The sequence below is a fragment of the Cupriavidus sp. UME77 genome (genome assembly GCF_014170355.1).
GTDB classification, from domain to species: domain Bacteria; phylum Pseudomonadota; class Gammaproteobacteria; order Burkholderiales; family Burkholderiaceae; genus Cupriavidus; species Cupriavidus basilensis.
The window spans coordinates 338,887-444,938 of record NZ_LZZU01000018.1 but is presented as its reverse complement, the minus strand read 5'-3'; the positions used below and the strand labels follow the sequence as shown (position 1 = coordinate 444,938).

The following is a 106,052-nucleotide window of genomic DNA, read 5'->3' as shown; positions in this document are numbered from 1 at the left end:
CCGCAATCGCCCCCGCCGCGCCCCGCCCCCTGATCGGCGTGATCACGGTGGTATTGGCGTTACATCTGCTAACCGCGCCAATCTATTGCGCAGACACCTGCCCCCTAAGATGACCTCATGGCCAGCCGCCCCCGCTGGCCGTCTCAAGGAGTCAGTCATGCGCAACACCCATCGTGCCATCCGCGTCGTCGGCGCGGGCCTCGTCGCCGCCGCGCTGCTGGCCGCAGGACCTGCTTCGGCACGCGACCGCTACCAGGGCGGCTACCACGGCGGCGGCGGTTCGGCCGGCGCGGTAGCGCTGGCCGTTGGCGCTCTGGTCGGACTGGCCGTGATCGGCACTGCCGTGGCCAGCCAGCCGGTTGTTGTGGCCGCGCCGCCCCAGCCCGCATATGGCCCCCCGCCGGGATACTGCTATCGGGACTACGATCGCGCGTACGTGCCATGCGCGCCGCAGCCGGCGCCCTATTACTACCAGCAGGCACCGCAGCCGCAATACCAGGGGTACCAGGGGTATCAAGGGTACTGAGCGCGGCTACCGTCAAGCACCACCCTGTTCCCCCATAGTCACCCTCTGCTGGATCGCCTGCCCGGTGCGTAGCCGGCCGAAGCCATGCTTGATGTCTTCGCGCCCGAGCGTGCCGGTCGGCAAGCGGCCCGCCGGCACCACCAGGACCTCTGGGCACCTTGCCGACGCATCCAATTTTCATTCAATGAAAATCTATAGCCTTTGTTTGACCTTCAAACCGGCTAATGCATAAGATCACCCAAAAAATATTTCATTAAACAAAATGCCGTGGCGCACCCGCGCACACGGCAAACCCACCGGGCACCGCCGCCACGGCAGCGCCTGCGAGGAGACAACGATGCACCGACGTGCCACCCTCCGCCTGGCCGCCATGGCCTGCGCCGCCCTGTGCGCCCAGCTTGCGCTGCCGGCGCGGGCAGCGGACAACTACCCCACCAAACCGCTGCGGCTGGTGGTGCCTTTCACCCCCGGCGGCACCACCGACATCCTCGCGCGCCTGATGGCGCAGAAACTGGGCGAGGCGCTGGGACAAACCGTGGTGGTGGACAACCGGCCCGGCGCCGGCGGCAACATCGGCGCCGAGGCCGTGGCCAAGGCCGCGCCAGACGGCTACACGCTGCTGATGGGCACGCTGGGCACCCAGGTCACCAACCAGTTTCTCTATGCGCGCATGCCGTATGACTCGGCCAAGGACTTCGCGCCGGTGACGCTGGTCGCCAACTCGCCCAACGTGCTGCTGACCAATGCCACGCTGCCGGTCAAATCCGTGGCCGAACTGATCGCGCTGGCCAGGCAGCGGCCGGGCAGCCTCAACTACGCCTCCACCAGTACCGGCGGCTCGCCGCACCTGTCTGGCGAATTGCTCGACAGCATGGCCGGCGTGAAGATGCAGCACGTGCCCTACAAGGGCGCGGCGCCCGCCATGACCGACCTGCTGGCGGGACAGGTCAACCTCATGTTCGACAACCTGCCCTCGGCGCTGGCGCAAATCCAGGCCGGCAAGGTACGCGCGCTGGCGGTAACCAGCCCGCAGCGCTCGCCCATCCTGCCGGATGTGCCCACCGTGGCGGAGTCGGGCCTGCCCGGCTACGTGGTGAACTCGTGGTTCGGCCTGCTGGCCCCGGCCGGCACGCCGCCCGCGCTGGTGGCGCGCCTGCAGCAAACGGTGGCCAAGGTGCTGGCCACGCCCGAGGTCAAGCAGCGCATCGAGCAGCTCGGCGCGGTGCCCGGCGGCGACTCCCCCGCCGCCTTCGCCGCGGTGATCCGCGCCGATACCGAGAAATGGGCGCGCGTGATCAAGAGCGCAGGCATCCAGGCCCAGTAAGCCCAAGACTCCACGCAGAACAACAAACCAAGGATCCCGTCATGGCAACCAAGACCCTGCGCATTGGCTCAGGCTCCGGCTGGTGGGGCGACCGCGTCGAACCCGCGGCCCTGAGCGCGCAGCACGGCAAGCTCGATTTCCTCTGCTTCGAAACCATGGCCGAGGCCACCGTCTGCGCCGCGCAGGTGCGAAAACGCCGCGACCCCGCCTTCGAAGGCTACGACACCTACCTCGACGAGCGCATGCGCGCCGTGCTGCCGCACTGCATCGCCAACGGCACGCGCATCGTCAGTAACCAGGGCTGGATCAATCCGCTCGGCGCGGCGCGGCGCATCGCGCAGCTGTGCGCAGAGCTCGGCCTGCCCGGCGTGAAGATCGCGGCGATCACCACCACCGACCTGACCGGCACCATCTGCGACCAGCAACTGGAGATCCTGGAAACCGGCGCGCCCATCGCCACCCTGCGCGGCTCGCTGATCTCGGCCGAGCCGTATGAGGGCGCGGAGCCGATCGTGCGCGCGCTGCAAGCCGGTGCGCAGATCGTGGTGACGGGCCGCGTGGCCGATCCTTCCCTGTTTCTCGCGCCGATGATGCATGCGTTCGGATGGCAGCCTGAAGATACCGAGCTGCTCGCGCGTGGCAGCGCCATCGGCCATTTGCTGGAATGCGGCGCACAGGTGACGGGTGGCTATTTTGGCGACCCGGGCTACAAGGACGTGCCCGAGCCGTGGAACCTGGCCTTCCCGATTGCCGAGGTGGACGCGAGCGGCACGGCCTTGATTTCCAAGGTGGCAGGCACCGGCGGCCGCATCGACCTGCAGACCGTCAAGGAGCAGATGTTCTACGAGGTGCACGACCCGCGCCGCTACATCACGCCTGACGTGGTGGTGGATTTCACCACGGCGCAACTGGAGCAGGTTGCGCCCGACCAGGTGCGCATGAGCGGCATTAGCGGATCGCCGCGCACGCCCACGCTCAAGGTCTCGCTTGGCTGCACGGAGGGCTTTATCGGCGAGGACATGTTCTTCTACGCCGGCCCCGGCTGCCTGGAAAAAGCGCGGCTGGCCAAGACCATCCTGGCGCACCGGTTCCAGCTGGCGGGGCTGGACGCGCAAGCGCTGCGCATCGACTTCCTCGGCGTCAACGCTATCCACGGCGAGGCCTCCCCGGCGCCGGCCTGCGAGCCCAACGAGATCGCCGTGCGCGTGGCCGCGCGCACCCTCACCCGCGAGCAAGCCGCCAAGGTCGGCCGCGAGATCGACAGCATGGCCGTGTGCGGCCTGGCCTCCACCGGCAAGCGCGTGCCGCACCAGGAGCGCACGCGCGAGATCATCGGGGTGTGGTCGGCCCTGGTGCCGCGCGCGCAGGTCAGCTCCGAGATCCATTTCCTTTGATCCGCTGCGAGGCACATATCATGAAAGTTCTGCTAAGGCGCGTGGCACATACGCGGTCCGGCGACAAGGGCGATATTTCGAACACCTCGGTGATCGCCTACGACGCCGCGTTCTACCCGTATCTCAAGGCGCAGCTCACCGCCCAAGCCTTCAAGAGCCTGTATGGCGGCGTGGTCGCCGGCAAGGTCGAGCGCTTCGAAGCCGATGGCTTGCAGGTGCTCAACTTCGTTGCGCATGGCGCACTGGGCGGCGGCGTATCGCGCAGCCTGGCGCTGGACAACTACGGCAAGGCGCTGGCCAGCGCGATACTGCGGTTCGAGGTGGAGCTGCCGCAGGCCTTGGCCCCGTTGTTGCGCGGGCCGGCGTAGGCGGGCCTCTCCCGCTAGGCTTCTTGAAAAACTTGCGATCCGCAACTATTATGGTTGCGATGCGCAACCAATGGAGCCGCCATGGATATCGTCGAGCCCCTGCCCGAGCCGCGTGAGGCCACGATCGCCGCGCTCAGGGTGTTCTCCAGAAAGCTGGTCCGCGAGCTCGGATTCATGCGGACCACGCTGGCCGATAGCCAGCTTGCGCCCTCCGCGGTGCACGCCATCATCGAGATCGGGCTGGCGCCGGGGCTGCAGGCGCGCGATCTGTCCAGTATCCTGCGGCTGGACAAGTCCAATACAAGCCGGCAGCTCGCCAAGCTTGAATCGTTGGGTCTGGTCGCACGCACGGCCGCGACCGACGATGCGCGCTCGTCCCACCTGAACCTGACCGACGCCGGCAGGCACTTGCACCACCAGATCGATGGCTTTGCCACCGAACAGGTCTCCAGCGCATTGCGGCGGCTGACCCCGGCCGACCAGCAAGCGCTGGTCCGGTCCCTGTCGATCTATGCGGATGCGCTTGCTGCGGACAACGCGCACAAGCCCCCCGGGGACGATGCCGGCATGGGCAGCGGGATCCAGGAAGGCTACCGCCCGGGCTGCATCGGCGATATCGCCAGCCTGCATGCCCGCTTCTATGCGCAACTGGTGGGCTTCGGCAGCTTCTTCGAGAACAAGGTGGCCACCGAACTGGCCGCTTTCGCGACCAGCCTGCCATCGCCGGACAGGCAACTGTGGCTGTGCCTGGAAGGCGGCCGGTCGCTGGCCAGCATCGCCATCGATGGCGAACCGGGCGGGCTCGCCCACCTGCGCTGGTTTATCGTCGACAACGCCTTGCGCGGCACCGGCATTGGACGCCAGTTGCTGGAACGCGCGCTGGATTTCGCGGATGCGCGCTACAGGCAAACCTACCTGTGGACGTTCAAGGGCCTCGACGCGGCGCGCCATCTCTATGAGTCTCACGGGTTTCAACTTGTGCAGGAGGCGCCGGGCGAGCAATGGGGCGCTGCCGTGACAGAGCAGCGCTTTGTGCGCAATGCCGCCAAGGGCTGAGCTCGATGTCCGACCATGGCCGCAGCGATGCTGAGCGGCCGGCTGGCCTGCTAGCCTGCTTACTCGCGGCCGGCCAGCTCCAGCGCAAACACAACGCGCTGCAGCCACTTCGCGGCCTGAACATCCATCTGGCCAAAGTGGCAGCCAAAATGATGGTGCGCCTCGTCGCCGCGCCAGGCCTTTCGATGGCGCACCACCTGCAACGCCAGGTTCAACCCGCCCAGCTCGCCAAGGTCCAGATGGCATTCAGCGATCCAGGTCCCGACCGGCAAGCGCTGCGGGCCGACACTGCGGGAGCGCAAGCCCACGCCGGACACCGACACGTCAGCGACTTCCATCTCCACGAGCTGGCCGTCGCTTAGCAGGATCTGGCAGCGGCACTGTTTATCCTCCTGCGGGCGGACGCGGAAATGCCTGCGGCGCGGGACTTGATAGATCCCGGTCGGGTAAGGGGCGAGAAACGCCGGTCCGCCATCGAAACGGGTGACGGCGGCAGAAGCGATGCGGAACTGGAACGTGATGTCGCCCATCGACGCCGAAGCCGCCATGTCGCTGGCGTTCAGGATTGCCTCCAGCTCCACGCCATTGCGGCACCACGCGAGCACGCAGCTGCCTTTGGATGGATCGATAAACAGAAAGCTCGAAGCCACCCGGCACTGCTGCGCAGGATGAAGATGGAGCCGGATGCGCTTGCGAACCAGATCCTGCAGGATCTCAAGTACCTGGTCCGGATCGCTGATCCGCTCGACATCGCCGTTCGCCGCCAATGGAAACGGCAGGGACGTACCTATGGCTGCCGAGGCCATGGTGGTGGTGCCGGATGGCCCAGGAGCATGGCCGCGCGCGCGCTACGATTCATCGCAACTAACTCATTCAAGACATTGGATATTGGATCGGGCAACGCTGCGCGCATCCAGCTTCGAGGCTGCACTTCCCCGCTTTGCATCATTTGTTCATTCGTTTGCATGCCGACGGCTCTAACGGCATTGCGAGCACGTTCTTTAGGCATCCGCCACGCTCTCGCCCGGGCTAAAGATTGGCAGATTCCTGCCGTTAGGCAACGTTTAGCAGCCATGCTTGCGGCCGCCTTTGCCGGTCAGCCACACCAACCCATGAATAGACTTGATCCCGCTTCGATAAACCCGCCGTCACCGGATGGATTCCAGCACGCGCTTGCGGATGAGATCCACGACATGCTGGATGTCCTGGCTACGCAGGAGCGCTACCTCGACTTGCGCTTGCCTGATGGGCGCACCTTGCGCTCGCGGGTATTGTTTGTGGATGTCGCAGCGCGCCAGTTTACGCTTGAGGGCTGCGAGAACGAATCCGACAACCAGGCGGTACTGGCCAGCGCACAGAGCGAGCTTTCGACTGTGCTCGACGATGTCTCGGTCACGCTTGCCCTGGGCGCCGCGAAGCGCTGCGTGTTCGCCGGCGCTACTGCATTCGCCCTGCCACTCCCGGAAAAGCTGTCCCAGGTGCAGCGGCGGCGCGACTACCGGGCAGAAACGCTGGACTATAACTACACGTTCGAGACCGGCTTGCCTGACGGCACCACGCTCATCCTGGACATTGCCGACTTATCGGCTTCCGGCGTGGGACTGCGCTCGCGCGCGCCGGGGACCGCTACGCTGCCCGTCGGGACGGTGCTCCCCAGAGGCATCCTCAGCTTTGGCACGCTGGCCAGGCTCGAGATCAGCGTGCGCGTCATGCGTTACCAACTGGTGAACACGGCCGATGATGTGGTACACCACTACGGCTGCGAATTCGTCGCATTCGATCAGGCTGCCGTGCTCGCCTGAGCCCCCTCTTCCGGAGCCACTCATGTCCCACCCGCATCGCGTCTTCGGCGCCCTGCTGCTTTCGATGTTTTCGCTGACTGCAACGGCACGCGACTCGCTGTGCACGAAGGACGAGCAAGTTGCGTTCTCCTGCACCGTCAAGGGCAACAAGCTTGTGTCGCTCTGCGCCTCGCCGGACCTGTCCAAGACCAAGGGGTATGTGCAGTACCGATTTGGCAAGAAGGGCGCCGTCGAACTGGCGTACCCGAAACTCACGGATGATCCGCGCAAGCACTTCCGCTGGGGTGTCACGGCCTACTCCGGCGGCGGCACCGATTACTTCAGGTTCTCCAACGGCGGCTACGACTACGTGGTCTATGCCGGCAGCGGCAAGGGCTGGGAGAAGGAGGGGCTGGTGGTGGAGAAAGACCAGAAACGCATCGCCAGCCTGCCTTGCCGTGATGGCGGGCTGGGTCCCGACAACTGGGCGGTGATGTATTCCGCGGGCTTGCCGGAACTGGACCAGGGCAAGCCGGCGGAACAGTTCGACATGCCTTGAGGCGCGCTAGCTCAGAGACGCACCGCAGAGACACGCGATTGCACTAGTCACGAGTCTCGCAGCGCCCGGCGCGCCCACGCACCCGTGATGCGCCGCGCCTCCTCCTTTAGCCGGCGTGCCATCTTTGCCTCGCGAGACAAGATCCGTTCGCTCAGTGCCGCCACGCTCAACGCCCCCAGCGGGCGGCCCTCGTAGTCAAGCAGCGGCACGGCGATGCCACCCATCTTGTCGACCACCCAATCCAGGAACAAGGCATAGCCGCGCGCACGGGCGGCCTCGATCTGCTCGCCGATGACCTCGGCAGTGAGGCGCGGGTAACGCGCGCACTGCACCTTGCCAAGCCGGGTCCGCGCGGTGCGCTCGGCTTCCGGCATCCAGGCCAGCACCGCCAGGCTGCCTGCGCCCACCCCGAGCGGGCGGCGTGTGCCGATCTCGACATAGTTGGCGCGGATCGGGAACGTGCCCAGCTCGATATCCGCCACCACCGATTCGCCCCGGCTGGCCAGCGTCAGCACGGCGGTATCCTCGAACTCCTCCACCAGCCGCTCCAGGCTCGGCCGTGCCAGTGCACGCAGGTCGACCCGGCGCTGGGCCACGTCGGCCAGCTGGAATATCTCCGGGCCGATGCCAAAGCGCCGGCTGGCATCGCGAGTGACAAAGCCTTCAGCCACCAGCAACTCCAGCAGGCGCGACGCGGTGGCCGGGTCCAGCCCGGTGGCCCGCGCCACGTCGGACAGGCGGCGCACTTGCGGGTCGGACAGGGCACGCAGGATCCAGAGGGCGCGTTGCACTGGCGAGGCGCGGGAAGTGCGCTCGGATTCGTGGCTCATGTCCGGTCCTTGCTGGTGGTAGGCGAGGCGCACAGGCAATACGGCAAGGACATTGAGCTCGGGCGGCAACGCTTGGGTGGAACCGGCATTTAAGCCGCACCCGCCGGCCCGGTCAACCAACCCGGCCAGCCAACCCACGATTTTGGCCAAACAGGAGGCGCCCAAGGCCAAATCCGCCGCTTCGGGCGTCCATGGCCACCCGGATCGACGTATAGTGGCTGGTGACGAAAGACGCCGCGCCCGGGCCTGTACCGCGCGGCGCCGAATTTCGTCCCCAGACATCGGGCCGGCGCACTGGCTGCCAGCCACTACCAAGGAAAACCATCATGAAGACCAAAGCCGCCATCGCCTGGAAAGCCGGCGCCCCGCTGACCGTGGAAGAAGTGGACCTGGACGGCCCGCGCGCTGGCGAAGTGCTGGTGGAGATCAAGGCCACGGGTATCTGCCATACCGACTACTACACACTGTCCGGCGCCGACCCGGAGGGCATCTTCCCGGCCATCCTGGGCCACGAAGGCGCCGGTATCGTCACCGACGTGGGCCCGGGCGTGACCTCGCTCAAGCCGGGCGACCACGTGATCCCCCTCTACACGCCGGAATGCCGCCAGTGCAAGTTCTGCCTGTCGCGCAAGACCAACCTTTGCCAGGCCATTCGCTCGACCCAGGGCAAAGGCCTGATGCCCGACGGTACCTCACGCTTTTCCATCGATGGCAAGCCGATCTTCCATTACATGGGCACCTCCACCTTTGCCAACCACATCGTGGTGCCGGAAATCGCTCTGGCCAAGATCCGCCCGGACGCCCCATTCGACAAGGTCTGCTACATCGGCTGCGGCGTGACCACCGGCGTGGGCGCGGTGCTGTTTACCGCCAAGGTGGAAGCCGGCGCCAACGTGGTGGTGTTCGGCCTCGGCGGCATCGGCCTGAACGTGATCCAGGCGGCCAAGATGGTGGGCGCGGACAAGATCATCGGCGTGGACCTGAACCCGGGCCGCGAAGCCATGGCGCGCAAGTTCGGCATGACCCATTTCGTCAACCCGAATGAAGTCGAGAACGTGGTGGACCATATCGTGCAACTGACCGATGGCGGCGCCGACTACTCCTTCGAGTGCATCGGCAACACCAAGGTCATGCGCCAGGCGCTGGAGTGCTGTCACAAGGGCTGGGGCAAGTCCATCATCATCGGCGTGGCCGAGGCGGGCGCGGAAATCTCCACCCGTCCGTTCCAGCTGGTGACCGGGCGCGAATGGAAGGGATCGGCCTTCGGCGGCGCGCGCGGGCGCACCGATGTGCCCAAGATCGTCGACTGGTACATGGAGGGCAAGCTCAACATCGACGACCTGATCACCCACACCCTGCCGCTGGAGCGCATCAACGAGGGCTTCGACCTGATGAAGCGCGGCGAGTCGATCCGCTCGGTAGTGCTGTACTGAGGCCGGCCATGCTCGAGCTTCTCTCCGAACACGGCTGCTTCGGCGGCGTGCAGCGCTTCTATCGCCATGCGTCGGCCACCATCGGCCTGCCGATGCGGTTCTCGGTGTTCCTGCCCGCGCAGGCGCTGGTCCAGCCCGAACGGCGCCTGCCCGCACTGTTCTACCTGGCCGGCCTGACCTGTACCGAGGAGACCTTCATGATCAAGGCCGGGGCCCAGCGCTATGCCGCCGAGCACGGCCTGATCCTGGTGGCGCCGGATACCAGCCCGCGCGACACCGGTATTGCCGGCGAGGCCGATTCGTGGGATTTCGGCGTGGGGGCGGGCTTCTACCTGGACGCCACGCAGGCGCCGTGGAGCCAGTACTGGCGCATGGAGAGCTACGTGACGCAGGAGCTGTTCGACCTGGTCACCACCGTGCTGCCGGCCGATGCGCAGCGCGTTGGCATCTTCGGCCACTCGATGGGCGGGCACGGCGCGCTGGTGCTGGCGCAGCGTCACCCCGGGCGCTTCCGCTCGGTGTCGGCGTTTGCGCCAATCGCCGCGCCCACGCGTTGCCCCTGGGGCGAGAAAGCGTTCAGCCGCTACCTGGGCGAGGATCGCGCCAGCTGGGAACAGTACGATGCCTCGGCGCTGATGGCGCGCCAGGCAAAGGCGCCCTTCCCCCGCGGCATCCTGGTCGACCAGGGCCTGGCCGACAAATTCCTCGCAGAGCAGTTGTATCCGGAGGTCTTCGAAGCCGCGTGCGCCGCCATCGGGCAGCCGCTGCTGCTGCGCCGGCACGAGGGCTACGACCACGGCTACTACTTCATCTCCACCTTGATGGAAAACCATCTCCGGCATCACGCAGCGCAGCTCTGAAGTGCGCCGCCGGCAGGGGCGCGGCAAGCTGCCGCTCCCCTGCACGCACGAGCCATGTCGACATCGATCCGCGGCGCCGATGGCAACGTACTGCCCCAACACGACAATGTCGGGATCGAGACGCGTGCGCAGCAGCGCTGGAGCATTGCCCTGCGTTCCTGCTAAAAAACAAAAAGCCAACCGCAGCCGCTTGTCTGGCCCGGCCTGGAGGCACCCATACCATGAGCAACCTGTCCGCCATCGAACTCAAGGCCTTCGTGCCCGCCCGCGATTTCGCGCTCTCCAAGCAGTTCTACCAGGACCTGGGTTTCGTCATGCCGTGGAGCGACGACAGCCTGGCCTACCTGCATCACGGATCGTGCAGCTTCATGCTGCAGAATTTCTACGTGCGGGACCTGGCCGAGAACCTGATGATGCACCTGCTGGTGGAGGACGTCGGGGCCTGGTGGGACAAGGTCAACGCGCAAGACCTCGCCGGGCGCTACGGCGTGAGGCTGATGCCGCCGCAGGACCAGCCGTGGAAGATGCGGGATTTCGTGCTGCTGGACCCATCCGGGGTGCTGTGGCGTATCGGGCAGAACCTGGAGTAGCGCCGCCTCGCTTTGGGCAGGCGGCGCCGCTTGGTAATACGTTGAAACAAGCCGGTGGCCGCTGAAACGGAATCCGCCGGGCGCCGCGTTGCCCGCCGGCACACCATGCTGATAGCATCCCCCGGGAACGCGACAACCCCGAAGGACAACACGATGCTCCGCAGTGCCCGCACGTTCCGCCTGATTCCCGTGGCAGCTACGTTACTGCTCTCCTGCGCCGCCTTTGCGCAAGGCTCGCCGGCGGGCGGCGACGAAGCCATGAACGCGATCCAGAGCAACTTCGCGCGCATGACGCCTTCGCCGCGCACGGTGGACAGCATCAACCAGGAGTTGCGGCAGAACCACGCCACGCCGGTCGGGACCAGCGGGCGTGGCGGCGGCCGCGGCCGGGGTCGCCAGCGCTCGCAAGACAGCACGCAGAACGGCACCGGCGCCGATACGCCGGCGAGCCAGGATCCAGGCCTTCGCGCCAATGCGCCCTCCGCGGCGGCATCGCCTGCCACAGGCAACCCGTAAGCACCGCGCTATGGCTGCAAGGCCCCAAACCGCTCGCGGTACTCGCGCGGCGTGATACCTAGCTGGCGCAGGAACGCGCGCCGCAGCCCTTCATCCGACCCAAAGCCCGTGCGCGCCGCAATGGCCTTGAGCGGCAGTTCACCCTGCTCCAGCAGCCGCCGCGCCCCTTCGATGCGCGCCGACTCGATGAACGCCATCGGGCTGGCACCCGCCTCCCGCGCAAATACGCGCCGGAAATTGCGCTCGCTCATCGCCACCCGCCTCGCCATTTCCTCCAGCGTGAAATCGTGCGCCAGGTCGGACAGGATCCAGTCCTGCACTCCGCGAATGCCGGCATGGCTGGTCGCCTGGCTGGCCAGGTGCAGGCTGTACTGCGATTGCCCGCCCGGGCGCTTGAGGTAGACCACCAGCTCGCGTGCCAGGTATAGGGCCAGGTCCCGGCCAAGATCCTCTTCCACCACGGCCAGCGCCAGGTCGATGCCGGCGGTCACCCCGGCGGACGTCCACAGGTTGCCCTGGCGGATGAAGATGGCATCCGCATCCACCTCCACAGCCGGAAAGCGCTGGCGCAGCAGCGTGGCGACGCTCCAGTGCGTGGTGGCGCGCCGCCCGTCCAGCAAGCCCGCCGCCGCCAGGAAGAAGGTGCCCGAACACAACGCAATCAATCGTCCGATGCGTGGCGCGACGGCGCGCGCCCACGGCACGATGCCCTCGGCGTCTCCCATCGCCCGTTCGATGTCGCGCGCGCCGACGATCACCGCGATATCCGGCAGCAGCACGGGGTCGAGCCGCGCCGTGGCCTCCAGCGTCATCAGCGTGTCCGAGCGCACCGGGCCGGCCTCCAGCGCCACCACCCGCGTGGCATAGGCCGGTTGCTGCCCGAGCTGGGCCAGCCGCACATTGGCGTAGTCGAACACCGTCATCGGGCCGATCGCCTCCATGGCCTTGAAGCCGGGGTACACCACGATATCCACCCGCCTTGGGGTGGCGACTGCCTGCGCTTGCATCGATCTGACCGGAGCGGAAAGCGGCGATCTTAACCCAGCGGGCCGTCGGCTACCGCCTGCGCACAAGCATATGCCGCGGCCGCATTAGTCGCTGGGCGCGCAAGCTTGTGCCAACAAATTCGTTCTATTGCAGTGAACCTGTTCTTAGCATGGTGCATATCGTCCACATCCCACCACATCGGGCGTACCGCCGCCTAACGAGGAGTGTCATGCATCAAGAGCCAGAGCAACCGTCGGCCGACCACGGTCCCGCGCCCGCGGACAACCCGCGCAGCACCGCCACCCTGAGCCGCCGCGGCTGGCTGCAGGCAGCCGGCACGCTGGCCGTGGCCACCGGCATCGCACCCTTTGTCTGGACGTCCCGGGCCAGCGCCGCGGGGCAGCTCAAGCCGATCAAGCTGGCCTGGAACGCCAGCGGCGTGTGCCTGGCGCCGGTCGCCGCGGCGGTGAAGGAAGGCATCTTCCGCAACCATGGGCTGGAGGTGGAACTGATCAACTTCGGCGGCTCCACCGACCAGTTGCTGGAAGCCATTGCGACCAAGAAGGCGGATGCGGGCGTAGGCATGGCGCTGCGCTGGCTCAAGCCGCTGGAACAGGGTTTTGACGTGAAGCTGACCGCAGCCACCCACGGCGGCTGCATGCGGCTGCTCACCCTGCGCAATTCCGGCGTGACCGACCTGAAGAGCCTCAAGGGCAAGACAGTAGCAGTCAGCGACATGGCCAGCCCGGCCAAGAATTTCTTCTCCATCTTGCTGGCCAAGCGCGGCATCGACCCGGTGCGCGACGTGCAGTGGCGCCAGTACCCGGCGGACCTGCTCGGCATCGCGCTGGAAAAGGGCGAGGCCCAGGCCGCCGCCGATGGCGATCCGCGCACCTACCTGCTGCGCAAGGAACGCGGCCTGGTCGAGGTGGCCACCAACCTGTCGGATGAATACGCCAACCGTTCCTGCTGCGTGCTGGGGATTCGCGGCAGCCTGCTGCGCGAGGACAAGCCGGCTGCCGCCGCGCTCACCCACGCCGTGCTGCAGGCGCAGGACTGGACGGTAGCCCACCCGGAAGAAACCGCCCGGCATTTTGCCGAGTTCGCCAAGGTGCCGCAGGCCGATGTGGTGGCCATGCTCAAGAGCCACACCCACGGCCACCATCCGGTCGGCGCGGACCTGAAGAAGGAGCTGGCGCAATACACGGACGAGCTCAAGCTGGTCTCGGTCATCCGGCCGGGCACCGATTCCAACAAATTCGCGGAGCGCATCTATGCCAACGTTCTCGGCTGAAGGGCAACACGGCGCGCATGGCTTGCAGGATGCGCACGATGATTTCCTGGCCGTGCCCGCGCCCGCCGTGCCGCGCGTCTGGCGAGGTGGCGCGCTGGCCGCGGCGGCCTGGCTGAGCGTGGCGGCCATCGTCAAGTTCTGGCCGGAGCCGGAGGACTGGCCGCTAACCCATGAGACCGCCTCGCTGTTCGCAGGCATTGCCGTAGTGCTGCTGGTGCTGGCCTTCGTGCAGCACCGGCTGGGCGGCATCGGCACCTCGTTGCGCCGCGCGGGGCCATGGCTGCTGGTGCTGGCGGTGCTGACCTTCACCTGGGAAGTGGTGACCGCCAAGCTCGGGCTGCTGCCGCGCCCCTTCTTCGCGCCACCCCAGGCGCTTGTCGAAGTCTTTGTCGAGGACTACGCGCGGCTGGCAGAGGCGGTGGCGCATTCATTGCGCCTGCTGGCCACCGGCTACCTGCTGGGTGCGCTGGCGGGCTTCCTGACCGGCGTGTCCATCGGCTGGTCGACCCGCGCGGGCTACTGGGTCCATCCGGTGCTGCGCCTGCTGGGCCCGCTGCCCGCCACGGCCTGGCTGCCGATCGTGTTCTTCGCCTTTCCCAGCAGCGCCAGCGCCGCGACCTTCCTGGTGGCGCTGGCCACGTGGTTCCCGGTCACGGTGCTGACCTGGTCGGGCGTGGCGGCGGTCGACCCGGCGTACTACGACGTGGCGCGCACGCTCGGCGCCAAGGAGCGTTTCCTGGTGCTCAAGGTGGCCGTGCCCGCGGCGCTGCCCAGCGTCTTCGTTGGCTTGTTCATGGGCCTTGGCGCGTCGTTCTCCGTGCTGGTGGTGGCAGAGATGCTGGGCGTCAAGTCCGGGCTGGGCTGGTATCTGCAATGGGCCCAGGGCTGGGCCGCCTACGCCAGCATGTACGGCGCGCTGCTGGTCATGGCGATCATCTTCTCGGGACTCATCACGCTGCTGTTCCGCTCGCGGGATCGCCTGCTGGCATGGCAAAAAGGAGTGGTCAAATGGTAAGCGCCGTGCTCGACAAACCCGCCCAGGCCCAAGCTGTGCAAGCCGCTACCGGCAGGGCCAGCGCCAGCGCCAAAGCCAACAATGGCGTGCGCCTGACGATCGATCAGGTGAGCCACCATTTCACGCTGCGCGACCAGGTGTTGCCGGTGCTCAGCCGCGTCAGCCTGACGGCCGAGCCGGGCGAATTCGTGGCCTTGCTCGGCCCCAGCGGCTGCGGCAAGTCCACCCTGCTGCGGCTCGTGGCCGGGCTGGAGCCACCGCGGCGAGGCACGCTGGCAGTCGATGGCGTGCCGATCGGCGGGCCTGACCCCAGCCGGGTGGTGGTGTTCCAGGACCCCACGCTGTACCCGTGGCGCACCGTCTGGGACAACGCCGCGCTGGGCCTGGAGGCGCGCGGCTTGCTCAGCAGCCAGCGCGAGCGCGTGGACGATGCGCTGGCGCGCGTCGGCTTGACCGAGTTCGCGCGGGCCTATCCGCGCCAGCTGTCCGGTGGCATGGCGCAACGCGCCGCGCTGGCGCGTGCGCTGGTCAACGAGCCGCGCTTGCTGATCCTCGACGAACCGCTGGGCAAGCTCGATTCCCTCACGCGCCTGAGCATGCAAGGCGAACTGGTTTCGCTATGGCAGCGCTCGCGCTTTACCGCGCTGCTGGTCACCCACGACGTGGAAGAAGCGCTGCTGCTGGCAACCCGCGTGATCGTGTTCAGCGAACGCCCTGCCCGCATCACGGCGGAAATCAAGATCGATCGCGATTACCCGCGCCACCGCGACGATCCCGAGCTGATCCGGCTGCGCCGCGAGATCCTGGGTCTGCTGGGGCTGGGCCAGGGATGGTAAGCCATGCCCGATGAGCTCTGGCATCTGAACGGCACAGGGTGGCTGGGCCAGCATGCGGTGCAAGAGCGCAATCCAGCGCGCGCCCTGCCCCGCATCCCGCCGGCAGCGCTGCGTGCTGCGCGCCGCGCGGCAGGCGCCATGGCACTGGCCGCCGGTGCCATGGCCGTGCCGCTTTGGCTGTTCACCGGTGCACCCTGGCAAGCACAACCGGCCGAGCCCGGCCCGCTGCTCCTGCAGGCCAGGGCGCGCGGCGAGCTGGTGGTGGGCGTGCACGCCTATGCGCGCCCCACGCCACCGGGCCGGCCCCTGATCGCGCAGCCCGATCCGGGCGAAGCCGCACTGGCCACCGAGCTCGGCCGTGCACTGGGCGTACCGGTGCGGCTGCGTCATCTGCCCGTTGCCGACTTCGGCAACAGCGCCAACACGGATATCGACCTCGCCTTCGGCGCGCCGCAGGACGCCGGACATCCGCGCGCGGCCGCCGTGCCGGCACCGGCCACGCCACGCGGCACCTTGCTGACGCTGCGCTACACGCCGGTCAGCCGGCTCGATGCACTCAACGGCAAGACGGCCTGCGTGAGCGCGGGCGGCCCTTTTCAACCCGCGCTGGCGCGCGCCGGCGCCGTGCTGCGCAGCTATCCCTCTGCGCTGCAGGCGCTGCTGGCATTCCGCCGCGGCGAGTGCGCGGCGGTGGCGGAAGACGCCACGCTGGTCGCCCGGGTGATGCGCTTGCCCGAATGGCGTTTCTTTACCGCGGCACCGCTGGTGCTCGACGGCGAGGGCGCGGCGCTGGCGCTGCGCCAGCCGGACGCGCAATCCGCCCGCTACCTGGCGCAATGGCTGGCGCGCTGGCAGCGCGACGGGCGCCTTGCGCGGCTGCGCGACGCGGCCGCCGGCGACGCCGCTTTCAACATGATGCTGGTGGAAAGCGGGCTGATTTGCCACTAAACACCCGCCACGCAACACCAAAGACAAAACAGCACAAGCACACGACAGGAGCAACCATGAGCTTGCAGTCCACCGGCACCACCAGCCGGCAGCGGATTACCCAGTGGCATCGCGAGAACGGCTTTGCCTCAGCCGAGCCTGCCGAGCCGGCCCCGCCACCGCCCGACGCGGCCCGCGCGCTTCCCTCCGAGGAAGCGCTGCATGCCTTGTCCGAGCGCTTTGCCGCGCGCGCCGCCGCCCATGATCGCGATGGCAGCTTCGCCTTCGAGAACATCGCCGAGCTCCACCAGCTTGGCCTGCTCGCCCTGACCGTGCCGCGCGCGCTTGGCGGTGCCGGGGCGGGACTAGCCGACGCCCGCCGCATCGTCCATCACGTTGCCGCCGGAGATCCGTCTACCGCGCTGGTGCTGGTGATGCAGATCCTTGGCCACCGCAACCTGGCGCAAGACACGCAATGGCCGGCGCCCGTGCGCGAGCAGGTGCAGCGCAGCGCGGTCGAGCAAGGCGCGCTGATCAACTCGTTGCGGGTGGAGCCCGAGCTGGGGTCTCCCGCGCGCGGCGGCCTGCCGGCCACGGTGGCGCGCCGGCATGGCGATGGCTGGCTCTTGTCCGGCCACAAGATCTACTCCACCGGCATCCCGGCCCTGAGCTGGCTGGCCGTGTGGGGACGCACCGATGAGCCGGTCCCGCGCACCGGCGTGTTCCTGGTGCCACGCGACGCGCCCGGCATCACCGTGGTGCCCACCTGGGATCACCTCGGCATGCGCGCCACCGGCAGCCACGACGTGGTCTTCGACAACACGCCGCTGCCCGCCGCCTACGCGGTCGACCTGCGCCTGCCCGCCGCCTGGGGCGAGCGCTACGAACCGGCCTGGGCCGTGTGGACGTCGACCCTGCTCGGCACGCTCTATGACGCCGTGGCGCGCAGCGCCCGCGACTGGTTCGTGGCATGGCTCAACCTGCGCGCCCCCGGCAGCCTGGGCGCGCCGCTGGCCACCTTGCCGCGCTTCCAGGAAGCGGTGGGCCGCATCGACGGGTGGCTGCTGGCCAACCGCGTGCTGCTGGAGCGCTTCAGCGCGGATGCCGATGCTGGCGCGCCAGCCAGCGCCAGCGACAGCAACCTGCTCAAGCTCACCGTGACCGACAACGCCATCGACGCCGTCGAGCTCGCGCTCAGGCACGCCGGCAACCCCGCCCTGTCGCGCGGCAACCCACTTGAGCGCCACTACCGCAACGTGCTCTGCAGCCGCATCCACACGCCGCAGAACGACGCGATCCTGGCCGGCGCCGGCGCGCAGGCCCTGCGCGCGGCGGCCGACGTCGCAACCCATGCCGCGGCAGCCACGCCGCCCGGCAGCCAAGCCTGAGGCCATCATGACCCAACCCGACTCCCAGCCGCGCCGCATCGCCATCGTCGGCGGCGGCATGGCCGGCACGCTGAGCGCCATCCGCCTGCTGCGCGACAGCAGCGCCCCGCTTGCCATCCAACTGTTCGAGCCGCGCGCCGAGCCGGGGCGCGGCCTGGCCTACAGCACGCAGGACCCGGCCCACTACCTGAACGGGCCCGCGCTGAACTTCAGCCTTCATCCCGAAGCACTCGAGGACTTCTCGCAATGGCTGGTGCGCCACGGGCATGCCAGCGCCGCCGAGGCCGACAATGCCTTCGCCCCGCGCAGCGTCTATGGCGACTACCTGGGAGACACCCTGGCGCGCGCCCTGGCCGGCGCCGCCGGACGCGCCACGCTGGAGCACGTGCGCACGGAAATCACCGACGTGACCATTGGCGTGCCGCACCGCGTGCGCAGCGCCGACGGCCGCGCATGGGACGCCGACCACATCGTGCTGGCCACCGGCGTGCAGCAGGCACGGCCAGCGCTGGCACAAGACGACACCCTGGAAACCGCTGGCCGCTACGTCCCGGATCCCTGGCAACCGGACGCATTGGCCCGCCTGGCAAGCGCGCGCGACATCGCCTTGATCGGCACCAGCCTGACCATGCTCGACGTGGTTGCCACGCTGGAACGGCTCGGCTTCACCGGCACCTACCACGCATTCTCGCGGCGCGCGCTGGTGCCCTGGCTGCGCCACAACGCCGGCCCCTGCGACGACTTCCTCGCCGCCGCCGGGCCCGAAGCGCTGGCCGCGCCCACCGCCCGCAGCGTGGTCCGCCGGGTGCGCCGGCAGCGCGACAAGCTGGCCGCCCAGGGCCTCGACTGGCAAAGCGTGCCACCCGCGCTGCGCACCTACATCGCCCCGCTGTGGGCAGCCGCCAGCGTGCCGGAGCGCCAACGCTTCCTGCGCCATGTGCGCCCCTTCTGGGACAACCTGCTGCATCGCGCGGCGCCGCCCACGCACGCGGTCTTCGCGGCAGTGCGTGCGCAGGGCCGCCTGCATGTGCACGCCGCCCGCGTCACGGCGCTCGAAGCCGTGGCCAGCAAGAATGAAGTGAACGACGCCAACGGCTGGCAACGCGGCCCCGCAGGCAAGGCGGAGAAACCCGTCTGGGTGGCCCTGCACCTCTCCCGCGAACTAGAAGCCCCGTCCACGGTGGACGCCGCCATCAACTGCACCGGCGCGGAGTACGGCTGGCACGCCGGCAACACCCGGCCGCTGGTGCGCAGCCTGCTGGCGCGCGGCCTGGTCCGGCCAGCGGCAGCCGGATCCGGCCTCGACGGCGACGCGCACGGCCGCGTGTTCGATCGCGGCGGCCGCCTCGTGCCGGGCCTCAGCGCACTGGGCGCGCCGCTGCGCGGGGCACTGTGGGAATCCGGCACCATCATCGACGTGCGCAACCAGGCGGCAGCGCTGGCGGCGCGGCTGGTGGAGGAACTCGGACTAAAGGCCGAGATCGAGGCGCAGGCAGCCTAGCAGGCTGGCAGGCTGGCATTCGGCCAAAGGGCAGGCGCATCCTGAAAGCGGCAACGCTTGCCAAGCGCACCCGCCGTTGGCATATAATCTGGTCCGGGCGCCGGCAGGGCGCCCGCTCCCGCAAAAGCCAGCGCACCTGCCTGCCCGTACCGTACGGTGCCGAGCGATCCAGCCCGGCACCGCCAGTTCGTTGCAAGAACCACACCGTTGACCTTTTTTGCCGCCGCGGGAAACGGCATTGCAAAGGATATGACATGTGGCTCACAACGCTCAACACACCCGCTCGCCCTCCCAATAGCGACTTCCTGCGCCGCCATGCACGCAGGCTGCTGCGCCAGCTCCACGCCGAACAAGCCATGCAGGCGCTACCGGTAATCCGGCGCATCCACCGCGCGCAGGTACGCTCGCAAAGCGTCGCGGAACTCTACCGGCTGCGCCACACCCTGCAGCTCAAGCACTGCCTGCAACTGCTGGCGGCCGAACTGGGCTACGCCAGCTGGTCCGCATGCAAACGCGACATCGACGGCCGGCCCGCCAGGGTACTGGACCGCTACCGCCTCGACCTTGGACAGTTCGGCGACTACCAGCAACTCTGGTTCGCCGACCGGCAAGGCGCGCAGGCATGGCAAGCGTCCAACGGTGGTTACGTGGTGGCGTATGGCGAGCAGGCGGCGGTGCTGCTGACGGGCAACGCCCTGCCCGCGATGCGCGACTGACCGGGGGCCCGTATGGGGCGCCTCGGCGCCTACTTCGCCGCGGGGCGCCTTGCCAGCTGACGGTAGCGCGTCAGCGCCCATAGCGGGAAATAGGCCGTATAGCCGTGGTACTTCAGGTAGTAGATGCGGGGAAATCCCGGCGCGTTGTGCGAAGGATGCTGCCAAAGGCCGCTGCCAGCCTGGCAGTCCAGCAGGTAAGCAATGCCCTTGCGCACTGCGGGCGTATCCACCTCGCCCACGGCGAAGAGGGCCAGCAGCGCCCAGGCGGTGCAGTTGGGCGTGCTCTCGCCCCCATTGGTGCCGGCCAGCGAGTCATCGAAGTAGCTATCGTTGGTCTCGCCCCATCCGCCGTCGGCGTGCTGGCAGCGTAGCAGCCAGTCGACTGCCTTGCGGATATAGGGCTGGCGCACGTCCTCGCCCACCAGCGCCAGGCCCGCCAGCACACTCCAGGTGCCATAGATATAGTTGCTGCCCCAGCGTCCCCACCAGGCGCCGTCGGCGCGCTGGGTGCGGCGCAGATAGGCCACGCAGCGCGCGACGGCGGCGGCGTGCGCTTCGCGGTTTCCGCTCAGGCCGATGCATAGCAGCACACGCCCGGAAACGTCCTCGGTGGGCGGATCCAGCAGGGCGCCATGGTCGGCGAAGGGGATGCGGTTCAGGTACTCGCGATCGCAGTTGGCATCGAAAGCGCCAAAGCCGCCGTTGCGCGATTGCAGACCTACCATCCATTTCACGGCGCTCGCGACCGCGTCCTGGTAGCGCTCGGGCTGGCCGATCCGGCGCGCGTGCACGGCCAGCATGGCGGCTACCACGGCGCTGTCGTCGATGTCCGGGTAATAGGCGTTGGCGTACTGGAACGCCCAGCCGCCGGGCTGCACGGAGGCTGGCGCGTGCTTGCCCCAATCGCCGCGCAGGTCTCGCACCTGCCGCACTTCCAGCCAGTCGTAGGCGCGCTGCACCGCCTGCTGCGTGCGCGCGTCGGTGCCGGCGTGCTGCAAGGCCATGATGCTCCAGGCGGTATCCCACACCGGTGACAGACAGGGCTGGCAATAGGCCGAGCCGTCGGCGCGGCGCACCACGAGCTTGCGGATCGCGGCCAGGCAGGTAACGCGTGCCGGATCGGTCTTCGGCACGCCAAGCAGCGCCATCATCTCGTACCAGTACACCATCGGCGGAAAGATGCCACCCAGGCCATCCTCGCCGTTCATGCGCTCCACGCACCAGGCTTGCGCCCGGGCGATGGCCCGCCGGCGCACCGCGGCGGGAATCCACGGCTCGATCGTGCGTGCCAGCTTGTCGGCCACCAGAAAGGCCTTGCGCATCAGGCCCTCGCGGGAGAAATAGTGCCGCTCGCGCTCGGGCGGCGTGACGAACAGCTCGCTGACCCCGACAGCGTGCGGATTGATGGCCTTGGCCCGCAACGAGCACAGTACCGTCAGCGGCACCAGCGTGGAGCGCGCCCAGTAGGCCATCTTGTCCAGGTGCACCGGCGCCCAGCGCGGGAACAGGATGAGCTCGACCGGCACGAAGGGCGTGGCGCGCCAAGGCACCTGCCCGAACGTGGCCAGGAGGATGCGGGTGAAAACATTGGCCTTGGCGGCCCCGCCCTGCGCCAGGATGGCGCGGCGGGCCTGGGCCATGTGCGGGGCATCGGGGTCGTCGCCGGCAGCCTTCAGCGCGAAATAGGCCTTGACGCTGCATGACACGTCGAGCGCGCCGCCGTGGTACTGGTCCCAGCCACCATGACGGTCGTGCCGCTGGATGCTGCGCAGGTAGACCGCCATCGCCGCCTGCAAATCGGCATCGATTTCGTCCACGAAGTGCATCATGAGGATGTACTCCGCGGTAATGGTGGCATCGGACTCCAGCTCGAAGCACCAGTGGCCGTCGCGATGCTGGTGGCTCAGCAGGGCCTCGCGGGCCGCGTCGATGGCCCGGTGCAGATTCGCATCGGCGCCAGGGGTGGCGGCTGTGTCTTGCGTGGGCGCGCCGGCGTCCTGCCAGGTGCCGGGTTGCGCGTTTAGCCGGGTATTCAACTGGGTATTCAATTGCGAGTTCGGTCGTGCGTTCATTGCGGCTGGCGCCGTGTCATCTGATCCAGCTGACGCAGGACTTCCGCCCTCAGCCCGGGCTCCATCGACTGGCTGCCCAGCAGGTCGGCAAGCCACAGCCCGTCGGCAGCCAGGCGGCAAATCATCAGCCTCGCCGCCTCCGCCGCGGGCAGCGAATCGGGGCGTGTGATTTCGGCAATGCGTGGGGCCCAGCGATCGCGCGTATCGGCATCGGTCAGCATCAGCGCCAGCAGCAGATGCAGATAGCTGGCGGCGTCCTCGTTCCGCTCTTCCTGCAACGTCGCCCGCATATAGGCCCGCGCCGCGCGGCCCTCGGCCTGCGTGTCGCTGGCGATCGCAGCGGCCACATCGGTGTTGAAGGTCTCAACCGCATCGTCGAAGAGCGCGTCCAGCAGCGCCTGCTTATTGTGGAAATGATGCTGCAAGCCGCCCTTGCTGACGCCGGCACGCGCCGCCACCGCATCCAGCGTCACGGCGCGCAGGCCGGACTCGAGGGCGAGCTGGGCCGCGGAGTGCAATAGCTGCGGGCGCAGCACGTCGGGCTGCTTCTTTCGGCGGTGTGCTTGTGTCATGGACGCGGATCATACCATCCAGACGGATTGTTTTGAATCCGCTTGCACGGCATGCCAAGAACCGGATTCAGGATGAAGTCTCCTCGCGCCGGAGCAGACCTGCCGGAGCCGCTTCGCCGCCGCTCCGGATCGCCAGGGCGAGCGTCAGGGCGAACGCGCAACCAGCGCCCGCCCCTCGTCTCACACTCACTGTCCCCGCGTATTCCCCACGATCGGATCCATCCCGCTGCGCTCGATCTCCACCCGCGCCGCAGGCGAAGCCAGATAGCGAATCAACGCGCGCCCCGCCTCCGGATGCTCCGCCCCCACCGGCACGCCGGCGGCGAACGTGGTGATTTTCTGCAACGGCTCGGGAATCTTGCCGACAAAGCTGGCGCCCTTGACCGGCAGCAGCTCGCTGACCTGCTGCAGCCCGATCTGGTAATCGCCCTGCGCCACCACGCTGCCTACCGGTGTCTTCTCGATCTTGTGGGCTCGGCCCTTGACCTGCGCCTCAATGCCCAGCTTCTTGAACATCTCCGTCTCGACATACACGCCACTGGCGCTATCCGAGTAGGCAATGGACCTGGCATCCAGCAGGGTCTTGCGGAATGCGTCGACGGTGCTGATATCCGGCTTGGGCGCGCCCTCGCGCACCGACAGGCCGATGCGCGAGTCGGCCAGGTCGACCCGGCTGTCCGGCAGTACCTTGCCTTGCTTGATCAGGTCATCCAGCGCATAGGCCACCATGATCACCACGTCGGCATGCTCGCCGCGCGCGAGCCGGTTGGGAATGGCCTCGGGCGACTTGCCCATCGACGGGCCCCATGCGGTGGACAGCGTATTGCCGGTGGCCTTCTCGAAGCCCGGGCCGAGCGCCTTGTAAGCCGCGGTAAAGCCGCCCGAATTCATGACCTTGACCTCGTCGGCCAGCGCATTGCCGGCGGCCAGCGCCATGCTGGCGGCGCCGACCAGCAGAAGTGCCAGCCATGGCTGCTTGTGCTGCCGGGGGGGATGGGAAGGGGAAACAAGCTTGCGGGCTGCCTTGACGGGGTACGGCACGGCAATGGTCAGCATGGTCGGCGTGGTCGGCGTGGTCATATGCGCTCTCTGTGGGCATTGAAATGGGAATCGGCCTGCCCGCGTCAGTCTCCGCGGCGCAGGCCGACCATTCTATGCAAGCACCGCGCACGGCGATAATGCAATGTTTCTTGGCTTTGATCGGTTTTACGCATCAATGCCGGCGCCGCCTCCTCCGCCGTGCACCGATGTGGCCGCGCTCCTGCCGCGCCGTGTCACCGCCTGCCCGACCATGTCATACAGCGCTTGCGCATGCGCCGGCAACGTGCGCCCGCGGCGGCGCAGGATGCCCAGCGTGCGGGACACGGCTGGATCGCGCAGGGGGACCGCGACCAGCGTGGCGCGCTCGCCACCGGGCAGCGCCAGGCGCGGCACGGCCGCTACCCCCAGCCCGGCCTCCACCAGCGCCAGCACGCTGCTGACATGGCGCACCTCGTAGAAGGCGGCCGGCCGCAGCGGCAGCTCGGCCAGGGCAAGATCCAGCATCAGCCGGTTGCCGCTCGACTTGGCTAACGCTACCAGCGTATGTGCACCAAGTTCAGCCCATTTCACCGAACGGCGCCGGGCCAGCGGATGATCGTGGCGGCAAGCCAGTACGAAAGGATCGCGCAGCAAGGGCTCGAACAACAGGTCGGCCTCCTGCGTGCCGATGAAGTTCAGGCCAAAGTCCGCCTCGCCGCTGGCCACGCTGTGCAAGACGACGTTGGCGCCTTCGTCCACCATCTTGACGCGGACGTTGGGGAATTGCGCATGAAAACGCGCGATCACCGCCGGCAGGAAGTAATGCGCCGCCGACGGCACGCAGGCAACCGTCACTTCGCCTGAGCGCGTCGCGGCCGCGTCGCCGATGCCCATCAGCGAAGATTCGACTTCCGCCAGCAGCGCGCGCGCCTTGCCGACAAACTCCCGACCCACCACGGTCAGGGTGACACGGCGCGTGGTGCGCTCGAAGAGCCTGACATTGAGCGCCTGCTCCAGTTTGTCGATACGGCGCGACAGGGCCGGCTGCGACAGGCTGAGGGCCTCGGCGGCGGCGCGGAAGCCACCTTGCTCCACCACGGCCACCATCGCCTGCAGGTCGCCGAGGTCGAATCTGATCGGTTGCATTGTGTTCCAGGCTAAGGCGGTGATGAGGGGATCAGGCAGGCATTGATGCGCCCGGCCGATCAAAGCGCTCCACCCGGCATTCTAGCCGTCCGGCCCCGGCGCGTCCTCTCGCGCCGGCCTCCGGCAGGAGGTTGTCCGACACCCCACGTGCGTAGGTGAACGGGTGCAACGCCACTGAGGTATTCTCCCGAGCTTCGCCGCCAGGCCTGGCGAGACAACCCGCCTCATCCAGCCCCATCGCACCTCATCACGCCCACCCACTGCACCGGAGGAAATTTGCAGATGTCCGACCCGTTCGCCCTGCTAGCCGTTACGACGCTCCTTAGCGTCATGATGCTGGCGATCGTCTGGTCGCTGCGGCGCTGCGGCCAGCCGGGCGTGACGTTGTGGTGGCAAGCCAACCTGACGGCCATGGTCGCGCTGCTGCTGATCACACTGCGCGACAGGATCCCGGATGCGCTGTCGATCGTGGTGGCCAACGGCGCGCTGGCTTGGGGGCTGGCATTGTTTCATGCGGGCATCGCCCGTTTCTGCGGGCGGCAGCCACCCTGGCGCACGATGATCGCCGGCACCCTCGCCGTGGTGGCCGGCATCGTGACGTGGCGCTATGTATTCAATGATTTCAATACCCGCGTGGTCATCGTCTCGGCATTCCACGCCACATTCTGCGCCTGCGCAGGGTACGTGCTGGTGCGCTACCGCCCGCGCGCTCGCCCGGCCAGCCATTACCTGACCACCGCCGGGTTCGCCTTCTTCCTGTCGGCGGCGCATGCATTGCGGGGCGTGCTCTCTGCGCTCTCGATCATGGACCACCCTGCCACGACGAGCACGCCCGGATTGAATGCCGCCTTCCTGGTGCTCGGCGCACTGGCCATGCCGGGCCTCACCATGGGCGCCGTGCTGATGATCCACGACGCCATGGTGCGCCAGCTCGAGGCCGTGGCCAACACCGATTTCCTGACCGGCGTGATGTCGCGCAAGGCGTTCGAGAACGAGGCCGCGCGCGAGCTGGCGCGCGCCGGGCGCGGCGGCCCCGCGCCGGTGCTGCTCATCATCGACATCGACCACTTCAAGACGGTCAACGACACCTTCGGCCATGCCGCCGGTGATGCCGTGCTGGTGGAGTTCGCGCGCCTGGCCGCCGCCAGCCTGCGCGCGCCTGACAGCATCGGCCGCATGGGCGGCGAGGAATTCGTCGTGCTGCTGCCCGCCAGTTCGCTGGAAGCGGACCGCCCCGCCGCCGAGCGCATCCGCCTGCTGGCCGAAGGTAGCCGAGTCAGCGGCCCGTTTGGCACCGTGCGCTACACGGTGAGCGGCGGCTATGCCCGGTGGCACCCCGGCGAGAGCCTGGCGCAGCTCACCGCGCGCGCCGATACGGCGCTCTACATGGCCAAGCTATCGGGACGCAACCGCATGCTGGCGCATGTGCCTGCCCCGGCAGCGGACAGCGCCCCCGCCGAACTGGCCACTGGCAAACCTTGATCGACCCGCAAAGGCGGCCTCTAAGCCTGCAACGGCGTGCCCCGGTACGCCCCGGGCCGCAGCCCGGTCCAGCGCCGGAACGCGCGATGGAACGCACCCGGCTCGGCAAAACCAAGCTCGGCCGCGATTTCCGCCAGCGGACGACTGGAATGGCTTAGCGCTTCGATGGCCAGGTCGCGCCGCATCTCATCCTTCAGTTGCTGGTAGGTCCCGCCCTCCTCCATCAGCCGGCGCCGTAGCGACGATGACGACATATGCACGTCGTGCGCCAGGCGGTCGAAGGTGGGCCACTGCTCCGGCGGCTGCGCGCGCAACTGGCGCCGCACGCGCGCCATGATGCTGGTGCGGTCGGTGTATTTCACCACCACGTTGTGCGGTGCGTCGCGCAGGAAGGCCTTGAGGCTACGCTCGTCCTGGTGCACCGGCTGGTCCAGCCAGGCCGCGTCGAACACCAGCGCCGTGGCCGGCTGGCCGAACGCCAGGTGGCGCGAGTACATCAGGCGGTACTCGGCGCTATAGGCCGGCTCCGGATAGCTGAACGCCGCCAGCAGCACGGGCACCCGCCGGCGCAGCAGCCAGCTCATCAGCCCGTGCAGCATGATCAGCATGGTCTCCTGCGCGAACACGCTCGGCGGCTGGCTTGAGGTGGCCGTGAGCACCAGCGCAGCCCGTGCGCGCTTGCCAGCGCCAGGCTCACCGCCCACGCCTTCGCGCTCCAGCCGCACGCCGATATCGTCCAGCAGCAAGCCGAAATAGCGCACCACTCTTTCCAGGCCCTGCGCCAGCGTCTTGCTGCCCACGATGGCGTGGCACAGCATGGCAAAGCTGCCGCACTTCATGCGGCGCGAGTCCTGGCCAAAGAACTCATCGTCCAGCGCGGCGGCCACCTCCATCCACAACGCGCTATAGCTTGCCGCCGACACGCGCGCCTGCGGCACCGCCAGCAGCGCGGGCACGATGCCCGCCGCCTGCAGCACCGGCTCTGGCGCGATGCCGCGCGCGCGCAAGCCCGCGATGGCGTGATGCACGAAGCAGATGGCGACGCTGTGTTTTTCCATGGAAAGGCAAGGATCTGGAACGGATGGCTTGCTGGCCCAGGCTTGCCGGCAGTGGCAAACGAGTTCAGCAAGGTTGGCGGATTCTGGCATAGGAGCGCCTCGCCTGTCTTCCTACACTTGCTGCCAACACTCCCGCCCAGTGCGGGCCACCAGACCGCCAGCCTCACCCGGATCGCGTGCCCCCACGCCAATCCCGGCCCAACCCGAGCCGCCATGCACCACGAATATAGCGAACAGCAAGCCATGATCCGCGACACCGCGCGCGCCTTCGCCAGCGAGCGCCTGGCGCCCTGCGCTGCCGAGTGGGACCGTGCCGGCCAGTTGCCGCCGGAGGTGGTGGCGGAGATGGGCGCGCTCGGGCTGCTCGGCATGATCGTGCCGGAGGAATGGGGTGGCACGTATACCGACTACATCGCCTACGCGCTGGCCATCGAGGAAATCGCCGCAGGCTGCGCCGCCTGCGCCACCCTGATGAGCGTGCACAACTCGGTGGGCTGCGGCCCGATCCTGCACTACGGCACGCAGGCGCAAAAAGAGCGCTACCTGCCGCGCCTGGCCAGCGGCGAGATCATTGGCGCGTTCTGCCTGACCGAGCCGCAGGCCGGCTCGGAAGCGCACAACCTGCGCACCCGGGCGCACGCCACGGACAATGGCTGGGTACTATCCGGCAGCAAGCAGTTCGTCACCAACGGCCAGCGCGCAGGCGTGGCCATCGTGTTTGCCGCCACCGAGCCGGCACAAGGCAAGCGCGGCCTGTCGGCCTTCGTGGTGCCCACCGATACGCCCGGCTTCTCGGTGCACACGCCCGAGCGCAAGATGGGCATCCGCGCCTCCGACACCTGCGCCATCACGCTGGACGACTGCCACGTGCCGCACGACGCCCTGCTCGGCGAACCCGGCGAGGGACTGCGCATTGCCCTGTCAAACCTGGAGGGCGGGCGCATCGGCATTGCCGCGCAGGCACTCGGCATCGCCCGCTCGGCCTTTGAGGCCGCCTGCCGCTACGCCGCCGAGCGCGTGCAGTTTGGCCGCCCGCTGCGCGAGCATGCGCCCATTGCCAACATGCTGGCCGACATGGCCACCGAGCTCAACGCGGCACGCCTGCTGGTGCACCGTGCCGCGCATATGCGCACGGCCGGCCAGCCCTGCCTGTCGGAAGCCTCGCAGGCCAAGCTCTATGCCTCCGAACTGGCCGAGCGCGTGTGCTCCAAGGCGCTGCAGATCCATGGCGGCTACGGCTACCTGGAAGACTACCCGGTCGAGCGCCATTACCGCGACGCCCGCATTACGCAGATCTACGAAGGCACCAGCGAGATCCAGCGCATGCTGATCGCCCGCACCCTTTGAGCCGATTGCCCGACCACTTTCCTGCCTTGCACCACCCACACATAGAACCGACGGAGACCACCCCATGAGTGCCCAGACCCCCAACGCCGCCGTGCCCATCGTCAAGCTGTTGATCAACGGCGAGTGGGTGGAGTCCGCTGCCACCGAATTCCGCCCCGTGGTCAATCCGGCCACCCAGCAGGTGCTGGCGCAGGTGCCGCTGGCCACCGCGGCCGAGGTCAATGCCGCCGTGGGTGCCGCGCACCGCGCCTTTGCCACGTGGCGCCACACACCGCTGGGCGCGCGCCTGCGCATCATGCTCAAGTACCAGGCGCTGATCCGCGAGCACAGCAAGCGCATCGCCGCCATCCTCACCGCCGAGCAAGGCAAGACCCTGGCCGACGCCGAAGGCGACATCTTCCGCGGGCTTGAAGTCGTGGAACACGCGTGCTCGATCGGCACGCTGCAACAAGGCGGCTTTGCCGAGAACGTGGCCGCCACCGTCGACACCTACACCCTGCAGCAGCCGATTGGCGTGTGCGCCGGCATCACGCCGTTCAACTTCCCGGCCATGATCCCGCTGTGGATGTTCCCCATGGCGATCGTGTGCGGCAACACCTTCGTGCTCAAGCCCTCGGAGCAAGACCCGCTGTCCACCATGGAACTGGTCAAGCTGGCCATCGAGGCCGGCGTGCCCGCCGGCGTGCTCAACGTGGTCCATGGCGCGCGCGAGGTAGTGGACGCGCTGTGCACGCACCCGGACATCAAGGCGGTTTCCTTCGTCGGCTCCACCGCCGTGGGCACCCACGTCTACAACCTCGCAGGTGCGCACGGCAAGCGCGTGCAATCGATGATGGGCGCCAAGAACCACGCCGTGGTGCTGCCCGACGCGCACCGCGAGCACACGCTCAACGCGCTGGCCGGCGCAGCCTTCGGCGCCGCCGGCCAGCGCTGCATGGCGACCTCGGTAGCCGTGCTGGTCGGCGCCGCGCGCGAATGGCTGCCCGAACTGGTGGCCAAGGCCGCCACGCTCAAGGTCGGCGCCGGCAACGAGCCCGGCACCGACGTATGCCCGGTAGTATCCGTCGCCGCCAAGCAGCGCGTGCTCGGCCTGATCGAAGCCGGCGAACGCGAAGGCGCCACGCTGGCGCTCGATGGCCGCAACGTGCAGGTAGCCGGCTACCCGGAAGGCAATTTCATCGGCCCGACCGTGTTTGCCGATGTCACCACCGAGATGTCCATCTACACCCAGGAAATCTTCGGCCCGGTGCTGGTAGTGATCGGCGTCGACACGTTGGACGAAGCCATTGCCCTGGTCAACCGCAACCCCTTCGGCAACGGCACCGGCGTATTCACGCAAAGCGGCGCGGCCGCCCGCAAGTTCCAGAGCGAGATCGACGTCGGCCAGGTCGGCATCAACATCCCCATCCCGGTACCCGTGCCCTACTTCAGCTTCACCGGCTCACGCGGCTCCAAGCTCGGCGACCTCGGCCCCTATGGCAAGCAAGTGGTGCAGTTCTATACGCAGACGAAGACCGTCACCGCAAGGTGGTTTGACGACGCAACGGTAAACGACGGGGTGAATACGACGATCAGCCTGCGCTGACCGGCACGCATCGCCTTCGGCCAGCGCCCGCCCTCTCCCCCGGCCCCTCTCCCACAAGTGGGAGAGGGGAGCCAACCAGCGCCAAGATCAACCACTGTGGTAGCCGTGTTTCCCGCCCGAAGGGCGGGAAACACCCCAACGCGATGCGAAGCGAGCCGTCAAGGTTCACCTATGCCGTATGGGGCGCCTCGGGCTTCGGCGAAAAGAGCGGAAAAGAGGGACCCATGTCTGAGTATCGCCTTAAGGCGATGCGAGTTTGGGTCCCGGCCGCTCTTTTCGCCGAAGCCCGAGGGGGTAGTCGCCCCATCCGGCGCGCCTTCTTTGCCTACTTTCTTGGCAAGACAAGAAAGTAGGTCGCCGCGCCGCAGGCGTGGTGAAACTGCAGTTGCAGTTAAGCGGTTGCCACAACCACCAAACACCAAACACCAAGATCAAGGACCCAACATGCACATAGCCTTCATCGGCCTAGGCAACATGGGCGCCCCCATGGCCCGCAACCTGCTCAAGGCAGGCCACACCCTGACCGTATTCGACCTCAACCCCGCCGCCCTGTCAGCCCTGCAAGCCGACGGCGCAGCCGTAGCCCCCTCCGCCCGCAAGGCCGCCGCGCAAGCCGACTTCGTCATCACCATGCTGCCGGCCGCCGCCCACGTCCGCGCCACCTACCTCGGCCCGGAAGGCGTCCTTGCCGGAGTGCGGCCCGGCGTACCGCTAGTGGACTCCAGCACCATCGACCCGGCCACCATCCGCGCACTGGCCGTCGAGGCCAACCAGCAAGGCAACCCGATCGCCGACGCTCCCGTCTCCGGCGGCACCGGCGGCGCGCAGGCCGGTACGCTGACGTTCATGGTCGGCGCCGAACCAAGCCTGTTCGAACAACTGAAACCGGTGCTGTCCGGCATGGGCCGCAACATCGTCCATTGCGGCGACACCGGCACCGGGCAGGTCGCCAAGATCTGCAACAACCTGATCCTCGGCATCTCCATGATCGGCGTGTCGGAAGCCATGGCACTCGGCGTCAAGCTGGGCATCGACGCCGGCGTGCTGGCCGGGATCGTCAACACCTCCACCGGCCGCTGCTGGGCCGCCGACACCTGCAACCCTTACCCGGGCGTGATCGAGACCGCGCCGGCATCGCGCGGCTACAGCGGCGGCTTTGGCGCGGACCTGATGCTCAAGGACCTGGGCCTGGCCACGGATGCCGCCCGCAGCGTGCGGCAACCGCTGTTCCTCGGGGCGCTGGCCCAGCAGATCTACCAGGCGGTGAGCCAGGCCGGCGACGGACAGCTCGACTTCTCGGGCGTGATCCGCCAGTACCTGGCCCAAGAGGAGCGGCAAGCATGATCGAGCACGTCATCGACGGGCATATCGCCCGCCTCACCCTCAAGCGCCCGCCCGCCAATGCGTTCAACGCCGAAGGGCTGGCACAGTTGCAGCAACTGGTGGCCACGCTGAATGCGGACACGCGCGTGCGCGCCATCGTGATCACCGGCGACGGCAGCCGCTTCTTCAGCGCCGGCGCCGACCTCAATGGTTTTGCCGACGGCGATCGCGCCCACGCGCGGCTGATGGCGCAACGCTTCGGTGCCGCCTTTGAGGCGCTGCAAAACGCACGCCCCCTGGTGATCGCGGCGATCAACGGCTATGCCATGGGTGGCGGGCTGGAATGCGCGCTGGCCTGCGACGTGCGCATTGCCGAGGAACAGGCCCAGATGGCGCTGCCGGAAGCCGCCGTCGGCCTGCTGCCGTGTGGCTGCGGCACGCAAACCCTGCCCTGGCTGGTGGGCGAGGGTTGGGCCAAGCGCATGATCCTGGCCAACGAGCGCATCGATGCCGCTACCGCGCTGCGCATCGGGTTGGTGGAAGACATGGTGCCCACGGGCCAGGCGCTGGACGCGGCGCTGCGGCTGGCCGAGCGCGCCAGCAATGTGAGCCCGCGCGCGGCTGCCTACAGCAAGCAGCTGGTGCACCTGGCGCGCCAGGGCGTGCCACGCGGCCCGGCGCTGGCGCTGGAGCGCGAGCGCTTTGTCGACCTGTTCGACGGCGAGGACCAGCGCGAAGGCGTCAACGCCTTCCTGCAAAAACGTGCGCCGCAATGGCGCAATGCCTAGGAGCCACGCCATGCGCCTGAACCCGAACGATGCCGCCCAGGACCGCCCCGCAGCCGCGCCGAGCGCCGAAGACGAAGTGCGCTTCGATGAGATCAACGGTATCGGCCTGATCACGCTCAACCGGCCGCGCCAGTTGAATGCCTTGTCCTACCCGATGATCGGCCTGCTCGATGCACAGCTTGCCGCCTGGGCCGTGCGCGACGACATCGCCGCGGTGGTGCTGCGCGGCGCGGGCCCCAAGGCGTTCTGCGCTGGCGGCGACATTCGCGCGCTGTACGACAGCTTCCACGCGGGTACGGCGCTGCACCGCCAGTTCTTCGTGGACGAGTACCAGCTTGACTACCGCCTGCACTGCTACCCCAAGCCGGTGGTGGCGCTGATGGATGGCATCGTCATGGGCGGCGGCATGGGCCTGGCGCAGGCCGCGCACCTGCGCGTGGTCACCGAGCGCTCGCGCGTGGCCATGCCGGAAACCGGTATCGGCCTGGTGCCGGATGTGGGCGCGAGCCATTTCTTGTCGAAGCTCCCGCTGGCCCTGGCGCTCTATGTCGGGCTGACAGGCGTGACGCTTGGCGCTGCCGATACGCTGCTGTGCAAGCTGGCCGACATCGCCGTGCCTGCCGCAAGCCTGGAGCACTTCGAGCAGACGCTGGCGGCCATCAACCGGACAGGCGACGTGCTGGCGGACCTGCGCGCCGCGCTGCAGGCAACGCCTGCCGCCAGCGCGCCGGCGGCGCCGCTGCAGCCGGTGCTGCCTGCCGTGCTGAGGCATTTCCGGGCAGACGCCAGCGTGGGTGGCCTGCTCGACAGCCTGGCCGCGGAATCCGACCCGGCCTATGCCGACTGGGCCGCGCGCACGCTCGAGATCCTGCGCGGGCGATCGCCGCTGATGATGGCGGTCACGCAGGAACTGCTGCTGCGCGGCCGCGACCTGGATCTTGCCGATTGCTTCCGCATGGAGCTCGGCGTGGTGTCGCACGCGTTCACGCAAGGCGATTTTATCGAGGGGGTGCGCGCGCTGATCGTCGACAAGGACAATGCGCCGCGCTGGCGCGTGAAGGCTGCGAGCGAGGTCAGCGAGGCCGTGGTGCAGTCGTTCTTCGACAGCCCTTGGCCGCGTGAGTCCCACCCGCTGGCCATGCTTGGCCGATCAGGGCATGCCTGATGGTTGCACGCCGGCATGGCGCCGGCGTGTGGTCACGTGCATGCGAATAAAACCACGCACTCAGTCCTTGGGCTTCGGCACGTGGCCGTGCGGCTGGTGCTCGTCCACCGGCACCTTCACCAGCCCGTCCGCGCGGAACATCGCCTTGATGCCGCGCACCGCCTGGCGGATGCGCGCTTCGTTCTCGATCAGCGCGAAGCGCACGTACTCGTCACCATAGTCGCCAAAGCCGATGCCGGGCGAGACGCAAACCTTGGCCTTGGCCAGCAGTTGCTTGGAGAATTCCAGCGACCCCAGCGCGCGATACGGCTCGGGGATGCGCGCCCAGATATACATTGACGCCTTGGGAATCTCCACCGGCCAGCCGGATTCGATCAGCCCGCGCGCCAGCACGTCGCGGCGCGTCTGGTAGTGCGCGGCAATCTCCTTCACGCATTGCTGGTCGCCTTCCAGCGCGGCAATGGCGGCCACCTGCAGCGGGGTAAACGTGCCGTAGTCGTGATAGCTCTTCATGCGCGTGAGCGCGGCCACCAGATCCGGGTTGCCCACCATGAAGCCGATGCGCCACCCCGCCATGTTGTAGCTCTTGGACAGCGTGAAGAACTCCACGGCAATGTCTTTCGCCCCTTCCACCTGCATGATCGACGGCGCCTTCCAGCCATCGAACACGATGTCGGCATAGGCCAGGTCGTGCACCACGAAGATATCGTGCTTGCGCGCCAGCGCGATCACGCGCTCGAAGAAGTCCAGCTCCACGCATTGCGCGGTGGGATTCGACGGAAAGCCCAGCACGATCATCTTCGGCTTGGGATAGCTGCCGCGAATGGCGCGTTCCATCTCGGCGAAGAAGTCCACGCCCGGCACCAGCGGCACAGAACGGATATCGGCCCCGGCAATCACGGCGCCATAGATATGGATGGGATAGCTCGGGTCGGGCACCAGCACGGTGTCGCCGCGATCGAGCGTGGCCAGCATCAGGTGGGCCAGCCCTTCCTTGGAGCCGATGGTGACAATGGCCTCGGTGTCCGGATCGATCTCGACGTCGTAGCGCTCGCGATACCAGTGCGAGATGGCGCGGCGCAGTCGCGGGATGCCCTTGGAGGCGGAGTAACCGTGGGTATCTGGGCGCTGTGCGGCTTCGGTAAGCTTGGCAACGATGTGCGGCGGCGTGGCGCCGTCCGGGTTGCCCATGCTCATGTCGATGATGTCTTCGCCACGGCGGCGCGCCGCCATTTTCAGCTCGGCGGTGATATTGAAGACGTACGGGGGAAGACGATCGATACGCGCGAAGCGGCGCTTGCCTGCGGAGGCTGACATGGATTTTCCTTGAACGTAAGCGCCCGGAACCGTCCGAGCGACGCTGCCAGCCGTTGGTGCGGCTGACCGGAAAGATCTTAGCGGCGAATACCGGCCGCGTCTACGGCTTTTGCAAGCTGGGCAGCGGCACCGCTACGCACCGGGCACGCCGGCCGTGCGGATCAGGGCATCGATCTCGCTTTCATGCACGATGGCCGCGCCGGACTGACTACAACGCGTCCTCGCCGACCTTCTTCACCACCGCATCGTCGGGCCCGAGCAACCGGCCATCCTCGGCACGCACCTCGAGCGGCCGCACGGGCTTGCCAGCCTTGCTGTCCACCAGCACGGAATGCGGCTCGCCAGGGCCATAGAAGAACGATTCGCCCCACTGCCGCAAGCCCACCACCACCGGGAACAGCGCGCGGCCTTTCGGCGTCAGCACATATTCCTGGTAGGCGCTGCCGTCGGAGGCCGGCACCTGCTCCAGGATGCCGTGCGCCAGCAGCGTGCGCAGCCGGTCGGCGAGGATGTTCTTGGCCAGGCCAAGGCTGCGCTGGAACTCGCCAAAGCGCCGCAAGCCGTCGAAGGCATCGCGCACGATCAGCAGCGACCACCAGTCGCCGATCACATCGAGCGAGCGGGCCACGGGACATGCGGCGCCTTCCAGGCTGGTTCGCCGGACCATAGTGCAACTCCGTTTCACCCGCCAGATGCAGAGCGCCGCGGAATGCGGCGCCAACGGCGAGCCGGTTGCATTGTAAAACCAGTTGATCCGGCCTTCAAGGCTTGACTGCCCCCGGCATGCGCCGCTCAGTCGTCGATGTTCTCGTGCACGGCGGCGGCGCCGGCCTTCCAGTAGCTGGCTGCGCGGATGCGGCCCTTCTCGATGCCGCGCTCGCCCACCAGGTACTGACGCACGGCGCGAATCGACGCGGCCTCGCCAGCCGCCCAGACATAGCCCTCGCCGGGCGGCAGCGTGACCTCGCGCAAGGCTTGTTCCAGCAGCCCGGTGGCGCTATCTGCCGGTGCGCTGTCGCGGTGCTGCCAGCGGATCTCCACATCGGCGCGGCTGGGCAGCGGGATTTCGGCGGCGGCGTTGTCCACCGCAAGTACCACCAGCGCGCGCACGCCGGACGGCAACTCACCGAGGCGGCGGCCGATGGCAGGCAGCGCGGTTTCGTCACCCACCAGCAGGTGCCAGTCGAAGCCCTCGGGAATCACGAACGACCCACGCGGGCCGCCCACGCCGAGATACTGGCCGGGCGCAGCCTGCGCGGCCCAGGTGGAGGCGGGGCCGTCGCCATGCAGCACGAACTCGATATCGAGCTCGCCGGCGGCGGCATCGTAACGGCGCGGCGTGTAGTCGCGCGCGGCGGGCTTCGGCTGGCCTTCGGGAAACACAGGGCCGTTGGGGCCAAGCTCCGGCAGCGCGGGCTTGCTTTGCCCCGGTGCGGGGAAGAACACCTTGATGTGGTCGTCGAAAGACGCGGAGACAAAGCCCTTCAGGTCTTCGCCCGCCAGCGTCACTCGCAGCAGTTGCGGCGACACCGCCTGGGTACGCACCACTTGCAGCAAGCGCATCTTGAGTTCATGGCGAACGCGTTGCACGGTGAGGTCGCGAGTAGTCATGGATTTCCTGGTTGGCGGGAATGAGGGGAATGAGGAATACGGAATGTGGAGTGTCGGGATGCGGGTCAGCACTAGGCACCCTGGCCGCCCGGGCCGGCGTTGATCTCGGCGGTTGCCCGCGCCAGGATGGCGGCGATGCGGCGCTGCTCGTCCGGCGTGGCATCGGTGCGCAGCAGCAGCGCCCGCTTGAGCGCCACGCGCGCCTCGACAAACTCGGGCAGCCAGCCGCCCGCGCCTTCGCGCTCGTCGGCGGCTACGCCCGCCGCGCCCTGCTCGGCGGCTTCACCCGACAGCGCGCGCCGCACCCATTCCATCTTGCGCGCCACGTGCTTGAGCTTGTTGAGCATCAGGGCCAGCCGCTCGCGGTTGGCGTCGAGATGGGCCAGGCCCGGCCCCGCCAGCTGATAGCGTTTTTTGTTGCCCTCGGTGTCCACCGTGGCGTAGCCAAGTTCTTCAAGGAAGGTCAGGGCCGGATAGACCATGCCCGGACTGGGCTTGTAGAAGCCATTGGTGCGGGCCTCCAGCGCCTTGATCAGCTCGTAGCCATGGCTGGGCTTCTCTTCCAGCAAGGACAGCAGCATGAGTTGAAGATCGTCCGAACTGAACTTGCGGCCGCGCCGCCAGCTATCGCCGTCGCCGTCGAAACCATCGCCACCGCCGCCAAAGAAGCCGCCGGGGCCGCCGCCGTGGTGGTGGCGGCCAATGGCATGGCGGCCATGGCGCTCGCCGTGGTGCGAGGAATCCGAGGAATGAGAGGAAAAATGGGAAGACAGATGGGCAAGCATGTGATGGCTAAGCCTGCCCAGAAGGGGGTGGTGACGCATCGTCGCGGCTCCTACGTATCGAAAAACATATCTTAAGATATATATCGTACGTAAGGATGTCAAGGCGATATTTTCGGGCGGGTCCGGGAACTGTTGACCATCTGCGCCGCGCGGAAGCGGCGCCCGGGCCTTGCAGGCCAGCCCGGATGTCACGGGACGGCTGGAGGAGCAGCGCCGGGCGCGCGCCGCGGGGTAGGGGTTCGGACAAGCGCCTCACCAGCCGAGCAGCGGTGGCGCGGGCGGCCACAGTGTTGGCGGCGGTGGCGGCCGGCGCATGGGCGGATTCCACGGCTTTCACCGCTAGCCCCCGCGCCACAAGAAAAATCCCGCGGCCACGCAGCGCCGCGGGATCACTGTCGATGCCAACGCGCCTTACGACTTCGGCGGCGACGTCACCACAATCGAGATGACCTCGCGATAGACGAGCTTGGCCAGGCGGCCCGCCTTGAGCTTGCCCAGGTCGATGCCGGGGTCCTGGACTTTCACCGTGCGCAGCGTCTCGCGCGGGCCACGGAAGGTCACGGTACGGTTCTTCGCATCGACCTTGGTGATCTCCGCCGTCACCGTGGTTGTGATCTCGCGCGCAAAGCCAGGCTTGTCGCCCTCGCCAGCGCGCGCGGTGCGCTCCACCGACTCCGCCAGCGCCGTGTCCTTGCTGTCGACCGGCTCCAGCATGGTGACCACGGCCGCCGCGCGGGTCAGCGTGACCATGTCGCCCTTCTTGATCTGCTTGAAGTTCTTGACTTCGTCGCCGCCGATCAGCTCGGCGACATTGCCGCGCGGGCCTTGCACCAGCACCGCCTTCGATTCCGGATCGATCGAAACGATGCGCCCGGAGACCACGGTTTCCTCCGCCATGCCGACGGGGCCCGGCGGCGCGGCGTGGACGAGCGGTGCGAAAAGCATGGCCGCGCCAAGGAGGCTCAGCGCGTGCAGGGAACGGGAAATCAACCGACGATTAGGCATGGCTGTCCTGACAAGTGAAAAAGCGTGGATACGAAATTACTCGGAGGCCACCGGGGCACGCGGCACGCAGCGGTACTTCGGAGTTGAACATAGCGCGCAATGGCGCCACGCGGCATGCCTGTTGAAAGATTTCATATCGGATGGGGTAGAAAGTGAAATCAGCCGAAAGTGCCGCCCGACTCACCCGTCCCGGACATCAAGTTCGCCATGAGAGTTAATTCACACGGCGAGATCTTTCACTTCAATTCGTGCCCCGCTTCGCTAACGTCAGGCGGTCTGTCCAGCCTCCATCGGCCGGATTCATTTTCCTTAAGTCTCGGCGCGAACAGTCTGTATTGCCTTTTGCCAACGGCGTGGACTAAGTTAGCGGCAAGGTGGCAGGCCAGCCCTTCTGGCGCAGGCGACGGCATGCATTGTTTCACGCACATTGTTGCCTGCTGCCGTGCCTTGCCACAGCCGTTTTCGACCTTCCGCCAAGGACCGCGCCATGACCCAGCACCCTTTGCTCCGCACCACGCTACTCTGCGCCGCCCTGCTCGCCCCGCCGGCACCCGCGTTCGCCTACCTGGACACCTTCGTCCACGGCATGGTCATCGGCAACATGAGCCAGAAGGAATCAGCTTCGCTCGCCCAGAGCGTAAGCAAGGTGCTGAATGACGGCACCGACGGCACCATGGCGTCCTGGACGTCCCCGGCGGAAGCCAGGCGCAAGCCGATCGAAGGCCAGCTGACGCCACTGCGCAGCAAGACCGACAAGGGCCAGTCCTGCCGGCAACTAAAGATGCAGCTCAGGCGGGCGGACCAGGAAGACAACTGGACGGGCTGGTTCTGCAAGCAAAGTGACGGCCGCTGGCGCTCGCGCCAGGTCGCCGACGATTGAGCCATCGCCAGGAGTGCTTATATCCATGCATTCCCGATGATCGAGAACTACAACACGAAACCGCAGCACCACGGTCAAGCCTACGGGCCGAGCGAGGCGGCGATGAATGGCACGTGGAAGCTGCCACCGCTGACACCCGCTGCGGACTGACCTATCCCTCTCCATTCGTCGATCGACGCCGCACCATGCGGATCCCTCAGGTTCTCCTCAGGTTCTCAATTCAACCAGGATCTGCTCGGCAAGATAATCGCAGGGAGGTCGCGCGGACCGGGAGCTGCGGGCGAGGACGATCTCGAGTTCGGCCAGTGGCGGCAAGCCGTCGCTCTGGGATAGCTGAACCAGATGCCCCGGCACACTGCATCTTGCCAAGGGGGCTACCGCAAGCCCCGCTTCGACCATGCTGACAAGGCCCAGCAGGCTCGGGCTTTCGTAGGACATGCGGTATTTGATGTTCTCCCGCTGCAGCGCGCTGATGGCATTGGCGCGCGCCGTGCTGCCATGGGCGAAAACGGCAATGGGCAGCGGGCGCTCGTTCCACACTTTCCTCGCGGCCGACCCGACCCAGACCATCGGCTCGAACCGGATGAATTCGCCGGCGATACCCTTGGCTTTGGTCAGGCAGGCCAGGTCGAGCGTGTTGTCCTTGAGCAATGGCACGAGCGCACTGCTAGGCATGCCGATCACCCGGATCTCCACACGCGGGTGCGCCACCGCGAATTGCCTGAGGACCGACGGCAGCAACGATGAGGCGTAGTCGTCAGGCACGCCGATGGTGACGCGTCCCTTCATCTCCGGACGCACGATCGACGCCCACGCCTCCTCCCGCATCGCGAGCATGCGACGGCCATAGTCCAGCAGCGTCTTTCCCTCGGCGGTAATCGTCACGTGCCGCGTGGTCCGCACGAACAGCGGCTTGCCCAGCGAGTCCTCAAGCGCCTTGATCTGCATGCTCACCGCCGACGCGGACCGGTGTACGGTCTGCGCCCCCCGCGCAAACGAGCCGGTGTCGGCGACCGCCACCACCATCTCAATGACGTCCAGATCGAGCTTTTTCATATTAATCAGAAAATCTGAACAAAAACCTCAGTTTAACCCGTTTTACTCGGCCACTCACCAAGTGGATACTGCAGTCGTTGACCACTGGGGAACCCCGAAAATGCACGGTACGGAATCGATCTACGGATTTTTAGCGGTTGGGGGCATGCTAGCCGTGACGCCTGGCCCGAACATGGTCTACGTGATGTCACGCTCCATTGCGCAAGGACGCAAGGCCGGGCTCGTGTCCCTCGCTGGCGTCATGCTCGGATACCTTTTCTATATGTTTGGCGCGGCGTTTGGCATCACGGCATTTTTCCTGAGCGTGCCCTACGCCAGCAGCATCCTGGGCACGGTGGGCGCTGCCTATCTGTTCTACCTGGCGTGGCAGGCCGTGAAGCCTGGCGGCCGCTCCCCGCTGGAAGTCCGCGACCTGCCCCACGAACGCCCCCGACGGCTGTTCGCGATGGGCGCCACCACCAGCCTGTTGAATCCCAAGCTGGCGATGACCTTCCTGTCAGTCCTGCCGCAGTTCATCAACTATCGGAACGGCAACGTCCTCGAGCAATCGCTCGTGCTCGGTTCCTCGTTGATTATCGCGTTCGCCACCGTCAACGGCACCGTGGCAATCTGCTCTGGCGGCATGGCAACGCTCCTGTCCCGCCGGCCGGGGCTCCTGCTGGCCCAGCGCTGGGCCATGGGCGCGGTTCTGCTTGTGCTGGGCGCGAACATGATGATCGACGCCCGAAGGCTGGCGGGAATTGGCTGACTCTGGCGGTTGCCTGCCACTGCCAGCGCATCCCCCCCCCCCGTAGCAGACCTCCGCGTCAGGTGTGTGCGAGCACATTGATCAGTTTGCCAAATGGGTCGCGAACATAGAAGCGCCGTACGCCCCATGGTTCGTCGACCGGGCCGTACTCGATGGGAATCCCTGCCGCCTTCACACGCTCAAGTGCGGCGACAATGTCGTCCACTTCGATCGATAGATCCGGCGTCGGCGTATCCGATCCTCCTTGCGAGGCGAAGCTAATCTGCGCTTCCATCCTTTCCGGCGACCCGTACGTGGCAATCCAGCCATGATCCATCAGCAGGTCGAGACCCAATACTCCCTCGTAGAAGTCCTTCGCGTCGCCTACGGCTTGCGTGCTGATATTTGCAACGATGCGTTTGACTTTCATTGCGGCCCCAATAAGCGTGTGAAGGGAAATATGGCGGGACACTACCATGCGGCATCGAGCACGCCCTCGCCCGGCAGCAGGCGCGCATGCTGGTGAGTTTGGCAAACTTGGGCAGCGGTTTCTGGCTAAATGGAGACGTCCTGCATGCTCTGGCCGTAGGCGTGCACCGGGCCGCCATCCGGGAAGTTGGCGTCACGATCGGCATTGCGATTGACGAAGCCCTGGGCGAGCCGCAGGGCGCCAGACTGCTCTGTTGTCTCTCTCTGCCCCGCGGCAACGTCGACCGAGCTCGCCAGATCATTGATAATGCGACCACTGAAGACTGCTGAAATTGAGGCTGCATTGTGGGTTACGACGTTTACATCACCCGCAAGTCAAATTGGTTTGACGAAAGGGGCTCCGATATTGATATTGAGGAGTGGAAGGGCCTGGTTCAGGCCGATCCGGATATGCGCCTGGATGGCAACGCGAGTGTGGCCCTCAAGGATGGGAGCACCTTGCGGGTAGAAAGCGATGGGTTGGCTGTTTGGAGCGCCTATTCGGGAAACGGCAATGGTGGAAACATGGCTTGGCTCGATTTCCAGCAGGGCAACGTGGTAGTCAAGAATCCGGATGGCGAGATTCTAGGCAAGATGTGGCAGTTGGCGCAGAGGCTCAACGCGAAAGTACAAGGCGACGATTGCGAGCTTTATGACGCCGACGGTCATGTAATCGGCTAGCTCCGAGCCGGAGAAGTCACTAGTGGCGAACAAGCTCGAACCGCTTGCAGCCGTCCCAACCGGCGCGTTCTCGCCCCATTTCGCCCGGCCAATAGAACCAGAGCAAGGCCCGAAATTCGGCCCTTCCGGTCACGCACCTCACAACGCTGCAGCGTGCACAAGCCCCGTACTTGCGCGACAAGGAAAATGGCAAGGCACACAACGCTGATGACGTGATCCGTGCTCTTGTCGCCAGGGCACACTTCAGCGGCCCAAAGGCGGCCGACGCGCTACGATCCGCTACAGTATCGAGACAGCCGCATGACACTGGTACAGATGAACCACCACCCGCAACCGCATCGAGCACAAGATCTCCTCACCTCCTATTACTGGAGCGGCGACGCGATCCGCAGTCGATGCGTCAGTGGCATCGTGCTATCCGGCACGGTCGACGTGCCCGTGCCCCCTGCACGCCTGCTTGCCGATTGGGCCAGGGAGATATCGTCCAGCCTGGTCCTGGAACCCGGGGATGTCGAGGCCATGCCTTTGGCGCGAGCGCGAGCGCGCTGGCCGGACTACGCGCGCTGCGTGCAGGCGGTGTCCGATTGGGCTTGCGCGCTTGGACTGCCCGGGGTGCTTGCCGCCAGCGACGTAGCCCTCATGGCCTGCCGCGGCGCGAGGTATCACCATGACGGCGCGCAGTATGGCGGTGCGGCCTTTTGCAATCTCTTCCTGAGCGAAGACAGGGGCCAGGACTTGCATTTTCCCTCGCTGGGCCTTCGAATCCCCCTGTCCCGGGGTACGGCTGTGATATTCGATACTTGCCAGCCCCATGGCGTGATTCAACGCCACAGCAGCGGGTTTAATGCGGCCGACTTCCCGCCCGACCAGGATTGCATCCAGCTATTCCTGACCTGGGAGCTTCCCATCGAAGATACCCATGTTGCGCACGCACTTCAGGTTGCCTTCGACACGGCCCCTTCAATCTCATCGCAACTGCATGACGAGCAAGTCTGTCTGAACGATGCAAGGGCCGCTGTGTGCCCGGATTCTGGCCGGTGGTACCGGGCCGACTGATCGTCAAGGTCATGCGGCGGTTTTAGCCCGCATGGCCCCTTGGACTCCCCTACTGCCTGCCAGACACTAGCCGCTCATTGCGCTCGGTCAGCGACTGGATCAGCCCATCCACCCCGCTTTGCTGAATCCTGTCGTTGAATTGCTGCCGGTAGGTCTGCACCAGCCAGGCGCCCAGCACGTTCAGGTCATACACGCGCCAGCCTTCCGGCGTCTTGTGCAGACGGTAGTCGATCTGCACAGGCTGGCCGCTTTTCATATTGGTGGCGACCGTGCGCACCACCACGTCCGTCTCGGCCGGCTCGATGCGCGACGGCGGATACGCGATCTGCTGGTCCGGGCGGAGTTGCGCGATAGCGCCGGCATAGGTGTGGATCAGCAGCAGCTTGAACTGCTCCACCACTTGTTGCTGCTGCACCGGCGTTGCGGTGCGCCAGTAACGGCCCATGGCGAGCTGCGTGGTGCGGTTCAGATCGGTGTACGGAAGGATATCCTTGTTCACGATCGTCGTGATGCGCTGGATATCGCCCGGCGCGACCGCGCGGGTGCGCACCTCACGCAGCAACTGCTGCGTCACGGTCTGGATCAGCGCCTGTGGCTTCGACTGGTCATCGACCTGGGCGCAGGCTGCGCTGCCAAAGGCAAGCAATGCCGAAACCACGGGAATCAGGAGTACGTTCCTCATCGTTGGGGGTCCTGTCTGAATGTGCAGCCCGCATGTTAAAACAAAGCGCGTTGCGCTACACCCGCAAGTCGCCCGCAGCACCGCCAGCGCGCTCCAACATCGTCCGTGCCCCCTTCAATATCTCCCTGGCCACATCCTGGCTGGCCACCGTGCGCGCCAGCATCAGCGCCCCGACGCACTGGGACATGACGCCCCAGGCCGCCTCCCCGCTCCCCAGCCTTACCGCCAGCTCCATCTGCATGGCCACCATGCCGTCCTCGCAGGCCTGGCGCGTGTCCGCATCGGCGCGGGCGATCTCCGCGCCCAGGCAGGGCAGCGGGCAGCCCGTCTCCGGATGCCGCACATGGCCCATGGTGAGGTAGCAATCCAGCATCCTTGCCAGCCAGGCGCCATCGCCTCCCTCCCCGTCGGGCAGCAATAGCTCCCGGCTGCGCTGCAGCTCGCGCTCGATCACTTCGCGCAGCAATGCCTGCTTGGAATCGAAATGGCTGTAGAACGCCCCGCCGGTCAGGCCGGCGGCGCCCATCAGCTGGTCAACGCCGGTCGACGCAAAGCCCTCGCGCTTGACCAGTGCGCCGCCGGCCTCCAGCACCCGCTCGCGGGTGGCAGCTTTGTGAGTCGCGGAATAACGCATTGCAGTTCCTGAGATTGTCCTGGGGCAGATGCCGCTTGACGCGACCCGCATTCATACCATAACGTTCGTTTACTAAACGATCGTTTATCTTATGCCGGATCCACTTCCGATGGAAGCGGCCAGCGTGGGCACGAACGCAGAAAGCCCGCCCGGCCATGGCCGGCGGATCATTCCAAGACTGGAGACAAGTCATGTCCAACAAGAAAGCCATCCTTGTGGTAGGTGCCGGCGACGCCACTGGCGGCGCCATTGCGCGGCGTTTTGCCCGCGAAGGCTATATCGCCTGCGTGACGCGCCGCAGTGCCGACAAGCTCACGCCGCTGGTCGAGCAGATTCGCGCCGAGGGCGGCGAGGCCTACGGCTTTGCCTGCGATGCCCGCAAGGAGGACGAGACGGTGGCGCTGATCGAGCGCATCGAGCGCGAGATCGCGCCGCTGGAGGTGGCCATCTTCAATATCGGCGCCAATGTGCGGTTTTCCGTGCTGGAAACCACATCCCGCGTGTACTTCAAGGTCTGGGAGATGGCCTGCTTCGGCGGATTCCTGATGGGGCGCGAGGCCGCCCGCGTAATGCTGCCGCGTGGGCACGGCTCGATTTTCTTCACCGGTGCTACCGCCAGCCTGCGCGGGCGCGATGGCATGAGCGCCTTTGCGGGCGCCAAGCATGCCCTGCGCGCGCTAGCCCAGAGCATGGCGCGAGAGCTGGGGCCGAAGAATATCCACGTGGCGCACCTGGTGGTGGACGCCGCCATCGACACCGACTTTATCCGCTCGAACTTCCCCGACCGCTATGCCACCAAGCAGGACGACGGCATCGTCAATCCGGAACACATCGCCGACACCTACTGGATGCTGCACCAGCAGCCGCGCGACGCGTGGACGCACGAGCTGGATATCCGCCCGTGGATCGAGCCGTGGTAAGCCCTGCGGGCCAGAGCCTCAAAGCAATGAAAACCATCAAAGCCATCAAAGCCACCAAAGACAAAACACCACAACAAGCGGAGACGACGACATGAGCAAGCAAGTGGAATTCTATTTCGACTTCGGCAGCCCGTATTCCTACCTGGCCTACAAGGAATTGCCGCGCGTGGCACAGCGCACCGGCGCGCAGATCGTATGGCGGCCCATCCTGCTGGGCGGCGTGTTCAAGGCCACCGGCAACCACAGCCCCGCGGAGATCCCCGCCAAGGGCCGCTGGTCGAAGACCGACACCGCGCGCTGGTCGCGCCGGTACGGTGCCAACCTGCAGCAGAATCCGCATTTCCCGGTCAATACGCTGGCGCTGATGCGCGCCGCGGTCGGCTTCCAGTTGCAGGACGAAGCCGCGTTCCACCGCTATGTGGAGACGATCTTCGCCGCCATGTGGGAGCAGCAGCGTAACCTGAACGACCCCGCCGAGATTGGCGCCGCGCTCACAGCCGCCGGGTTCGACGCGCGCCAGGTGCTGGGGATGATCGATGACCCCGCGGTGAAGGATGCGCTGAAGCAGGCCACCGAGGCCGCGGTTGCACGCGGCGTGTTCGGTGTGCCAAGCTTTTTCGTCCGCGACGAGTTGTTCTGGGGCAATGACCGCCTGCTGTTTGTCGAGGAAGCGCTGGCCGCATAGCCGGCGCTATCCTAGGAGAGCGCGCGCCGTCAGAACGCCGGCAGGATCGCACCCTTGAACTGCGTGACCAGGAAGTCGCGCACTTCCTGCGACTGGTAGGCCGCCACCAGCGGCTTGACCCACGGCTTGTCCTTGTCCTGCGTGCGCACCGCGATCAGGTTGGCATAGGGGCCGCGCAGGTCCTCGGTGGCAATCGCGTCCTTGGCCGGGCTGAGCCCGGCCGTGACCGCATAGTCGGTATTGATGGAAGCCACGGCCAGGTCATCGAGCGAGCGCGGCAGGATGGCCGAGTCCAGTTCCACGATCTTCAGCTTGCGGGGATTGGCCTTGATATCGAGCGGCGTGGCGTTCTTGCCGTTCTTTCCGGCGCCATCGCGCAGCGTGACCAGGCCCTCTTTCTGCAACAGCAGCAGCGCGCGGTTGCCATTGGAGGGATCGTTCTGGATGCCCACCTTGGCGCCTTCCGGCAGTGCCTTCAGCGACTTGAACTTCTTCGAATAAAAGCCCATCGGCGCCACATACGTCAGCCCGACATTGGCGATCTTGTAGCGCCGCGCCTCGATCTGGCTGTCGAGAAAGGGCTGGTGCTGGAAACTGTTGGCGTCCAGGTCCCCGGCATCCAGCGCGGCATTCGGCTGCGCATAGTCGTTGAACTCGATGATCTTCACGTCCAGGCCGCTGCGCTTGGCCACGGTCCGCACGACCTCCCAGATCTGCGCATCGGGGCCGCTCATGGTGCCAAGGCGCACCACCTGGTCGGCGGCGTGCGCGGCCGGCAACACGATCATGGCGGCGGCCAGGGCAATGGATTTGAATAGACTACGGCGTTGCATGCAGGCTCCACACTCAGGGTTGCGGCTCTTCGCGCGCCACACCGATGCGCGGCGGCGCGCTCGCGCTCGGCAGCGGGTAGAATCACGCTCCGGTTTCCTGCAGATATCCAGCCAGCCATGACGCAACCCCCTGCAGCCTCTGCCCCCTACCAGATTCTCTTTGCCTTCACCTCGGCCGCGGGCGCGGTGCTGGAAATCAAGCGCTTCGGCTTGCCCGCCGATGCGCCGCGCTCGCGCAAATACCAGTGGTTGTGGATCGCCGCCGGCAATGGCCCGCGGCAAGCGCTGCCGTTGCAGTTTGTGTCGATGAGCCAGGGAGAATGCCAGGTGCGCGAGTTTGCCGAAGGCACGTTGCGTTTTGGCGAGCGGGATGCGGCCATGACGCTGCCGACGGGACAGACGCTGCATCTGCGGGCGTGCGCGGCGGATGCGGTCCCGCCCGATGTGGCGGCCCTGGTGGCGCGCTTTGTGGCTGCGGATTGAGCCAGCCTCACTCGCCCAGAAACTCCGCCACCACTTCCAGCCCCTCCACATGGTCCGCCACCACCTTGGCGATCACGGCGATGGGAATCGCCAGCAGCACACCCCAGGTGCCCCATAGCCAAGTGAAGAGCAGCAGCACGACGAACACCGCGACGGCGTTCATCTTGGCCATGCGCCCCGTCATCCAGGTGGTCACCAGCGCGCCGATCAGCGTGGCGACCAGCAGCGAGCCGCCTGCCGCCATTGCCGCCAGCGCAAAGTCGCCCGACTGCATGAAGGCGGCAAGCCCGATGCAAACCGCAATGAGCACCGCACCGAAGTAAGGCACCAAGTGCAACGCCGCAGCGGCCAGCGACCACGTGCCGGCGTTATCCACTTGCAGCCATTTCAGCAGGAACCAGGTCAGCGCGCCCACCATGGCGTTGGTGACCAGCAGCATCACCATATAACGCTGGATCTGCCGGTTGATCTCGTCGAGCATGTGCACGCTGATCTTCTTCTGCGACAGCGTGGTACCCGCCATCTTGATGAACTTGCGCTTGAACATGTCTCCGGACACCAGCATGAAGAAGGCGAGGAACAACACCACCGCGGCCTGCGCGGCGACGGCAAAGACGCCGACCGAACCTGCCAGCAGCATATTGTTGAGCGAATCCCCGGTGCGCTCCACCACGATCTGGGAGCCACGCACGGGCGGCCCTTGCCCGGTGCCGCCCAGCACCGTGGCCGCGCGCCGGATCTTCTGCACCATCGAGGCGTCGCCGCTGAGCAAGGCGCCCACGGAGCGCGACAGCTTGGTGGCGACTTCCGGCAAACGGTCGATCAGGCCGGCAACCTGATCCTGCAACAGGTATGCGCAGCAGACCACGCTGGCCAGCAGCGCCAGCAGCACCAGCGAGGCGCCGAGCACGCGCGGGATGCGCCGTCCGCACAGCACGGTGACCAGCGGATCGAGCATATAGGCGACGACCACCGCCAACACCACGGGGATCACGAAAGCGCTGGCAAGGTGCAGCGTGTAGAGCGACGCGAGCACCGCGAGGATAGTCAGTGCCAGTTCGCCGCGCCTGGCCGCAACGATGGGAAGGGTTGCGGCCACGGCAGGCTGGGTCGCCGATGTGCCCGCCGCTGCGGCGTCAGGCGCGGGCGGCTGGCTGGCAGCAGCCTGCCGGCCTTCGCCGGCGCCACCAGGGGCATCGGCGCAGACAGACGACTGGTTTTGCGCAGCGGGGCCGGCGTTCAGATCAGCCATGGGATTGCAGTTCCTGTCGAGATGGTCGCGTGCGTGTCGCGTGAATGCCGGCAAGGCAATAGGCAATGGGCAATGGGCATGCGCGCATGGCGCGCGCCATGCCTCATCCAAGCATAGTCTTGCCTGCCGGCGTTTCTGTCGGAGAATGACGCAAGCCTGTGTAGGACAACCACGGCTTGCCGTACGGCGCGCGATGCGCCACATTGAGAGAACACGGATGCGCCGCGAAAGTGATCTCCCTGCTATGACGAACTGACCCATCCTCTGCCATGCAGATACTCGATGCGCGCGCCCGGCTGGTGCTGAAGCACCCATGGCGCTTCGTACTGCGCACGCTCCGGCATTTCCGAGCCAACCAGGGCTTGCTGCTCGCGGGCGCGGTGGCGTACTACGCCCTGCTGTCGATCGTGCCCTTGCTGATCCTGATGGTGATCGCGCTGTCCCATGTGATCGAGCCGCGATCGCTGCTGGCCACCTTGTCGCGCTACCTGGAATGGCTGCTGCCGGGGCAATCCCGCGCGCTGGTGGGCGAGCTGGCCAACTTCCTGGCGAACCGCGGGGTGATCGGCTGGGTGCTGCTGGCGAGCATGATCTTTTTCAGCTCGCTGGCGTTCACGGTGCTGGAGAACGCCATGTCGGTGATCTTTGTGCACCGGGTGGCGATCCGCCGCCGCCACTTCCTGGTGTCGGCGGTGTTGCCGTACTGTTACATCGTCGTGCTCAGCATCGGCCTGTTGCTGGTGACGGTGGTCTCGGGCAGCCTGCAGGCCTTAGGCGCGCGGCATGTCGAAGTGCTGGGCCATGAACTGTCACTGGACCGGGTCTCCGGCACCCTGCTCTACCTGCTCGGGCTGGCGGGGGAGATCCTGCTGCTGGCCTCCATCTACCTGGTGATGCCGGTGGGCCGCCTGTCGGTGCGCCATGCGCTGATTGGCGCGGTGAGCGCCGCGCTGCTGTGGGAGATCTCGCGGCACGTGCTGGTCTGGTACTTCGCCACGCTGTCGCAGGTGAGCGTGGTGTATGGCTCGCTCACCACCGCGATCGTCGTCCTGCTGAGCCTGGAGATCGCCGCCACCTTGCTGCTGCTCGGGGCGCAGGTGATCGCGGAATTCGAGCGCGGCGGCATTGATGCGCCAGTGCAGGCGGAGGGGCAAGCCGAAACCGAGACCTTTCACACCTGAGCCGCTGCGCACACGGCCCAGGGCTCAATGGCCAATCAGTGCAACGTCCCCAGCAGCTTCGGCAGCGAGGCAGACAGCAGCGCCACGCCGGATGCGGTCAGCAGGCTCAGCACGATCCTGCGAAATGCGATCTCGCTGATGCCGATGTACAGCCGCGCGCCAAGGATGCTGGGCACCAGCATGGCCGGCCCCACCACCAGGAACATGGGCAGCATGTCGCGCGTGACGATGCCGGTGCCGACATAGGTCGCCATGGTCACCGCCAGCGTGGCCAGGTTGAAATTCTGGATGATGGCGCGCTGCTCGTCCTTGGCCAGCCCGCGCAGGGTACACCACAGCGTGGGGATGACCCCGGTAAAGCCGCCGATGCCGCCCATGATGCCCCCGGCCGCGCCGATCACGCCATCGGCCACCCGCCCGCCGGCCCGGATGTGGGGCAGTTGCCGGGACATCAGCATCAGCGGACACCAGATGACCAGCAGGCCTCCCAGGCAAGCCTTGAACACGCTGGGATTGAGCGCAGGCAGGATCGCCACGCCGATGGGAATGCCCAGGATGCCGCCGGCCACGAAAGGCAGCAACTGCCGAGGCGAAAAGCTGCGCCGCACCGTCACCGCCGCCACCACCTGCCCGGTCAGCGAGCCGAACACCGCCATCGTCGCTGCCAGGCGCGGCTCCACGGTCCAGACCCAGAAGGACATGGCCACCATGCCGAAGGCAAATCCGGACAAGCCTTGCACGAAGCCGGCCACGACAGCGCCCAGCGCCAGGATCAGGACAGGAAATTCCATCGGTGACTCGAAAGCTCGAATGCTTGAATGCTTGAATGCTCGAAAGCCGCAAACTATGCAGGGGATTGAACGCTTTGTCACCTGAGCGCAGCCTTTGCGCCGCGTGCCTGCACATCGAGCACCTTGGCCCGCGCCGCTTCGAAACGCGCGCCCTCGGCAGCCAGCCAATCCTCCACCATGGCGATAGGCGGCGTCTGCCCATGCGCGCAGACGAAGAAGTAGGACGCCTGCGAGCGCGCATGGATGCCGAACAAGTCAACCAGCCGGCCGGCCTCGATATCTTCCAGCACCAGCGCCGAGCGCCCCATCGCGATGCCCTGCCCGGCCAGCGCCGCACCCACGGCCAGCTGCGACAGGTTGAAGCGCTGGCCCGCGTCGAGTTCGCCCACCTCTGCCTCCACCCCCGCCACCCGCAGCCAGTGGCGCCATTCCTCGAAGGCTTGCGCGCCGTCCCACGGGCTCACGTCGTGCAGCAGCCAGGCACCCCTCAGGTCCTGTGGCTTGCGCAACTCGGGATGCGCGGCCACGAAGGCGGGGCTTGCCACCGGCAGCAGCCATTCGTCGAGAAACAACCGGGCCTTGAGGTCGTCGTAGCCGCCCAGGTCGAAGCGCACGGCGGCGTCGATGCCATCGCGCACCATCCGGGTGCGGTCCAGCGCGTGGAACTCGCCATAGACGCGCAGGCCCACCTCGGGGTGATCACGGAAAAAATCGCCCAGCCGCGGGGTCAGCCAGCGCATGGCAAACGACGGTGCGCAGCTCAGCGCGATGGGGCCGGTCTCGCGCGGCTTGCGTAGCTGGGTGAGCGTGCCCTCGATGGCCTGGAAGGACTCGCGCAGCACAAAGCGCAACCGCTCGCCTTCGGGCGTCAGCACCAGCGCGCGCGGCGTGCGCAGGAACAAGGGCCGGTCCAGCCACTGCTCCAGCTGCTTCACCTGCTGGCTGACCGCACCCTGCGTCACGCACAGTTCCGTGGCCGCGTGGGTGAAGTTGCAATGGCGCGCCGACGCCTCGAAGCAACGCAGCCAGCTCAGCAAGGAGGACGATAACAAGGTGCTCATGACAAGGAACTCATGACAAGGAACTCATAAGTGCCCGCCGATACGCACGTCCGCCCTCAGATTCCCATTAGTCAAACTAATGCCTCGCTAAATATAAATAGATTGCCAGCGCATCCGCGCAGGCCAACAATGAAGTCACCCAGGAACCCGCAGCAGCCTATCCCTTAGCGATGAACCAGCCTTTAGCCACTAATCCATCAACCGCAACCGGCCCTGATAATGCCGCAGCGCTGCGCGCCAGCCTGGCCGCCGCCACGCCGTTTCTCTGGTGCAATCCGGCGCGCGCCGGGACGCCGCCGCCCGTCCAGGCCGCCGGCGAACACAGCATTAGTCTAGCTGATGTCGAGGCTGCGCAGGCGCGCTTTGCCCGCTTTGCCCCGCTGCTGCCGGCGCTGTTTCCGGAGCTGGCCGAGGCCCATGGCGTCATCGAGTCGCCTCTGCTGGCCGTGCCGTCGATGCAGGCGGCCCTTGGGCTGCCCCCCAGCCAGGGCAGGCTGTGGGTCAAGGCAGACCACAGCCTGCCGGTGGCAGGTTCCATCAAGGCGCGCGGCGGCATCCACGAGGTGCTGGAATTTGCCGAGAACCTGGCACTGCGCCATGGCCTGCTTGGCCCTGGCCGCAACGGGCCGGAGCATTACCTGGCACTGAGGGAGCCCGCGGCGCGCGCCTTGTTCGGGCGCTACCAGGTGGCGGTGGGTTCCACCGGCAACCTTGGCCTGAGCATTGGCGTGATGGCCTCGGCGCTGGGTTTTCGCGCGGCCGTGCATATGTCGTCGGATGCAAAGGCATGGAAGAAGGCGCGGCTGCGCAACCGCGGCGTGGAAGTCGTGGAGCATGCTGGCGACTACGAGGACGCCGTCGCGGCCGGGCGCCGCCAGGCGCAGCAGGACGAGTTCACCTACTTCGTGGACGACGAGCGCTCGCTGTCGCTGCTGCTCGGCTACAGCGCCGCAGCGCTGCACCTGCGCCAGCAACTCGCCGCGCATGCGATCCGCGTCGGTGCCGAGCACCCGCTCTTCGTCTACCTGCCTTGCGGCGTAGGCGGCGCGCCGGCCGGCATCACCTTCGGCATGCGGCAACTGTTTGGGCCGCACGTGCACTGTGTGTTTGCCGAGCCGACCCAGTCGCCCTGCTTCCTGGTGCAGATGATGGCAGGCACAGGCAATCCGTCCGTCTATGACTTCGGCCTGAGCAACCGCACGCAGGCCGACGGGCTAGCCGTGCCGCGCGCTTCGGAGCTGGCCGCTGCCGTCATGCGCCCGCTGCTGTCCGGCGTGTTCACGGTGGCGGACGATACCCTGTTCGAACACCTGGCCATGGCATGGCGCACGCAAGGGCTGCGCATCGAGCCCTCTGCCGCGGCCGGCTTCAGCGGGCCGCGCATGCTGTGCGAGAGCGCGGCGGGGCGCGAGTACCTGGCCCGGCACCAGCTCGAAGCCACGATGCCGCAAGCCACGCATCTGGTGTGGACCACCGGCGGGCTGTTCGTGCCGCCAGCGGAGTACCAAGGCTTTCTGGACAAGGCGGCCGCGCTCGCCGCCTGAGCCGCCCGCCGCCATCATCCATCCCCCCATCGTCGCACGCAGGAGAGTCAGCATGAAACCCGTCCATACCTTCAAGCTTGCATGCCTGGCCGCCTGTTGCCTGGCGGTGCCCGCCGGCAGCGCGCTGGCCCAGGCCTACCCCACGCACCCGATCCAGATGGTGATCCCCTTCCCGCCCGGCGGCGCCACCGATGTGATCGGCCGGCTGCTGGCCAAGAAGCTCGGCGACCACCTGGGCCAGACCGTGGTGATCGACAACCGGCCGGGCGCCGGCACCATCGTGGGCGCCGGGCTGGTGGCCAAGGCCGCGCCGGATGGCTACACGCTGCTGGTCAGCTCGGGCACCACATTCACGGTCAATCCGGCCATCCATCCCAAGCTGCCATACGACCCGCTCAAGAGCTTCGAGCCGATCGGGCTGACCGGGCGCACCGGCCTGATCCTGCTGGCCAACCGCGATGTGCCGGTCAACAACCTCAAGCAGCTCGCGGCAGCGGTGAAGGCGACACCCGGAAAATTCTCCTACGGCTCGTTCGGCACGGGTACCACCGCGCAGTTCGCCGGCGAGATGCTGCTGAACGATCTTGGCATCAAGATGCTGCACGTGCCCTATCGCGGCAGCTCGCCGGCCATGACCGACCTGATCGGCGGCCAGATCCCGTTCTCGGTAGATACCGTCTCGGCCGCCGTGCCGCAGATCCGCGCCGGCAAGGTCAAGGCCATTGCGGTCACCACCGCCAAGCGCTCATCCCTGCTGCCCGACGTGCCCACCGTGGCGGAAAGCGGGTACCCGGGTACCGATATGGATACCTGGCTGGCCGTAGTGGCGCCGCGCGGCCTGGCGCCCGAGGTGAAGGCGAAGCTGGAAAAGGCGCTGGCCGCGACCATGGCCGACCCGGATACGCGCAAGAAGCTGCTGGACAATGGCTTCGAGCCGTCCTACGGCACGGGCGCGGAGGTGACCGCGCTGATCACCAAGGAATTGCCGCGCATGCGCGCCATTGCGCAGCGTGCCAACATCACCGCGGACTGAGCGCACGCAGATGGCCCGTGGCGGGCTTGGTTTGACAGCGCCCGCCTCCAGCCCACATCATCGCAAGCACCGCCGCCCCCGAGGCGGCGCCATGCCCTCCAGAACGATCCGAGACAGCCCAAGACAGCCCGACACATGACGCTCCCCGATTCCACTTCCGCCACCCTGCAGCTTGACGTCTGCGCCGTCGTCGGCCAGCCCGCAGCCGCCATGGACACGCCGGCGCTGATGCTCGACCTCGATGCCTTCGAGCGCAACCTGGCGCAGATGCAGCAGGCCGCCGACCGCGCGGGCGTGCAACTGCGCCCGCATGCCAAGGCGCACAAATGCCCGGAGATAGCGCTGGCGCAGATCGCGCGTGGCGCGGCCGGCATCTGCTGCCAGAAGGTCAGCGAGGCGCTGCCGTTCGTGCAGGCGGGGGTCAAGGACATCCATATCAGCAACGAGATTGCCGGTGCGGCCAAGGCCGCGCTGCTGGCCCGCCTGGCGCGGCATGCACGGATGAGCGTTTGCGTGGATGATGCGCGCCAGGTCGCCGCGCTGGCGCAAGCCGCCGCGCAGGCCGGCAGCAGCATCGGGGTGTTCGTCGAGATCGACGTGGGCCAGGGACGCTGCGGCGTGGCCGACGCGCCTGCCGCGCTCCGCCTCGTTCAAGCCATCGGCGCGCACCCGCAGCTAGCGTTCCGCGGCTTGCAGGCGTATCACGGCGGCATCCAGCATGTGCGCGATTACGCTGCGCGCCGGCAGGCCGCGGCCGATGCCGCGGCGCGTACCGCCGCCATCGTCGCCGAACTGGCCGAGGCCGGCGTGGCTTGCGCCACCGTGACGGGCGGCGGCAGCGGCAGCGTGGAGTTCGACCTGGAGAGCGGCGTCTATACCGAAATCCAGCCCGGCTCCTATATCTTCATGGACGCTGACTACGGCCGCAACGACTACAGCGGCGCGTTGCGTTTCGAGCACAGCCTGTTTATCGCCACCACCGTGATGAGCGTGGCGGCGGCAACGCGGCCCTCGCCGCGCGTTGTGCTCGACGCGGGCCTGAAATCGATGGCGGTGGATTCGGGCCTGCCACTGGTGTGGGGCGCCAATGGCCAGGACCACGCGCTGGCCTATGTGGCGGCCAACGACGAGCACGGCATCATCGAGCCCGTGCCCGGCACCAACGCGGCGGGCCTGCCGGGCCTCGGCAGCCAGGTGCTGCTGGTGCCTGGCCATTGCGACCCCACCCTCAACCTGTACGACGAGATCGTTGGCGTGCGCGGGCAGGCCGTGGCCTGCTTGTGGCCGGTGTCGGCGCGCGGGCTGAGCCGCTAGCGCGATCCGGATGCCACTCCGCCGCACCTGCCCTGCCGGCGCGGCGCTTCCCCCTACCTGCCAGAGAATTCACCATGACCCAGACCGATAACCTGCTTGCCCAATCCGCCGTGGCGCTGCGCCGCCTGATCGGCAGCAAGGAGATCTCGCCCGTTGAACTGCTTGAGGCGTGCATCGCCCGCATCGAGGCGGTCAACCCCTTTATCAACGCCGTCACCGCCACCTGCTACGAGCGCGCCCGCGAAGAAGCCCGCGCAGCCGAGCGCGCCGTGCTGGACGGCGCGCCGCTGGGCCTGCTGCACGGCCTGCCGCTGGGCGTGAAGGACCTGGAAGCCACGGCCGGCCTGCTCACCACCTATGGCTCGCCGCTGTACCGCGACAACGTGCCCAGCGCCGACAATGTGCTGGTGGCCCGGCTGCGCGCGGCCGGCGCCATCGTCACCGGCAAGACCAACATCCCGGAGATGGGCGCGGGCGCCAATTCGCGCAACGTGGTGTGGGGCGCCACCGGCAACCCCTTCAACCCCAACCTGAATGCGGGGGGATCCTCGGGCGGCTCCGCTGCCGCGCTGGCGACCGACATGCTGCCGGTCTGCACCGGCTCGGACACCGGCGGCTCACTGCGCATCCCCGCGGCCAAATGCGGCGTGGTGGGCTTCCGCCCGTCGCCTGGCGTGGTGCCGAGCTCGCGCAAGCTGCTGGGCTGGACGCCCATCTCCGTGGTCGGCCCGATGGGCCGCACCGTGGCCGATGCCTGCCTGCAGCTGGCGGCCTCGGCCGGCGTCTCGGCCAGCGACCCGCTCACCTATGCGCTCGACCCGATGTCGTTCCTGCTGCCCGGCAATGTCGACCTGGGCTCGCTGCGGGTGGGCTGGACCGAGGATTTCGGCGTGTGCGCGGTCGACAACCAGATCCGGCAGGTCTTTCGCGACAAGATCGCCGCCATGCGGCACCTGTTTCGCAGTTGCGACGAGATCCAGTTCGACCTGGGCGACGCGCACCGCTGCTTCGACGTGCTGCGCGCCGAGAGCTTTGTCGCCGGCATGCACGAGGCCTATCAGCGCGATCCGCAGAGCCTGGGCCCGAACACGCGCGCCAACTATGAGATGGGCGCGGCCATGTCGCTGGTCGACAGCGCCTGGGCGCAAGCCGAGCAGACGCGCATCCTGGGCCGCTTCCAGGCCGCCTTTGAAGACTACGACGTGATCCTGTCGCCAACCACGCCGGTGTCGCCGTTCCCATGGACCAGCCTCTACGCCGAGACCATCAACGGCGAAAAGCAGGAGAACTATTACCGCTGGCTGGCCCCTACCTACGTGGTCACGCTCACCACCCACCCCGCCATCAGCTTGCCCTGCGGCCTGGACCATGCCGGCATGCCGTTCGGGCTGCAGGTGGTAGGCCGCTTCCGCGCCGATCACCATACGCTGGGCGTGGCGCATGCCATGGAGCAAGCATTTGCAGGGTCGGAGGCACTGCGCCGTCCGCTGCCGCGGCTGGACCAGTTGCGCGCGGCGCAGCCCGGGCTGAAGTCGATCGTCACCGCGCCGCCGGTCCTGGATGGCGCGTCGGGCGGTGCCGCTTCGGTATCGGCCGTCTAGCGCAGCCCCTGCGCCCCTGCAGCCTGCGCGCCAGCACTACTTTCCGGCCGCAGGCTCCACGGATACCGCCACGGCCTCGGTGTACACGGCCTGGACCTGGTCGCCCTTCTTGATGTTCTTCATCTGCTCGGGGTCTTCAACCATCAGGTCCAGCGTATTGCCCTTAGGCCCTCTCAAGGTAACCATCTTGGTCTTGGCATTGATCGCAACGACATCGGCCAGGACCGTCACCTCGCGCCCGGCCGTGCCACCCGGCTTGGCACCCGGCGCGGACCGGTCCATCGACTCATGCTCGCTGAGCGCACTCTTGCCTCCGCCCTGCTTCTTGAGCGTCAGGGTGATGGCTTCCTTGTACTCGGCGGTCACCACGTCGCCGACCTTCAACTGGTCGAAGTTGCGGGCCTCCTCGCCCACCACCAGACTGACCACCTTGCCCTTCTTGTCCTTCAGCGAAACGGTCCTGGTGGCCGCTTCGATGGCAACCACCGTGGCCGTGACCCTGGCGGTCCCCGCCATGGTCACCTGGCCCGGTGCTTTCTTGACCTCCACCTGGGTTTCGGGCTGGGCCAGCGCCGAAGCCGCCATCACCGCCAGCGCGGCCGCGACCAGAAAATGCTTGTTGTTCATTCTGCTCTCCTTGACATACCAGTGGTTCCTCCCCTAAGAGTGGGTTCCATGGCAGGCGAAGACAATGGGACCTTCGTCCAACGCGTCGCCAAATCGGGACTGGCTGGTCTGAACGCGCATGGAAGGTAACTTCCAAGACACTTCCCTCAAATCTGATCCGGTCTTTTTCCCAGCCGTTGCTTCTGTTATCCAACGCAAGCTACCGGTAGCATGGTGTCCATGGCACGCCACCAATCTCCCAGCCTCACTGCTGCCCCGCCCATGGACACCCCTGCATCAAACCCCGCCGCCTCGGCGGGCTTCCTTTCGCGAGCAACCTCCCCCTGCCTTTCGCCACGCCAGTCGGCCCACGAAAAAGAGCACCTCTATGCGCTCGGCCTGTGGTCTACTCTATGTACGCGTGCGCCTGAAACGCAACGTGAATGGACCGCCCCCGAACTGGCCGGCCAAGCCCGTTCCCAATGCCCCACGGAGATCACGACATGTTTGGCTTGAGCGCGCTCGACCTGGCACGGATCCAGTTCGGCTTCACGATTTCCTTCCATATCATCTTCCCGGCCATCACCATCGGCATGGCGAGCTACCTCGCCGTGCTGGAAGGCTGCTGGCTGCGCACGCAAAACACGGTCTACCGCGACCTCTATCACTTCTGGTCCAAGATCTTTGCCGTCAACTTCGGCATGGGCGTGGTGTCGGGGCTGGTGATGGCGTATCAGTTCGGCACCAACTGGAGTTTCTTCTCTGACTTCGCCGGCAGCGTGACCGGCCCCTTGCTGGCCTACGAGGTGCTGACCGCGTTCTTCCTGGAGGCCGGCTTCCTGGGCGTGATGCTGTTCGGCTGGAGCCGGGTCGGCCCCGGCCTGCATTTCTTCGCCACGCTGATGGTGGCGCTCGGCACCCTGATCTCGGCGACGTGGATCCTGGCCTCCAATAGCTGGATGCAAACCCCGCAGGGCTACGAGATCGTCGATGGCCGGGTGGTGCCGGTGGACTGGCTGGCGGTGATCTTCAACCCGTCGTTCCCGTACCGCCTCTTGCATATGAGTGTGGCGGCCTTCCTCGCCACCGCGCTGTTCGTGGGCGCCTCCGCCGCCTGGCACCTGCTGCGCCGGCGCGATAACCCGGCCATCCGCAAGATGCTGTCGATGGCCATGTGGATGCTGCTGATCGTGGCGCCGATCCAGGCCGTCATTGGCGACATGCACGGCATCAACACGCTCAAGCACCAGCCGGCCAAGATCGCCGCGCTCGAAGGCCACTGGGAAAACCACGGCGACGAGCCGCTGCCGCTGATCGTGTTCGGCTGGCCCGACATGGCACGCGAGGAAACCCGCTTCGCGGTGGAAATCCCGCGCCTGGGCAGCCTGATCCTCACCCATAGCCTGGACGGCCAGATCCAGGGCCTGAAAGAGTTCGCGCCGCAAGACCGGCCCAACTCCACCATCATCTTCTGGAGCTTCCGCGTGATGGTGGGTCTGGGCATGCTGATGATCCTGCTCGGCCTCTGGAGCCTGCTGCTGCGCCGGGGCGGCAAGCTGTTCCACGCGCGCGCGTTCCTGCGCATGGCGCTATGGATGGGCCCGACCGGGTTGATCGCGATCCTGGCCGGCTGGTTCACCACCGAGATCGGGCGCCAGCCCTGGATCGTCTACGGCGTGATGCGCACCGCCGACGCGGTCTCGCCGCACGGCGTGCCGGAACTGGCGTTCTCGCTCGCGCTGTTCGTGGTGGCTTATTTCTTCGTCTTCGGCGTGGGTATCGCCTACATGATGCGGCTGGTGCGCAAAGGCCCGGTCGAGCATGAGGGCGATCCGGAACCTGATGGCGGACACGCGATGGAAGGCACGCCGGCGCGACCGCTCTCCGCGGTGGACGATCCGGGCGACGTACCTGGCGCGGTCACTTCCACCAACCGCCTGGCCGATAGCAGGAGCTGATCATCATGGGCATCGACCTCTCTCTGATCTGGGCCGTCATCATCTTCTTTGGCGTGATGATGTATGTGGTGATGGACGGTTTCGACCTGGGCATCGGCATGCTGTATCCCTTCGTGCCGGACCGCCATGACCGCGACGTCATGATGAACACGGTGGCACCTGTGTGGGACGGCAACGAGACCTGGCTGGTACTGGGCGGCGCGGGCCTGCTGGCCGCATTTCCACTGGCCTACTCGGTGGTGCTCAGCGCGCTCTACCTGCCGCTGATCTTCATGCTGCTGGGGCTGATCTTTCGCGGCGTGGCGTTCGAGTTCCGCTTCAAGGCCAATGACCGCGAGCGCCACGTCTGGGACAAGGCGTTTATCTGCGGCTCGCTGGTGGCGGCATTTTTCCAGGGCGTTTCGCTGGGCGCGTATATCGACGGCATCAAGGTGACGGGGCGCACCTTCTCGGGCGGCCCGCTGGACTGGCTGCAGCCCTTCCCGCTATTCTGCGGCGTTGGGGTGGTGGTGGCGTACACCGTGCTGGGCAGCACCTGGCTGATCATGAAAACCGAAGGCAAGCTGCATGAGCGCATGCTGGAACTCACCGGCAAGCTGGCCTGGGTGTTGCTGGCTGTCATTGCGGTCATCAGCATCTGGACGCCGCTGTCGCAGCCGCGCATTGCCGAGCGCTGGTTCAGCCTGCCCAACCTGCTCTGGTTCTCGCCGGTGCCGCTGCTGGTGGCGTTTGCCATGTACCGGCTGATTCGCTCTTTGCAGCAGCACGCGCACCTGGCGCCGTTCATGTACACGCTGGCGCTGGTCTTCCTGGGCTATAGCGGGCTGGCGATCAGCGTATGGCCGAATATCGTGCCGCCGGATATCTCGATCTGGGACGCCTCCTCGCCACCGCAAAGCCAGGGCTTTGCGCTGGTGGGCGCGCTGTTCATCATTCCCTTCATCCTGATGTACACGGTGTGGGCCTATTACGTGTTCCGGGGCAAGGTGAAACACGGCGAGGGGTATCACTGATGCCAGCGACACAGCACCGCCGGCGATCGCCGGATGATGCGCCCAGGCCGTGGCTCAAGCGGGTCGGCTGGATGGTGCTGATCTGGGTGGCCAGCGTGGCAGCGCTGGGCGTGGCGGCTTTGCTGCTGCGCCTGCTGATGCGGCTGGCAGGCATGCATAGCTGAGGGGCGTCCGCGGCCCGGCGCCCCGGCATCTGCGGGGCGCGATCCCCTTTGACCGTTGACCTTGAGCGTTGATCCTTGACCCTCAGCGGCTCACGCCGAAAGCCCACCATCCACGCCAATGCTCTGGCCGTGGATAAAGCGCCCGGCTGGCGATGCCAGCAACACCGCCAGCCCCGCCACATCCTTCGCCTCGCCAATACGCCGCATCGGAATTGCGGCGGCCAGGCGCGCCTCCTGTTCCGGGTTGCCCCATAGCGCCTCGCGCGAGAATTCCGTGCGCACCGGCCCGGGGTTGATCGCATTCACGTTGATCCCTTTCGGCCCGAGTTCCAGCGCCAGGCTGCGCACCGCGCCATCCGTTGCGGCCTTGGTGATGCTGTACATGCCAAGCATGGCCGAGCCGCGCCTGGCGGCGATGCTCGACATGAAGATGACGGCACCGTCGCCACGCTCGATCATCTGCGGAGCCAACGCATTGACCAGCACCAGGTTGCCTCGCACATTGCCCGCCATGGCCTGCTCGAATACTTCCGGGCCCTGGCTCAGGAGCGCGCCCGCCGTGCCGCTGCCCGCCGCGTTCAGCACCAGCGCATCCACGCGGCCGTAGGCATCCAGCGCTTGCCTGGCAAACGCCTGGACGCTCTCCACGTTGCCGATATCGCAAGCGATGCCCTTGGCCTTGAAGCCCTCGCCCTCCAGTGCGGCCGCTACCGCCTCGGAAGCGGCCTGGTCACGGCCGGATACCACAACAGCGGCACCGGAGGCGCCCAGCGCGCGGGCCATTTCCAGGCCCATGCCCTTGGTGGAGCCGGTGATGACGGCAACGCGGCCGGTGAGATCGAACAGGTTCTGCATGACGGATTCTCCTGATACAGAGGAACAGAAAAGCGACGCCACCCGCATCCAGGATGCTGCGCGGCGATGCTGGTTTAAATGATGACCAACATCTATTGAATAAATTATGACCATCATATAAAATCCGGTCAAGCAAAACTTCAGCAGGAGAGCCCGATATGGCGCGCGCATCACGAGAGCAGGCAGACAAGCACAGGGAAGCCATCGAGCAGGCCTCCTCCAAGCTATTCCGCGAGCGCGGCCTGAACGGCGTGAGCGTGGCCGAACTGATGGCCGGCGCCGGCCTCACGCACGGTGGTTTCTATGGGCACTTCTCGTCCAAGGACGCGCTGGCCGCGCTGGCGAGCAAGCGCGCCTTCGAGGAATCCGCGCAGCGCTGGTCGCGCCGCATCGAGCGCGCCAAAGGCGACAAGCAGGCGATGCGCACCAGCCTGGTGGAGTCTTACCTCACCACGGCGCATTGCACCGACCGCGGCGAAGGCTGCGCGGCGGTGGCCCTCGCTGGCGACATTGCCCGCGAGCCGGCGGACAAGCCGGTGCGCCGGGTCTACATCGACGGCCTCAAGGTCATGGTCGAGGACTGGATGAAGACGGTCGAGCACGCCGACCCGGCCGAGCGCCGCAAGCTGGCGCTGGGACAGCTGGCCACGCTGGTGGGTGCCATGACGCTGGCGCGTGCCACCGAGGGCGATGCCATCTCCGAAGACATCCTGGCCGCGGCGCGCGACATGCTGCTGGGCCAGAATCCGCAGTAACAACAAGGGCCAACGCCCCAAGACAAACCAAACGCCCCCCCCCCCCCGGAACCCGACCCATGTTCGCTCAAGCGCTTTCCAGCCGGCTCGACCGGCGCGGCATCCACTACGCGTGGCTGATCGCCGCCATCACCTTCTGCGTGATGCTGACCACCTCCGCCGCGCTCGGCCTGCCCGGCGCTTTCCTCAAGCCGCTGACGCGCGAGATGGGCTGGGACACGGATCAGATCTCGTCCATCCTCGCGTTTCGCTTTGCGCTGTTCGGCCTGATGGCCCCGTTCTCGGCGATCCTGATGGAGCGTTTCGGCGTGCGCAACGTGGTGTGGGCCGCGCTGGCGCTGATCGCCGGCGGCATGGCGCTGGCCACTGTTGCCACCGAGCTGTGGCAGTTGTTCATTGCCTGGGGCCTGATGCTCGGCGTTGGCTCCGGCCTGACCGCGCTGGTACTCGCGGCCGTGGTCGCCAGCCGCTGGTTCAGCGCGCGCCGCGGGCTGGTGATCGGCATCCTGACCGCCAGTTCGGCCACCGGCCAGCTGGCGTTCCTGCCCGTGGCAGCCTGGCTGATCGAGCATATGGGCTGGCGCATCGCGGTGGTGCCGGTGCTGGGCGCCTGCGCGGTGCTGGCCGTGCTGGTGTTCTGCTTCATGCGCAACCGTCCCGCCGATGTGGGCCTGGCAGCGTTCGGTGAGGTGCCGGTGCACGTGCAAGCCGCGCCGGCACCGACCAGCGCGCCCACGCCGCTGACCTTGCGCGGGCCTTTCGTGGTGCTGCGCGACGCCGCCCGCAACCAGACCTTCTGGATCCTGGCCGGCACCTTCTTCATCTGCGGGCTGAGCACCAACGGCCTGATCCAGACGCACTTCATCTCGCTGTGCGCGGACTTCGGCATGGCCGCCGTGCCAGCAGCCGGCGCGCTGGCGATGATGGGCGCGTTCGACTTTGTCGGCACCATCCTGTCGGGCTGGCTGTCGGACCGCTACGACTGCCGCAAGCTGCTGTTCTGGTACTACGGGCTGCGCGGGCTGTCGCTGTTCTGGCTGCCGCACTCCACGTTCACGCTGTATGGCTTGTCCATCTTCGCCATGTTCTACGGCCTGGACTGGATCGCCACGGTGCCACCCACGGTCAGGCTGGCAGGCTCGGTATTCGGCAAGGAGCGCGCGCCGATGGTGTTCGGCTGGATCTTTGCCGCCCACCAGGTCGGCGCCGCCACGGCCGCGTTCGGCGCGGGCCTTACCCGTACCTTGCTGCTGACCTACACGCCGGCGCTGTACGCCGCGGGCGCGGCGTGCGTGGTGGCTGCGCTGCTGGCGTTGATGGTCCGGCGCCCGAACACGCAGGCTAGCGGCGCGGCCCCGCAGACTGCCAAGGCCTGACGTCCGCGGCGCTCGCCGCGGCTGCGTTGCCCACGTCGCCATGACGAGGGCAACGCAGCACGCTTGATCCTCGCTCCTCGCAGTACTTCCCGCCCCACGCCTCGCTTCCTCTCCCTTCGTCGTGCTCTGCGGCCATTCCTGGCGCCGCGCTTTCCTCGCTTTTTTGTCCTCCAACCCGCCATACAGGCTGGGTCTGTGCCTCTGCGTGCCTGTCCCATCAAGAATACAAATGGGCGCATCAGCATTCTTTGCCTCCCTGTCACCCGCATGACAACCCCTTTTTTTACTCTGCCAACGCGTCACGGGGAGCGTGATTGGACGCGCCGCCGGAGCGGCGCGCCGCGTTGGATAACAGAAAAGAGGAACCGGATATGGCATGGAAACAGCGGGCACGCATGGCATGTGGCCTGGCCCTGGCGGGCACGGTAGCGGCATGCGGCGGCGGCAGCGACTCGTCGGCAGTGGTGGCACCCGATCAGAACAATGTGAGCGGCGCAGGCGTCGGCAGCAAGAAGAAGGTGCTGCTGGTCGGCGTGGACGGCGCCACCTATAGCCAGCTGCAGAGCGGCATCGCCCAGCGCACGTTGCCCAACCTGGCCACGCTGTCGATCACGCCGGCGTCGACCGGCGGCCGCCTCGGCACCACCACCGAGCAGGTTCCGCTTGCCGGCCCGAGCTGGGCCACGGTCCTCGCCGGCAACTGGGCGAACCGCCACGGCGTCAGCGACGACGTTGCCGTGGCCGCCGGCATGCGCACGCCGAGCCTGTTCCAGTACTTGCGTGCCAACGCCGGCTCGAGCCGGATGCGCCGCGGCGTCGCTTCCAGCACGCCCGTGCTGCCGGCACTGCTCAAGGCCGACGTGGCCGCGGGCAATCTCGATTCGATGCGCGACTGCACCGCTGACGACAACTGCGTCGCGCAAGAGGGCGTGAAGCTGGTGCAGTCCGGCTACGACGTGGTCTTCACCCAGTTCAGCGCACCCGGCCTGGCCGCAGCCGCCCAAGGCTTCCAGGGCGGCAGCTACGCTACCGCGCTGTCCGGCTTCGACCAGGCACTCGGCAAACTGCTGGCCGCCGTGCAGGCGAGCCGCCAGGCCAATGCCGATGAGGACTGGCTGGTAGCCGTGACCACCAGCCACGGCCTGGACGCGACGGGTTCCACCACCACGCTGCCGACGGTGCAAAACCGCACCACCTTCATCGCGCTCAACAAGCCCTTCAACACGGCGGTGGCCAGCAACCTGCCGGCCGCGCCCGCCAACGCGGACGCGCTGGCGGCACTGCCGACCGAGGCCGACCTGCTGCCCACCATGCTCGCGCACGTCGGCGTGGCCCTGAGCGCCGCCTCGTACCAGATCGACGGCTCGGCCCTGGCCGGCACCGCGGGCGTGCGGGCCTTGCGGTCCGTGGTGGGCAGCACCAACACCTCGATCGTGCTGTCATGGCAAAACCCCACCACCGCCAACGGCGACATGACCCTGCTGCGCGACGGCGTACAGATCGCCACGCTGCCCGCCGGCACGTCCACCTATGAGGACAAGACCATCACCGCGCCGGCCAGCGGCGTGTACCGCTTCAACTACACGCTGGTGCGCAACGGTGTGCCCACCGCGTTGCTGGCGCAGATCAACTACGTCAAGCCGGTCGTGCTGGCCGACACGCTGCGCAACAACCTGGCCGCTTACTACAGTTTCGAGACGCTGCCGGCAACCGACAGCAAGGGCACTACCACCATCGGCCCCTGGGTCCCCGGCACCGATGGCGGCTCGCTGAGCAGCGACAATTTCGGCGGCAAGGCGCTGAAGGTCGATTCGAGAATCGATGCCTATCGGCTCACGCAGAGCGGCGCCGATATCGCACTCGCCCCGCAATTCACCATCGGCTTCTGGTTCAGGTCCGACTGCACGCAGGGCAACGGCACCGGCGAGCCGATCCTGGCCAACAAGGACTGGACCTCCGGCAGCAACCCGGGCATCGCGATTGGCCTGTGGGGCAGCTGCTCGGTGAGCTTCAACATCGGCAGCGGCGGCAAGCGCGACGACATCACGGGCATGACGTTCAGCGCCAACCAGTGGACCTACCTGGCCTTGTCGATCAACGCCACGGCCAAGACCTTCAGCGCCTACCTCATCGACCCGGTGCTCGGGCTGCAAAAGACTGAAAACAAGGCCATCGCCAACACCGACGTGACCAAGCTCAACGGGCTCGCCACCAAAGCTTGGGGCCTCAATGACGATGCCACGCATGCCTATGTGCCGAACAACGGCGGTGCGCTCAAGGGCGTGATGGAGTTCAACGACCTGGCCATGTGGACGCGCCAGCTCAGCCTGGCCGAGCTGCAGACCATTGCCGGCTCGCACCAGCCTCTGTCCACGCTCAACCCCTGATACCTATTCCCCGAGAGCAAACGTGACCATGAAGCCTTCAATCTCCTTCTTCGCGCAGCCGGGCTGGCTGGCGGCACTGGTGCTGTGCGCCACGCTGACGGCTTGCGGCGGCGACTCCAATGACAAGCCCGCCGATCCGGCGCAGCCCGGGCAGCCGCCCGCAGCCACGCCGCAGTTGCGCTGCGCACCCTGACAAGCATTAGCGAACCGTCGCCAACAGTGGCGTGCGCCAGCGCGCGATAGCGCACCGGCGCCACGCCCTGCACCAACCGAACAGTCCGGCATAAAACAAAGATGAGCCTTCACAGCAGACGCAAATTCCTCAAGATGGCCGGCGGCAGCGCCGCCGCCACCGCGGCGCTGGCCGCCTTCCCGCCCTCGATCCGGCGCGCGCTGGCGATTCCCGCCAACAACGCCACCGGCACCATCCGCGATGTGGAGCACGTGGTGATCCTGATGCAGGAGAACCGCTCCTTCGACAATTACTTCGGCACCCTGCAGGGCGTGCGCGGCTTTGGCGATCGTTTCCCGATCCCGCTGGCGGGCGGCCTCAATGTCTGGCAGCAGGCCTACACCAACCGCATCGTGCAGCCGTACCACCTCGACAGCACGGCCGGCAATGCGCAGCGCGTCAGCGGCACGCCGCACAGCTACCCCGACGCCCAGAACGCCTGGGACCTGGGCCGCATGAACAAGTGGCCCACCTACAAGAACACCCAGTCGATGGGCTACTACACCCAGGCCGAGCTGGACTTCCAGTTCGCGCTCGCCAACGCCTTCACGCTGTGCGACGCCTACCACTGCGGCTTCCATGGCGGCACCAACACCAACCGCCTGTTCCACTGGACCGGCACCAACGACCCCACCGGCGCCAATGGCGGCCCGGTGATCGACAACAGCGGCGACTCCATGGGCGCTTCCACCGGCGGCTACCGCTGGACCACGTATCCGGAGCGCCTGCAGGCGGCGGGCGTGAGCTGGAAGCTGTACCAGAACATGCCGGACAACTTCACCGACAACCCGCTGGCTGGCTTCGTGCAGTACCGCAAGGCCAACGAGGCGCGGGGCAATGCGTCCAATGGCAGCCCCTACCCGGCCTATACCATCGCCGACGACGTCATCAACCCGCTCATCAAGGGCATCGGCAACACCATGCCGGACGGCGGCTTCCTGCAAGCGCTGAAGGACGACATCGCCGCGGGCAGCCTGCCGCAGGTGTCGTGGATCGTGGCGCCGGCGACCTACTCCGAGCACCCGGGGCCTTCCAGCCCGGTGCAAGGCGCCTGGTACACGCAGGAAGTGCTCAATGCGCTGACGGCCAACCCGGCCATCTGGAGCAAGACCGTGCTCCTGATCAACTTCGACGAGAACGACGGCTTCTTCGATCACGTGCCGCCGCCCTGCGCGCCCGCCTACGACGCCAACGGCGTGCTCGCCGGCAAGTCCACCGTCGCCACCGACGGTGAGTACCATACCGACATGCATCCCTACGGCCCTGGCCCCCGCGTGCCGATGTACGTGGTCTCACCGTGGAGCCGCGGTGGCTGGGTCAACTCGCAGGTATTCGACCACACCTCGGTGCTGCGTTTCCTGGAGGCACGCTTCGGTGTCGCCGAGACCAACATCAGCCCGTACCGCCGCGCCATCTGCGGCGACATGCTGTCGGCGTTCAACTTCGTCAGCCCGAACAGCGCGGCGCTGCCCAACATCCCCAACCGCACCAAAACCGATGCCGACAGCGTGCGCGCTGCGCAGGAAGCCAAACTTCAGGTAGCGTTGCCCACAGTAGCCGCCCAGGCCGCCAACCCGGCCACCCAGCCGGCGGGCACACGGCCCTCGCGCGCGCTGCCCTACGAGCTGCATGTGAGCGGGCGCGAAGATCCGGGCGCCAAAGCCATGTGGCTGCTGCTGAGCAACACCGGCACGGCCGCCGCCGTCTTCCACGTGTACGACCGCCTGCACCTGGACCGCGTGCCGCGCCGCTATGCGGTGGAGCCGGGCAAACAGGTCAATGACAGCTGGGACGTCTTCACCGCTGACAACGGCAAATACGACCTGTGGGTGCTGGGCCCGAACGGATTCCACCGCGCCTTCCAGGGCGACGTGAGCACCGTGGCCGCCGCGGGCGGCACCGCGCCGGAAATCCGGGTGTGCTACGACATCGCCAATGCCGCCGTCTACCTGACCATGATCAATACCGGCACCAAGGCCTGCACCTTCACCGTCACGCCCGCCGCCTACCGCGACGACGGCCCCTGGACCTTTGACATCCCGGCCGGCAAGCAGCTCGACCAGCATTGGCCGGTAGGGCTGCAGGGCAACTGGTACGACTTCGTCGTGACCACTACCCAGGGCAGCTTCCGGCGCCGCTTTGCCGGCCGCCTGGAAACGGGCGCCGACTCCATCTCCGACCCGGCCCAGGGCAAGCCCGCGCGGGCAGTGCCCTGAACGCAGCCCGGGCCGCACGCACAGGTCCGGGCTTGCCTGTTACCCCGGCTTCTTCGCCGCGCCGCCGCACCCGTGGCCGCGCGGCGAAGAACTGTCACAAATCGCCGCTAGACTGGCGCCCTTGCGCAATCCCCACGGAAATCCCCCATGCTCGGCGACCTGCTGACGACGTTCTATGAAGTGGCACGGCAGGGCAGCATCACCACCGCCGCCAAGCAACTGCGCGTAAGCCAGCCCACGGTCACGGGCCGCATCCGCCAGTTGGAAGAGAACTACGGCGTGGAGCTGTTCTACCGGCGCGCTGGCCGGGTCGACCTGAGCGACGTCGGCGTGGCCCTGATGCCGGTGGTGGAGCAGCTGATGCAGCACGAAGGCAGCGCGGATTTCCTGCTGCGCAATGCCGGCAACCTGCATCTCGGCCATCTGCGTATCGGCGCTACCGGGCCCTACTACATCCTGAAGAGCGTGGCCGCGTTTCGCGAACGCTATCCCGCCATCGAGATCAGCATCGATATCGGCAACTCGCAGCAGATGCTGGATGCGCTGATCGAATACCGCATCGACGTCGCCGTCTCCTCGCACGCCGTCGAGGACGATCGGCTGGCCCGCATCACGCTGGCCACCGACCCAATGGTGCTGGTAGTCAACCCTGCCCATCCGCTGGCGCGCGCGCCCAAGGTCAGCCTGGCGCAGCTGGCAACCTGCCACCTGCTGATCCGCGAGCACGGCTCGATGACGCGCAAGGCCACCGAGACCGCGCTGGACGACGCCGGCTTGCCGCTGCCGGCCTGCACCGTCATCGGCAGCCGCGAAGCCATCTACGAAGCCATTCGCCAGGGCCTTGGCGCAAGCGTGGTGCCGCTGGGGGAAGTGCCGCGCGACCCGGCGCTGTGTGTTGTGCCGTTTGCGAGCCAGCCGCCCGTGCTGCACGAATACCTCTATTGCCTGCAGGGCCGCACGCATACGCGGCTGATCGGAGCCTTCCTGGAATGCCTCGCGCCGCGCAAGGCGGCGTAGGCGGCGTAGGCGGCATCGGCAGCCCCGGCAAGCTCGGCAACTTCGCCAAAGGCGGCAAAAATCCCTGATAGCCGTATCGGGATTCTTGCGCCGCGCTTCATCCGTGGGTCATTGCCGGTGGGCATCCTTGCCGCTTTTCCGACCGGAGACGGCGCATGTCCTGCCTTGCCTTGTTTGACCTCGACCACACCTTGCTACCGCTGGATAGCGAATATGAATGGGCACGCTACCTGGTGGAGGCCGGCGCGGCGGATGCCGCCGAAGTCGAGGCCAACAACGCGCTGTGGCTGGCCGAGTACAGCGCCGGACGCCTGGACTTCCACCGCCACGCCGCCTTCGCCCTGGGCCTGCTGGCGCGTCATCCGCACGCACGGCTGGAGAGCTTGCGCAGCGCCTTCATGCGCGACGTGATCGTGCCGGCCATCCGCCCCGAGGCGCGCGCGCTGCTGGCCACGCACCAGGACGCCGGCGATCTTTGCTGCATCGTCACCGCCACCTGCCGCTTCGTCACCGAGCCGATCGCCGAGGCGCTAGGCGTGGCGCACCTGCTGGCGGTAGAGGCCGGGCGCGACGCATCGGGCAATTTCACGGGCGCGGTAGACGGCGTGCCGAGCTTCGGGGCAGGCAAGATCACACGTGTGGCACAGTGGCTGGAATCGCTCGGCATGGCGTGGGCGCAGTTCGAGCGCACCGTGTTCTACAGCGACTCGCGCAACGACATTCCGCTGCTCGAAGCCGTGAGCCACCCGGTGGCCACCAACCCGGACGCCGCGCTGAGCGCGCTGGCCAACTCGCGCGGCTGGCCCCTGCTGATGCTGTTTGCATCGGCCGAGCCAGCGCTGGCCACGGCCTGACACCCGTGACACCCGGCGCCAGTCATTGGGCTTTCACAAAACCGGGGGATGATGGCGGGCACGCTTTTGTAACCTGACCGGCCGCCAGCGCCTATATTGACGTTGACGCCCCGACAATCGACCATCGCATCGCCCCCCCAAGGAGCCGCCCTCGCCCATGGCGCAGCCACCCAACGCAGGCAGTTTTGCTGAAATGCAGCAACTGGAGAGCATCCTGGAAGCCGGCGCCAGCCGCCTGGATGCCCGCCGCGTTGGCGAGGTGCAGGCAGGGGGCCGGTGCTTTCCCTTGTACACCGCCAGCATCGGGTCGAACGATCCGCACGCGCCCGCCATCGGCTTTTTTGCCGGCATCCATGGCCTGGAGCGCATCGGCACGCATCTGCTGCTCGACTACATGCGCATGCTGCTGTGGCGCCTGGAGTGGGACGAACTGCTCGAGCGCCAATTGCAATCCGTGCGGCTGCTGTTCATGCCGATCGTCAACCCGGGCGGCATGTGGGCGGGCGCGCGCGCCAACCCCAACGGCGTGGACCTGATGCGCAACGCACCGCAGGACGCGATCGGCCGGGTGCCGCCGCTGGCTGGCGGCCAGCGCTTGGGGGCATGGCTGCCGTGGTACCGGGGCAAGCTCGGTGCGCCCATGGAGGTGGAAAGCACTGCCATGCTGCAAGTGGTGGAGCAACAGTTGCAGGGCCGGCCCTTGAGCTTCGCGCTGGATTGCCACTCGGGCTACGGCTGGGGCGACAGCATCTGGTTTCCCTACGCGCGCACCGCCGCGCCAATGCCGCACCTGCCCGAGATGTTTGCCCTCAAGACCATGTTCGAGCAGGCGCATCCCCACCACGGCTATGCCTTCGAGCCGCAGAGCCGCCAATACCTGCTGCACGGGGACCTGTGGGACTGGGCCTACGACCACACGCCGCCCGGCAACATCTTCCTGCCGATGACGCTGGAGCTGGGTTCCTGGCTGTGGATCAAGAAGAATCCCCGCCAGTTGTTCTCGCGCCAGGGATTCTTCAACCCGGTCAAGGCGCACCGCACCGCGCGCGTGCTGCGCCGGCATGCCAACCTGCTGGACTTCCTGGCCCGCGTGGCCTACGCGCCCGAGCGCTGGCTGCCACGCGGGCAACGCCGCCAGGAATTGCTCGACCGCGCCAACGCGCAGTGGCCCTGGGGGCCGCCCGGATGAGCGACTGGATATTGCTGCGCGGCCTGACACGCGAAACCCGCCACTGGGGCGTCCTGCCGGGCGTGCTGCAAACCCACGCCGGCATCGGGCCAGTCACCATGCTGGACCTGCCTGGCAATGGCGTTGAGGCGGCCTGGCGCGCGCCAGGCAACGTAGCTGCCATGGTGGCGTTCCTGCGCGAGCGTGCCGACAGGCAGGGGCTGGCGCGGCCATACCGGCTGCTGGCGATGTCGCTGGGCGCCATGGTGGCAGCGCAGTGGGCGCGGCAGCACCCGGAGGAGATCGGCGCGCTGGTGCTGGTCAACACCAGCATGCGGCCCTTTTGCAGCGTGGCCGAGCGGCTGCCGCCGCGCAACTGGCCGGCACTGCTGGGCATGGCGCTGCGCTGGCACAACGCCCCTTACTGCGAGCGCATCATCTACCGGCTGACCTGCAACGCGAGCGCGGCCTTCGCGAAGGATGTGGCGCAATGGTGCGCGATTCGCAGCAGCGCACCGGTAAGCCGGGCCAATGCCCTGCGCCAGCTATGGGCCGCGGCACGTTATCACGCGCCGGATGCGCCGCCGGCCTGCCCGACGCTGGTACTGTCGTCGGCGGCGGATCATCTGGTCGACCCGGTGTGCTCTGCGCGCCTGGCCGCAGCATGGGGCGCGCAGCACCGCCGCCATCCCTGGGCGGGGCACGATTTGCCGCATGACGATCCGGCCTGGCTGGCCGCCACGGTGGCGCAGTGGCTGGCGGTAGCCGGCGCCAGCCATCGGTGAAGCCATGCCTTCACGCCTTCATGGATGCGCGGAGTTCACACCCGCGCGGCAGCGGCACGCCATATGCGTAGGGTGCTCCTGCAGCAGCCTGCGCACCACACCGTTGGTCCAGCCAAAGCCATCCTGCAGCGGATACTCGCCGCCCCCGCCGCCCACGGCGCCGTCCTCCGTGAGCTGCAGGGCGTATTTCTCCACCAGCTTGTACTCACGCTGGTAAAGGCTAGCCACGGTCACCAGCCAGCGATGGGCGATCTCGTGCGCAAGCGCCGCTTGCCCGGAACACGCAAACCCGCCAATCGCCAGCCATTGCAGCGGCGCCCAGCCGTTGGGCAGGTCCCACTGCTGGCCGCTGACGTGCTCCGTGGTGGCAATGCCGCCGGGCTGCAGCAGCCTCGCGGCCACGGTTTGCGCCACCCGCGCCGCCTGCGCGGGTGTTGCCGCGCCGACGTAGAGCGGCACCACGGTCGCCGCCGTCAGGTTGGCGCGGGCGTGGTGGCGTTGCCAGTCGAAATCGAAGTAGGCGCCCTCGGCCTCGCGCCACATGAGCCGGTCGACGGCCTCCCGGCGGGCCTGCGCGCGCTGCGCGAAGACCGGTGCGTCGGCATCGCCGGCGGCCTGGGCCAGTTCGGCGAGCTTGTGCTCCAGCTTGAACAGCAGGCAATTGAGATCCACCGGCAGGATCGCCGTGGTGCGAACGGACTCCAGCCCGCCGCCGGGTTCCTGCCAGCGCGAGCTGAAATCCCAGCCCGATTCGGCCGCGGCGCGCAGGTCGCGAAATACCTCGGCGGCCGGCCGCGCCGCCAATGCGGCCGTGCGGATATCTTCGATATAGGCTTCCTCGCGCGGGGTGTCGCGCTCGTCCCAGTAGCGGTTCAGCAGGCTGCCGTCGGCCAGCCTGACCACCCGCCGGCATACCTGCCCCGGCGCAAGGCAGTCGGCGCCCCGCATCCAGAAGGCGTACTCCTTGCGCAACTGTGGCAGGAAACCCAGCTCGGGCTGCACGCCGTGGTCCTCGAACAGCTCCACCATCAGCGCGAACACCGGCGGCTGCGAACGGCTCAGGTAGTAGCTGCGGGTACCGTTGGGAATCACGCCATAGGTGTCGAGCAGGTAGGAGAAGTTGTCCGCCATGCCGCGCAGCAAGCCGCCCTGCCCGCTGGCGGCCAGGCCCAGCATGGTGAAGTACGAATCCCAGTAGTACAGCTCGGAGAAACGCCCGCCCGGCACCACGTAGGCATGCGGCAGCGGCAACAGCGAGCATTGCGGCGGGTGCTGCGCGGGATGCCGGGTCAGCACCGCCCACAGCCCGTCGATATGGTCGGCCAGCGGCTGGTTGGGGTCGGACTCGTAGCAGCTGCGCGGCACCTCGGGCAGCACGAAATGCGCGTGCACAAAGGCGGCAAGGTCGAAGCCGGCAGCGCCGGCGCAAGCGCGGTAGGCTGCCAGGATGGTGGCCGGGTCCTGCCGAGGCATGGCGTCGGTGAAGGTCTTGCTGTCGGGAAAAATGCGCCCCATCTGCACCGCCACGAACAACTCCTGGTAGCGGTCGGCGGGCGTGAGCGGATCGGCGTGCGCGCAGCCTGCCAGGCGGTGCGGGGCGAGTGTCTGGCCACCGGTGGGGTCGCCCACCTCGCGCACATGATGCTGGCCGGCCGGCTGGCCACCTTCGACGGTGATGCGTGGTGCCACGGCCACTCCCGGTGTTTACCCGTGCGGCAGCTCGGAAGGCTGCCGACAAGCAATGAGAGTGGCTGGCGGGCGGGCGAGTTCCACCGCCGCGCAAAGGCGCTGCGTGCGGCCCGGGCCGCGCACAAGCGCACAGATCACGACACACGCGCATGATGCATCGCATGCATCGCATGCGCCGGATGCGCCGGATGTGCCTCTTAGCGTTCCGGTGTCTGCGTCGTCACCAGCCGCGGCCCGACCACGGCGTGGGCGCGGCGGAAATGCTCGAGCGGCTGCGGGCGCCCGAGCAGGAATCCCTGCGCTTCGTCGCAGCCCTCGGCCTGCAGCAGGCTGAGCTGCTCGTCGGTCTCCACGCCTTCGGCCAGCACAGGGATCGCCAGGCTCTGGCCCAGCGCCAGAATGGCGCGGATGATGGCCTTGGCCTGCTGGCTGTCGGAAATTTCCGCGATAAAGGTGCGGTCCAGCTTGATCTTGTCGAACGGGAAGGAGCGCAAGGTGTCCAGCGACGAGTAGCCCGTGCCGAAATCGTCGATGGCAATGGTCACGCCCAGCGCCTTGATGCGGCGCAAGATGTCCAGCGCCCGTTCCTTGTCGCCGATGATGGTCGACTCGGTGATTTCGAGTTCCAGCCGTCCCGCCGCCAGCCCGGTCTCCTCAAGCACTTGCGCCACCAGCGTGACCAGGTTGCCGTGGGTGATCTGCACCGGCGACAGGTTGACCGAGATCTTGCGCGGGAATGTCCACTGCGCGGCTTCCCGGCATGCGGTGCGCAGCACCCACTCGCCGATCGGCAGGATGGCGCCGCATTCTTCAGCCAGGGGGATGAAGCTGTCGGGCGGGATGAGCCCGCGCTCGGGATGACGCCAGCGCAACAGCACCTCGCAGCCGATGGCCTCACCGCTGGCAATCGCGGTCTGCACCTGGTAGTCCAGCACGAACTGGTTGGCGGCAATGGCGGTCCACAGCTCGCCGGCCAGCGCGCGCCGCTCGCGCTCAGCCTCGTCCATCTGGCTTTCGTAGAAGCAGATCGATTCGGACAAACTGCCCTTGGCGCGGTACATCGCCAGGTCGGTATTGCTGACGAGCTGGTCGCGATGGGTGCCGTCGCCGGGATAGATCGCAATCCCGATGCTCGCGCCCGTGGTCAGGTCAAAACCCTCGAGCCGCACCGGCTCGCTCAGGCAGGTCACCAGGCGCGCGCTGAAGTCGCTCAGCTCGGCCTGCCGCTCGAAACGCTTCACGGCAATGAACTCATCGCCGCCGATGCGAGCGATGAACTCGCCCGGCTCCAGCTGGCTGGCGATGCGCTGGGACACCGCGCGCAGCACGGTGTCGCCGGCCGCATGCCCGTGCAGGTCGTTGATTTCCTTGAAGCGATCCAGGTCGATGCCAAGCGTTGCCACCCGGCTGCCCTGCTTTTGCGCACGCAGCAGTTCTTCGTCCAGGTAGTCGTTGAAATAGCTGCGGTTGGGCAGCCCGGTGAGCCCGTCGTGGCGCGCCATATACTGGATCTTGGCTTCGATGCGGCGCTGCTCGGTCACGTCCTCGCAGGTGGTCACCCACGAGCCGTCAGCCATGGCGCTGTGCGACAGCGCAATGGCGCGCCCGTCGGGCAACGCTTCCACGCTGCGCCATTGCTGGTGGCGGCGCAGGATCTCGCGGTGCCGCTCGCAAAGCGCCTGCGCGTATTGCTCCGCGCGGTCGTCGGACTGGCCGGCCTCGGCCCGCATATCGCCGCCAAGGCGGCTGGCGAGCACCCCTGGTGCCGCGATTTCGCTCTCGCGCACGCCGGCCATGGTACGGCACAGGGCGAGAAAATCCGCGCCTGGCACCAGCGCCGCGCCCGCGCCGCGGAAGATGTCTTCCATGCGGCGATTGGTCAGGATGATCGTGCCATGCGGATCGAACAGGCACAGCCCCTGCGACATGTTCTCCAATGCCAGGTCCAGCGTGCGTGTCACCTCCGCAATGCGCTCGGCGTCGGCCTTTTGCTGCGTCATGTCGCGCGTGACCTTGGCATAGCCAAGCTGCTTGCCCTTGCGATCGAAGATCGGCGTGATCAGCACGTGGGCCCAGAAGCGGGAACCATCCTTGCGCAAGCGCCAGCAGCCTTCCACCGCGAAGCGGCCTGCCTCGCGCGCTTGCCGCAACGCCTGCTCGGGCAGCCCCGCGGCGCGATCCTCCTGCGTGTAAAAGCACGAGAAATGCGCGCCCAGGATTTCATCCCGCGTGTATCCCTTGGCCCGCTGCGCGCCGGGGTTCCAACTGCTCACGATGCCAGCGGGATCCAGCGCGTAGATCGCGTAATCGGTCACGCCAAGTACAAGCGTGCGAAAAAGTTCGGTCTCTCCGGGAGGGCCTTGGATGTGCGGCATGTAGGGTGCGGGTGTAGGGTCGATGCCATCTCGTGCAGCGCTTGTCCCGACGAAGGGACAAGCCGCGTGCAAACGACAATCGACGGAACCGGCGCAGCCTGTGTGCCGGGACGTCGATTGGTATAACGGCAATGCGGGCGCGAAGTTTACCCTTGCGCCGGCAAAGCGCAACCCTGCGCGTCGCAAGCCGGGCCGCCGGCGCCATCCTGGCTGCCCGCCTCGATGCGTCCGCCCTGCTGCGCAACCGCCCGCGCCAGGCTCTGCTGCCACGCACCCGCGTCGCCAAGGAACGGGCCCACGTCCAGCACTGCAAATTGATCGGTGCCGTTTTGCAGCGCAAACGTGGGGAAGCCATGCCCGCCGAGACGGTTCAGCAGCATGCGGCTGGCGGCCATATGTGCCTGCGTCTTGTCACCGCCAAGGTCCAGGCAAAGGCCGGCAAAGCGCTGCGGGTCCAGTCCGGCCTGCCCGGCAAGATCCGCCAGCACCTGCGCATCGGCAATGCGCAGCCCGTCCACATAGTGCGCATGCTGCAGGCGCGCCAGCAGCTCGGCGGCGGCCTCGACGCCGCCCAGCGCCTGCGCGGCCAGGATCGCGGTGGTGGGCGGCGCGGAGTCCATCATCGCGCTCTCGTCGCGCAGCAAGCCTTCGAAATAGCGCTCGCCGAACGGCTGGCCGGTGAGCGCGGCGATGCGGCGATCGTGCGGCATCACGTAGTCGCGCCATTGCGCCGTGATGCGGCGGCGATTGGCGCCCGTGAGCATGCCGCCGCCGTGCAGCGCCAGCGCGAGGCCAGGCACGGCGCGCGCGGCGCGCACCAGCGGCGCGGCGCCGTAGCACCAGCCACACAGCGGGTCGTAGATGTAATGCAGGGTGAGACCGGACATGATCAATGCTTCCTGAGAGTTGATGCTGGCGTTATGCGCATCACGAAACGCGAAACGCGGCTTGGCGCCCAGCCGTTATTTTGCAGGCCACTGCATTTCGCCCTTGATGACCTTGGCGCTCAGATCGAGCGAGTCCAGGCCGCCCAGCTGCGGATAGTGCTTTTGCATCGCCGCGCTCAGCGCCTTGGCATCGGGCGCGCGCGCCGCCTCTTGCTCAAACGTGCGCAGGTAATCCCGCGTGAAGCGCACCGACGCCAGCGTCTGCGGGGCATCGTCCAGATAGTGCCCGGGCACGACCCGCGCTGGCTTTTTCGCCGCGATGCGATCGAGCATGGCAATCCAGTGCTGGCGCGAGGCTGGTGTTTGCGTATCGGCCACCCAGACGTGGCTCTTGCCAAAGACCACCACGCCGCCGGCTACGGTCTTGAGCGACGGAATCCACACCACCGTGCGCTCCGGCGCCGGGCCGTCCAGGCCCAGCACTTCCAGCTTGCTGCCCTCTAGCTCGATGGCATTGCCGGCCAGCGGCTCGGGCAGCACCAGCGCCTTGGGTGCATTGTCCTTCAGGATCGGGGCCCAGTAAGCCAGCTTGCCTGACATGGATGCCTGGATGGCCGCCACCGTTTGCGGCGTGGCGACGATCCTGGCCGCCGGGAACGCGGCCTTGAGCACGTCCAGCCCGAAGTAGAAGTCCGGATCGCTGTGGCTGATGTAGATGGTGGTGAGGTTCTTGCCGCTGGCGCGGATGCGCGCAACCAGCGCCTCGGCGTCGTTGCGCTGGAACTGCGCGTCGATCAGCACCGCGTCGTGCGCGCCAGTGACGAGTTCGGACGAGACCGGGAAAATGCTCTTGGTGCCGGGGTTGTAGACCTCCAGCTTGAGCGCGGCTGCGGCCGCTGCGGGCGTGCTGGCGACGATGCCCAGGCACAAGGCGGTGGCGAGGCCGCGCAGGAATCGGTTCAGGGTCAGGCTGGAGCGCATCGGGAGTCTCACATGGCTGGGGATCAAGGAAGCCGCCAGCTTAATTTGCACAGACCGGCACAAAAACCCCATAGAATGAACATCTTTGTTGCATAAATCGATCAAATAGGGCGACAAGCTAATCCAGCGCCACGTCACCAGCGTCACCCGCCAACTCATTCCATGGACCGCATCACCGCCGCCGAAGTCTTCGTAGCCATTGCCGAACGCGGCAGCATGACGGCCGCCGCCGAGGCGCTGGACATGTCGCGCGCCATGGTCACCCGTTATCTCGCGCAGATGGAAACCTGGGCCGAGCAGCGCCTGCTGCATCGCTCCACGCGCAGCCTGAGCCTGACGCCCGCCGGGGAGCAAGCGCTGTTGCGCTGCCGCCAGATGCTGGAGATCGCCGCGCAGATGGCGCGGCCCGAGCATGAGCGCGCGGGCATGCCGCGCGGCATGCTGCGCATCAGTTGCGCGCAATCCCTGGCCGAGTCCGTGCTGGCCGCGGCCGTGACGGCCTACCTGGAGCGCTATCCGGAAACCGCCGTCGACCTGCATATCGGCAGCCAGGCGGTCAACCTGGTGGAGGCACGCATCGACCTGGCGATCCGCATCACCAACGACCTCGACCCCAACCTGATCGCGCGCCCGCTGGCAAGCTGCGCCTCGGTGATCTGCGCCGCGCCCGCCTACATCGCCGCCCACGGCATGCCGCGCCAGGCGCAGGACCTCGCCATGCACAACTGCCTCACCTACTCGTACTTCGGCAAGAGCCTGTGGCAACTGGAACGCGCGGGCGAAACGCTGGCGGTGCCGGTGCAGGGCAACCTCAGCGCCAATGAATCGACCGTGCTGCTGGCCGCCGCGGTGGCGGGCGCCGGCATCGCCATGCAGCCGCTCTACTCTGCCGCGCCGCTGCTGCGCAGCGGGCAACTGGTGGCCCTGCTGCCCGGGTGGCAACCGCAGGCGCTTGGCATCCACGGCGTCTACGCATCGCGCCGGCAAATGCCGGCAATCCTGCGCACCATGCTGGACTTCCTTGCGCAGCGCTTTGCCGCGGATCCCGGATGGCAAGGCGCAGGGACCGAAGCGAGGCTTCCGGGCTAGGCGGGGCGCAGCGCCCCCGCCCGCCGCATCACAGCCCCTTCAAACGCCCCTTCCCTCAGGGCAGCACGGGATTCGCCTGCGCGCTCGCCACGCGCCGGTCGGCATCCGCTTGCAGCAGGAAGCGCCTGGCCACCAGCCCGGCGGCCACGCTCTGCACCTTGGCCACGTAGCCGGCCTGGTCGGTGTAGAGCGCCTCCAGCGAGGGCCGCGTATCGCCGGCTGCAATGCGCGCGGCCTCGGTCTTGTGGAAGGGAATGTAGCTGCCGCTCAGGTTGACCAGATCCACAATGCCCGGCGTGGCCACGTAGTTGAACTCCAGGCTGGTGCCCACCGGCGCGTCCACGTCGACGCCGTGGATGCCGGCCTTGGTCAGCCCGGTCTGCGCATCCACCTGCGGCACCATGATGGCGTAGTCCCGCCCCATGTACGACGGCGGCAGCAAGGTCGGGATGCCGGACTCATCCTGCGGGCGATAGGTCGGGCCGTAGTCGAGCAGCGGGAAGCCGTTATAGCGCGCCAGGTACTGCAGCGCGGGAATCGCGGCATTGCTGCCCGCGCCGGCCCAGGTAATGCCCTTGGTCACAGGGAAGGTCAGCTGATCGGGCCGCACCAGCGTGCCATCGGCGATGGCCGGAACCTGGCTGGCCGGCGGCGCGACATCGCGAGCCACCCAGTCTTCCAGCGCGACGAACAGCGCGCGGAAGGTATCGGCAAAATCGACCATGGAACCTGCCGGGTACACCGTCGACGCCGGCGCGTAGCTGATCAGCGGCGACTTGCCGCCGTGCTGCGTGCTGGCGTAGTAGTAGATGCGCGCATTGTCAGGCTGCTTCAGGTCGGCAAAGCCGTAGGGATCGGTCAGCACCGGCGAGCCCTGCAATTGCCAGAACTCCGTGCCCGACAGGCCGAGGAAGAACTTCGGGCAAGTCTGCGTAGCGGTGCAGCGCTGCATGACGCCGCCAGTGCGGCCCGCCAGCGTATCCTGGTAGTCGGCGGCCAGCCCGCGCGGCGCGGTCTGCCCGAAGGCGCGATGGTCGGTGCGCAGGCCACCGCCGCCGCCCGGCACGGCGAAGCGCGTGTTGATATTGGTCTGGCGCGCGGCCACATGCGCATAGATGCCGTCGAACACCTTGCTGCCATCCAGCGCCTGGTTAAAGCCAAGATGCAGGAAGGTCTTCATCGCGTTGCCCGATTGCGAGGTGCCCTGCCCGATGGCAAAGCGCACCGCGCCCGCCACCGGATTGGGCGTGCCCGCCGAATCCGCGGCCTGGTGCCGGAAGAACGTGATGGTGTCGCGCAGCGCCGCCAGGCCCACACCCATCACCTTCGGGTCTTTCGCCACGTAGGTGATCTCGTAGAGGTAGCCCGGCACGAAGCCGCCCTTGAGGCAGATGTTGGCAGCGTCGGCCTTGCCTGGGAAGGGATTGCCTGCGTTATCGCAGGTGGCGAACTTCCAGTCCGTGGCGGGAATCGCTACGCGCGGGTCGGTCTCGTTTACGCGCCGCGTCAGCGTGTAGCCCGGCAAGGTGTTGTCGAGGCTGGCCGGCGCATAGGGGATCATCGTGCTGTTGAACACGCCGCCCGGCAGGCTCATCGACGGGCTGGCCACGCTCGGGATCAGCTCCGCCGCATACGGGCCGGTAATGCTGCTGCCGTCCTTGTTCTTCGCCACCGGCACCGTCAGCGTGAGCCGTGCCGCCGAGCTCTTCGGCACGTCGCCCTGCCAGGCCGCGTACAGCAGCACGTAACCGCGCTCGAAGTAGAGCGAATCCCCGGGCACCGCGGTGGGGTTCGGCATGGTCAGGATATTGCCGCGATTGGGCGCGTCGTAACGCAGCACGCCACCCGCCTTGCTCATGTCCTTGGGCTTGAGCATGACGAATTCCGTGGTGTACTCCACGAGGCCGCGGCCGTTCACCGGGGCCAGCGCCAGGTCCTGGATGATGGCGTTATGCGCATCGACGGGATCGACCTCACCCTTGAGCGTGCCGGTGAGTTTTTCGTAGGCGCCTGCGTTGCCGTAAGTGCCGGGCATGTCTTCCCGCACGGTGATGGTCAGCGTCATGCCCGGGGTGGCCGCTGCGGCGGCCGTGGCAGCGGTGCCCGTGTTCGCGCTGTCATCGTTGCCGCCGCAGGCGAGCAACGGCAAAGCTAGCGCCAGCGCCGCCGTGCGGCGCGCCAAGGTGGTCTCCATACTTGCTCCTCTTTTGTCGTACGCCCTGCTAAGGGGGGCGTTGGCGCAAAGTGTAGGGAGCGCAGCAATATAAGGTAAATGGATAGTTTCGATGGATTATGCGGATAAACCGCTGAATCGCTCTCTTGGCAGCGCCCATCGGATTGGGGATCAGATGGGCATGCAAGCGCTACCAGAAACTCCGGTATGCAAACGTGCCCAGCCAGCTTGCCACCCGGCCGGCCCCATAGAGGCCCAGGCCGAACATCCCGTGCGTGACGACGCTATGGAAGCGCGCCACGGCCGGACGCGGAGAACGGCTGGCGGCAATGCCCGCCCCCATGGCCGGCTGCATCACGAAAAACGGTGCCGCCACGCTGCCGATCCCCACCATCAACGCTGGGCCAAGCGTCGGATGACGGACCCACCCGAGGCCCCAGAATGCGAGCAGCACGGCCGCAAATGCGATGCCGATCAGATAATGGGCAAGCCAGCCAATCAGGCGCTCGCCCCGTACGGGCGGCGAAGCCGCAATGGGAGCGTGGCGAAAGCGCCCGCGCGTCAGATGGCCGAGCCAGCGGCCCACCAGGGCATAGTTCAGTAGAGGAATGCCGAGCAGCCGCTTTCGCGCCGCGGCCCAGATGTCCATCACCATGGTCGCGCCCGCCCCGATCAGGACGGCGCACATCAGGTAGCCCACTGCGTCAGACATGGGGGGCTCCCTTCAGCATGCCTGGCGCAGGCCGCGCTCGGGCGCTGACCATCCAGCAGGCCGCGGTGAAGCGAACTTCAGCACCGTGCACATAGGGATCGAAGGCGGCGCGGACCGTTTCGATGACCTGCTTGCGCGTACGCTCGTCCACCTCTTGAAGCATCAGGCCGACGGGACCGAGACAGGAGAGGTAGCCGAGCAGATCCGACTCGCGCATGGTGCAGTCCACCTCGATCGGCCGGATGTCGATTTCGGCCCAGCCGCTGTCTTCCAGCAAAGCAGCGATCCGATGCCGGTCCGCGAAGGCGAACTGCCCCGGCGCATCTGGCCGGCGCGCGGGCATGTTCGGCAGCAGCGCTGCCGCGGCGCGCTCGGCCGTCGTCATGAACGGATTTTCCGCGGCACTGCGCCACGCGATAAAGCAGAGATCTGCGCCATCCCGTGCGGCGCGGCGCAGGTTCTTGAAGGCCAGGACCGGGTTGTCGAAAAACATGACGCCGAAGCGCGAGATGATCAAATCGAAGCTTGCGGGCTCGAAGGCATGGTCCTGCACGTCGGCGCGGATGAAGCATGCGGTGATGTCTTCGCGTTCGGCGCGCGCCCGCGCAGCGGCGATCATCGGATCCGAAATGTCGGCGCCGGTGCAAGGGCCCTTCGCGCCGAGCCGCCGCGCTACGGCGAGCGTGGTGCTGCCCGTACCGCAACCCACATCCAGCACCCGGGGCCCGGCGCCGGCGCAGACCGCTTTGACGAGCAGGTCTTCGAAGGGCTTGAACATCTGGTCTAGCAGCGCCTGCGCCTCGACCCAGGCGCGCCCGGAGCGGCCCCTCCAGAGCGCCGCCTGCTCGCTTTCGGCCCGATGTGTGACGTCCATGATCGTTTTCCTTTGCTGCCCCAGGGAGCGGAAGCTAGACTGTGCCAGTTCAAGTCGACTTGAGGTCAAGAGGGTGAAAAGCCTAGACATAGCCGAAGTGGCGCAGCAGTCCGGCGTTCCCGCATCGACGCTGCGGTTCTATGAAGAAAAGGGGCTGATTGCCGCGATCGGCAGGCGCGGGCTGCGCCGCCTGTTCGATGCCGGCGTGCTGGAACGGCTGGCGCTGATCGCGCTGGGGCGCGCCGCCGGCTTCTCGCTCAACGAAATTGCCCTCATGTTCGCGCCGCAGGGGCAGCCGAGTATCGACCGGCAGATGCTCGCGGCCAAGGCGGATGAACTGGACAAGACGATCAAGAAGCTCAGCGCCATGCGCGACGGCCTGCGCCACGCCGCCGCCTGCCCGGCGCCTAGCCACATGGAATGCCCCACTTTCCGCCGCATCGTGCAGGCCGCCGCGTCCGGCGCCATTGGGGCGCCGCCGAAGAAGGCGCCGCAGTCACCGCGGCGTTAGCGCGGGGGACGCGCCATCGGGGTGGTCATGCTCACGCTGTGATAGGCTCGCGTGCCGAGCATATCGCCTCCAAGTCAGATCCGGCCCATGCCCCATTTCTCCTCCGCATCATCGTCGCCCGAATGCGCCAGGAGATGCACCGCGTGCCTCCAGGCTTGACCGCGCCGGCCCTCACCAAAGCTTGCGCAGCGCCTTCAGCCCCGCCGCGATGCCCGCCTCGTCGATCGCGCCGAAGCCGAACAGCAACCCTGCGCGATCCTGCGGGCCGAGGTAGTACTCCTGCGCGGTCCAGACCCCAATGCCCTGCTCCCTCGCGCGCTTCGCCAGCGGCTCGGGATCGGCATGGCCAACGCATAGCGCGGCCAGATGCAGCCCGGCGGCGCAGGGCACCGGCTCGAGCCGGCCGCTGAAATCCGCGCGCAGCGTATCCAGCAGCAGTTGGCGGCGCACGCCATAGAGCCGGCGCATCCTGCGCACGTGGCGTGCCAGGTGCCCTTCGGCGATGAAGGCGGCGAGCGTGTCCTGCGCGGTGGCAGCACAATGCCAGTCGCTGCATTGCTTGGCCAGCGTGAGCGCCTGCCGCGCCCACCGCGGGGCCACCACGAAGCCCAGCCGCAGCGTGGGAAACAGGCTCTTGGAGAAGGTCCCGACGTAGCACACGGATTCGGCGCGATCGAGGGTCTGCAGGGCGTCGAGCGGGCGCTCTGCGTGGCGAAACTCGCCATCGTAATCGTCTTCGATGATGACCGCGCCGTGCGATTGCGCGAACGCAAGCAAGGCCGCGCGCCGCGCCGCCGACATGGCATGGCCGAGGGGAAACTGATGCGATGGCGTGACGTAGATCACCCGCGCATCGGCGGGCAGCCGGTCCACCATCAGTCCTTGCGCGTCCACCGGCACCGGCACGATCCTGGCGCCGGCGGCGGCAAAGGCTGCGCGGGCCGGCGGGTAGCCCGGGTCCTCCATCGCCACCACGGTGCGCCCGGGCGTCACCAGCACGCGGGCCAGCAGGTCGAAGGCCTGCTGCGCGCCCGCCGTGACCACCACGTCGCCAGCCTGGCAGGCGACCGCGCGCGCAAACGAAACGTGGCTGGCAATAGCCTCGCGCAATGCGGGCTGCCCTTGCGGGTCGGCATAGGCCACCGGCGCATGGGCCATCGCCCGCATTGTGCGCGCCGTCAGGCGCCCCCACAGGTCTGCCCGGAATGCCGACAGGCTGGGCACGCCAACGCGAAAATCAAAGCGCGGGACCAGCGGCGAAGCTTCCCGAGGCGGCAAGGGCGGCACGCGCCAGAACGCGGCCAGCCGACGCTCGGCCTCAGGCGCACCGGGCTGCGGGGCTGGCTCGCGCGTGGGCGCCAACAGCCCCGCCACATAGGTGCCGCCACGATCGCGCGCCACCACATAGCCCTCGCTCAGCAGCAGGTCGTAGGCGGCCACCACGGTGTTGCGCGACACGCCACAGGCCTGGGCCAGCGCGCGCGTAGCAGGCAGGCGCAGGCCGGGGCGCAGGCGCCCGTCCAGGATTGCCTCTTTAAGCTGGCCGTGCAGGCTGCGCAGCAAATGGCGCGAGCCGGGTGCCGGCAAGCGGATCGGGAAGGCGAAATCTGGATCCATATATTTTTTGATTTCTGGCTCTTTTCTGGTACCAGTTTGCCGTCTTATCCTGGCCGTGTCATCCCCCATGAGGTGCCTGGAAATGAAACGCTCCGAGCTTTCGATGTTGCTGTCCCTGGCCGCCCTGTGGGGCGCCTCCTACCTGTTTATCCGTCTGGGTGCGGGTGAGTTCGGCGCCGTGCCGCTGGCGGGCGGGCGCGCCGGCGGCGCGGCCCTGCTGCTGCTCCCGCTGCTGGCCTGGCGCGGCGGGCTGGCCTGCCTGCGCCGCCGCTGGTGGGCGATCGCCGTGGTCGGGATCACGAATTCCGCGCTGCCCTTCGTGCTGTTCAGCTTTGCCGCGCTGACCATTCCCGCTGGGCTTTCCGCCATGTTCACCGCGGCCACGCCGCTGTTTACCGCGCTGATCGGCTGGCTGTGGCTGCGTGAAAGCCTGGAAGCGCCGCGCATAGCCGGGCTGGCCCTGGGCTTCGCCGGGGTGCTGTGGCTGGTGTGGGATAAGGCCGGGCTGCAGCACGGCGCCGCGGGCAAGGCCGCCGGCCTGGCTGCGCTGGCCTGCCTGGCCGCTGCCCTGCTCTATGGCTTCTCCGCCAACTTCACCCGCAAGTACCTGGCGGACGTGCCGCCGCTGACGGTAGCAGCGGGCACCCAACTCGCATCGGCTCTGCTGCTGTGCGCGCCTGCAGCCTGGCTGTGGCCGGCCACGCAGCCAAGCGCGCACGCATGGCTGGCGCTGGGCGCGTTGACCGCCGCCTGCACCGCGCTGGCCTATGTGCTCTTCTTTCGCCTGATCGCCAAGGCGGGACCCGCGCGGGCAATGACCGCGCTATTCCTGATCCCGGCCTTCGGTGTGTTGTGGGGTGCGCTGTTCCTGGGAGAGCGCATCACGCCTTCGATGTTGCCGGGCTGCGCCGTGATCCTGGCCGGCACCGCCCTGACAACGGGCATTGTGCGCGGATGGAGCAAGCGCCTGGCAAGCTAGCGAGGCGCAGGGATGCGGGCTGGATTCACGGGGCCTGGAAAAAGCTTCGGCGCGCCACAGTGGGCGCGCCGATTCGCGCGCAGCGTGGGGACGCTGCGCCATGCCTTCTTTACCACGGATGCTGCGGATCCCGGGGAACCCTCAGGCCGGCAGTGCCTGTGCCACTACGGTGGCCATGGAGCCGCTAGCAACGCAAACCAGCGCCCAGCCTGCCAACATCCGGAAACTCTGCCAACGGTTCATGATTCGCTCCTGGTATCCGTGCGTCGTTACGCTGACGCCACGCGGTGATGCATGCAATCCGGCACCCCGGTCATCGAGACCTGGGAGGTACCGGTTTTGACTCAGGCCCTTGCGCCGTCGGTGTACACGTCCCGTGCGCCGCTGCGGGCACCGTCGAAGTACGGGTTGCGCTTGTCGTTGCGGGCGCCGTCGGTGTACGGGTCAAACTTGCGGCTGGGTTCAGACGACACGCCACTGCGATCCAGGCCTGCGACGGTACGGAAACCATCCGTGTACGGGTCGGTCTTGCCAACGCGGGCACCGTCGGTGAACGGATCGGCCTTGCCGGCGCGCGCACCTTCGGTGAAGGCATCGAACTTGCCGCTGCGGGCGCCGTCGCTGTAGACGTCGCGGGTGCGGTATTCATAGCCGTACTTGTCGGCGGTAACGGTTGCGGCAGCCTGGGCATGGCCAGCAGCGAACGCTGCGGCGAGGGTGGCGGCGGTGAGCAGGGACTTGGCAAAAAGCTTGGTGTTCATGATGTTCTCCAATCGAAGCATGGGTCCGGGGGTCTGCTTTGGCCGCGGGGACCGGGTTTTAGCTGGTTCGTCGTTTTTTCACTCTCTTACCTATCACTAGGTAGAGAAGCGGGGCAAAAAAAATGACTTTCGTCTTGTTACTTGTTTGCTGCATTGGAAACCGGCTGGCTGGGCCATGTCTGTTTAGCGCTACCTTGCTGCGGCGTCCATGAAACACATGTTATCTACCTTCAAGTAGATAGTCAAGGGTTTTTACTAGGTTGTACTTACGATATCCACCAACGGCATAAGCCACGCCAACCATAAAGATATTCTTAGATCACTATTTGGCACTATGGCCCTTTGATGCCCCGCGTGTACTACGCTTTTGGGGTGCGCGGACAACGAAGGATTGCCGCATCGCGGCATCACGAGCACACTCTCCGGGCCATGCCCGGGCGTCCCCGCGCACGCACCAGCAGCACTCGACTCATCCGCACCGGCGCCAGCGCGGTGCCACCGGGAGAGGCCCTACAGCCATGAGCGCAGACAACGCTATCGGAAGCCTGGAACCCCCTGACCCGCAAGCCATTGTTGCGGCAGGCCTGGCCATCGAGCAGGAGGCAGCCACCGCGGCGTTCTCGCCGATGGAGTCGCGGCGCCACCAGATGTGGCCCCTGCTTACCGCCGCCGAGATCGTGCGGCTCCAGCATTTCGGCACACCGCGGCAGTGGCGCGCCAATGAATACCTGTTTCGCACCGGCGACCCTGCCCACGGCATGGTGGTGGTACTGCGAGGCCGAGTGCGCGTCTTGCAGCGCGACGCCCGAGACCGTGCGTCTGTGGTCGGCGAGCACGGACCGGGCAGCTTCCTTGCTGAAGTGGGGCAGCTATCGGGCAAGCCCGCGCTGGTCGACGGCCTGGCGCTGGAGGACGTCGAGGCCATCTCGATTCCACCCGACCGGCTGCGCGCGCTGATGGTCGCGCAAGCCGAACTGGGCGAGCGCATCATGCGTGCGCTGATCCTGCGCCGCGTTGGCCTGATCGAGCGCGGCAATGGTCCGACGCTGCTGGGCCGCGGCAGCGACGCGCGCCTGCTGCACCTGCAGGCGTTCCTGCGGCGCAACGGCTACCCCCATACCGTGGTCGACGCGGATACCGATCCCGATGCGTGCGCACTCCTCGATTTCACCGGCGCCGCGCCCGGCGATTTTCCGCTGGTGATCTGCCCCGGCGGCGCGGTGCTGCGCTGCCCGGACGCGGGCCAGCTTGCCACCTGCCTGGGCCTGCTGCCCGAATTCGATCCGGACTATATCTACGACGTGATCGTGGTGGGTGCAGGTCCGGCGGGTCTGGCCACCGCGGTGTATGCCGCGTCCGAAGGCCTGTGCGTTGCGGTGTTCGACAGCCTTGCGCCAGGCGGCCAGGCCGGCGCCAGCTCGCGCATCGAAAACTACCTGGGCTTCCCCACGGGTATTTCCGGGCAAGCATTGGCCGGCCGGGCCTTTGTGCAAGCCCAGAAGTTCGGCGCGCACCTTGCCATCCCCTTGCAGGTGAGCGCGCTGCATTGCGGCGAGCATCCGCAGCGCATCGAGCTGAGCGACGGCCGCAAGATTGCGGCCCGGACCGTGGTCATTGCCAGTGGCGCGGCTTATCGCCACCCCGCCATCGCGGAACTCGACCGCTACGAAGGACGTGGCGTCTACTACTGGGCCTCCCCGGTGGAAGCCCGCCTGTGCAGCGGCGAAGAAGTCGTGCTGGTGGGCGGCGGCAATTCCGCGGGGCAGGCCGCCGTGTTCCTGGCCGCGCACGCCAAGCGCGTGCACATTCTCATCCGGGCATCGGGGCTGGAGGCCAGCATGTCGCGCTACCTGATCGAGCGCATCGCGGCCCAGCCCAATATCGAACTGCATACCGGCACGGAAATCGTAGCCCTGGGCGGGGAAGAACGCCTGGCCACCATCGGCTATCGCTCGCGCGACAGCGATCGCGTGACCGAGGTGCCGGTCCGGCATCTGTTCCTGTTTACCGGCGCAGATCCCAATACGGGATGGCTCGCCAGCTGCAATGTGCGTGTGGATGCAAAGGGATTCGTGCTGACCGGCACAGACACGGCGCATGAAGGCACCCTCCCGGCATCCACGCTGGAGACCAGTGTGCCAGGCATCTTTGCAATCGGGGACGTGCGCTCAGGCTCCACCAAGCGGGTTGCGGCGGCCGTGGGCGAAGGCGCTGCAGTGGTCGCGCAGATCCACGGCTACCTGGAAAAAATGAAACAGCCGGAGCCGGGAACGCTTGCCATGTAAGCCTTGCCAGCTGCCTTGCAAACACCGGACGATCAATTTACTCCTGCCGCCGCGCGCCGGCAATCGACCGTGTGGACGGCGCGCGACAGGGCCTGAAATGCGCGTTTTTTTACTATATTGGTTGCATGGCAGGAGCTTCAATTCGAAGCCGTCGATAGCGGGAGGTTGCCATGCGTTCGCTTGCAGACATGTTTAGTCCGCCCACCCCGGAGAAAATCGCAGCAAGGGAATTGCAGCAAATGCGGCTTACCTTATTCCAAGCCGAGCGCCGCCTGCTGGAGGCACAGATGCAGGTCGACTACTACCGCGACCTGGTCGCCTTCCTGGAGGAGGTGACCGCCTCCGGCGTCGAGAGCGTCGTGGACAAGCGGCGCGCTCCCGTCGCCGCGGAGCATGCGCAAGCGCACCGCTCCGCGCCCGGCCTCATCACGGTGCCGACCGTACCGTCAGCAGCCTGACAGTTTGCCGTCATGCCATGCCGCGCGGCTTGAAGCCGCCGCGGCCATCCGCTCGCATGACACACGGCGCTTGCTGACGCGTTCCCGATTGCCCAGCCGCCGGCACCGCGCCGGCGCTGTGCGATACTTGCCGCCTCACGCGGCCACCCCCATGCCATCCGCACAAACACATTGCCCCGCACCGGGCAGTGGCGCCCAGCGCGTTCGCCATGCCGGCAAGGGGGCCCGATCAGCATCCGGGAACAAGGAACATCGAAATGAGCGCACTACTGCCAGCCATTGAAATCGAAACCGCGCCGTCACCCACGTGGTCGGTCATCTGGATGCACGGGCTCGGCGCCGACGGCAGCGATTTCGTGCCCGTGGTGCCGGAGCTGGGCCTGGCGTGCGCGCCCGGCGTGCGTTTCGTGTTTCCCAACGCGCCGGCCATCCCGGTTACCTGCAACGGCGGCTACGTCATGCCGGCGTGGTACGACATCCAGTCGCTCGATGACGCCCGCCGCCATGCGGACGAGGCCGGCATCCGGGTCTCCCGCGATGCCATCCGCGCCCTGATCGCGCGGGAGAACCAGCGCGGCGTGCCCAGCCACCGCGTGGTGCTGGCGGGGTTCTCGCAAGGCGGGGCCGTAGCCTATACCACAGCCCTGACGCATCCCGAAGCGCTGGGCGGCGTCGTCGCCCTTTCCACCTATATCCCCGCGCCGGCAATGCTTGCCGCCGAGTTCAGCGAAGCCAACCGCGCCACACCGATCTTTGCCGGACACGGCACCGAGGACGATGTGGTGGCCGTGCAGCTCGGCCTGCTGGCGCGCGAGACCGTGGAAAAACTGGGCTGCAAGGTGGAATGGCACACCTACCGCATGTCGCACTCGGTCTGCATGGAAGAGATCAAGGCGATCGGCGCCTGGCTGAATGCGCGTTTCGCGGCGGCCGGGAAATCCTGACCCGCACGGACGTCGCCCCGACATCGGATAGCGTGGTAGGCTCGCGCCCCACCGCAAGATTGCAAGTCATCATGAAAACCTCTCCCCCCGACGCTTCTGCTTCTGCCTCCGCACCCGCGCCAGCACCCGCGCTCAAGCTCGATTTCAATACCCGCAAGGCCTTGCTGTTTGCGCTCGCCGCCGAGCGCTTGTCGGCATTCTACGAACACCGCCAATGGATGACCGATGCGCAGGGCGCCACCCTGGCGAGCCTGTGGCTGTCGCGCTCCAAGCTGCAACTGGCGCTGGCCGAGCGGCGCTTGCTGTCGCAATTGAGCGATCAGTTCGCACGCCAGCTCGCCGGCACGCTCTCGCGTGAGGCCGGGCTGTACACCGCCCACGAAATGATGGAAGCGCTGGACCCCAATTACCAGTCGGCCTTTGCGCATGACCTGCTCGACGAGTGCGAGCGGCTGCTGCATGAGAACGGCGTGACTGAGTGATGACGGGGCAAGCCGGCGCGCGACGCGGCGCGTTGCGCCATGGCGCATCAGCGGCTGGCTACCCTGGCCGGACCGCGGCTCTTGCCGAATTGCTCGGCATCGAGCCGGCGGAACACCAGCGCCGATAGCAGCGTGATCATGCCCACGGTGAAGAACGCCAGCCGGTAGGCCGTGCCGGCCACGCCCAGCTGGGCTGTGAACATGCTGACCAGCCCGCCGCCGATGGTGACCCCGAGGCCGATTGCCAGCATCTGCACCATCGAGAACAGGCTGTTGCCGCTGCCTGCGTCTTCCACGCTCAAACCCTTGAGCGTCACGCTATTCATGGCAGCGAATTGCATGGAGTTGGTGGCCCCGAACAAAGCGAGCTGCGCAATGGCAAGGCCCACGGGCCAGCCCGGCGCAATCGCGGCGAACGAGGCGATCGAGCCACCCACCAATACCGTGTTGACCAGCAGGAAGTTGTCATAGCCAAAGCGCTTGACCAGTGGCACGATCCAGCGCTTGGCGACCACGCCGGCCAGTGCGGCCGGCAGCAGCATCATCCCCGAATGCAGCGGGGAGTACCCCATCTGCAACTGCAGCAGCAACGGCATCAGGAACGGCACCGCGCCCGAGCCGATGCGGCACACCAGGTTGCCGGCCAGGCCCACGCTGAAATTGGGCTCGCGGAACAGCGCCAGCCGGAACAGCGGGTTTTGCCGGCGCCGCGCATGCGGGATGTAAAGCAGCGCGGACAGCAGGCTCAGCGCGAACAGGCTGCCGCTCCATGCCGCGTGGCTTGCCTCGTGCGGGGTGTCCAGCGCCAGCGAGAACGCCACCATGCAAAGCGACAACAAGCCGCAGCCAACAAAGTCGAACGGTGGCGCACGGCCAACGGTGTGGTCCGGCAGGTAGCGCAAGACCGCCAGCATCCCGATGGCGCCCACGGGCACATTGATCAGGAAGATCCAGTGCCAGGCCACCGACTGCACGATCCAGCCGCCCAGCACCGGGCCAAAGATCGGCCCGACCTGCCCCGCCACCGAGACAAAGGCCAGCGCCGCGATGTATTGCTCGCCGGAGACGCTGCGCAGCACCGCCAGCCGGCCGATCGGCAGCAGCATGGAGCCGCCCACGCCCTGGATCACGCGGGCAATCACGAGCTGGTCCAGGTTCTGCGCACCCGCGCAGAACAGCGAGCCCAGCACAAAGATCAGGATCGCGGCGAAGTACACGCGACGGGTGCCGAAGCGGTCGGCCAGCCAGCCCGAGGCCGGCGTGAGCATGGCCATGGTCAGCGTGTAGGCCACCACCACGGGCTTCATGTCGAGGGGGGGTTCGTTGAGGCTGCGCGCCATCGCGGGCAACGCGGTGTTGACGATGGTGGTGTCGAGCGTTTGCATGAAAAAGCCCGCTGCGACAATCCACAACATGGCCTTTTGCGAGGTTTGGCTGGTCATCTGGTACGTCTCGAGGCAAGTGCCGGCAATCAGGGGCAATGACCGGCGCGGCATCTGGAATGGACCGTGCAAGAAGCGATCGGGGCAAAACCAGTGCCAGGAATGCAGCCGATGTTAATACCGGCCATGCCAATCGGGAACCCCGCTAGGTATATTGACTGTCATCGGAAAATCCGATGACAATGCGGCATGCTCAATCCTGTCTGGATCAAGACCTTCGCCACCGTAGCCGCCGCGCACAGCTTTACCGACGCGGGGCGCCAGCTCGGCCTCTCCCAATCCAGCGTCAGCGACCACGTCCGACGCCTGGAACAGCACGTCGGGCGCCGGCTCTTTGTGCGCGATACCCACACCCTGACCATGACCGCCGACGGCGAGGCGCTGCTGGCGCACGCGCGGCTGATCCTGGATGCCATTGCGCGCGCGGAGTCCCAGTTCAATGCGCCGCGCCTGCAGGGCCGCGTGCGCCTGGGTACTTCCGATGACCTCGCGCTGGGCCCCCTGCCCAATGTGCTGGCGGCATTTCGCAACTCGCATCCGGATGTGGAACTGGAAATCACCATCGGCATGACCGGCAAGCTCTACGAGCTGATGGATGCCGGCGCGCTGGACCTGATGATCGGCAAGCGCCGCGAAGGCGACCGGCGCGGGTCTCCGTTGTTCAGGGGCAAGCTGGAGTGGCTAGCCCGGCCCGGCACGGTGGCGGACCTGCGCCAGCCGCTGCCGCTGATCCTGGTGCCCGAGCCCAGTGTCACGCGTGCCATCGTGCTGGATACGCTGGCCAAGGCCGGGATGCGCTGGCAGATCGTCTGCACCAGCAGCAGTCACTCGGGCTGCATCGCCGCCGCGCGCGGCGGGCTGGGCATTACCGTGCGCGCGCAATACCTGTCCGGGCGCGGGCTGTCGCCGCTGGTCAACGGCGACAGCCTGCCGGCGCTGCCGGAGGTGGAATTCATCTCGCTGCGCGCGGGCCGCCTGAGCCGGCCCGCCGAAACGTTGCTGCAACTGCTGCAAAAGAGCGATCTGCGCGGGTCCTGGCTGGACGAGTAGCCGGCCCCGGCGCATTGGGCCGCGCGCGGCTCACGCATCCGCGCCATCCTGGTACACGTTGAAGCTGCGGGCCGGCGACGCCGAAACGCCGCGGGTATCCATGCCAGCCACTTTCTGCGCGCCATCGACAAACGGGTCGATATTGCGCGCCGGATCCGCAGATACGCCAGCGCGATCCAGTCCGGCAATACGGGCGCCATCGGTGAACGTATCGAGCTTGCGGGCCGGATCGGCGGAGGGACCAGTGCGGTCCAGGCCGGCGATGCGCGCGCCATCGGTGAACGTATCGAGCTTGCGTGCGCCGTCTACGAACGGGTCGATGCTGCGTGCCGGATCTGCGGAGGGACCAGTGCGATCCAGGCCGGCGATACGCGCGCCATCGGTAAAGGGATCCACCATGCGGGCGTGGGTACCGTCGGTGAATGCATCGAACCGCCCGCCTCGTGCGCCATCGGTGAAGGCGTTCACGGGCGCAGTGCGCGCCCCGTCGCTGTAGATATCGCGCACGCTGGTGGCGCTATGGGAAACCGGGCTGGCAGCTTGGGCGCTGCCCAGGGCAAGCACGGCGCCGGCGATGGCGGCGGCGAACAGGGACTTGGTGAGCGACTTGGTGAACGACGTGGTGAGGTTCGGGTACATGGCAATCTCCAACTGGGTGAATGTGCCCATTCGTCGCCGCCACCCACACGAACTTACAGGTTTTTTTCAGATTGTTTGCGCCGATCCGTGCGCCGCCTCCCCGTGCGGCGCCCGGGCCACCTAAGCCCACCGAAGCCCACCTAAGCCCTCCTACGTCAAAAGTATGAACCCAGGGTTGAATCCAGCCAAAAGCATATCCCCCCAATACCGTGGCGATCTCCAACCTCCGGCCACTGTCGGCAAGCGCACGCATGAAGCTTAATACGTTAACGGGTCAAGTCCCGGCTGCGTGGCATACCGAACAGAGAAAAACCAAACGGCTGGCGCAGCAGCCGCGACCTTTCGACTTGGGGAGACAACGGGATGAGCGACACCGAACTGGATTTATCCGGCAATCACTTGCTGGGCGCCTTGCCACCGCACGAGCGCCGCTTGCTCCTGCCACGCCTGGACAGCGTCAACCTGCGCACGGGGCAACTGCTGAGCGACTCCGGCCAGCGCATCCGGCATCTCTATTTCCCGAGCACGGCGGTGATCTCGATGATGTCGCTGCAGGAAAGCGGCGCCACCGTGGAACTCGCCTCCGTGGGCCGCGAGGGGCTGGTGGGCCTGCCCGCGCTGACCGGCGCCGAGACCATGCCCAACCGGATCGAAGTGCGCAGGAGCGGCGCCGGCTTTCGCGTTGCCGCGAGCGAGCTGCGCGCGATCTACCCCGAACTGCCCACACTGCAGCGCATGGCCCTGCTGTATATGCAGGCGCTGCTTACGCAGGTCTCGCAGACGGCCGTCTGCATCCGCCACCACTCCCTGACCACGCAGTTGTGCCGCTGGCTGCTGCTGGCGCTGGACCGCTCGCCGTGCAATGAACTCGACGTGACCCAGCAGACCATTGCCGACATGCTGGGCGTGCGCCGCGAGGGCGTGACCGAGGCGGTGGGCAAACTGGCGGAGCTGCAAATGATCCGCCACAGCCGCGGCCATATCACCGTGATCGACCGGGCCGGGCTGGAGGGTTTTTCCGGTGAGTCCTACCGTATCGTGCGCAGCGAGTTCGACCGCCTGCTCAGCCGCGCCGCCGGCTGACGGCCAGGACGTCAATCCCGCGGCAGCGCCTGGTAAGCCGTGGCAAGGTGATATGGCGAGGTCGAAGGCATCTCCGCGCGCTCCACCTTGCCGGCAGGCGACAGGCACTCATGCCAGCCGCCCGCGTGCAGGAATCGCGCCGGGTAGGCTTTCAGCCAGGCCTGCAGGTGCGCCAGCGCCACGGTGTCGCCGCGCACCGCCAGCGCCCGCGCGAATTCGGTCTGGGCCCAGATGCGCTGGATCGGGTCTCTGGGCGAGCCATCCAGATGCAGCGCCGCGGCTACGCCCATGGTGCTGGTGTCAACGCCGTGCTGCATGGCAAAGACGAAGGCGCGTGCCAGCGCTTGCGCAAGCCCGGAACCCTCGAACAATGCGGGCGCGCTGGCAAGCAGCGAGAACCACTCGAACTGATGGCCGGGCTCGACCCGGTTGCCAGCGCGATCCGTGCACATTGGCAACTCGGCAATGCAACCCGTCGCCGGATCGACAAAGGTGGCGAGCACGGCTGCGGCAATGCCCGCCAGCCGGTCCGCATAGCGGCGCTCCCCGGTGACCTCGAATGCCGCCAGGTAGGCCTCGGTCAGATGCATGATCGGGTTTTGCTGGGGCGGCCCGCCTAGCGGGCGAAAGTCCTGCGCTAGCGCGGCATGGTACAGGCCATCCGCGGTAGCGAAACGCGCCTCGATCAGGCGTGTGGCGCCATCCAGCAAGGCACGCGCCTGCGTGCTGCCTGAACGCTTGAAATACGCCGCGCACGCAAAAACGACGAAGGCGTGGGTGTACAGGTCCTTGGTGGTGTCCAGAGGCTGTCCCTGCGCATCGATGCTGTAGATGAAGCCACCTTGCCCGCCATCGGCAAAGCGACCCCCGAGCGATGCGAACAGGCGTGCGGCATGGGCGGCCGCATCGGGGCCATCGCACTGCGAAAACACATAGAGCTGGCGCGCGCAGGCCATGGCGCGGTAACGCGCCACCGGCAAAGGCTGCTGGTCGGTGCCGCAGAGCGCCTCATAGGGCAGCTGCATCGTGGCGTTCCAGCCCGGCCCGGTCCAGAGCGGCAGGACCACGGTATCGTAGTGCGCGCGCAATGCGGCGAAGGAAGCGGCCTTGGAATCAGCACCAGCGGTGGCAAGGGGTGGCGTAACGTTCATGCGGAAAAGGAAATCGGTAGGAGGCGCGTATCTGCCACCCGTGGAATATACCTCAGCCCGCCCGCCGGCCTTCCCGAGCGGCGATGGCCGCCGCTGAGTGCCGCCTTCGTCCCACTAGCTCTTTTACGCCGACGGCAAGCTTGATCCCGCCAGTAAATCGCCTAACCTTACGGCGTGGCCCCTTGAATCGATCGCCGCGGTAAGCGGCTTTTGCGCCGTATTCCGCGCCTGCCGCGGCGTCCTGGCCACACTCCTGGTTTGTGCAGGTGACATGGACGGAAGGCTCCCCCCCGCCTCCCGTCCAGTCCGTTCTCCAAGCACTTTCGGCCCATCCGGAGCCCGCCGGAGGTCGCGCCCATGCTCCATGGGAGAGCAAGATGGAAAAGCCGGTTGTAAGCCCCTTGCGTTTTGTCGAACTACTCAACGCCAGGCTGCCCGCACATCCCCTGTATCAGGAAGGGATGCGCGTGTACGCCATTCCCAATCATTCGGAACATCCGCACAGCCTGGTCTGCGTAGGCCCGCGCGGCGTCAAGGGCGTCTGCGCGACGGTGGAGCTGATCGTGCGCGGCGAGTGCGAGATCTTTCCCGACATACCAGGCGACTGGCACGGTTCCCACCACGGAACGGTCCGCGCGTCGCACCGCTAGGGCTGCTCCATCCTCACCCGTAGCCTCATCCTCGCATCCTGCTCAAACCCGCTCCAGCCTCCGGTGAGGCTCGGGCGGCAGCATCACGCGGATCGCGTCGTGCGCGCGCACCAGTCCGCCGGCCAGGACAATGCCCATGATGCCGGCCTTGCGCACCAGCTTGCCTTCATCGTCCCGACCCAGCACCCGCGCCAGCAGGCCCGGCTGGAAGCGCTCGATCTGCGCGCAGGGATTGCGCAGCCCGGTGATCTCGACCAGCGCGGTCTCGCCCAGGTGCAGCCGCGCGCCGGTTGGCAGCGCCAGCAGGTCGATGCCCTGCGTGGTGATGTTCTCGCCGAGCGCGCCGGGCGCCACTGCATGGCCGGCGGCCTGCAGCATCGCCTGCAGTTCCACCGATAGCAGGTGAACCTGCCGCAGGTTCGGCTGGCTGGGGTCCACCGCCACGCGCGAACGGTGCTTGACGGTTTCCCCCAGATGCGCGTCACCCTCCACGCCCAGCCCGGCCAGCAGGCGGATGACCGGCGTCACCGTCTTGCTGAAGGTGTGCGTGGCGCTCAGGCTTACCGCGGCCACGCTGCCCGCCTGCGGGGATTCGGCCCACCCGTTGCCAATATCGGCCGCCATGGTCATGCCGCCGCGCGGCTTGGTTCGCCTGGTGCATCGGGCGCCGCCATCTGGACCACGCCCGCGCTGTCAGGCACCACGGCGCCCGCCGGATAGCGCGCGGCAAACACCAGCCGGCCCGATGACCACGTATGCGTCACCAGCGGCTGGCCGGCCACCATGGCGACCGCCACCAGGTCGGCACGCAGCCCGGCCCCGATGCGCCCGCGATCGGACAAGCCGCAAGCGGCGGCCGGGTTAGCGCTGACCAGCGCGGCAGCCTGCGGCAGGCTCAGGCCAGTGAGGCGTTCCGCGGCAAAGGCGGCGGCAATCAGCGTGGACGGCTGGTAGTCCGAGCACAGGCAGTCCGCCACCCCGGCGTTGATGGCGTCGATGGCACGCATGGAGCCGCTCTGGCTTTGGCCGCGCAGCACGTTGGGCGCGCCAAGGATGGTCGGCAGCCCCTGTGCCTTGGCGGCTTGCGCCGTCTCCAGGTTGATCGGGAACTCGCTCATGCGCACGCCCAGCGCATGCATGGTGGCGATACGCTGGGCCGAGTCGTCATCATGGCTCGCGGCCGGCACCCCGGTGCGCGCGGCCAGCGCCAGCAGGCGCTCGACCCGGGCCAGTGCGCCGTCCTTCTCCACCAGTTTCCTGGCGGCGGCGGCATGGGCCTCTTCGCGGCTCATGGCGTGGTTGCCCATCATGTAGGCCAGGTAGGCCTCCAGTGTCTTGAACTGGCCCTGCCCGGGCGAATGGTCCATCACCGAGACCAGGTCCACCAGGCCGGACTCCATCAATTGCTCCAGCACAGGCAATGCGCTGGCGTCGGTGACTTCATAGCGGCAATGGATGCGGTTATCCACCAGGCTGTGGCCGCGGAAGGCGGCGACGGCGCGCACGAGCTCGCCGGCCGTGTCGAAGTTGCGCACACCGAACGAGTTACCGGCGAACGAGACCGCGTGGTAAGGCGTGGTGATGCCCGCGGCGGCGTTGCGGCGATCGATCTGCGCCACGGCAAAATCCAGCGGGAACATCACCCGCGAGCGCGGCTCGGCTTCTTTCTCGATGGCGTCGCAATGCAGGTCGACCAGACCGGGCAGCAGCGTCTGGCCACGCAGGTCGATCACCTGGGCGGCACGTGGCACGGCGGCGGCATCGGGCTCGATGGCCGCGATGTGGCCGTTGTCGATCAGCAAGGCGCTGTCGGCTAGCACGCCGTCGGGCAGGACGATCCGTGCATGAGTCAGGTAAGCAGGAAGCATGGTCGGTTCCGGGAACGATTGGGAACGATTGGGAACGATTGGGAACGATTGGGAACGAGTGAATACGAGAAGGATGAATGGCTCAGCCCGCGACAGCCGCAAGCTTGCCGGGCGGCGCCGGCTCCATGACAGCCGGCGGGTGCAATGGCAGCAGCCTGGTGGCCACCGCCTCGCGCACGGCTTCATCATGGAAGATGCCGACCAGGCACCGGCCCTCGGCCAGCGCTTCGCGGATCAGCGCCACCACCACCGCGCGGTTATCCGCGTCGAGCGAGGCGGTCGGCTCGTCGAGCAACAGCACCGGATGGCCGCCGATCAGCCCGCGCGCAATGTTCACGCGCTGCTGCTCGCCGCCTGAGAACGTCGCGGGCGGCAGGCTCCACAGCCGGCCCGGCACCTGCAGCCGCGCCAGCAGCACCGCGGCACGCTCGCGCGCTTCGTCGGCGCTGGCGCCGCGCTGCTGCAGCGGCTCGGCCACCACATCGAGCGTGCTCACGCGTGGGATCACATGAAGGAACTGGCTGACATAGCCAATCACCTCGCGCCGCAGTTGCAGGATGCGTTGCTCCGGCGCGCGGGTCAACTCCACCCACTCGTCGTTGTCGCGGATGCGGATGTTGCCTTCGGTGGCCAGGTAGTTGCCGTACAGGCAGCGCAGCAGCGTGCTCTTGCCCGCGCCGGAACTGCCAGCCAGCACCAGGCATTCGCCAGCGGCAGCATCGAAATCGATGGCCTGCAGCACGGGCAGGCGCGTGCCGCCCTGGTTATGCAGGATGAAGGTCTTGCCGAGGCCGCGCACCTGGATGCGCTGGGCGTCGGCGGCCGTGCTTGGATGGTGGTAGGCGTCTTGCGTCATGATCAGCCCTGCAGAATGGAAGACACCAGCAACTGGGTGTACGGATGGTGCGGATCGTCGAGGATCTGGTCGGTCAGGCCGCTTTCCACCACGCGCCCGCCCTGCATCACCAGCGTGCGGTGCGCCAGCAGGCGCGCCACGGCGAGGTCGTGGGTGACGATGATGGCAGCCAGCCCAAGGTCCGCTACCAGGCGGCGCAGCAGGTCGAGCAGGCGGGCCTGCACGGAGACGTCGAGCGAGGCGGTGGGCTCGTCCATGAACACCAGGCGCGGATGCGTCACCAGGTTGCGGGCGATCTGCAAGCGCTGCTGCATGCCGCCGGAGAAGCTGGTCGGCGCATCGTCCAGGCGACCCAGGTCGAGCTCCATCTTTTCCATCCACGTGCCGGCCACTTCGCGCAGCTCGCCATAATGGCGCCCGCCCACCGCCATCAGGCGTTCGGCGATATTGGCGCCGGCGCTCACCCGCATGCGCAGGCCATCGCGCGCGTTCTGGCGCACGAAACCCCAGTCGGTACGCGCCAGCAGGCGCAGCCGGGCGTCTGACAGCGTGGCAAGGTCAACCAGCCCTTGCTCGCGCGTGTCGTAGCAAACGCTGCCGGACTCCGGCGCGGCCTGCCAGGACACCGCCTGCAGCAAGGTGCTCTTGCCCGAGCCGGACTCGCCCACCACGCACAGCACTTCGCCGGGAAACAGATCGAAGCTGACATCGTGGCAGCCATGCACGCCGTCCCACGTGCGGGTCAGGCCACGCACGGACAACAGCGGCTGGTGCGGATCGGTGCGGCTCATGCTGCCTCCTTGCGTGCGTTGGCGAGCGTGCCGGTGGGCCCGGTCTCACCCTGCTCCTGGCGGGTGGCGCAGTACTCGGTATCGGAGCAGACGAACATGCGCCCGCCCGCGTCGTCGGTGATGATTTCATCGAGATAGCTGTCGGTGGAGCCGCATAGCTCGCAGCAGCCATCCCACGTCTCCACCGCGAACGGATGGTCGTCGAAATCCAGGCTCTTCACGCTGGTGAAGGGCGGCACCGCGTAGACCCGCTTCTCGCGCCCCGCGCCGAACAGCATCAGCGCCGGGCTGTAGTCCAGCTTGGGGTTGTCGAACTTCGGGATGGGCGACGGCCGCATCATGTAGCGCTGGTTGACCATCACCGGGTAGTCGTAGGTGGTGGCAATGCGCCCATGGCGGGCGATGTCCTCGTACAGCTTGACATGCATCGCGCCGTATTCCGCCAGCGCGTGCATGGTGCGGGTCTCGGTCTCGCTCGGTTCCAGCCAGCGCAGCGGCTCCGGGATGGGCACCTGGAACACCATGATCTGGCCCTTGGCCAGCGGCGTTTCCGGAATCCGGTGCCGGGTCTGCACGATCGAGGCTTGCGCGGTGCGCTCGGTGGTCTGCACGCCTGTCACGCGGCCAAAGAAACGGCGGATATTGATGGCGTTGGTGGTGTCGTCCGAGCCCTGGTCGATCACCTTGAGCACGTCGTCGCCGCCAATGATGGAGGCGGTGACCTGGATGCCGCCGGTGCCCCAGCCGTAGGGCAGCGGCATCTCGCGGCTGCCGAAGGGCACCTGGTAGCCGGGGATCGCCACCGCCTTGAGCAGCGCGCGGCGCAGCATGCGCTTGGTGGATTCGTCCAGGTAGCCGAAGTTGTAGTGTTCGTCGCGCACGACGGTGTTGGCATTGGTGTCGGTCACGATGCGATGGCCTCCTGCGCCAGCACTTGGGAAATGCCGGCAGCGTCTTGCCCGGGCGGCGTGGGCGCTGGGGATGGCACGGCTTGCCCACGCTCGGCGCGCAGGCGGCGCAGCAGTTCGAGATTGGTCTGGAAATCCACGTAGTGCGGCAGTTTCAAGTGCTGCACGAAGCCGGAGGCCTCCACGTTGTCACTGTGGTAGAGCATGAACTCCACATCGTTGGCAGGCGCGTCGGCGGCTTCGCCCAGTTCGGCGGCGCGCATGGCGCGGTCGGCCAGCGCCATCGACATGGCCTTGCGCTCGCCATAGCCGAACACCAGGCCGTAGCCGCGCGTAAAGCTCGGACCTTCCTGCGCGTTGCCAGCAAACTGGCTCACCATCTGGCATTCGGTGACCTCGATCTCGCCGATGGTCACGGCAAAGCCCAGCTCTTCCACGAACAGCTCCACTTCCACCTCGCCGTAGCGGATCTCGGCAGCAAACGGGTGCGAGTTGCCGTAGCCCCGCTGGGTGGAGTAGCCCATCGACAGCAGGAAGCCTTCATCGGCGCGGGCCAGGTTCTGCAAGCGCGCAGGACGGGCGGCGGGCAGCTCCAGCGGCTCTCGCGTGAGGTCGGGCGGCGCGGGATCGTGCTCGGGCACGGTCTCCGGCTCGATCAGCGATTCCTGGCGCAGCAGGTCCGTCACCCGTGGCATGCGCGCATCCAGCGTGGTTGCCGCAGCCGGCAGCGGCGCATTGTCGCGCTCGGCTTCCAGCGTGAAGTCGAGCAGGCGCTGGGTGTAATCGTAGGTCGGCCCCAGCACCTGCCCGCCCGGCACGTCCTTGAAGGTGGACGAGATCCGGCGCTGCAGGCGCATGGCGCCGGTATCGAGCGCCACCGAATAGCCAAAGCGCGGCAGCGTGGTGCGATAGGCGCGCAGCAGGAACACGGCTTCGATCAGGTCGCCCGCGGCCTGCTTGATCGCCAGCGCAGCCAGGTGCGGGTCATACAGCGAGCCCTCGGCCATCACGCGCGACACGGCCAGCGGCATCTGCTCGCGCACCTGCGCCAGCGTCAGCTCCGGCACGCGGCGGTCGCCGCGGCGGTAATCGTCCAGCATACGGTACGAATTGAGGATGGCGCGCTCGCCCCCTTTGACGGCAACGTACATGTCAAGCCTCCGCTTGGGTGGTGCGCGGCAGCGCGCACAGGGCGCTGCCACTGGTCAGCAGCACGTCCACGCCAAGCGGGAAACGCGCATGGTTAGCCTGCCACTGGGACCAGAAATCGGCCGGCAAGCCTTGCACGGCCAGCGTGGCGTGGGTCTCGATGCCCGGGCCGCGCAGCGTGACCTCGGGGCCGCCGCTCAGCGATGCGACCTCGATCAGCAACGTGGCGGAGCGGTCCGGGTACGCCGGATCGCCCTGGGCGCAAGCCATCAGATCGGGCATGGCATGGCCGGCCGGCACCGCCACGAAGGCCGCCTGCGCCACTTGCGCCACCAGCGGGCAGCCGCAGTGAAAGCGCAGGAAGGCGCGCACGCCTTCGGGCGTCTGCGGTGGCAGCCACAGCGGCGTATCGCTATCGACCAGCGTGAGCAGCAGCGCACTCAAGGCCGGGGACAAGCCCTGCGGCACACCGCACGGCTCGGCCAGCCCGCCGAGGCTGCCCGGGTGGGACATGGCATGCAGCGCGGCGCGGAAGGTCCGCTGCGCCGATTGCACCGCATCGTCGAAGCCGGGCAGCAGCATCGGCGCAAGCGCGCCGTGCCGCCCCGGGCTCACGTTGTCGTATCCAGCCGTCTGGGCGGCAATCGTTTGGCCTGGCATCTCAGTCCTCTCCACGCACCATGGTAAAAAACTCCACCTTTGTCTGCGCCGCCACGGCGGCCTTGTGTTCGCCTTGCGCCGTGCGCGCCCGGGCCAGCGGCGCGACCACTTCGGCCTGCACGCGCGCATGCCAATCGGGCAACTGCAGCAGCGCATCCAGCACGGCGATCTGCTCCGCCTGGGCGTGGGTGCGGCCTTGCACGTACCCCACCCCGACCACGCCCGGCTCCAGCGTGACCGCGCAGCGCGTCACGCTGACCTCGCCGAGGTTGAACTGCGCCCCCGTGCCGCCGGCGCGCCCCCGCACCATGGCCATGCCACTCTCCGGCTTGCGCAGCAGGCGGTAGGCCGGCAGCGCGCCGAGGCGGTCCACGGCCTGCGCCAGGGCATCCGGAGCGGCCAGAGCCAGCACGCGCAGCCAGGCGGCGCGGGCCGCTTGAGCCGCATCAACCGCTTGAGCCGCTTGCTGCCGGGCCGCCGCCCCCGGCTGCGCGCCCGCTTCGGTATCGGTTCGATCCATTTCACATCCCCTATACGTCTATACGTTTAGATGTAGAATACCATCCATGGCCGAACTACAACACAGCCAGATGAAGCTTTCATGACGCCCCGCGGTGCGCTTTGGCCCCGTGCACGGCATGGCGAGGTTGAGGCACAATCGCATCCTATTGAAGCACGCAAATGATTAACGCAGGATGACGAAAAGGCAGGACACGATGGTGGAACAGGAAGTCGAGCGGGGCTCGGGAGTTGCGGTATGGCGCCAGATCGGCGAGGCCCTGGCGCTCGACATCCGCAACAAGCTCTATGTCCCTGGCGAGCGCCTGCCGCCCGAGCCAGAGCTGGCCACGCGTTTCGCCGTCAACCGCCATACCATCCGCCGCGCCATGGGCGAGCTGGAGCAAAACGGGCTGGTGCGCATCGAGCAAGGCCGGGGCACCTTCGTGCAGGAACACGCCATCGACTACGCCATCGGGCGGCGCACGCGTTTTTCGCAGAACCTGGCCAGCCAGGGCATGCGCGGGCACATCGAGGTGCTGGAATCGCAAACGTTGCGCGCGCCCGAGATCGCCAAGCACCTGGGCCTGGCGCGCAGCGCGCCCATCCTGCGCGTGCAGATGCTGGGCAAGGCCGAAGCCCGCACCATCGACGTGGCCGAGCATTATTTCGATGCCACGCGGTTTCCCGGCATGGACGCCGAGCTGCGTACGCGCCTGTCGATCTCCAAGGCGTTCGCCCATTACGGCATTACCGATTACACGCGCAAGTGGTCGCGCATCACCGCCGCCATGCCGACGGCGCCGGTGGCCCGCCAGCTCAACCAGCCCAAGATGCGGCCGATCCTGCAGGTGGAGGCACTCAACGTCGACCTGGACGGCGCGCCGCTGCAATACAGCGTGGTGCGCTTTGCCGGCGACTGGGTCCAGCTGACCGTAGCCGATCAGGACTAAAATGCGCAATCGCCCGCCGTTTGGAACACACGTCCTACCGATCAAATTGGTCTAGACATCTGTTTGTCATCTGCCCGCGCTAAGGTCGCCAGCATGGATACCAATCACGCCTCTCACCCCACCCTGGCCGGCCTGAGCGGCCGCCGCGTTCTCACCGCCAACGGCATTGCGCCGGCCGCCTTCGCGTTCCGCGACGGTTGCCTGGCGGCGCCGGCCAGCACGGCAGGGCCGGCCCTCGATGCGGGCGACCTGCTGGTGCTGCCCGGCATCGTGGATATTCACGGCGACGCCTTCGAGCGCGCCGTGATGCCGCGCCCCGGCGTGAGCTTTCCGTACACCAGCGCGCTATTCGACGTGGACCGCCAGTTGCTCGCGCATGGCATCACCACCGAGCTGCACGGCGTGACGCTATCGTGGGAAGGCGGCCTGCGTGGCGAGGCTTACGCCCAGCGCATGTTCGACGGCCTGGAGCGCATGCGCGGCACCCTTGGCGCGCAGCACCATGTGCACCTGCGCTTCGAGGCACATCACCTGGCCGGGCTGGAAACCGCGCTGGCCTGGATCGATAGCGGCAAGGTGCGCTTCCTGGCCATCAACGACCACCTGCCGCTGATGGCCACCCGCCTGCACGACGCACGCAAGCTGGCGCAGTACGCGGACCGTGCGGAGTGCGACCCGGTCATCTTCCGCCAGCGCCTGGAGCAAGCCGCCGCGCAGGCGGGCGAGGTGCCCGAAGGCGTGGCCCGGCTGATTGCCGCTGCCCGCGCCGCCGGCCTGCAAGTCGCCTCGCACGACGACGGCGACGCCGCCACCCGCCAGCGCTATCACCAGCAAGGCTGCACCGTGGCGGAGTTCCCGCTTACCGTGGATGTGGCCCGCGCCGCCCGCGCGCTGCGCAACTACGCGGTATTCGGCGCGCCGAACGTGATCCGCGGCGGCAGCCACACTGGCGCCCCGGACGCCACCGAGATGATCGCCGCCGGGCTTTGCAACGTGCTTGCCTCCGACTACTACTACCCGGCGCCCCTGCAAGCCGCGTTCCGCGTTGCGCAGCTCGGCGTGCTGCCGTTGCCGGCCGCTTGGGACCTGGTC

At 67.2% G+C, this 106,052-nt stretch carries 104 protein-coding genes (1 of these 104 running past the window's edge); 61 read left to right on the top strand and 43 right to left on the bottom strand.

Translation table 11 applies throughout. The features are described from left to right. Positions 1-157: 157 nt before the first annotated feature. The 5 genes from A9975_RS09535 (at position 158) to A9975_RS09515 (ending at position 4,668) form a co-directional block, all read left to right on the top strand. Positions 158-526 (top strand): mechanosensitive ion channel protein MscS, encoded by a 369-nt coding sequence (locus tag A9975_RS09535; RefSeq protein WP_183032441.1) that lies wholly within the window; start codon positions 158-160, stop codon positions 524-526. A 337-nt stretch (positions 527-863) separates the two neighbouring features. Continuing rightward, positions 864-1,850: a tripartite tricarboxylate transporter substrate binding protein gene (locus tag A9975_RS09530; protein WP_183032403.1), complete on the top strand. Its 987-nt coding sequence runs from the start codon at positions 864-866 to the stop codon at positions 1,848-1,850. Between the two features lie 41 nt (positions 1,851-1,891). Further along, positions 1,892-3,244 (top strand): acyclic terpene utilization AtuA family protein, encoded by a 1,353-nt coding sequence (locus A9975_RS09525; protein ID WP_183032401.1) that lies wholly within the window; start codon positions 1,892-1,894, stop codon positions 3,242-3,244. 20 nt (positions 3,245-3,264) lie between these two features. Further along, positions 3,265-3,612, top strand: a complete 348-nt coding sequence (locus A9975_RS09520; protein WP_183032399.1) for a hypothetical protein — start codon at positions 3,265-3,267, stop codon at positions 3,610-3,612. An 81-nt stretch (positions 3,613-3,693) separates the two neighbouring features. Next, positions 3,694-4,668 (top strand): helix-turn-helix domain-containing GNAT family N-acetyltransferase, encoded by a 975-nt coding sequence (locus tag A9975_RS09515; RefSeq protein ID WP_183032396.1) that lies wholly within the window; start codon positions 3,694-3,696, stop codon positions 4,666-4,668. Positions 4,669-4,727: 59 nt separating this feature from the next. Here the strand turns inward: A9975_RS09515 and A9975_RS09510 are convergent, their stop codons facing one another. Continuing rightward, the gene (locus tag A9975_RS09510) at positions 4,728-5,474 is read right to left on the bottom strand and encodes a flagellar brake protein (RefSeq protein WP_183032393.1); all 747 of its coding nucleotides are present in this window, start codon (positions 5,472-5,474) and stop codon (positions 4,728-4,730) included. 306 nt (positions 5,475-5,780) lie between these two features. Between A9975_RS09510 and A9975_RS09505 the strand changes: the two genes are divergently transcribed. Then, on the top strand, positions 5,781-6,470 hold the full coding sequence (locus A9975_RS09505) for a flagellar brake protein (RefSeq protein ID WP_183032387.1): 690 nt from the start codon (positions 5,781-5,783) through the stop codon (positions 6,468-6,470). A gap of 22 nt (positions 6,471-6,492) precedes the next feature. Beyond that, the gene (locus A9975_RS09500) at positions 6,493-7,008 is read left to right on the top strand and encodes a hypothetical protein (protein WP_174423614.1); all 516 of its coding nucleotides are present in this window, start codon (positions 6,493-6,495) and stop codon (positions 7,006-7,008) included. Positions 7,009-7,055: 47 nt separating this feature from the next. Here A9975_RS09500 and A9975_RS09495 read toward each other — a convergent pair whose 3' ends face one another. Then, positions 7,056-7,838 carry an IclR family transcriptional regulator gene (locus A9975_RS09495; RefSeq protein WP_183032384.1) on the bottom strand — a complete coding sequence of 261 codons (783 nt, stop codon included), beginning with the start codon at positions 7,836-7,838 and terminating at the stop codon, positions 7,056-7,058. A gap of 326 nt (positions 7,839-8,164) precedes the next feature. Between A9975_RS09495 and A9975_RS09490 the strand changes: the two genes are divergently transcribed. From A9975_RS09490 to A9975_RS09475, 4 genes are all read left to right on the top strand, one after another. Further along, the gene (locus A9975_RS09490; RefSeq protein ID WP_150985540.1) at positions 8,165-9,271 is read left to right on the top strand and encodes an S-(hydroxymethyl)glutathione dehydrogenase/class III alcohol dehydrogenase; all 1,107 of its coding nucleotides are present in this window, start codon (positions 8,165-8,167) and stop codon (positions 9,269-9,271) included. Positions 9,272-9,279: 8 nt separating this feature from the next. Continuing rightward, positions 9,280-10,131, top strand: coding sequence for an S-formylglutathione hydrolase (gene fghA, locus A9975_RS09485; RefSeq protein ID WP_183032382.1), 852 nt, complete (start codon positions 9,280-9,282; stop codon positions 10,129-10,131). A 221-nt stretch (positions 10,132-10,352) separates the two neighbouring features. Further along, on the top strand, positions 10,353-10,721 hold the full coding sequence (locus A9975_RS09480) for a VOC family protein (protein ID WP_183032379.1): 369 nt from the start codon (positions 10,353-10,355) through the stop codon (positions 10,719-10,721). Positions 10,722-10,874: 153 nt separating this feature from the next. After that, a complete protein-coding gene (locus tag A9975_RS09475) occupies positions 10,875-11,237 on the top strand; it encodes a hypothetical protein (RefSeq protein ID WP_183032376.1) in 363 nt (120 codons plus the stop codon). An 8-nt stretch (positions 11,238-11,245) separates the two neighbouring features. On the opposite strand, the gene A9975_RS09470 is transcribed toward A9975_RS09475, so the two are convergent. Further along, positions 11,246-12,244, bottom strand: a complete 999-nt coding sequence (locus tag A9975_RS09470; RefSeq protein WP_183032375.1) for a GlxA family transcriptional regulator — start codon at positions 12,242-12,244, stop codon at positions 11,246-11,248. A 209-nt stretch (positions 12,245-12,453) separates the two neighbouring features. On the opposite strand from A9975_RS09470, the gene A9975_RS09465 reads away from it, so the two are divergent. The 7 genes from A9975_RS09465 to A9975_RS09435 all read left to right on the top strand — a co-directional run bounded on the left by A9975_RS09465 (position 12,454) and on the right by A9975_RS09435 (position 19,901). Continuing rightward, complete coding sequence (locus tag A9975_RS09465; RefSeq protein WP_183032372.1) at positions 12,454-13,518, top strand: ABC transporter substrate-binding protein; 1,065 nt, start codon at positions 12,454-12,456, stop codon at positions 13,516-13,518. After that, positions 13,499-14,533 (top strand): ABC transporter permease, encoded by a 1,035-nt coding sequence (locus A9975_RS09460; protein WP_183032369.1) that lies wholly within the window; start codon positions 13,499-13,501, stop codon positions 14,531-14,533. The genes A9975_RS09465 and A9975_RS09460 overlap by 20 nt, the downstream gene beginning before the upstream one ends. Then, a complete protein-coding gene (locus tag A9975_RS09455; protein WP_220810665.1) occupies positions 14,527-15,369 on the top strand; it encodes an ABC transporter ATP-binding protein in 843 nt (280 codons plus the stop codon). The genes A9975_RS09460 and A9975_RS09455 overlap by 7 nt, the downstream gene beginning before the upstream one ends. 3 nt (positions 15,370-15,372) lie before the next feature. Further along, positions 15,373-16,317, top strand: coding sequence for an ABC transporter substrate-binding protein (locus A9975_RS09450; RefSeq protein ID WP_183032367.1), 945 nt, complete (start codon positions 15,373-15,375; stop codon positions 16,315-16,317). A gap of 56 nt (positions 16,318-16,373) precedes the next feature. Beyond that, on the top strand, positions 16,374-17,684 hold the full coding sequence (locus A9975_RS09445) for an acyl-CoA dehydrogenase family protein (RefSeq protein ID WP_183032365.1): 1,311 nt from the start codon (positions 16,374-16,376) through the stop codon (positions 17,682-17,684). A 7-nt stretch (positions 17,685-17,691) separates the two neighbouring features. Continuing rightward, positions 17,692-19,185 (top strand): FAD/NAD(P)-binding protein, encoded by a 1,494-nt coding sequence (locus A9975_RS09440; protein WP_183032363.1) that lies wholly within the window; start codon positions 17,692-17,694, stop codon positions 19,183-19,185. 254 nt (positions 19,186-19,439) lie between these two features. Beyond that, the gene (locus tag A9975_RS09435; RefSeq protein WP_183032360.1) at positions 19,440-19,901 is read left to right on the top strand and encodes a hypothetical protein; all 462 of its coding nucleotides are present in this window, start codon (positions 19,440-19,442) and stop codon (positions 19,899-19,901) included. Between the two features lie 29 nt (positions 19,902-19,930). Here the strand turns inward: A9975_RS09435 and shc are convergent, their stop codons facing one another. The 4 genes from shc to A9975_RS09415 all read right to left on the bottom strand — a co-directional run bounded on the left by shc (position 19,931) and on the right by A9975_RS09415 (position 24,711). After that, a complete protein-coding gene (gene shc, locus A9975_RS09430; protein ID WP_183032350.1) occupies positions 19,931-21,973 on the bottom strand; it encodes a squalene--hopene cyclase in 2,043 nt (680 codons plus the stop codon). Beyond that, positions 21,970-22,545 (bottom strand): TetR/AcrR family transcriptional regulator, encoded by a 576-nt coding sequence (locus tag A9975_RS09425; RefSeq protein ID WP_183032349.1) that lies wholly within the window; start codon positions 22,543-22,545, stop codon positions 21,970-21,972. Before A9975_RS09425 ends, shc begins: the two co-directional genes overlap by 4 nt. A 186-nt stretch (positions 22,546-22,731) precedes the next feature. After that, positions 22,732-23,481 (bottom strand): substrate-binding domain-containing protein, encoded by a 750-nt coding sequence (locus tag A9975_RS09420; RefSeq protein ID WP_255503129.1) that lies wholly within the window; start codon positions 23,479-23,481, stop codon positions 22,732-22,734. A gap of 270 nt (positions 23,482-23,751) precedes the next feature. After that, positions 23,752-24,711, bottom strand: a complete 960-nt coding sequence (locus A9975_RS09415) for a LysR family transcriptional regulator (RefSeq protein ID WP_183032348.1) — start codon at positions 24,709-24,711, stop codon at positions 23,752-23,754. Positions 24,712-24,993: 282 nt separating this feature from the next. On the opposite strand from A9975_RS09415, the gene A9975_RS09410 reads away from it, so the two are divergent. After that, positions 24,994-26,193 (top strand): GGDEF domain-containing protein, encoded by a 1,200-nt coding sequence (locus tag A9975_RS09410; RefSeq protein ID WP_183032347.1) that lies wholly within the window; start codon positions 24,994-24,996, stop codon positions 26,191-26,193. A 20-nt stretch (positions 26,194-26,213) separates the two neighbouring features. Here the strand turns inward: A9975_RS09410 and A9975_RS09405 are convergent, their stop codons facing one another. Further along, positions 26,214-27,251, bottom strand: a complete 1,038-nt coding sequence (locus A9975_RS09405) for an AraC family transcriptional regulator (RefSeq protein ID WP_183032346.1) — start codon at positions 27,249-27,251, stop codon at positions 26,214-26,216. Positions 27,252-27,464: 213 nt separating this feature from the next. On the opposite strand from A9975_RS09405, the gene A9975_RS09400 reads away from it, so the two are divergent. From A9975_RS09400 to A9975_RS09380, 5 genes are all read left to right on the top strand, one after another. Then, positions 27,465-28,598, top strand: a complete 1,134-nt coding sequence (locus tag A9975_RS09400) for an acyl-CoA dehydrogenase family protein (RefSeq protein WP_183032345.1) — start codon at positions 27,465-27,467, stop codon at positions 28,596-28,598. A 64-nt stretch (positions 28,599-28,662) separates the two neighbouring features. After that, the gene (locus A9975_RS09395; RefSeq protein ID WP_183032344.1) at positions 28,663-30,183 is read left to right on the top strand and encodes a CoA-acylating methylmalonate-semialdehyde dehydrogenase; all 1,521 of its coding nucleotides are present in this window, start codon (positions 28,663-28,665) and stop codon (positions 30,181-30,183) included. 444 nt (positions 30,184-30,627) lie between these two features. Beyond that, entirely contained in the window at positions 30,628-31,527 is a 900-nt protein-coding gene (mmsB, locus tag A9975_RS09390) for a 3-hydroxyisobutyrate dehydrogenase (protein ID WP_183032343.1), read from the top strand. Continuing rightward, complete coding sequence (locus A9975_RS09385) at positions 31,524-32,294, top strand: enoyl-CoA hydratase (protein WP_183032342.1); 771 nt, start codon at positions 31,524-31,526, stop codon at positions 32,292-32,294. Before mmsB ends, A9975_RS09385 begins: the two co-directional genes overlap by 4 nt. A 10-nt stretch (positions 32,295-32,304) precedes the next feature. After that, positions 32,305-33,459 carry an enoyl-CoA hydratase/isomerase family protein gene (locus A9975_RS09380; RefSeq protein WP_183032341.1) on the top strand — a complete coding sequence of 385 codons (1,155 nt, stop codon included), beginning with the start codon at positions 32,305-32,307 and terminating at the stop codon, positions 33,457-33,459. 60 nt (positions 33,460-33,519) lie between these two features. On the opposite strand, the gene alaC is transcribed toward A9975_RS09380, so the two are convergent. The 5 genes from alaC to A9975_RS09355 form a co-directional block, all read right to left on the bottom strand. Beyond that, positions 33,520-34,776, bottom strand: coding sequence for an alanine transaminase (alaC, locus tag A9975_RS09375; RefSeq protein WP_183032340.1), 1,257 nt, complete (start codon positions 34,774-34,776; stop codon positions 33,520-33,522). A 208-nt stretch (positions 34,777-34,984) separates the two neighbouring features. Continuing rightward, the gene (locus A9975_RS09370; RefSeq protein ID WP_183032339.1) at positions 34,985-35,443 is read right to left on the bottom strand and encodes a helix-turn-helix domain-containing protein; all 459 of its coding nucleotides are present in this window, start codon (positions 35,441-35,443) and stop codon (positions 34,985-34,987) included. A gap of 125 nt (positions 35,444-35,568) precedes the next feature. Further along, positions 35,569-36,387 carry a siderophore-interacting protein gene (locus A9975_RS09365; protein WP_183032338.1) on the bottom strand — a complete coding sequence of 273 codons (819 nt, stop codon included), beginning with the start codon at positions 36,385-36,387 and terminating at the stop codon, positions 35,569-35,571. A 71-nt stretch (positions 36,388-36,458) separates the two neighbouring features. Further along, positions 36,459-37,211, bottom strand: a complete 753-nt coding sequence (locus tag A9975_RS09360; protein WP_183032337.1) for a PadR family transcriptional regulator — start codon at positions 37,209-37,211, stop codon at positions 36,459-36,461. Between the two features lie 372 nt (positions 37,212-37,583). Next, positions 37,584-38,117: a hypothetical protein gene (locus tag A9975_RS09355; protein ID WP_253929323.1), complete on the bottom strand. Its 534-nt coding sequence runs from the start codon at positions 38,115-38,117 to the stop codon at positions 37,584-37,586. A gap of 547 nt (positions 38,118-38,664) precedes the next feature. Between A9975_RS09355 and A9975_RS09350 the strand changes: the two genes are divergently transcribed. Next, on the top strand, positions 38,665-39,057 hold the full coding sequence (locus tag A9975_RS09350) for a hypothetical protein (RefSeq protein WP_183032336.1): 393 nt from the start codon (positions 38,665-38,667) through the stop codon (positions 39,055-39,057). A gap of 207 nt (positions 39,058-39,264) precedes the next feature. Here A9975_RS09350 and A9975_RS09345 read toward each other — a convergent pair whose 3' ends face one another. Continuing rightward, positions 39,265-40,113 (bottom strand): LysR substrate-binding domain-containing protein, encoded by an 849-nt coding sequence (locus A9975_RS09345; protein WP_183032335.1) that lies wholly within the window; start codon positions 40,111-40,113, stop codon positions 39,265-39,267. Between the two features lie 100 nt (positions 40,114-40,213). Here A9975_RS09345 and A9975_RS09340 point away from each other — a divergent pair, with 100 nt between their 5' ends. Then, the gene (locus A9975_RS09340) at positions 40,214-40,861 is read left to right on the top strand and encodes a LysE family translocator (protein ID WP_183032470.1); all 648 of its coding nucleotides are present in this window, start codon (positions 40,214-40,216) and stop codon (positions 40,859-40,861) included. 58 nt (positions 40,862-40,919) lie between these two features. On the opposite strand, the gene A9975_RS09335 is transcribed toward A9975_RS09340, so the two are convergent. Then, complete coding sequence (locus A9975_RS09335; protein ID WP_183032334.1) at positions 40,920-41,270, bottom strand: VOC family protein; 351 nt, start codon at positions 41,268-41,270, stop codon at positions 40,920-40,922. Positions 41,271-41,356: 86 nt separating this feature from the next. On the opposite strand from A9975_RS09335, the gene A9975_RS09330 reads away from it, so the two are divergent. The 3 genes from A9975_RS09330 (at position 41,357) to A9975_RS09320 (ending at position 43,045) form a co-directional block, all read left to right on the top strand. Continuing rightward, a complete protein-coding gene (locus tag A9975_RS09330; RefSeq protein ID WP_183032333.1) occupies positions 41,357-41,599 on the top strand; it encodes a hypothetical protein in 243 nt (80 codons plus the stop codon). Between the two features lie 15 nt (positions 41,600-41,614). Next, a complete protein-coding gene (locus A9975_RS09325) occupies positions 41,615-41,989 on the top strand; it encodes a hypothetical protein (RefSeq protein WP_183032332.1) in 375 nt (124 codons plus the stop codon). A 300-nt stretch (positions 41,990-42,289) separates the two neighbouring features. Then, positions 42,290-43,045 carry a hypothetical protein gene (locus tag A9975_RS09320; RefSeq protein WP_255503118.1) on the top strand — a complete coding sequence of 252 codons (756 nt, stop codon included), beginning with the start codon at positions 42,290-42,292 and terminating at the stop codon, positions 43,043-43,045. Positions 43,046-43,094: 49 nt separating this feature from the next. On the opposite strand, the gene A9975_RS09315 is transcribed toward A9975_RS09320, so the two are convergent. Both A9975_RS09315 and A9975_RS09310 read right to left on the bottom strand, forming a co-directional pair. Then, a complete protein-coding gene (locus tag A9975_RS09315; protein WP_183032331.1) occupies positions 43,095-43,727 on the bottom strand; it encodes a phospholipid-binding protein MlaC in 633 nt (210 codons plus the stop codon). A gap of 55 nt (positions 43,728-43,782) precedes the next feature. Beyond that, positions 43,783-44,361, bottom strand: a complete 579-nt coding sequence (locus tag A9975_RS09310) for a TetR/AcrR family transcriptional regulator (RefSeq protein ID WP_183032330.1) — start codon at positions 44,359-44,361, stop codon at positions 43,783-43,785. 191 nt (positions 44,362-44,552) lie between these two features. Between A9975_RS09310 and A9975_RS09305 the strand changes: the two genes are divergently transcribed. Together A9975_RS09305 and A9975_RS09300 are read left to right on the top strand one after the other, a co-directional pair. Next, the gene (locus A9975_RS09305; RefSeq protein ID WP_150985585.1) at positions 44,553-45,281 is read left to right on the top strand and encodes an SDR family oxidoreductase; all 729 of its coding nucleotides are present in this window, start codon (positions 44,553-44,555) and stop codon (positions 45,279-45,281) included. A gap of 91 nt (positions 45,282-45,372) precedes the next feature. Then, complete coding sequence (locus A9975_RS09300; protein ID WP_183032329.1) at positions 45,373-45,966, top strand: 2-hydroxychromene-2-carboxylate isomerase; 594 nt, start codon at positions 45,373-45,375, stop codon at positions 45,964-45,966. Between the two features lie 29 nt (positions 45,967-45,995). On the opposite strand, the gene A9975_RS09295 is transcribed toward A9975_RS09300, so the two are convergent. Further along, a complete protein-coding gene (locus A9975_RS09295) occupies positions 45,996-46,799 on the bottom strand; it encodes a MetQ/NlpA family ABC transporter substrate-binding protein (RefSeq protein WP_183032328.1) in 804 nt (267 codons plus the stop codon). Positions 46,800-46,916: 117 nt separating this feature from the next. On the opposite strand from A9975_RS09295, the gene A9975_RS09290 reads away from it, so the two are divergent. Further along, complete coding sequence (locus A9975_RS09290) at positions 46,917-47,282, top strand: hypothetical protein (RefSeq protein ID WP_183032327.1); 366 nt, start codon at positions 46,917-46,919, stop codon at positions 47,280-47,282. 7 nt (positions 47,283-47,289) lie between these two features. Here A9975_RS09290 and A9975_RS09285 read toward each other — a convergent pair whose 3' ends face one another. Continuing rightward, positions 47,290-48,534 carry an AI-2E family transporter gene (locus tag A9975_RS09285; RefSeq protein ID WP_183032326.1) on the bottom strand — a complete coding sequence of 415 codons (1,245 nt, stop codon included), beginning with the start codon at positions 48,532-48,534 and terminating at the stop codon, positions 47,290-47,292. Between the two features lie 269 nt (positions 48,535-48,803). Between A9975_RS09285 and A9975_RS09280 the strand changes: the two genes are divergently transcribed. After that, positions 48,804-49,715 carry a YihY/virulence factor BrkB family protein gene (locus tag A9975_RS09280; protein WP_183032325.1) on the top strand — a complete coding sequence of 304 codons (912 nt, stop codon included), beginning with the start codon at positions 48,804-48,806 and terminating at the stop codon, positions 49,713-49,715. 35 nt (positions 49,716-49,750) lie between these two features. On the opposite strand, the gene A9975_RS09275 is transcribed toward A9975_RS09280, so the two are convergent. Both A9975_RS09275 and A9975_RS09270 read right to left on the bottom strand, forming a co-directional pair. After that, positions 49,751-50,506 (bottom strand): sulfite exporter TauE/SafE family protein, encoded by a 756-nt coding sequence (locus A9975_RS09275; protein ID WP_150985591.1) that lies wholly within the window; start codon positions 50,504-50,506, stop codon positions 49,751-49,753. A 77-nt stretch (positions 50,507-50,583) separates the two neighbouring features. Then, positions 50,584-51,567, bottom strand: a complete 984-nt coding sequence (locus tag A9975_RS09270) for a LysR substrate-binding domain-containing protein (protein WP_183032324.1) — start codon at positions 51,565-51,567, stop codon at positions 50,584-50,586. A 170-nt stretch (positions 51,568-51,737) separates the two neighbouring features. On the opposite strand from A9975_RS09270, the gene A9975_RS09265 reads away from it, so the two are divergent. The 4 genes from A9975_RS09265 to A9975_RS09250 all read left to right on the top strand — a co-directional run bounded on the left by A9975_RS09265 (position 51,738) and on the right by A9975_RS09250 (position 57,059). Further along, on the top strand, positions 51,738-53,111 hold the full coding sequence (locus A9975_RS09265) for a D-serine ammonia-lyase (RefSeq protein ID WP_183032323.1): 1,374 nt from the start codon (positions 51,738-51,740) through the stop codon (positions 53,109-53,111). Between the two features lie 52 nt (positions 53,112-53,163). After that, positions 53,164-54,144: a tripartite tricarboxylate transporter substrate binding protein gene (locus tag A9975_RS09260; protein WP_183032322.1), complete on the top strand. Its 981-nt coding sequence runs from the start codon at positions 53,164-53,166 to the stop codon at positions 54,142-54,144. A gap of 135 nt (positions 54,145-54,279) precedes the next feature. After that, a complete protein-coding gene (locus A9975_RS09255) occupies positions 54,280-55,458 on the top strand; it encodes a DSD1 family PLP-dependent enzyme (protein ID WP_220810664.1) in 1,179 nt (392 codons plus the stop codon). 74 nt (positions 55,459-55,532) lie between these two features. After that, positions 55,533-57,059: an amidase gene (locus A9975_RS09250; protein ID WP_183032321.1), complete on the top strand. Its 1,527-nt coding sequence runs from the start codon at positions 55,533-55,535 to the stop codon at positions 57,057-57,059. A 36-nt stretch (positions 57,060-57,095) separates the two neighbouring features. On the opposite strand, the gene A9975_RS09245 is transcribed toward A9975_RS09250, so the two are convergent. Next, positions 57,096-57,686 (bottom strand): hypothetical protein, encoded by a 591-nt coding sequence (locus tag A9975_RS09245; RefSeq protein WP_183032320.1) that lies wholly within the window; start codon positions 57,684-57,686, stop codon positions 57,096-57,098. Positions 57,687-58,168: 482 nt separating this feature from the next. On the opposite strand from A9975_RS09245, the gene A9975_RS09240 reads away from it, so the two are divergent. Genes A9975_RS09240 through A9975_RS09230 form a run of 3 tightly spaced genes read left to right on the top strand, consistent with a single transcriptional unit; the run spans position 58,169 to position 60,800 of the window. After that, a complete protein-coding gene (locus A9975_RS09240) occupies positions 58,169-59,623 on the top strand; it encodes a cytochrome ubiquinol oxidase subunit I (protein ID WP_183032319.1) in 1,455 nt (484 codons plus the stop codon). A 5-nt stretch (positions 59,624-59,628) separates the two neighbouring features. Then, entirely contained in the window at positions 59,629-60,636 is a 1,008-nt protein-coding gene (gene cydB / locus A9975_RS09235) for a cytochrome d ubiquinol oxidase subunit II (protein ID WP_150985599.1), read from the top strand. Continuing rightward, positions 60,636-60,800, top strand: coding sequence for a DUF2474 family protein (locus A9975_RS09230; protein ID WP_082055131.1), 165 nt, complete (start codon positions 60,636-60,638; stop codon positions 60,798-60,800). Before cydB ends, A9975_RS09230 begins: the two co-directional genes overlap by 1 nt. A gap of 90 nt (positions 60,801-60,890) precedes the next feature. Here the strand turns inward: A9975_RS09230 and A9975_RS09225 are convergent, their stop codons facing one another. Next, positions 60,891-61,655: an SDR family NAD(P)-dependent oxidoreductase gene (locus A9975_RS09225; RefSeq protein WP_183032318.1), complete on the bottom strand. Its 765-nt coding sequence runs from the start codon at positions 61,653-61,655 to the stop codon at positions 60,891-60,893. A 158-nt stretch (positions 61,656-61,813) separates the two neighbouring features. Here A9975_RS09225 and A9975_RS09220 point away from each other — a divergent pair, with 158 nt between their 5' ends. The 9 genes from A9975_RS09220 to A9975_RS09180 all read left to right on the top strand — a co-directional run bounded on the left by A9975_RS09220 (position 61,814) and on the right by A9975_RS09180 (position 72,445). Beyond that, positions 61,814-62,410 (top strand): TetR/AcrR family transcriptional regulator, encoded by a 597-nt coding sequence (locus tag A9975_RS09220; protein ID WP_183032317.1) that lies wholly within the window; start codon positions 61,814-61,816, stop codon positions 62,408-62,410. 59 nt (positions 62,411-62,469) lie between these two features. After that, positions 62,470-63,786 carry an MFS transporter gene (locus A9975_RS09215; protein ID WP_183032316.1) on the top strand — a complete coding sequence of 439 codons (1,317 nt, stop codon included), beginning with the start codon at positions 62,470-62,472 and terminating at the stop codon, positions 63,784-63,786. Between the two features lie 371 nt (positions 63,787-64,157). Further along, positions 64,158-66,173 carry a hypothetical protein gene (locus A9975_RS09210; RefSeq protein ID WP_370564217.1) on the top strand — a complete coding sequence of 672 codons (2,016 nt, stop codon included), beginning with the start codon at positions 64,158-64,160 and terminating at the stop codon, positions 66,171-66,173. Positions 66,174-66,201: 28 nt separating this feature from the next. Next, positions 66,202-66,366, top strand: coding sequence for a hypothetical protein (locus tag A9975_RS09205; protein WP_183032315.1), 165 nt, complete (start codon positions 66,202-66,204; stop codon positions 66,364-66,366). A 101-nt stretch (positions 66,367-66,467) separates the two neighbouring features. Further along, on the top strand, positions 66,468-68,621 hold the full coding sequence (locus A9975_RS09200; protein WP_183032314.1) for a phosphocholine-specific phospholipase C: 2,154 nt from the start codon (positions 66,468-66,470) through the stop codon (positions 68,619-68,621). Between the two features lie 147 nt (positions 68,622-68,768). Beyond that, positions 68,769-69,638, top strand: a complete 870-nt coding sequence (locus A9975_RS09195; RefSeq protein ID WP_183032313.1) for a LysR substrate-binding domain-containing protein — start codon at positions 68,769-68,771, stop codon at positions 69,636-69,638. 155 nt (positions 69,639-69,793) lie between these two features. Continuing rightward, positions 69,794-70,492 carry an HAD family phosphatase gene (locus A9975_RS09190; protein ID WP_183032312.1) on the top strand — a complete coding sequence of 233 codons (699 nt, stop codon included), beginning with the start codon at positions 69,794-69,796 and terminating at the stop codon, positions 70,490-70,492. A 157-nt stretch (positions 70,493-70,649) separates the two neighbouring features. Next, entirely contained in the window at positions 70,650-71,681 is a 1,032-nt protein-coding gene (locus tag A9975_RS09185) for a M14 family zinc carboxypeptidase (protein WP_183032311.1), read from the top strand. Continuing rightward, positions 71,678-72,445, top strand: coding sequence for an alpha/beta fold hydrolase (locus A9975_RS09180; protein ID WP_183032310.1), 768 nt, complete (start codon positions 71,678-71,680; stop codon positions 72,443-72,445). The genes A9975_RS09185 and A9975_RS09180 overlap by 4 nt, the downstream gene beginning before the upstream one ends. 18 nt (positions 72,446-72,463) lie before the next feature. On the opposite strand, the gene treF is transcribed toward A9975_RS09180, so the two are convergent. The 4 genes from treF to A9975_RS09160 form a co-directional block, all read right to left on the bottom strand. Further along, entirely contained in the window at positions 72,464-74,134 is a 1,671-nt protein-coding gene (gene treF / locus A9975_RS09175) for an alpha,alpha-trehalase TreF (RefSeq protein ID WP_370564213.1), read from the bottom strand. 197 nt (positions 74,135-74,331) lie between these two features. Next, positions 74,332-76,449: an EAL domain-containing protein gene (locus A9975_RS09170; protein ID WP_370564211.1), complete on the bottom strand. Its 2,118-nt coding sequence runs from the start codon at positions 76,447-76,449 to the stop codon at positions 74,332-74,334. 206 nt (positions 76,450-76,655) lie between these two features. Further along, on the bottom strand, positions 76,656-77,396 hold the full coding sequence (locus A9975_RS09165) for a DsbA family protein (protein WP_183032308.1): 741 nt from the start codon (positions 77,394-77,396) through the stop codon (positions 76,656-76,658). Between the two features lie 75 nt (positions 77,397-77,471). After that, positions 77,472-78,377 carry an MBL fold metallo-hydrolase gene (locus A9975_RS09160; protein ID WP_183032307.1) on the bottom strand — a complete coding sequence of 302 codons (906 nt, stop codon included), beginning with the start codon at positions 78,375-78,377 and terminating at the stop codon, positions 77,472-77,474. A gap of 162 nt (positions 78,378-78,539) precedes the next feature. Here A9975_RS09160 and A9975_RS09155 point away from each other — a divergent pair, with 162 nt between their 5' ends. Then, the gene (locus tag A9975_RS09155; protein WP_183032306.1) at positions 78,540-79,466 is read left to right on the top strand and encodes a LysR family transcriptional regulator; all 927 of its coding nucleotides are present in this window, start codon (positions 78,540-78,542) and stop codon (positions 79,464-79,466) included. Between the two features lie 55 nt (positions 79,467-79,521). On the opposite strand, the gene A9975_RS09150 is transcribed toward A9975_RS09155, so the two are convergent. The 3 genes from A9975_RS09150 to A9975_RS09140 all read right to left on the bottom strand — a co-directional run bounded on the left by A9975_RS09150 (position 79,522) and on the right by A9975_RS09140 (position 83,225). Beyond that, the gene (locus tag A9975_RS09150; RefSeq protein ID WP_183032305.1) at positions 79,522-81,660 is read right to left on the bottom strand and encodes an alpha/beta hydrolase domain-containing protein; all 2,139 of its coding nucleotides are present in this window, start codon (positions 81,658-81,660) and stop codon (positions 79,522-79,524) included. 169 nt (positions 81,661-81,829) lie between these two features. Further along, positions 81,830-82,351: a DUF2938 domain-containing protein gene (locus tag A9975_RS09145; protein ID WP_183032304.1), complete on the bottom strand. Its 522-nt coding sequence runs from the start codon at positions 82,349-82,351 to the stop codon at positions 81,830-81,832. After that, positions 82,344-83,225: a class I SAM-dependent methyltransferase gene (locus A9975_RS09140; protein WP_183032303.1), complete on the bottom strand. Its 882-nt coding sequence runs from the start codon at positions 83,223-83,225 to the stop codon at positions 82,344-82,346. The genes A9975_RS09145 and A9975_RS09140 overlap by 8 nt, the downstream gene beginning before the upstream one ends. 73 nt (positions 83,226-83,298) lie before the next feature. Here A9975_RS09140 and A9975_RS09135 point away from each other — a divergent pair, with 73 nt between their 5' ends. Continuing rightward, positions 83,299-83,736 carry a helix-turn-helix domain-containing protein gene (locus tag A9975_RS09135; protein ID WP_183032302.1) on the top strand — a complete coding sequence of 146 codons (438 nt, stop codon included), beginning with the start codon at positions 83,299-83,301 and terminating at the stop codon, positions 83,734-83,736. 171 nt (positions 83,737-83,907) lie between these two features. Here the strand turns inward: A9975_RS09135 and A9975_RS09130 are convergent, their stop codons facing one another. After that, positions 83,908-85,353, bottom strand: coding sequence for a PLP-dependent aminotransferase family protein (locus A9975_RS09130; protein WP_183032301.1), 1,446 nt, complete (start codon positions 85,351-85,353; stop codon positions 83,908-83,910). A gap of 82 nt (positions 85,354-85,435) precedes the next feature. Here A9975_RS09130 and A9975_RS09125 point away from each other — a divergent pair, with 82 nt between their 5' ends. Further along, positions 85,436-86,332, top strand: a complete 897-nt coding sequence (locus A9975_RS09125; protein ID WP_183032300.1) for a DMT family transporter — start codon at positions 85,436-85,438, stop codon at positions 86,330-86,332. A 344-nt stretch (positions 86,333-86,676) separates the two neighbouring features. Here the strand turns inward: A9975_RS09125 and A9975_RS09120 are convergent, their stop codons facing one another. Then, a complete protein-coding gene (locus A9975_RS09120) occupies positions 86,677-87,093 on the bottom strand; it encodes a hypothetical protein (RefSeq protein WP_150989301.1) in 417 nt (138 codons plus the stop codon). A 518-nt stretch (positions 87,094-87,611) separates the two neighbouring features. On the opposite strand from A9975_RS09120, the gene A9975_RS09115 reads away from it, so the two are divergent. From A9975_RS09115 to A9975_RS09100, 4 genes are all read left to right on the top strand, one after another. Then, positions 87,612-89,378, top strand: coding sequence for an FAD-dependent oxidoreductase (locus A9975_RS09115; RefSeq protein WP_183032299.1), 1,767 nt, complete (start codon positions 87,612-87,614; stop codon positions 89,376-89,378). 170 nt (positions 89,379-89,548) lie between these two features. After that, the gene (locus A9975_RS09110; RefSeq protein WP_183032298.1) at positions 89,549-89,836 is read left to right on the top strand and encodes a hypothetical protein; all 288 of its coding nucleotides are present in this window, start codon (positions 89,549-89,551) and stop codon (positions 89,834-89,836) included. A 257-nt stretch (positions 89,837-90,093) separates the two neighbouring features. Next, the gene (locus tag A9975_RS09105; protein WP_183032297.1) at positions 90,094-90,780 is read left to right on the top strand and encodes an alpha/beta hydrolase; all 687 of its coding nucleotides are present in this window, start codon (positions 90,094-90,096) and stop codon (positions 90,778-90,780) included. Positions 90,781-90,851: 71 nt separating this feature from the next. Beyond that, entirely contained in the window at positions 90,852-91,262 is a 411-nt protein-coding gene (locus tag A9975_RS09100; protein WP_183032296.1) for a hypothetical protein, read from the top strand. A gap of 47 nt (positions 91,263-91,309) precedes the next feature. On the opposite strand, the gene mdtD is transcribed toward A9975_RS09100, so the two are convergent. Continuing rightward, complete coding sequence (mdtD, locus tag A9975_RS09095; RefSeq protein WP_183032295.1) at positions 91,310-92,704, bottom strand: multidrug transporter subunit MdtD; 1,395 nt, start codon at positions 92,702-92,704, stop codon at positions 91,310-91,312. A gap of 189 nt (positions 92,705-92,893) precedes the next feature. On the opposite strand from mdtD, the gene A9975_RS09090 reads away from it, so the two are divergent. Continuing rightward, positions 92,894-93,754, top strand: a complete 861-nt coding sequence (locus tag A9975_RS09090; RefSeq protein ID WP_043354809.1) for a LysR family transcriptional regulator — start codon at positions 92,894-92,896, stop codon at positions 93,752-93,754. 30 nt (positions 93,755-93,784) lie between these two features. On the opposite strand, the gene A9975_RS09085 is transcribed toward A9975_RS09090, so the two are convergent. Then, entirely contained in the window at positions 93,785-94,393 is a 609-nt protein-coding gene (locus tag A9975_RS09085; RefSeq protein ID WP_183032294.1) for a copper resistance protein CopQ, read from the bottom strand. A gap of 363 nt (positions 94,394-94,756) precedes the next feature. Here A9975_RS09085 and A9975_RS09080 point away from each other — a divergent pair, with 363 nt between their 5' ends. Next, entirely contained in the window at positions 94,757-95,476 is a 720-nt protein-coding gene (locus A9975_RS09080) for a Crp/Fnr family transcriptional regulator (protein ID WP_183032293.1), read from the top strand. 11 nt (positions 95,477-95,487) lie between these two features. Here the strand turns inward: A9975_RS09080 and A9975_RS09075 are convergent, their stop codons facing one another. After that, positions 95,488-96,627 carry an AGE family epimerase/isomerase gene (locus tag A9975_RS09075; protein WP_183032292.1) on the bottom strand — a complete coding sequence of 380 codons (1,140 nt, stop codon included), beginning with the start codon at positions 96,625-96,627 and terminating at the stop codon, positions 95,488-95,490. A 377-nt stretch (positions 96,628-97,004) separates the two neighbouring features. Between A9975_RS09075 and A9975_RS09070 the strand changes: the two genes are divergently transcribed. After that, positions 97,005-97,277, top strand: a complete 273-nt coding sequence (locus tag A9975_RS09070; RefSeq protein ID WP_174423701.1) for a hypothetical protein — start codon at positions 97,005-97,007, stop codon at positions 97,275-97,277. Positions 97,278-97,319: 42 nt separating this feature from the next. Here the strand turns inward: A9975_RS09070 and A9975_RS09065 are convergent, their stop codons facing one another. The 8 genes from A9975_RS09065 to phnG form a co-directional block, all read right to left on the bottom strand. Then, a complete protein-coding gene (locus tag A9975_RS09065; RefSeq protein ID WP_183032291.1) occupies positions 97,320-97,901 on the bottom strand; it encodes an MOSC domain-containing protein in 582 nt (193 codons plus the stop codon). Between the two features lie 2 nt (positions 97,902-97,903). Further along, positions 97,904-99,145: an alpha-D-ribose 1-methylphosphonate 5-triphosphate diphosphatase gene (locus tag A9975_RS09060; RefSeq protein ID WP_183032290.1), complete on the bottom strand. Its 1,242-nt coding sequence runs from the start codon at positions 99,143-99,145 to the stop codon at positions 97,904-97,906. An 82-nt stretch (positions 99,146-99,227) separates the two neighbouring features. After that, a complete protein-coding gene (gene phnL, locus A9975_RS09055; RefSeq protein WP_183032289.1) occupies positions 99,228-100,001 on the bottom strand; it encodes a phosphonate C-P lyase system protein PhnL in 774 nt (257 codons plus the stop codon). Positions 100,002-100,003: 2 nt separating this feature from the next. Continuing rightward, entirely contained in the window at positions 100,004-100,792 is a 789-nt protein-coding gene (gene phnK, locus A9975_RS09050; protein WP_150989340.1) for a phosphonate C-P lyase system protein PhnK, read from the bottom strand. Further along, positions 100,789-101,700 (bottom strand): alpha-D-ribose 1-methylphosphonate 5-phosphate C-P-lyase PhnJ, encoded by a 912-nt coding sequence (locus A9975_RS09045; RefSeq protein WP_183032288.1) that lies wholly within the window; start codon positions 101,698-101,700, stop codon positions 100,789-100,791. The genes phnK and A9975_RS09045 overlap by 4 nt, the downstream gene beginning before the upstream one ends. Then, positions 101,697-102,851: a carbon-phosphorus lyase complex subunit PhnI gene (locus tag A9975_RS09040; RefSeq protein ID WP_150989345.1), complete on the bottom strand. Its 1,155-nt coding sequence runs from the start codon at positions 102,849-102,851 to the stop codon at positions 101,697-101,699. Before A9975_RS09040 ends, A9975_RS09045 begins: the two co-directional genes overlap by 4 nt. 1 nt (position 102,852) lies before the next feature. Further along, positions 102,853-103,431: a phosphonate C-P lyase system protein PhnH gene (gene phnH / locus A9975_RS09035; protein WP_183032465.1), complete on the bottom strand. Its 579-nt coding sequence runs from the start codon at positions 103,429-103,431 to the stop codon at positions 102,853-102,855. Positions 103,432-103,510: 79 nt separating this feature from the next. Continuing rightward, entirely contained in the window at positions 103,511-104,029 is a 519-nt protein-coding gene (gene phnG, locus A9975_RS09030) for a phosphonate C-P lyase system protein PhnG (RefSeq protein ID WP_183032287.1), read from the bottom strand. Positions 104,030-104,225: 196 nt separating this feature from the next. On the opposite strand from phnG, the gene phnF reads away from it, so the two are divergent. Continuing rightward, positions 104,226-104,960, top strand: a complete 735-nt coding sequence (gene phnF, locus A9975_RS09025) for a phosphonate metabolism transcriptional regulator PhnF (RefSeq protein ID WP_183032464.1) — start codon at positions 104,226-104,228, stop codon at positions 104,958-104,960. A 93-nt stretch (positions 104,961-105,053) separates the two neighbouring features. Beyond that, positions 105,054-106,052, top strand: the 5' portion of a protein-coding gene (locus A9975_RS09020; protein WP_183032286.1) for an alpha-D-ribose 1-methylphosphonate 5-triphosphate diphosphatase. 198 nt of this gene lie beyond the right edge of the window; 999 of the gene's 1,197 nt are visible here — the first part of the coding sequence; its start codon is at positions 105,054-105,056; the stop codon falls past the right edge of the window.

Coding starts and splice junctions, on each gene's coding strand:
- A9975_RS09535 (WP_183032441.1), top strand. CDS start 158: ATGCGCAACACCCATCGTGCCATCCGCGTCGTCGGCGCGGGCCTCGTC.
- A9975_RS09530 (WP_183032403.1), top strand. CDS start 864: ATGCACCGACGTGCCACCCTCCGCCTGGCCGCCATGGCCTGCGCCGCC.
- A9975_RS09525 (WP_183032401.1), top strand. CDS start 1,892: ATGGCAACCAAGACCCTGCGCATTGGCTCAGGCTCCGGCTGGTGGGGC.
- A9975_RS09520 (WP_183032399.1), top strand. CDS start 3,265: ATGAAAGTTCTGCTAAGGCGCGTGGCACATACGCGGTCCGGCGACAAG.
- A9975_RS09515 (WP_183032396.1), top strand. CDS start 3,694: ATGGATATCGTCGAGCCCCTGCCCGAGCCGCGTGAGGCCACGATCGCC.
- A9975_RS09510 (WP_183032393.1), bottom strand. CDS start 5,474: ATGGCCTCGGCAGCCATAGGTACGTCCCTGCCGTTTCCATTGGCGGCG.
- A9975_RS09505 (WP_183032387.1), top strand. CDS start 5,781: ATGAATAGACTTGATCCCGCTTCGATAAACCCGCCGTCACCGGATGGA.
- A9975_RS09500 (WP_174423614.1), top strand. CDS start 6,493: ATGTCCCACCCGCATCGCGTCTTCGGCGCCCTGCTGCTTTCGATGTTT.
- A9975_RS09495 (WP_183032384.1), bottom strand. CDS start 7,838: ATGAGCCACGAATCCGAGCGCACTTCCCGCGCCTCGCCAGTGCAACGC.
- A9975_RS09490 (WP_150985540.1), top strand. CDS start 8,165: ATGAAGACCAAAGCCGCCATCGCCTGGAAAGCCGGCGCCCCGCTGACC.
- fghA (WP_183032382.1), top strand. CDS start 9,280: ATGCTCGAGCTTCTCTCCGAACACGGCTGCTTCGGCGGCGTGCAGCGC.
- A9975_RS09480 (WP_183032379.1), top strand. CDS start 10,353: ATGAGCAACCTGTCCGCCATCGAACTCAAGGCCTTCGTGCCCGCCCGC.
- A9975_RS09475 (WP_183032376.1), top strand. CDS start 10,875: ATGCTCCGCAGTGCCCGCACGTTCCGCCTGATTCCCGTGGCAGCTACG.
- A9975_RS09470 (WP_183032375.1), bottom strand. CDS start 12,244: ATGCAAGCGCAGGCAGTCGCCACCCCAAGGCGGGTGGATATCGTGGTG.
- A9975_RS09465 (WP_183032372.1), top strand. CDS start 12,454: ATGCATCAAGAGCCAGAGCAACCGTCGGCCGACCACGGTCCCGCGCCC.
- A9975_RS09460 (WP_183032369.1), top strand. CDS start 13,499: ATGCCAACGTTCTCGGCTGAAGGGCAACACGGCGCGCATGGCTTGCAG.
- A9975_RS09455 (WP_220810665.1), top strand. CDS start 14,527: ATGGTAAGCGCCGTGCTCGACAAACCCGCCCAGGCCCAAGCTGTGCAA.
- A9975_RS09450 (WP_183032367.1), top strand. CDS start 15,373: ATGCCCGATGAGCTCTGGCATCTGAACGGCACAGGGTGGCTGGGCCAG.
- A9975_RS09445 (WP_183032365.1), top strand. CDS start 16,374: ATGAGCTTGCAGTCCACCGGCACCACCAGCCGGCAGCGGATTACCCAG.
- A9975_RS09440 (WP_183032363.1), top strand. CDS start 17,692: ATGACCCAACCCGACTCCCAGCCGCGCCGCATCGCCATCGTCGGCGGC.
- A9975_RS09435 (WP_183032360.1), top strand. CDS start 19,440: ATGTGGCTCACAACGCTCAACACACCCGCTCGCCCTCCCAATAGCGAC.
- shc (WP_183032350.1), bottom strand. CDS start 21,973: ATGAACGCACGACCGAACTCGCAATTGAATACCCAGTTGAATACCCGG.
- A9975_RS09425 (WP_183032349.1), bottom strand. CDS start 22,545: ATGACACAAGCACACCGCCGAAAGAAGCAGCCCGACGTGCTGCGCCCG.
- A9975_RS09420 (WP_255503129.1), bottom strand. CDS start 23,481: ATGGCGCTGGCCGCCGGCAATGCGCTGGCCGACGAGGTCAAGGTCATG.
- A9975_RS09415 (WP_183032348.1), bottom strand. CDS start 24,711: ATGCAACCGATCAGATTCGACCTCGGCGACCTGCAGGCGATGGTGGCC.
- A9975_RS09410 (WP_183032347.1), top strand. CDS start 24,994: ATGTCCGACCCGTTCGCCCTGCTAGCCGTTACGACGCTCCTTAGCGTC.
- A9975_RS09405 (WP_183032346.1), bottom strand. CDS start 27,251: ATGGAAAAACACAGCGTCGCCATCTGCTTCGTGCATCACGCCATCGCG.
- A9975_RS09400 (WP_183032345.1), top strand. CDS start 27,465: ATGCACCACGAATATAGCGAACAGCAAGCCATGATCCGCGACACCGCG.
- A9975_RS09395 (WP_183032344.1), top strand. CDS start 28,663: ATGAGTGCCCAGACCCCCAACGCCGCCGTGCCCATCGTCAAGCTGTTG.
- mmsB (WP_183032343.1), top strand. CDS start 30,628: ATGCACATAGCCTTCATCGGCCTAGGCAACATGGGCGCCCCCATGGCC.
- A9975_RS09385 (WP_183032342.1), top strand. CDS start 31,524: ATGATCGAGCACGTCATCGACGGGCATATCGCCCGCCTCACCCTCAAG.
- A9975_RS09380 (WP_183032341.1), top strand. CDS start 32,305: ATGCGCCTGAACCCGAACGATGCCGCCCAGGACCGCCCCGCAGCCGCG.
- alaC (WP_183032340.1), bottom strand. CDS start 34,776: ATGTCAGCCTCCGCAGGCAAGCGCCGCTTCGCGCGTATCGATCGTCTT.
- A9975_RS09370 (WP_183032339.1), bottom strand. CDS start 35,443: ATGGTCCGGCGAACCAGCCTGGAAGGCGCCGCATGTCCCGTGGCCCGC.
- A9975_RS09365 (WP_183032338.1), bottom strand. CDS start 36,387: ATGACTACTCGCGACCTCACCGTGCAACGCGTTCGCCATGAACTCAAG.
- A9975_RS09360 (WP_183032337.1), bottom strand. CDS start 37,211: ATGCGTCACCACCCCCTTCTGGGCAGGCTTAGCCATCACATGCTTGCC.
- A9975_RS09355 (WP_253929323.1), bottom strand. CDS start 38,117: ATGCTTTTCGCACCGCTCGTCCACGCCGCGCCGCCGGGCCCCGTCGGC.
- A9975_RS09350 (WP_183032336.1), top strand. CDS start 38,665: ATGACCCAGCACCCTTTGCTCCGCACCACGCTACTCTGCGCCGCCCTG.
- A9975_RS09345 (WP_183032335.1), bottom strand. CDS start 40,113: ATGAAAAAGCTCGATCTGGACGTCATTGAGATGGTGGTGGCGGTCGCC.
- A9975_RS09340 (WP_183032470.1), top strand. CDS start 40,214: ATGCACGGTACGGAATCGATCTACGGATTTTTAGCGGTTGGGGGCATG.
- A9975_RS09335 (WP_183032334.1), bottom strand. CDS start 41,270: ATGAAAGTCAAACGCATCGTTGCAAATATCAGCACGCAAGCCGTAGGC.
- A9975_RS09330 (WP_183032333.1), top strand. CDS start 41,357: ATGCTGGTGAGTTTGGCAAACTTGGGCAGCGGTTTCTGGCTAAATGGA.
- A9975_RS09320 (WP_255503118.1), top strand. CDS start 42,290: ATGACACTGGTACAGATGAACCACCACCCGCAACCGCATCGAGCACAA.
- A9975_RS09315 (WP_183032331.1), bottom strand. CDS start 43,727: ATGAGGAACGTACTCCTGATTCCCGTGGTTTCGGCATTGCTTGCCTTT.
- A9975_RS09310 (WP_183032330.1), bottom strand. CDS start 44,361: ATGCGTTATTCCGCGACTCACAAAGCTGCCACCCGCGAGCGGGTGCTG.
- A9975_RS09305 (WP_150985585.1), top strand. CDS start 44,553: ATGTCCAACAAGAAAGCCATCCTTGTGGTAGGTGCCGGCGACGCCACT.
- A9975_RS09300 (WP_183032329.1), top strand. CDS start 45,373: ATGAGCAAGCAAGTGGAATTCTATTTCGACTTCGGCAGCCCGTATTCC.
- A9975_RS09295 (WP_183032328.1), bottom strand. CDS start 46,799: ATGCAACGCCGTAGTCTATTCAAATCCATTGCCCTGGCCGCCGCCATG.
- A9975_RS09290 (WP_183032327.1), top strand. CDS start 46,917: ATGACGCAACCCCCTGCAGCCTCTGCCCCCTACCAGATTCTCTTTGCC.
- A9975_RS09285 (WP_183032326.1), bottom strand. CDS start 48,534: ATGGCTGATCTGAACGCCGGCCCCGCTGCGCAAAACCAGTCGTCTGTC.
- A9975_RS09280 (WP_183032325.1), top strand. CDS start 48,804: ATGCAGATACTCGATGCGCGCGCCCGGCTGGTGCTGAAGCACCCATGG.
- A9975_RS09275 (WP_150985591.1), bottom strand. CDS start 50,506: ATGGAATTTCCTGTCCTGATCCTGGCGCTGGGCGCTGTCGTGGCCGGC.
- A9975_RS09270 (WP_183032324.1), bottom strand. CDS start 51,567: ATGAGCACCTTGTTATCGTCCTCCTTGCTGAGCTGGCTGCGTTGCTTC.
- A9975_RS09265 (WP_183032323.1), top strand. CDS start 51,738: ATGAACCAGCCTTTAGCCACTAATCCATCAACCGCAACCGGCCCTGAT.
- A9975_RS09260 (WP_183032322.1), top strand. CDS start 53,164: ATGAAACCCGTCCATACCTTCAAGCTTGCATGCCTGGCCGCCTGTTGC.
- A9975_RS09255 (WP_220810664.1), top strand. CDS start 54,280: ATGACGCTCCCCGATTCCACTTCCGCCACCCTGCAGCTTGACGTCTGC.
- A9975_RS09250 (WP_183032321.1), top strand. CDS start 55,533: ATGACCCAGACCGATAACCTGCTTGCCCAATCCGCCGTGGCGCTGCGC.
- A9975_RS09245 (WP_183032320.1), bottom strand. CDS start 57,686: ATGAACAACAAGCATTTTCTGGTCGCGGCCGCGCTGGCGGTGATGGCG.
- A9975_RS09240 (WP_183032319.1), top strand. CDS start 58,169: ATGTTTGGCTTGAGCGCGCTCGACCTGGCACGGATCCAGTTCGGCTTC.
- cydB (WP_150985599.1), top strand. CDS start 59,629: ATGGGCATCGACCTCTCTCTGATCTGGGCCGTCATCATCTTCTTTGGC.
- A9975_RS09230 (WP_082055131.1), top strand. CDS start 60,636: ATGCCAGCGACACAGCACCGCCGGCGATCGCCGGATGATGCGCCCAGG.
- A9975_RS09225 (WP_183032318.1), bottom strand. CDS start 61,655: ATGCAGAACCTGTTCGATCTCACCGGCCGCGTTGCCGTCATCACCGGC.
- A9975_RS09220 (WP_183032317.1), top strand. CDS start 61,814: ATGGCGCGCGCATCACGAGAGCAGGCAGACAAGCACAGGGAAGCCATC.
- A9975_RS09215 (WP_183032316.1), top strand. CDS start 62,470: ATGTTCGCTCAAGCGCTTTCCAGCCGGCTCGACCGGCGCGGCATCCAC.
- A9975_RS09210 (WP_370564217.1), top strand. CDS start 64,158: ATGGCATGGAAACAGCGGGCACGCATGGCATGTGGCCTGGCCCTGGCG.
- A9975_RS09205 (WP_183032315.1), top strand. CDS start 66,202: ATGAAGCCTTCAATCTCCTTCTTCGCGCAGCCGGGCTGGCTGGCGGCA.
- A9975_RS09200 (WP_183032314.1), top strand. CDS start 66,468: ATGAGCCTTCACAGCAGACGCAAATTCCTCAAGATGGCCGGCGGCAGC.
- A9975_RS09195 (WP_183032313.1), top strand. CDS start 68,769: ATGCTCGGCGACCTGCTGACGACGTTCTATGAAGTGGCACGGCAGGGC.
- A9975_RS09190 (WP_183032312.1), top strand. CDS start 69,794: ATGTCCTGCCTTGCCTTGTTTGACCTCGACCACACCTTGCTACCGCTG.
- A9975_RS09185 (WP_183032311.1), top strand. CDS start 70,650: ATGGCGCAGCCACCCAACGCAGGCAGTTTTGCTGAAATGCAGCAACTG.
- A9975_RS09180 (WP_183032310.1), top strand. CDS start 71,678: ATGAGCGACTGGATATTGCTGCGCGGCCTGACACGCGAAACCCGCCAC.
- A9975_RS09165 (WP_183032308.1), bottom strand. CDS start 77,396: ATGTCCGGTCTCACCCTGCATTACATCTACGACCCGCTGTGTGGCTGG.
- A9975_RS09160 (WP_183032307.1), bottom strand. CDS start 78,377: ATGCGCTCCAGCCTGACCCTGAACCGATTCCTGCGCGGCCTCGCCACC.
- A9975_RS09155 (WP_183032306.1), top strand. CDS start 78,540: ATGGACCGCATCACCGCCGCCGAAGTCTTCGTAGCCATTGCCGAACGC.
- A9975_RS09150 (WP_183032305.1), bottom strand. CDS start 81,660: ATGGAGACCACCTTGGCGCGCCGCACGGCGGCGCTGGCGCTAGCTTTG.
- A9975_RS09145 (WP_183032304.1), bottom strand. CDS start 82,351: ATGTCTGACGCAGTGGGCTACCTGATGTGCGCCGTCCTGATCGGGGCG.
- A9975_RS09140 (WP_183032303.1), bottom strand. CDS start 83,225: ATGGACGTCACACATCGGGCCGAAAGCGAGCAGGCGGCGCTCTGGAGG.
- A9975_RS09130 (WP_183032301.1), bottom strand. CDS start 85,353: ATGGATCCAGATTTCGCCTTCCCGATCCGCTTGCCGGCACCCGGCTCG.
- A9975_RS09125 (WP_183032300.1), top strand. CDS start 85,436: ATGAAACGCTCCGAGCTTTCGATGTTGCTGTCCCTGGCCGCCCTGTGG.
- A9975_RS09120 (WP_150989301.1), bottom strand. CDS start 87,093: ATGAACACCAAGCTTTTTGCCAAGTCCCTGCTCACCGCCGCCACCCTC.
- A9975_RS09115 (WP_183032299.1), top strand. CDS start 87,612: ATGAGCGCAGACAACGCTATCGGAAGCCTGGAACCCCCTGACCCGCAA.
- A9975_RS09110 (WP_183032298.1), top strand. CDS start 89,549: ATGCGTTCGCTTGCAGACATGTTTAGTCCGCCCACCCCGGAGAAAATC.
- A9975_RS09105 (WP_183032297.1), top strand. CDS start 90,094: ATGAGCGCACTACTGCCAGCCATTGAAATCGAAACCGCGCCGTCACCC.
- A9975_RS09100 (WP_183032296.1), top strand. CDS start 90,852: ATGAAAACCTCTCCCCCCGACGCTTCTGCTTCTGCCTCCGCACCCGCG.
- mdtD (WP_183032295.1), bottom strand. CDS start 92,704: ATGACCAGCCAAACCTCGCAAAAGGCCATGTTGTGGATTGTCGCAGCG.
- A9975_RS09090 (WP_043354809.1), top strand. CDS start 92,894: ATGCTCAATCCTGTCTGGATCAAGACCTTCGCCACCGTAGCCGCCGCG.
- A9975_RS09085 (WP_183032294.1), bottom strand. CDS start 94,393: ATGTACCCGAACCTCACCACGTCGTTCACCAAGTCGCTCACCAAGTCC.
- A9975_RS09080 (WP_183032293.1), top strand. CDS start 94,757: ATGAGCGACACCGAACTGGATTTATCCGGCAATCACTTGCTGGGCGCC.
- A9975_RS09075 (WP_183032292.1), bottom strand. CDS start 96,627: ATGAACGTTACGCCACCCCTTGCCACCGCTGGTGCTGATTCCAAGGCC.
- A9975_RS09070 (WP_174423701.1), top strand. CDS start 97,005: ATGGAAAAGCCGGTTGTAAGCCCCTTGCGTTTTGTCGAACTACTCAAC.
- A9975_RS09065 (WP_183032291.1), bottom strand. CDS start 97,901: ATGGCGGCCGATATTGGCAACGGGTGGGCCGAATCCCCGCAGGCGGGC.
- A9975_RS09060 (WP_183032290.1), bottom strand. CDS start 99,145: ATGCTTCCTGCTTACCTGACTCATGCACGGATCGTCCTGCCCGACGGC.
- phnL (WP_183032289.1), bottom strand. CDS start 100,001: ATGACGCAAGACGCCTACCACCATCCAAGCACGGCCGCCGACGCCCAG.
- phnK (WP_150989340.1), bottom strand. CDS start 100,792: ATGAGCCGCACCGATCCGCACCAGCCGCTGTTGTCCGTGCGTGGCCTG.
- A9975_RS09040 (WP_150989345.1), bottom strand. CDS start 102,851: ATGTACGTTGCCGTCAAAGGGGGCGAGCGCGCCATCCTCAATTCGTAC.
- phnH (WP_183032465.1), bottom strand. CDS start 103,431: ATGCTGCTGCCCGGCTTCGACGATGCGGTGCAATCGGCGCAGCGGACC.
- phnG (WP_183032287.1), bottom strand. CDS start 104,029: ATGGATCGAACCGATACCGAAGCGGGCGCGCAGCCGGGGGCGGCGGCC.
- phnF (WP_183032464.1), top strand. CDS start 104,226: ATGGTGGAACAGGAAGTCGAGCGGGGCTCGGGAGTTGCGGTATGGCGC.